Genomic DNA, 115,343 nt, shown 5'->3' on the forward strand with positions numbered 1-115,343 from the left:
GAACACGACCGTCGCACTGACGGCGTGACTACACCCTGTCACCTATCCGCGCAGCAGTCCCCTGTGGTCCAGGTTGTCTGACGGGTCACTGCTGGCTGCAGGGAAGCGGTGGACTGGCTTCACCGATGCAGAGGAAGAAGTGGTTAACGAGGCTTTCGGTGTTGTTCTCAACGACTACACCATCGAGAGCGAGGCTAGAGGCATCGACGACACTGTGTTCTTGTGTCGGGAAGCCAATGAGCCGTTCGCAATACGTGATGGTCGCCTGATCACCGGGCAACAGCAGTACAGCAGCGCGCTGGCTGCCGGTCTGGTCATAGAAGCGCTCGACGAACTCTAGGGTCACGGCCCTGGAGCCGAAGCACTGTGTCGGTGTGAGGAAAGTACTCTTCGCTCCTTCCTCACGCCTGATCTTCTTCACACCGGAAACGATTGCTGTCGTATCCTTCCACGGTGCGACGGTCCGGATTATTGGAATAGCAGCCACTGGGCCGCTCCCCAGTTGTCTCAATAATCTAAAGGTTTACAAGACACATGAAGCAAGCGCGTCAAGAACCATGACTCCTGCGGGAACAGGCAGGAAAACTGTCTCGCTAACCTGTCTTACCGTAATGTGTTCCATCTTCTTCCATGCCGGGGGTTAGTGAGGCATGATGGTGGGCATGAGACTGTTGGGCTACACCCGGGTATCCACCGTCGGCCAGGATCCGACACTTCAACACGACGCCTTGCACACCGCCGGGGTCCAGAACCGTGATGTCTTCAGCGACGTCACCTCCGGGGCGAAGAACGCGACCGAACGTCCCGGAATGAAGAAACTTCTCGCCTACGCCCAACCCGGGGACACGGTAGTGGTGTGGCGCATCGACCGGCTGGGCCGATCCCTGCTCGACGTACTCAACACGGTGAACCTGCTGCGCGAACGAGAGGTGAAGATCAAGTCGGTCTCTGACGGCATCGACCCGGAGACGTCCTCGGGCCGGTTGATGCTCGGGATGCTCGGCACGCTGGCTGAGTACGAACGAGAACTGATCACCGAACGTGTCAACGCTGGCATCGCCGCAGCGAAAGCCCAGGGCACCCGCTTCGGCCGACCACCTGTGGATCCAGAGGTGGTCGACCGCAAGCTCGCCATCGTCGCCGAGGAACGAGCCAAAGGCCGTAGCGCCGAAGACGCCGCGAGCATGGTCGGCTGGTCGCGGGCAACACTGTACCGCCATCTGCAGGGCGCCAAACGACGACAGTCAGCACTGCCCGCCTGATGCAGGCACAATGATCAGGTCGTGAGGTGATGGTGATGGACGAGATGCAACGCTGGAAGATCCTTCGCCTGCACATCGAAGACGGCATCACCCTGACCGACCTGGCACGAACCACCGGCGTTAGTACCCGCACTCTATCCCGGTGGGCTGCCCGCTACCGGGCCGACGGAATCCGCGGTCTACGCACCACCACACGATCCGATGCCGGGGCACATCGCATATCCGCGGAACTGGTCGCCTACATAGAACACCTCGCGCTCACCAGACCGCGGCCATCGATGGCCGCCCTGCACCGCCTGGTGAGTAGCCGAGCTCAGCAACTATCGCTGAAACCACCCAGCTACGCCACGGTGCGTAGCATCATCCAAGATCTTGACCCGGCGATGGTCACCCTCGCTCTGGAGGGTCCGACGTCCTACCGGGATCGACACGAGCTGGTCTACCGGCACCGGGCTGAGTCCCCCAACGCCATCTGGCAGGCCGATCACACCCAACTCGACATTCTCATCCAGAACCCGGACGGCACCCCGACTCGCCCCTGGCTCACCATCATCATCGACGACTACTCCCGGGCAGTGTGCGGCTACATGGTCACCATCACCGCACCCTCGGCGATGAACACCGCCCTGGCACTACGCCAGGCTATCTGGCGGAAAACAGACCCCACTTGGGCGATGTGCGGTATTCCCGATGTCCTCTATGTCGATCACGGCTCCGATTTCACCAGTGGTCACATCGCATACACCACGACAGCGTTGAAGATCCGGATTATTTATTCGACCATCGCTCGTCCGCAGGGCCGTGGCAAGGTCGAGCGGTTCTTCAGCACCGTCAACACCGAACTTCTCACCACCCTGCCCGGTCACCTTGCCCCGGGCGTCCGCAATCCACACCCGGTCCTGGACCTGCCGAGCCTGGATACCGCTGTCGGTGAGTTCATCAGCAGCTACAACCAGCGCACTCATTCTTCGATCGACACCAGCCCGAAGGCCGCGTGGATCGGACAGGGATGGATTCCCAGGATGCCGGAGAACCTGGAAGAACTCGACGGGCTCCTGCTGCGGGTCTCCACCCACCGCCGGGTGCAGCGAGACGGCATCCACTTCCAAGGCCAGCGCTACCTTAGCCCGACTCTGGCACCTTTTGTCGGCCATGACGTCACCATCCGCTACGACCCGCGGGATCTCTCCGAGATCCGGGTGTACGACCGCGACACGTTGCTGTGCGTCGCCGTGGATGAAGACCATCCCAATCAGCGCTACAGCCTGGCAGATATCCAGGCCGCTCGTCGACGTCGACGGCGTCAACTACGTGCCGGAATCAACGAGCGTATCCCCACTCATGAACCACGCCCAACAGACCGTGCCCCTGTGAACCCCGATGTGAACGCCGAAACGCCACGTCCGCGTGGCCGTACGTCTCGCCTGCGGACCTATGAAGAGGACCTGTCACCATGAGCCGCGACTTCATCGTCACCAAAGAGCACCGCCGCTTCGTCGAGTTCGCCAACGCCATCCGTAAAGACACCACCATCGGTATCTGCCATGGTGATGCAGGAGTCGGGAAAACACAGTCCGCCAGACGGTACGCTCACTGGGATGCCCTTGGTACGTTCATCGACGCCTGGGGGCCACGCAGCGAATCGGACCTGGCCATCTACGCGACGGCCCATCGGACCCGGACCATCTTCTACACCCCTGAGGTCCAACCGAAGTACCGCGTGCTGATCAAGGACGTCGAATTCTACCGAAAACGCCTCGACATTTGCATTGACCAACACCTCATCAACACCGGGAAGGTCAGCAAAATAAACCCGAGGACTCCCCGGGCCACGGAGTTGATCATCATCGACGAGGCAGAACGATTGCCTCCCACCGCCCTGGAGATGCTTCGCGACATCCATGATCGTGACGGTGTGGCGATCATGTTCATCGGCATGCCCGGCATCGACCAGCGCTTCCGGCACTACCCCCAGCTGTTCAGTCGGCTGGGATTCTCGCATCGCTACCGTGCCCTGGGCAAAGACGAGCTGCTGTTCGTGCTCAATCGTCACTACAAGCGCCTGGGTAGAGAACTTGACCCGGAGGACTTCACGGATGCGCAGGCCATCGCCGCGATCGAGCGGCTGACCCGTGGGAACTTCCGCGTGGTGGAGCGATTGTTCCCGCAGATCAAGCGGGTGTTGAAGATCAACGAGTTGGAGACCATCACCGACGATGTCATCGAAGCCGCGGCCAGCACCCTGGTCCTCGGACACTGACTAGGGCATGCTATAGCCACCACGGCATGCCATGGGCATCGATCCACTCGCGATGACGGTAGCTGATGCTGTGGCGCAGGGGGCTCTCCATGCAGGTCGAGGGGGATTGTCGCGCAATGTACGTCATGCCACCAGGCAGCGCTAAAATCTTCCAGCCAACAGATTCCGCCCAAGGAAGAAGCTGTTGAAGGCCACGATGGGTGGCCGGACCAGGAATGTCTTCGATCCACGGTTGTCAGGCCAGGCCGAGCAGGGTGTCGTTGATGTTGATAGCCGCAGTTGCACCGGCTGCTGCGGCATTAACGATCTGATCTGGTGATGAAATGACGTTTCCAGCTGCCCAGATACCCGGCACGCTCGTGCGCCCGTGTTGATCCGCTTGAATCCAATCGTCCCCATTGACAGCACATCCAGCTCCGCGAAGTAGCTGGTCGTTTGGCTTAAAGATAGGGCCGACGAAAACCGCTCCGGATCCCTTGGAGTCTCCATTGTCCAATGTCACCGTGCATCCGCCCTCCTCGTTGTCCGCTACGTGATGAACGGATTGCTCGAGAACATCGATGCCGCGCTGACGCAGATCGGACCACTCCGTCTCGGTGAGGTCCATTCCACAGGTGACCAGTGATACTGTACTAACCCAGTGGCGCAACAACTTGGTCTGCTTCAGGACGAAGCGCTTATTGTCGCCCCCGAGCACAACAACTTCTTGTGCGGGGTCAAGTTGCGCCCCGTGGCAGTAGCTGCAGTGATGGACTGTGCGTCCCCACCCCTCGGCGACGCCGGGAATGCTGGGAAGAATATCTGTGATGCCGGTCGCGACAAGGACGGCTCGCGGCCGCAAATTTAGGGTATCGGTCATCAGTGTCAATGCGCCGACGCTGGGGGTCCGCTCCGATACGTCAATCGACTGCACGGTTCCGGGGACCACCTGCCCACCGTAGGATTCAACTTCGCCTCGTCCTCTCTCCAGCAGCTGCTGTGGTGACATCCCATCCCTAGTGAGATATCCGTGTGAGTGCTCAGCAAAACGGTTCCGAGGCAGACCGCCGTCAATGATGAGTACCCGACGCCGGGCCCTGGCCAGCGTGAGCCCAGCACTTAGGCCAGCTGCGCCCGCGCCGATGATGACAACCTCGGGTTCGATGTCTTGCATTGATTCCTCCGTTGGTAGTGTGATGGACATACACACAATCGTATACTAGTTAACGATAAGGCGGCGGGTATGACACCTGGACGGCGCGGCGAGGTCATCGAACGGTGGTTGCGCAAGAATCCTGACCTGGATGACCGGACGATGTCAGTCGTGGGTTGCTTCAAACTGATCCACGAGGCTCTGGAGCGTGCTTCGGAAAGTGCTTGTGAACAGCAAGAGTTAAGTCCCGCTGAGCTGGAAGTTCTCGTCCCTCTGCGTCACAGTAGCGAGCAAATGACCGGGGCAAAGCTCGCTCGCGACTTGGGAATGACGCGAGCAGGGGTGGCTAAGCATCTCAGGCGCCTTGAGCAACGGGAGTTACTGCAGCGATCTTCCGTTCCGGGGGATCGGCGATCCGCATCAGTAGCTCTCACTCCCCGAGGGGAGCGCGCTGTGGATCAGACCTTTGGTTTGGAGCTCGCCGAACATGCTCGTCTACTCCGTCCAGTTGTCGGTGATACTGAACTCTACGATGCCGTGGTGAAGATTGCCGGTCTGATTGCTGGGCTCGCTGATGCAGGCCTAGACGAGGGTGCCCAATAGTAGTGATTCGAGCCAGCCTGATCAGGCAGCCGCGTGGCTGAAACTGGTCGTTACCGCCGATTGGCGACTCTGGTGTGCCAATCAGGGGCCGTCGGAGTCCCGCAACCCTGCCTGCAGGATGACATGTAGCGATCCAGAAAACGAGCCATATAGCGAACAAGCTCACAGGGTAGTAGTTATATTGCACAGATTTGTTGGGAGAACTGGAAGTGAATGGACAAGTAGTGGGGTATGCCCGAGTGTCGGCGGCGGATCAGAACCTGGATCGTCAGCTCGCCGCGCTGGGCGATGTCGACAGGTTGTTTTCCGAGAAGGTCTCTGGCAAGAGTACTGACCGCCAACAGCTCCGCGAGATGTTGGACTATGTCCGGCAGGGTGACACGATCCGGGTGAAGTCACCTGACCGGCTCGCCCGGTCGACGACGGACTTGTTGGCGATGGTCGAGAAGATGAAGGACAAGGGGGTAGCGGTGGAGTTCGTGGACAACCCGGCGTTGAACACGAACACCCCTCAGGGGGAGTTCATGCTGACCATCCTTGCTGCGGTCGCGCAGCTCGAACGGGCGACCACCCGTGAACGGCAGGCTGAGGGCATCGTGGAGGCGAAGAAGCGAGGCGTCTACGAGAAGAAGGCGAAGCTGACGACGGAGCAGATCGAGGGTGCGAGACAGAACATCGACATGGGTGTGCCGAAGGCTGTGATCGCCCGTGATCTGGGAGTCTCCCGGTCGACGCTGTACGCGGCGCTGAACGGGACAGGGAAGTATTCGGAGTAGGTCGGCCCGGTGAGAAGCGGGGGGTGCTCAACTCAACGGGGCCTCGCCGCAGGGGGGATGCGGCTGAGGTGAGTATGGCACAACCTCCCGTGTCCATGTGTCCGTTTGACTAACAACCTGCGCTCGGTGTCCGAGCGCCCCTGTATTCTCAGTCTCCATGGACACCTACACTGATGAAGCGAACAAGTGGGACTTTGTCTCGAAGCAGAACGGCCACGTTCATGCCGGTCTACGGCTCTCGTTGGGGTGGAGCGTCAACTGGGCTGTCACAGCACAAGACAGTGCGTACGCGGACGAGGAAGAGCTTTCCGACTATGAGATCTTTCGCCGGTGGCTCTTGATGGCGACTGGCAATCCTGTTGAGGACGAGATCAAGATCACGTGGAGCGTACGCGGTGAAGGAACGGCTGAGTGGGCACCACTGACCGGTGCAGAGGATGACTTCCTCACCTACTTCCGAACGCCTACCAATGCGATCACGGGTGACGAGATCAATTGGCTGCGTCTTCCGGTGCAGCCTGACCACACTTTCCTGAGCGCCTCCGGGTGGGAGCCGGCACCGCTGCAGCCAGCCGTGAGCTTGCGGATGCTCGAAAGGCGATTTAATGGTTACTGACAACGGATACAGGTAAGAAGTCGACTCTGCGTGATGGGCCTGCACGCGGATAATAGTCATTTTGACGAGAGATGTGGAGTTAATGGCAAATTTTGGCGAGTATCGAGACGTAGTAGGGCACCTAATAGGTGCATCTTCCAGGTCTGGTTGGGCAGCCGCGAGGCTACCTATTGCAAGCGCTGAAGAGGCGAATCGTCTGATTAAGAGTGCGTTTATTTTTCACGAACATGCTCCTCAGCCGAATCGGAAGAGTGGGGAATACATTTCGGTCCTCAATCCGTCTAGTAAAGAGGACGCGGCACCTAACTCGATAAGTGCTAAAGTCGGCACTGGTCGCCAGCCGCTACACGTGGACGGTTCTCACTTGCCTCAACCGCCGAAGTTTATAGCTATGTGGTCCTGGGAAGTCAGCACAACACCAACCCTTTTGTATAGTGACCCGATCAAGGATCTATGCGAAGCGGCTGGGCAAGGAGTTTTCATGGTGCGCCCGGGGGAGGGGGGTAAGGACTTTCTGGCTACAGCCCACGATAGTAAAGGTTTGCGATTTGATCCCTTGTGCATGACCCCTATGGATACCTACTCTTCGAGGATCACTCGTGCGATGGAGAATCCAAGTGAGGACAGGGTAGGGAGATTTGAGTGGGACGTTCCCGGCAAGGTATTGCTGATACGTAACAGGATGATACTTCATGCGAGGGAAGCAGTCTCTGACGGTGACGAGAATAGGGCGATATATCGTATGGCATGTTCAGAAAGGCAGAGATGATTCCATTTTCGCCAGACGCGTTCTGGTTAAAGGCAAAACTCTTCACCAATCGGGCGACTGATCCTGATGATGGTCGAACTGAGGATGAGCGGCGTTTTTGGGCTTCGCTCAGTCTTGAGCTACTTGCGAAGTGGTCCCTTGCCAAGACCTCGAGAGTTCTAGTGGTTGATCCGGGGCATGGAGGGGGAGAGCAGCTATATAAGGCACTAGGACTAAGGGACAGTGTCGACCATGTCACTGTGACAGCGACGACTGCTTTTAAGCGCTGTGATGCGTTGTACAAATCTTTCGATCTTAAGACGGCGAAGAAGATTTCCGATGCGAGGAATGAGTACGTCCACGGTTTCGAAGTTCCAATAATGCATTTGCCTGATAGTGCTTGGTGGTCTCAATATTGGTCACTCGTCAGCGTTTTGTTGGCTGCCCATTCCCTCGAGCCATCCGCCCTGGTTGGGAATGCTCAAGCGCGGCAGGTGGAAGAGCATCTTGAAGAGAATAGTCGGTGGTTGGAGCAGAGGGTGGAAGCGCTGATAGAAGCTTCGGAGCTAAATCTTAGGAGGTTTGAGTCCGACTCGATGCCACCGACCGAGGCAGAAAGGTGGAAGTATCGTGACGATTTCACTGCCGGCATGAGATATTCCTCGGTGGCTACGTGTCCTGCGTGTGGCAATTTAGGAACCGTTGAAGGTGAGGCAGTAAATAACGTAAGCTCAGGGCCGAGTCGTGACTTCTTCGGTGATCAAATTTACGAGGTCGCTTTTTCGGGAGAGTTTTTCGCTTGCACGACGTGTCATCTGATTTTAGATTCGTGGGATTTGATGCGTGCTGCGGGGCTGGATGAAGAATACTACGTTGAGGTTGAGCCCGACTTGTATACGGAGCCGGAGTATGGGAACGATTAAAAGCATCGTGTTCTCCAGTTCCGAAATCGGAATGTAAGGTGAGGGTCTTGGCGCTCTGAGACAGAGGCAACAAGTTTGGCCTTACGTCCTAGGCTTCCCGAAGTCGATGTCGATGCGGTCCAGGTCGCGGCCACCACCACGGCGGGTAGTCCGTTGGATCGTCACCGTGGCCAGGGCGTCCAGGACAGCTCGACGGGACGCCAGGGGAGCGTCCTCCCACCAGGTGATGGGATCGAGTGCTGCTTCCGCCACGTCGACCAGGACACCGGAGCGGTCGCGGGCCTGTAGGGCCTGGTCGATCTTCTCGAGGTCGGAGTTCAGCCGGTTGTTGGCTGTGGTGGCCTGAGCGACAGTCAGCTGGCGCTGACCGAGCGCATCACCGATCTCACGGAGCTGCACCCTGATGGCCTCGCGGTCGGTCATCAGCTGTGCGACCTCCTCACTTTCGCCGGAGACCTCAGCGATAGCGTCCTGGATGTCGTGCTCGGCCAGGCGGGCCAGCAGAGCTTCCCGGACATACTCGTCTGTGTAGGCCATGCGGATGGTGACGTGGTGGCCACGGGGACCGTCGGGGGTCGAATGCCTGGAGGAGTCGGCGTTGCGGCAGGTGTAGGCCATGACGGGCTGACCGTGCTTGTCCTTGCCGTCGTGCCAGGAGACCATCGTGGCACCGCAACCACCACATCGGTACAGGCTGGAGCCGAGGTAGGTGGCTGACCGTCCGGGGCGGGAGTTGGTGCGACGGTCGGGGTTGGAGAGCAGTGCGACGACGGCACGGTGCTGGTCAACAGTGATCAGTGGCTCCCATTGGGCCTGGACGTCGGGGTACTCCTCGTCCTTGTACCGGACGATCCCGGCGGCGTCCTTGCGCATCAGTGAGTTCCGGAAGGTGGTGCCGGACCAGCGTGCACGGGTCTTCTCGGACTGTCCCTTCTTCTTGCGCTCGGGGGCCCAGTAGTCCTCGCCCAGCTCATTGAGGCGGATCACCTGGGACCGGACGGAAGCACCGGAGAGTACGGCCTCGACAGCGCGGCGGTACTCGCGGGCCTCGTGGGGAACGACCTCCCAGGTGCGGTCACCGTCACCGGTACCGACGATGCGGTAACCGAACCGACGACCGCCCAGGGGCGGCATCCCGGCCAATGCCCGTTGTTTTGAAGCTGAGGAGATGCGCTTGGACTTGATGGCGGACTCCCACTGGCTAACCGCGCTGGACAGGGTAGAGAACAGGTTGGCGTTGGGGTCTTCCAGGTCCATCTCTCCGCCGTTGACATAAATGAGCCTGACCCCTGCCAGGCGAGCACCGGCCTTGAACGTCTCGGCGGTGATGACGTCGCGGGCAATGCGGTCGGGGGCGTAGGCCAGGACAGCGTCGATGGTTCCTGCGGCCATCGCGTCTTTCAACGCCTGGAAGCCGGGGCGGTGTTTCCCGGTATAGGCAGAGACGTCGTTGTCACTGTGGACGACGGACACCGTCAAGCCCATACGTTGGGCCAGGTCACGGCATTCCGTCTCCTGTCGGGCGACTCCGGCACCGTCCTGATGGTCCTCGGAGATGCGGGTGTAGATGGCTGCTGTCGTCATGCCACAATGATACCCCTGTAATCGCTTTTGCATATTCCCGTTGATGATGCTGGGGAGTCTGGCGATGATGATCAGCCCTGGTGGGCAGGACGTCGACGAGGTCCGCAGGGGATTCCACCGGCACCTGGACGCGTTGTCGGATTCCCTGCACCGGGCGCGTCGGGACCAGTGGGAGCGTGCGGCGGCGACTCAGCCGCATCCGCAGTCGTTGTGGACGTTCGCGGACGCAGGTTCCCCCGGCGGGGAGCAGACACATGATGTCCGGCAGGTTGAGCCGGGTGTGGTGCGTATCGGGACAGCGGTGCAGACCCCGGATGATCCGCTGGAGATACCTGTGGATGCCCCTCCGGAGGACCTGGAACCGGTGTGCGCCACGACATTGCGGAATCTGGCCGGGAGTTACGCCACCATCGATGCTCCGGTGGCCGTCGACTTGCGGGAGTTCGATTGCGTCGTGGTCACCGGCGAGGGGGCGCCGGGGCTGGTCAGGGCGATGCAGGGGCAGATCGTGGTCGGGGATGACCCTGGGGTTCGTGTCACGGGTCCGCATGACCGGTGGCTGTCGGGGGACGGTGCGCTGCACGTGCGTTTCGTGCACCTCGGAGGGGCCGGGGGAGGCGACCAGGGAGGCGACGCGGTAGGTCTCGGTGGTGATGTCCCGGTCCCGTTGTCCGGAGCGGTGACGGTGCTGGCTGATCCGGGGTCGGTGGCACCGGTGTGGCATGAACTGGCCGCGACCGGTGGCCTGCTGCTCCATGCGCAGGACGGGGTGCTGTCCGCCTGGACGGTCGACGGATGGCGCCCGTTCGCCACCGCGGATGAGTTGAGTGACGTGGAACTCGCCGCCGTGTGCCGGTCGCGGTCGGTGAGTCGGGCGTCCCGTTCGGTGTTGGACGTACCGGGCGGGGGCTTGCGCGCGGCCATCGGTTTCTCGCCGGCTCCGGTGTACCTGGACATCCGGGAGGCGGCGCAGGGTGGCATCGGCCCGCACGGGTTGTGTATCGGGGCGACCGGCAGCGGCAAGTCTGAGCTGCTCCGGGCGGTGGTGACCAGCTTCGCGCACCGGCATTCCGCAGAGGAACTGAACTTCGTGTTGATCGACTTCAAGGGCGGTGCGGCATTTGCGGGGATGGAGCGGTTGCCGCACACGTCGGCGGTGATCACGAACCTGTCGGACGAGGCGGTCCTGGTGGACCGGATGCAGGATTCCCTGCTGGGGGAACTGCACCGCCGCCAGGAACGCCTCCATGCCGCGGGTCTGGCCACTGCTGCGGAGTACAACCGGGCCTACCCGGGGACGATGCCGGCGTTGTTCGTGATCGTCGACGAATTCTCCGAGCTGCTGCATGCACGCCCGGAGTTCGCGGAGGTCTTCGCCGCCATCGGACGCCTGGGGCGGAGTCTGCAGATCCACCTGCTGTTGGCGAGTCAGCGGCTGGAGGAGGGCAGATTGCGTGGTCTGGAGTCGCACCTGTCGTACCGGATCGCACTGCGGACGTTCTCGGCGACGGAGTCGCGTCAGCTCATCGGGTCGACTGCGGCATATGAGCTTCCCTCGACGCCGGGATCGGCGATCCTGAGTTCCATCGACCAGGTCCGGTTCCAGGCCGCGTATGTCTCTGGCCCGGAAGCTCCGCTGGATTCCCGACTGGTGCGTGAGCTGGGTGTGGAACCGGAGTCGGCGGGCACCACCATGGATCTGGTGATCGACCGTCTGGAGGGGCCGAACCGCACTCCGATCTGGTTGGAGCCACTGCCGGAGTTGCTGCCGGCCAGCGCGGTGATGGGTGAACCCGACCCGCCGCCCCTCGCTCTGACGGTACGGTTGGGCCTGGAGGACCTCCCGTTCGACGGTGTGCAGCGTGCGTTCCTCCTGGATCTGCGGCGTCGTCACTGGGCCGTGGTGGGGCAGCCGGGGACGGGGAAGACGACGCTGGTGCGCTCGCTCGTCCTGGGACTGGCCCTGAGCTCACCGGGCGTGGGGATCTACGTGGTCGACCCGGGTGGCTCCCTGCATGACCTCGGGAGGCTGCCGCAGGTGGCGGCGGTGGTGGGAGCTGAGCTTCTGCCCCGGCTGCTGGATGAACTGGAGCAGGATGATCCCGACGGGGCAGTGGGGCACCGGGTCCTGGTCGTCGACGGCCTCGATGCCGTCGGTGACGAGGACCGGCGGCTCGCAGCACTCGTCGCCGGCGGCATGGAACGCGGTGTGCACGTGGTCGTGACCTCATTGCGGTGGACGTTCCGCCCCGGCCTGCGCGACCTGCTCACCGGGGCGGTGGAGTTGCGGCTCACCCCGTCGGAGTCGGTGTTCCGCGATGCCCAGCGCATACTGCCGGACCACCCGGGACGTGGAGTGTCACCGGACGGTAAACACCTGCAGGTCGCGTACTCCGACGCCCAGGATGTCGAGCACGTCCGCAAGGTCAGCGTGGCCCGCGGAGAACAGTCCAGGACGATGCGGGTCCTGCCTGAGGTCGTCGGCGCCGGGGAACTGGATGAGGCGTCCGGGGCGGGCATCCCCGTCGGTGTCGGTGGCCGGCGGCTGTCGACGGTGTGCTGGGATCCCGACACATTCCCGCACCTGACCGTCGTGGGGCAGTCGAGGGCGGGCGGGACGACGACACTGCACACCGTCGCGCAGGGCGCGGCGGACCGGGCGGGGACGGAGGTGCTGTCCACCGACGTCCGACGAGGGCTTCTCGGTGCGCCGGGTTACCGTCCCGTTGCGACGTTCATCACGGTCCTGACCCGGTGGATCGAGGAACTCACTGCACGCATCCCCGGTGAAGAGGTGGAGCTGACGCCGGAGAGCCTGCGGGAGCGCTCCTGGTGGAGCGGTACCGACCGGGTCATCGTCGTGGACGACCTGGACCAGTCAACCGACCTGGCCTCGGCGGTGGACCAGTTGGTCCCGCTGCTCCCTCACGCGGCGGACATCGGGCTGCACCTGGTGACAGCCCGTCGCAGTGCACTGGTGGGGCGCACCGCCTACACCCCGTTGATGCAGGGCACCCGGGACCTCACGGCGTGGATCCTCCTGTCGGCACCCAGGGAGGACGGCCCGGTCGCCGGCCAGGTGCTGTCACCGCGTCCGCCGGGAAGGGGAGTGCTTGTCCAGGGGACGGTCGAGGACATACAGGTGGCGACGGTCAGCCAGGTTGACGGGTCTGAAGCTGTCGACGCCGTGGAGGTCGGGGCATGAGCGCCGGAATGGTGGCCACGGCGGTGGCGCTCACGGAATCGGGGATCCTGGTCAACGGCCTGTGCGTCACCGATCTGTTGAGTGGTTACGAGGTGCGGTGCACGGACCCGGAGCTGGACCCGGAAACTGAGGAGGGTCAGGAGGGCCAGGATGGTTACGGTGGCCACGATGGCACTGACGGGGGAACCGGTGCCCCGGTGTTCCGTGGTTCCGTGGTGCCTTTACACCGGCTGGAGGCGGTCCGGGAACTGGTGGAGGAGGTTCTGGAAGCCAGAGCTGCTGACCCTGAACTCACCAGTGCGAATCCGGTCGTGCCACGTACGGTGTTTCCCTGGGGCATCGGTGCGCACACGACGGATATCCTCGTCACCGGCCCCGACAAAGACGCCACCGCCGCCTACCTGCGGATGACGGGGGTGCGGGCGCGGACCGTGGATGTCAGTCAGGCGCTGCGACTGGCCGGTGACCTGGCCGAAGCGCAGGCGGAGGTCGCCGACCCCGCGCCGCCGCCGGTGGCTGTGCCGGATGACGAGCCCGACCAGGCTGAAAAGGGTGGTCGGATGCTGTCGCGCCGGGTGCTGATTCTGACTGCCGTCTCCGTGACACTGGTGGGGCTCGTTGTGGGCGTCGGACTACTGCGGCCTGCCGGGGCACCGGGTGCCTCGGATACCTCGGGTGCCTCGGAGACGGCGGCGGATGCAGGGATCACCCCGGTCCAGGACGGGGATCCGGGGGAGCAGTCGGCGACCACGACGGCTGCTGTTCCGGATGCCACGGGGTGGCGTGAGTTGAGTCCGGGCGACCGTGCCCCGGAGGAGGTGGCCGGGGACCCCGTCACCGCCGTATCTGTCGATGTCGCCGGATGGAGGATGACCGAGAGCACGTCCGACAGTGAGATCTGGACCTCTGACGACGTCGGGATGCGCGTACTCATCGCCGCCCGTCCCACGCCGGTGGGTACGCAGGGTGAGTTGGATGCGGCGATGCTTGGAGCGCTCGACGCGCTCGACGGCAACGGTGACATCAGGGTGACCGACCGGTCCCCGGTCGCCTACGAGGAGTACTTCCCCGATTCGACGACGTCCTGGCGGGTCCGGTTGGTGGACGGCCACCAGGTCTCGGTCGGATGCCAGTACCGTGAGGCCTCCGATGACCGCCGGGAGGTCTGTGAGCGGTTCACCGCTACTGCCCGAGTGACCGCCGCGACGGGTTGACCCGGTTGAACCGCGTGAGTTGGGTGACATGCTCGGGGCCGAGTTCTCCGAGACTGGTGACCTGCAGCAGTTTCATGGTGCGTTCGATCTGGGAACGCAGGATGCTGATCGTCCGGTCGACGCCGTCGCGTCCGCCGGCCATGAGGCCGTAGAGGTAGGCACGTCCGATGAGGGTGAAGTCCGCGCCCAGTGCGATCGCCGCCACGATGTCCGCACCGTTCATGATGCCGGTGTCGATGATGATCTCCACGTCGTCACCGACGGCACGTCGGACCTCGGGCAGCAGGTGGAAGGGGACCGGGGCGCGGTCCAGCTGGCGTCCGCCGTGGTTGGACAGGGTGAGGGAGTCGACGCCGAGGTCGACGAGGGTCCGGGCGTCCTCCACGTTCTGGACGCCCTTGACGGAGATCCTGCCGGGCCACATCTCGCGGATGACCTCAAGGTCCTTGTAGTTGATGGTGGGGTCCATCGCGGAGTCGAGGAGTTCGCCGACGGTGCCTCCGGTGGAGGACAAGGACGCGAACTCCAGTGGCGGGGTGGTCAGGAAGTCGTACCACCACCACGGACGCGGGATGGCGTCCAGGATCGTTTTCGCGGTGAGCTGCGGGGGGATCGAGAAGCCGTGGCGGGTGTCGCGCATGCGGTTGCCGGCGACGGGGGCGTCGACGGTGAAGAACAGGGTATCGAAACCCGCTTTCGCCGCGCGTTCGACCAGACCGTAGGAGATGTCGCGGTCCTTCATCACGTAGAGCTGGAACCAGTTCCGGCCGTGCGGGTTGGTGGCTCTGACGTCTTCGATGGAGGTCGTCCCGAGTGTCGACAGGCTGAAGGGGATACCGGCGGCTGCGGCGGCGCCGGCACCGGCGACCTCTCCCTCGGTCTGCATCAGGCGGGTGAAACCGGTGGGCGCGATGCCGAAGGGGAGGGCGGATGTTCCACCGTGGATGCTGGCGGTGGTGTCGATCTGGGAGGCGTCCTTGAGGATCGACGGGTGGAACTCGATGTCCTCGAAAGCCTGGCGGGCCCGGGCGATCGAGATCTCCTCCTCGGCGGCGCCGTCGGTGTAGTCGAAGGCGGAGGCGGGTGTGCGACGTTTGGCGATCTTACGCAGGTCGTAGATGGTGAGCGCGGAGTCCAGTCGACGCTTTCTGGCGTTGAACTCGGGCTTCTTGAACTGCATGAGGTCGAGGATCTCGGAGGGGTTGGGGAGTTGACGCTTGACCATGGTCACTTTCCTTGTCGTTGTCGGGGACTGTCGCTTGTTGTCTGTGGTCTGACCACAGTTGTCTGTTGTCGAGGTTACGCGTTAGGGCAGCATCCACTGCAGGACGGTGGCCTGGAGGCCGTTGATCACGCAGATCGCCACCAGCATGCCGAGGCTCCACCACATCACCTTCCGGAGGATCTCCGACTCGCGGCCGGCCAGACCCACGGCGGTGGCGACGATGGTGAGGTTCTGCGGACTGACGAGTTTCCCGACAACGCCACCGGAGGTGTTGGACGCCACCATCAGTGCGGGGTCCAGGTCCGCCTGGGTGGCGGCTGTCTGCTGCAGCGTGGCGAACAGGGCGTTCGCGCTGGTGTCCGAGCCGGTCACCGCGGTGCCGAGCCACCCGAGTACCGGTGCGAAGAAGGCGAAAGCGGCACCCGCGCCCGCGATCCAGTGGCCGATGGTGATCGTCTGGCCGGACTGGTTCATCACGTAGGCCAAGGACAGAACCGCGGCGACGGTGAGGATCGAGAAACGCATCTTCACCAGGTTCCCCCAGTAGGCCCGGACTGCGACTGCCGGGGAGACCCGGTACACCGCGGTCACGATGACACCGGTGATCAGGAGCAGGGTTCCGGGTGAGGACAGCCAGGGGAAACTGTAGACGGTGGCCGTCGACACGTCCCCCTCGGCGGTCAAGACATGGCCGTCGAGCCCGGGCCAGGAGAGCGTGAGATCGGTGGAGGCCAGGAAGTCCTTGACCGGATCCCACAGCTTGGCGATCGAGAAGATCACGATGACAAGCAGGTACGGGAACAGGGCCATCACGGTACGTGAGGTGGTTAGCTCACGGGTGGTGGTCTCGGTCTCGGCGGAAGCGCTGGTCACGTCCTGCACCTCGCCGGACTCCTCTTCGCGTTGCCGTTCGGTGAGGAGCCGTTGCCGGGCTTCGGCCGTCCCCTCGGGACGCCAGAACCGGAGCATTATCACGGCGACGGCGAGGCCGCACAGCGCCGAGATGATGTCCGTGAGCTCGACGGAAATGTAGTTGGCGGCCACGAACTGCACCACCGCGAAGACCGCACCGATGGTCAGGGCGATCGGCCAGCACTGTTTCAGACCCTTTCTGCCGTCGACCAGGAGGCAGAGGAAGAGTGGAACGACCAGGGCGATGAACGGCGTCTGTCGACCGACGATGCTGCCGATGTGCTCATAGTCGATGCCGGTCAGTGCACCTGCGGTGATGATAGGGGTCGCGATGGCGCCGAAAGCCACTGGTGCGGTGTTCGCAACCAGAACGGCGACAGCCGCGCGCATCCGGGCGAAACCGACGGCAAGCAACATGACGCCGGTGATGGCCAGAGGCGCGCCGAAACCGGCGAGGGCCTCGAGCATGCCGCCGAAACAGAAGGCGATGAGGATCGCCTGGATCCGGGGGTGGTCGGAGATCCGGTCGATGACGGCCCGCAGGTCGAGGAACCGGCCCGAGCGAACCGTGATTTCGTAGAACCAGATCGCGGACACGACGATCCACATGATCGGGAACAGTCCGAAGACCGCACCTTGTGTCGCGGAGAGTCCGGCCAGGTCGGCGGGCATGCCGTACACGCTGACGGCGATGACGAGAGATACGGCGAGGGCGGCGAGACCTGCCCAGTGGGCACGCCACCGTAGGACGCCGAGTGTGACGAACACTGTGATGAGAGGGAGGAGGGCTACCAGTGAAGACAGGAACAGGTTGTCTGCGACTGGCGCGAGGTCGGGCAGGTAAGTGGAACTCATGATGTCCTCGTGGATGGTGTGGGGACGTGTGGAGGTGTACGCCACATGGTCGTGATGCCGACCACAGCAGTGGTCAGACCACAGCGTAGATCACGTCAAGTTTTGCGGTCAAGACATTTTCCTGTTCGCTCCGCGGGTGGGGGGACATGGTAGAAAAAGACCATGACTGACGAACCTGCCTGGACACCGGTCCCCCGCATCCGGACTCACCAGATGGTCGTCGACGCCATCGAGAACCAGATCCTTTCGGGCACGCTCCATGTCGGTGATCTGCTTCCGGCGGAGCGGACCCTCTCTGAGCAGCTACAGGTCAGTAGGGCGGCCGTCCGTGAGGCGATCAGGGTTCTGGAGGGGCAGGGGGTGCTGGAGTCCAACGTCGGTTCCGGCCACAAGGCGGGGACGTTCATCGCGGCGATGCCTTCGGAGGCGCTGTCCAGGTTCCTGCGGCTGCATGTCGCACTGTCCAATTTCGGTCTGGCGGAGGTGGTGCAGACGCGCACCATTCTTGAAGTCGAGAGTGCCCGGCTCGCAGCGGTGGAGCAGGACGCCGACGCAGTGGCCGGTATGCGCTCCGCCGTGGCTGAGATGGATCGGGCGGGGGTCTCCCGGGAGGAGTTCAACGACGCCGACACCCGGTTTCATATCGCGCTCGCGCATGGCGCGGGGAACCGGCTGTTTGCGGACATGACCCAGGCGATCCGGGAATCTCTCCGGGTGCCGATTCTGAAGGGCTTCCGGAGCCAGGAGGACTGGGAGTCGGTGGCGGACACCCTGCGTGAGCAGCACAAGGCGATCCTCGCGGCTGTTGAGGGCGGGGACGCTGACACTGCCGGAGCGCAGATGGCCGAACATATTTCCACCGCCTACCGCGCACTGTTGGAGTAGGCCGGTCACAGGCCAGTCGAGGTTCCGACGGGGGGTCGGGAACCTTTCCTGCACCCGGTGAGTCTCTCTACGGTGACGTCTCCGGCACATGCCCGGGGAGCGGCATACAGAGTCCAGAGACAACGACAGGGGAGGGACCCATGAGCTTCAGAACAGCAACCGAGGTCATGCAGGCCACGGCAGGAAAAGTCGACACGGTCAACGACCAGGTGCAGTCCGAGCTGACCCGGCTGCAGGGCACCGTTGACGGCGTCGCGGGGGCGTGGAAAGGGGATGCCCAGGTGGCATTCGCCAATCTCATGGTCCGGTGGCGCGAGTCCGCACAGGAACTGAGGCAGGCGCTCGACGGCATCTCGGAGAACATCCGTGGCAACGCCCGGGCCTTCCAGCAGGTCGAGGACGACAACATCGCGGCATTCCGCTGACCACCCGACCATCATCGACACACCTCTGAAGGAATGACACCGTGATCCAGTACGACTTCGGCCACATCGCCCAGGCCTCCGCCGACATCCACGCCACCAACCGCAACATCAACGGCATGCTCGACCAGCTCAAGGGAGACATCGCCCCGATGGTGGCGGAATGGGAGGGGGAGAGCGCCACGGCCTACCAGACGGCACAGAAGCGGTGGGACGCTGCTGCCGAGGAACTCAACCAGGTGTTGCAGACCATCGCCAGGGCCGTGGACAACGCCAATTCCCGCATGAGCCAGATCAACACCAGCGCAGCGAACAGCTGGGCCTGACGCCGGCTCGTCCGTCCTGCGTGTGCCGTCGCCGTCCCCTCCGGGGAGGGCGACGGCATCGTTGTCGGCTGACTTGGTCCGGGAGGTGCACATCCGGTAATCTCCATCAGGTTGCGATCATCCATGTCCGTGTCACGGCACATCGGTGGTCGGCCCGCAGGTCCCCACCGGCCGCTGCGGGCGCCTCTCCCGGGGCTTCCCGGGATCGAGGGGTCTTCCGGCTGGCAGTTCCATGAAGACCAAGGAGTCATACATGACTACTTTCCACCCGAAGAGCGGTGACCTGACCCGTAAGTGGTACGTCATCGACGCCAATGACGTGGTCCTGGGTCGTCTCGCCACCCACGCAGCAGACCTGCTGCGCGGCAAGGGCAAGCCGATCTACGCCCCGAACGTCGACTGTGGTGACAACGTCATCATCATCAACGCGGACAAGGTTCACATCTCGTCCAACAAGCGGGACCGTGAGTTCCGTTACCGCCACTCCGGTTACCCGGGCGGCCTCAAGACGATGTCCCTGGGTCGCTCCATGGAGCTGCACCCGGAGCGCGTCGTCGCCGACGCCATCGTCGGCATGATGCCGCACAACCGGCTCAACCGCGAGTCCGCCAAGAAGCTCCGCGTCTTCGCCGGCTCCGAGCACCCCTTTGCGGCTCAGAAGCCCGAGTCCTACGAGATCAAGAAGGTGGAACAGTGACCGACAACGAGAACTACGAGGCCGAGTCCGTGGACGAAGAGGTCCTGGCCGCCACCGACGCCGTGAACGAGGAATTCGTCGCCAGCATCGGTGACTCCATCGCCGAGGTGTCCGAGGACGCCGAGGGTGACGATTTCGTCGCCGCCCCCACTGTCTTCGACGGCCCCATCCAGACCGTCGGTCGCCGCAAGGAGGCCGTCGTCCGTATCCGCATGGTGCAGGGCTCCGGCCAGTTCACCTGCAACGGTCGCACCCTGGAGGAGTACTTCCCCAACAAGCTGCACCAGCAGCTGATCAAGGCTCCGCTCGTCCTGCTCGAGCGCGAGAACCAGTTCGACTTCCAGGTCAACCTCAAGGGCGGTGGCCCGTCCGGTCAGGCCGGTGCGATGCGTCTCGCCATCGCCCGGGCCCTGAACAAGTACAACCCGGAGGAGCGCTCCGAGCTGAAGAAGGCCGGCTTCCTCACCCGCGACGCCCGCGCCGTGGAGCGCAAGAAGGCTGGTCTGCACAAGGCCCGTCGCGCACCGCAGTACTCCAAGCGCTGACTCGTACGGGTCTTCGCTCGACTGCAGCGCGGCCCCGCTGCCGCGCACGACAACGCCGTCCCGTCCCACACTCTGTGTGGGCGGGGCGGCGTTGCCTGTCGTTTGGGGGAGTTGGGGGCATGACGGTCTAGACTGGCACTCCATGAGCAGACTTTTCGGTACGGACGGGGTGAGGGGCCTCGCGAACAGGTCGCTGACGGCACCACTGGCACTGCGGTTGGGGGCGGCCGCCGCGCGTGTCCTCACGACGACGGGGCAGGGGTCGCAGCGCCGTCCCACGGCGGTCATCGGTCGTGACCCACGCGTGTCGGGCGAGATGCTGGCAGGTGCGCTGTCCGCCGGAATGGCGTCCCAGGGCGTCGATGTGCTGAATGTCGGTGTCCTCCCGACACCGGCGGTCGCGTTCCTCACCGACGACTACGGAGCGGACATGGGCGTGATGATCTCCGCGTCGCACAACCCGATGCCCGACAACGGCATCAAGTTCTTCGCGGCAGGTGGACGGAAGCTCGATGACTCCGTGGAGGACGAGATCGAGTCGGCCATGCTGGAGCTGGAGGAACAGGGCCCCACCGGAGCTGCGATCGGCCGGGTCATCGAGGAGTCCGGGGACGCCCTGGAGCGGTACCTGTTCCACCTGCAGGATGCCGCACCGCGGCCGTTGGACGGCATCCGGGTGGTTGTCGACTGCGCCAACGGTGCCGCCAGTCTCGCCGCGCCCATGGCCTACGAGGCCGCCGGTGCGGAGGTGGTAGCTATTCACAACTCCCCGAACTCCTTCAACATCAACGACAACTGCGGATCGACACACATCGAGGTCATCCAGCAGGCGGTCCTCGACCATCATGCGGACCTGGGTCTGTCCCACGACGGGGACGCGGACCGGTGCCTCGCCGTGGACTCTGAAGGAAAGGTGATCGACGGCGACCAGATCATGGCGATTCTCGCCGTGGACATGAAGGAGTCGGGCGAGCTGCGCAAGAACACCCTCGTGGCGACGGTGATGTCCAACCTCGGATTGACGCTGGCGATGAAAGAGCATGACATCACCCTGCGCCGTACCAAGGTCGGCGACCGCTACGTGCTGGCGGACCTCACGGCCAACGATTTTTCCCTGGGAGGGGAGCAGTCCGGCCACATCGTGATCCCGTCGCACGCGACGACGGGCGACGGCACCCTCACCGGTCTGCGACTGATGGCGAGGATGGCGGACACCGGAAAGTCTTTACGGGAACTGGCTGACGTGATGACGGTGCTCCCGCAGACCCTCATCAACGTCCCCGTGGAAGAGAAGGAACGGATCCATACCTCCGAGGTCGTTCGTCAGGCCATAGAGGCGGCGGAGGCCGAACTCGGTGACACCGGCCGAGTCCTGTTGCGTCCCAGTGGTACCGAGCAGGTCTACCGGGTGATGGTGGAAGCACCGACATCTGCGGAGGCCAAGCAGGTCGCTGGACGACTCGCGGCAGTCGTCGTCGCCGAAGGCTAGGCACGACCTTGCGTGGTTCCCCGGGGGAGGGAACCTTTCGGTACTCCGGTGAGTCTCTCTTGTCACGGACCGATGAACAGGTCGTTGACATGTGATGGCGCGTGACGGTAGTGGTGGCAATGGCCGGGCTCCGTCACCGGAGAGATGAAGGGGACGTGCCCATGGCACCGGATATCAGCAGACTCGGGGTGGACGTCGACGCCGCGCAGTCGGCACTGTCAGAGGCATTCACCGCGGTGGGGGTGAGGCAGGAGAGGATCCGGGCTGATGCCCCGCGTCGGACGGCCGAGAGTTACGGGCGTGGTCTCGGTGAACAGGCGGCTCGGCTGGTGGAGGTGCGGAGACGTGCTCATGAGGTGCGTCTGGCCCACATCGACCGGCTGCACCGGGGGCTGGAGAATACAGCGGGTACGTTGACCGCGGTCTCCGACACGGAGTGGGAGTCGCAGCGCGCGCTGGGCACAGGGGAGGGGCGGTGATGTCGGTACAGGCTGATCAGGCGCGGCTCACCGCCTCAGTGCGCAAACTCGATCAGGCGGGTACCACGGTGACCAGAGCCCTCCCCGCCGCCGTCCCCTGGATCATCACCGGAGTCACTGCGTTGGTCGAGTTCGCCGACGGTATGACGCTCGGCGGAGGCGATGACGACGGCGACGATAGAGCGGACGGCAAGGAGTCGAAGGAGTCGTCCGGGGGAAAGTCGGGGAAGGGAGGAGGGAAGAAAGGTGTGGTCGGCGAGGTGTTGTCCACGTTGAGGGACTACGTCGTCGGAATCAGCGGAGGTGTACTGGCCAACAAACTGGGTGCCGGCAGCGATGAGCATGAAGAACACGAGGAGACCGTGGACCACGCGGATGAGGCGGTGCTGAGCTGTGACCGCGTCCTGGAGTCCATCCAGTCCCTGTGCGCGGGAGAAGTCGAAGCGTGCGTGGACGGTGCTGTCACTACCGCGATGGGGTTGTTCGGGTCATCGAAGGCTCTGCAATCCACCGACCCGGTCGCGGCGCAGGCGATGCTGGAGGCCGCCATGCAGGTTCTCTGCTCTGCCGCAGACGGTGTGGGGAGCATGGTGGAGGGGCGGAACACACAGATGGGTGAGTGTCTGGAACTCACCATCACCGAGTGTCTCCCGGCTGCCGAGGAGGGGCAGTGCCGCACCCCGTTGGCCGCGGACCCGGCACCGGAAGCCGTGGCATCCGACTGCGACGTCGCACCCGTACCTCGGGACGTGGCTACGGTCGGGGCCTCATCCACGGTGCCGGTGGAATCCTGTCCTCCGCCGTCCGGCCAACAGCCCGCGTCGGGGACGGCATCAGGTGTCGCCGCAGTCGCGGCGACGTCCGTCGCCTCGGCAGGGCTGGGATCCTCGCTCACGCCGTCGTTGCCGTGCCCTCCAGTGGTGACCATGCCCGATCTCGCAGGCGAGATCAGCGGGTGGGTCAGAGGGGCGGTCGAAGGGGCGGTCGAGGGGGCGGTGAACATTGCCGTCGAGAACTCCGGGTCGCTGATCGACGTGGGCGGTATCGACGTCAACCTGTGCCCTCCTGAGACATCTGTGGAGGATGGGAGCGGAGACTGCGTGGTTGAGCCAGCTGAACCCGAACCGTGTGAACCGGAACCGTGTGTGCCGGAACCTGAGGAACCGGAACCGTGTGAACCGGAGGAACCCGACGCTCCGGCACCCTCCACGGTTGATCCTGAGAAGGGGTTCGACAAGAGCACGTACGTTCCGGGGACAGCCACCGCGGGAGACGGGGCGGACCAGCCTGCGTCTCCTGTCGAGGCCGATTTCCCGCCGGCTGTGGATCCTGCTGCCGCGGCCGATTCATCGGAACCGTCGGAAACGTCTGGGTCTACCGGAGACTCTGGGGCCTCTGGGGCCTCCGAAACTCCGGAGAACGCCGCTACCGACGACGGGTGGGCACCGGATGTATGGCTGACAGGTGAAAAGTCCGGTGACGCACCGTCGGTGGCGAGGAGCGGGCAGTGGTGAACACCAGAAGTCCCATAGAGGCAGCACTGGACACCTACGTCCAGGTTGTCGGCACCGCGACGGAGAAGTTCCAGCGACAGATGGATGAAGCGACCCGCCTGCTGAAGGAGGCAGGAATGGAGGACCCCACCGAGCCCTCCGGGTCTCGTTCGGAGACAGGCAGCGGCACCGGACGCACGTCGGGGCGCCGAAGCCCCGGCATCTTCGACTGACGACGGGCAGTAGTCAGGCGCGGAGAGCCTCATTCACCGCGTCGAGCGGATCAGCGAATTCAGGCAACTTCTCGAAGAGTTCTCCGCGGTTCTCGACCTCGGAGTTCTTGATCTTCGCCTCCGGATCCCGGAAGCCCGCATAGTGCTTGTCATCCTCTGCGAGGATGAAACCGGTGGCCAGCGACCGGATGAAATCCTGCGCAGCGAGTTCGAGTCCGCTGTTCGTCGTCAGGAACTTACGGATCAGCTTCTCGTGGAATCCGGACGCCGACGCTTTTGAGATCCGGCGGAACACCACCGGGCCTCCCCACAGAGCAGCGACACGCTCCGGCTCGCCGGCCTCGATCCCCAACGAGCGTCCCGGGGCGAGGACGAGGCCGGGTGCCTGCACGTGCCGCGCGGCCTGGTAGCAACTCGGCGAGGTGTCCGACGGGTGGATCGCGATCACGCCGGCGACCGTCGGCCGGTCACGGTAGTGCTTCTTGGCAGGTTCAGCGGGAGCCCGTCCCGTCGCGGCCAGGATGGCGGCACCGGCACCCATGCCGTGCCCGGCGAAGAACAGTTTGTTCGGGTCCACTGTGATGTTGCCGACGCCCAGCCGGACCCCCGACAGGATCTGCAGGCAGGACTCCAGGTCCGAGGCGAAACCGCGGTGATTCGGCAGGATGCCGCGCTCAGTGTCCGGTGCGGCCACGGCGATACCCCAGCTGGCCAGGTGGCGCAGGGTGGCATGGTAGCCGTCCACGCCGACCCGCCAGTCGTGGCCGAATGCCACGCCGGCGATTGCCTTGCCCTCAGCAGGCGTGTAGATACGGCCGGGGATTCCGGCGAAGTCGAGTTCGCCGACCAGGACCCTGTGCGGGCCCCGTTTCTCCAACCGGGGGACCAGGTTCTTCACGTTGTCTGCCACGGTCCTCAGCCTAGTAGATAGAACCGTGCCGCGGGGCGGGGGTCTCCACGGCAGCCCGGCCCCGGATGTCCCGGAGCGCCCCGCAGGACGCCCGCAGGACGCCAGCACGCCGCCAGCAGGCCGCGTCGCAGCTGGCTCATGACGGGGGAACACATCGGGGAAGACGTCGCGGGGATCGCCGTCAGGGGCGTCTAACGGGACGCGCTTCACGGGCCGAAAAGCAGACCAGTATTGTTGTCGGGTATGTGTGGCATCGTTGGATACATCGGAAGCGCCCGGAGCTCCGCCAAGGCACTTGACATCGGCCTGGAGGCCCTGGCCAGGATGGAGTACCGGGGGTACGACTCCGCCGGCATCGCCGTCATCTCGGACGGTGACATCGAGGTCGAGAAGAAGGCCGGAAAGCTCGCGAACCTGCAGCAGCAGATCGAGGAGACAGGCCGGGACAGGTTCACCGGGAAGGCCTGTATCGGCCATACCCGGTGGGCCACGCACGGGCGTCCCAATGACGTCAACGCGCACCCGCACGTCTCCTTCGACGGTAAAGCCGTGATCGTGCACAACGGCATCATCGAGAACTTCGCTCCCCTGCGTGCCGAGATCGAGGCCGCGGGCATTGAACTGACCAGCGAGACCGACTCCGAGGTCGCTGCCCACCTGCTCGCCCTGGCGTACGCCGCCGGCCCGACGGCGGGCGACCTCGAGGCGTCCGCACTCTCGGTGCTGCGTCGGCTGGAAGGCGCGTTCACCGTCCTGTTCGCCCATGCGGACGAGCCGGGCAAGATCGTCGCCGGGCGCCGCTCCACCCCGCTGATCGTCGGCGTCGGCGAGGACGGCATGTTCCTCGGCTCCGACGTCGCGGGGTTCATCGCACACACCCGTGAGGCGGTGGAACTCGACGAGAACAACGCCGTCGTCATCACCGCAGACGAGTACCATGTCATGGACTTCGACGGCACCCCGACGGAGGGCCGCCCCTTCACCATCGACTGGGATCTCGCCGCCGCAGAGAAAGGGGGCTTCGACTCCTTCATGATGAAGGAGATCTTCGAGCAGCCCGCCGCCGTGCGTGACACACTGGCGGGGCACTACGTCGACGGACGGGTCGTGCTCGACGAACAGCGACTGTCCGACGATGACCTGCGTCAGGTCGAGAAGGTCTTCGTGGTTGCCTGTGGTTCGGCCTACCACTCCGGCCTGCTGGCGAAGTACGCCATCGAGCACTGGGTGCGGCTGCCTGTGGAGATCGAGGTCGCCAGCGAGTTCCGTTACCGTGATCCGGTCCTCGACCGGCAGACGCTCGTGGTGGCGGTCTCGCAGTCCGGTGAGACTGCGGACACGCTGGAGGCGGTCCGGCACGCCAAGAAGCAGGGCGCCCGGGTGCTGGCGGTGTGCAACACCAACGGTTCACAGATCCCACGCGAGGCCGACGCCGTGCTCTACACCCACGCGGGCCCCGAGATCGGTGTCGCCTCCACCAAGGCATTCCTGGCCCAGGTCGCGGCGAACTACATCGTGGGTCTGGCGCTGGCGCAGGCCCGGGGAACGAAGTTCTCCGACGAGATCGAGGCGACCTACCGTCAGCTCGAGGAGATCCCGGGCAAGATCGAGAAGGTGCTGGAGCTCAAGGACACCGTCCTTGAGCTGGCGGCGGAGCTCGGCCCGATCCCGACCATGCTGTTCCTGGGACGCCACGTCGGCTACCCGGTCGCCCTCGAGGGGGCCCTGAAGCTCAAGGAGCTGGCCTACATCCACGCCGAGGGATTCCCTGCCGGTGAGCTCAAGCACGGGCCGATCGCCCTGATCGAGGATGACCTGCCGGTGGTCGTGGTCGTGCCGTCGCCACAGGGCAGGGAGATCCTGCACTCGAAGATCGTCACCAACATCCAGGAGATCCGAGCCCGCGGTGCCCGGACCATCGTCATCGCGGAGGAGGGCGATGAGGCGGTTCGCCCGTTCGCCAATGATCTGCTGGAGATCCCGCAGTGCCCGACCCTGCTGCAGCCGCTGCTCTCCACCGTGCCGTTGCAGTTCCTGTCGGCAGAGATCGCCCGCCAGTGCGGCAACGCCGATATCGACAAGCCGCGGAACCTGGCCAAGTCCGTGACCGTGGAATAGACCCGGGGAACAACGGTGATGAGTGAACGACACGACCCCCGTGACCATGCCCTCGCCGAGGTCGTCGTTGATCTCGGCGCCATCGACCACAATGTCAGGACCCTCGTACGCGTTGCCGCCCCCGCAGGCGTGATGGCGATCGTCAAGGCTGACGGGTACAACCACGGCATGGTCGACGTCGCCCGGACAACACTCGAGGCCGGGGCCGTAGCTCTCGGGGTTGCGACACTCGGCGAGGCGCTGGCGTTGCGGGACGCCGGGGTGACGGCACCGGTGACCGCGTGGATGTGGTTGCCGGATCCTGACCAGGAGGACATCGCCGCGGCGTGTACCGCCGGTGTCACCCTGGGCGTGCCGTCAATCGGGCACCTGCGCACCGCCGTCGCGGCGTCACGGTCGGCGGTGGCTGCGGGGTCGTCGCCGCTGACCGTCGGACTGATGGCGGACACCGGGCTGTCCCGGTCCGGTATCGAGGCGGCGAGGTGGGACGAGGCGGTGTCGCTGGCGACGACCGCGGTCCGTGAAGGTGTCCTCACCGTCTCCGGCGTGTTGTCCCATCTCGCGAGCGCGGACGACCCCGCCTCGCCGGTGACTGACCTCCAGGCACGACGGTTCGTCGACGCGGTCGAGGCGTGCCGTGCGGCGGGACTCGACGTCCCGGTGAACCACATCGCCAACACACCGGCGACGTTGTCACGTCCTGACCTGCGACACGAGATGGTGCGCCCCGGGGTCAGCGTGTACGGGGTGTACGCCGTTGACCCGACCGTGATTCCGGTGGGGGAGAGCGGACCGGTCCAGTTACGTGAGGCGATGACGGTCAGGGCACGGGTCGTGACCACCCGCGTCGTTCCCGCCGGGGAAGGCGTCAGCTACGGACACCTCTGGCGTGCGGAGCGTGACACCCGCACCGCCGTCGTCGCGATGGGGTACGCCGACGGTCTGCCGAGAAGTATGTCGGGACGGTTCGGGGTGACCGTCAACGGGGTGTGGTTCCCGCAGATCGGACGGGTCTGCATGGACCAGATCGTCATCGACCTGGGTGCGGCTGACGACGACGGCCCCGGTGCATCGGTCCGGCCCGGTGACTGGGCCGTGATCTTCGGTGCCGGAGGACGCTCCGTCGAGGAGATCGCCACCGCCGCCGACACCATCGCCTACGAGGTGCTCACCCTTCCCCGGGGACGGGTGCGCCGCCGCGTCCTGCCGGCCGCTCCGACGGCCGTCGACGACCCCTTCACCGGGGTGTTCGACGCGGCCTCGGGCACCGTGGAGGTCAGTTCCGCAGACTCGATGCGGGCACTCGGGCGGGAACTCGGCAGCCGGCTCCGGGCCGGCGACGTCGTGGTGCTCACCGGTGCGCTCGGGGCGGGGAAGACGACCGTCACGCAGGGTATCGCCGCCGGGCTGGGGGTGAAGGGACGGGTCCAGTCACCGACGTTCACGATCATCCGGGAACACCGGCCCGGGGCGTCCGGGGTGGGGCGTCCCGGGATGCTGCACATGGACGCCTACCGGTTGCTCGGCGACGGGGTCCATGCCGGTGGGACCGGCAGTACCCTGTCTACCCCGTCGCGCAGTGCGGTGCTCGACGCGCTGGAGTCCCTGGACATCGACGCCGACCTGGAGGACCGTGTGCTCGTCGCTGAATGGGGGCGCGGCGTGGTGGAGTCGCTGGCACCGGCGCGGTGGATCGACATCGAGATCGACCGCGCCGGGAGCGACGGCCCTGACAGCGGTTCGAACGGTGACTACGAGGACGAGTCACCCCGACAGTTCCATTGGCGCTGGTCACAGGGGTAGCACTTCTGAATCCCCCCGATAATATCCCCCATAAGTGGAATTGATTGGCGAGAAACTGCATGTGGTGCCAAAATGGGTGACGGATCACCGTGAGGGGTGTATCCAGAGGCCCCGTCGCAATTGGAGAGTGCGACGGGGCTTCGCCTATTCCGTGTCGGGGTGCCGGGGTAGGATCACATTCCATGCATGTTCTCTCGGTCGACACTTCCACCTCGTACGTCATCGCGGGGGTGGTGGAGTGTCCCGTCGGTTCTGCGGACGGTTCTGCGGTCGGTTCTGGGCAACGGCCACGTCTGCTCGCCGAGCGGGTGGAACTCAACCCGCGGGGGCATATGGAGGTGCTCACGCCGAACATCCTCGCGGCCCTCGAGGACGCTGGAATCACCCCCGAGGACCTGGACGCGGTCGTCGTGGGAGTCGGTCCCGGTCCGTTCACCGGACTGCGCGTCGGGATGGCGACCGGCGCGGCATTCGGTGACGCCCTCGGCATCCCCGCGCACGGGGTCCCGGGGCATTGTGCCACCGCCGCCACCGCCGCCACCGCCGCCACCGCTGCCACTGTCGTCGGCGGCAGCTCCCGTCGCCTGGTTGTCAGTGACGCACGGCGGCGCGAGTGGTACTGGAGCCTCGTCGACGGTGCCACCGGGGTGGTGCTCGACGGTCCGGCGGTCGCCGCGCCGGACGACGTCATCGCGGCGGTTCCGGAGGCGGAGGTCCTGGCCTCCCGGGAGGCTGCCGAGCGGGCCGGCGGAGTGACGGGGTGGACGGTGGTGGACGCGGACGCCCGTCCCACCCCGGTCGGTCTCGTCACCGCGGCGGTGCAGCTTCTCGGGGGTGTTGAGGGGTTACGACATCCTGGTGCCCCGCTGCGGGCGCTGTACCTGCGCCGTCCGGATGCAGTGGAACCGAAAGCGGTGCAGACCTCCGCGGCCCTCGACTTCAGTCGTGTGGATGAGGTCGGTGACAGCGCCGGTGAGGTGCCGGCGCCGGAGGACGCAGCGGGTGAGGAGCAGCCGAGCGTCGGGCCACTCGCCCCTCAGGCCGCAGCACGGTGCGCCGAGATCGAGGCGGAGCTCTTCCACGGGGACTCGCCGTGGCCGGAGGCGGGGTTCGCCAGTGAGATCACCGCGCCGAACACGGTATACCTGGGCATGGTCACCGGGCAGGGGACGTCGCAGGAGCGGCTGGTCGGCTACGCCGGCCTGGCGAAGAACGGTCCGGCCGGCGACCCGGAGTTCGAGATCCACACGATCGGCCTGGAGCCTGCCGTGCAGGGGCGGGGGTGGTCCCGCATGCTGATGGATCCTCTGATGGATCTCGCGGACAGGGACGACGGTCCGGTCTACCTGGAGGTCCGGACCGACAATGGTCCGGCGATCAACCTGTACCGCAGTTACGGTTTCGACATCACCGGTACCCGCCGTAACTACTACCGGCCTTCCGGTGCGGACGCCTACACGATGTGCCGCCCGGCCCGGTCACAGCGGATGTCTGAGGCGCCGCGCCTGATCATGGGGATCGAGAGCTCCTGTGACGAGACCGGTGTGGGGGTGGTCGAGCTGCACTCCGACGGGCGGGTCCGGCAGGTGTCGAACCGGGTGGCCTCCTCCATGGAGCAGCACGCCCGATTCGGAGGGGTGGTGCCGGAGATCGCCTCCCGTGCGCACCTGGAGTCGATGGGGCCGACGATGACGGCGGCTCTCGACGATCTTGAACGGGCGACGGCGGCCACCGGGGGACGTCGTCGCCCGGACGCGGTGGCGGCGACGGTGGGGCCCGGTCTCGCCGGGGCACTGCTGGTCGGCGCGGCGGCGGCCAAGGCGTACGCGGCGGCGTGGGGGGTGCCGTTCTACGGCGTCAACCACCTCGGCGGGCACGTGGCCGTCGGCACGCTCGAGGTGGACGGTGATGACGCCGGGGCGGTCGGCGATCTCGACCGTGCGGTCGCACTGCTGGTCAGCGGCGGGCACACGCAGATCCTCCAGGTCAACGGGGTCGGCCGTCCGATGGTCGAACTGGGATCCACACTGGATGACGCCGCCGGTGAGGCCTACGACAAGGTCGCCCGGCTGCTCGGACTCGGGTACCCGGGTGGACCCGTGATCGACCGGCTCGCCGCGCAGGGGAACCCGGCAGCGATCGCCTTCCCCCGGGGGATGAGCCGCCCGGGGGACGCCGCCTACGACTTCTCCTTCTCCGGGCTCAAGACAGCGGTCGCCAGGTTCGTGGAGAAGGCAGCTGCAGAGGGGCGCACCGTTCCGGTCGAGGACGTCTGCGCGTCCTTCCAGGAGGCGGTCGTGGACGTACTGACCGCGAAGGCGGTGCGGGCCTGTGTCGACACCGGTGCGACGGTGATGCTGCTCGGTGGGGGAGTCTCCGCCAACCGTCGTCTGCGGGCGCTCGCCGCCGAACGGTGTGCGGCAGTGGGCGTGCGACTCGTCGTCCCGGCGCTGCCACTGTGCACGGACAACGGGGTGATGATCGCGACGCTCGCGGCGCGGCTGATCGAGGCGGGAGCACCGGCGAGCTCACTGGATGCCGCGACCGACCCCTCGATGGATGTCGAGGTGCCGGTGTTGGCACCCTCCCTTGTTGAGGGCTAGCACTTGGCAGGGTAGAGTGCCAAGTGGTTGTGTGACACACAGTTGTTCACCCGCGACGACGGCTGTGCAGGATATACCAACCGGAACACAAGACAATTCCGATCACTGCATGTACGCAAACACGGAGGTATTCAACGTGGCTAACGTCAACATCAAGCCGCTCGAGGACCGCGTCCTCGTCCAGATCGTCGAGGCCGAGACCACCACCGCATCCGGTCTGGTCATCCCGGACTCCGCCAAGGAGAAGCCGCAGGAGGCCACCGTCGTGGCTGTCGGCCCGGGCCGTTGGCACGACGATGACGACCGCATCCCGATGGACGTCGAGGTCGGCGACACGGTCGTGTTCTCCCGCTACGGCGGCACCGAGCTCAAGTACGACGGGGAAGAGTACCTGCTGCTCAACCAGCGGGACATCCTCGCCGTCGTCGACTCCGCGAAGTAGGTCGTGACGCATGGCTAAACTCATCGCATTCGACGAGGAGGCCCGCAAGGGGCTCCAGCGCGGTGTGGACACGCTGGCGGACTCGGTGCGCGTCACCCTCGGCCCCAAGGGTCGTAACGTGGTTCTCGACAAGGCTTTCGGTGGTCCGACCGTGACCAACGACGGCGTGACCATCGCCCGCGACATCGATCTCGAGGACCCCTTCGAGAACCTCGGTGCGCAGCTGGTCAAGTCCGTCGCCGTGAAGACCAACGACATCGCCGGTGACGGCACCACCACCGCCACGCTGCTCGCACAGGCCCTGATCAACGAGGGCATGCGTATCGTCGCCGCCGGCGGAAACCCGATCGCCGTCAACGAGGGCATCTCCGTGGCCGCAGACAAGGTCATCGAGGCACTGCAGAAGCGTGCGGAGCCGGTCGCTGACTCCGCCGCGATCGCCAACGTCGCCACGGTGTCCTCGCGTGACGAAGGCATCGGTGCCAAGGTCGCCGAGGCCATGGACAAGGTCGGTAAGGACGGTGTCCTCACCGTCGAGGAGTCCCAGTCCCTGGTGGACGAGCTCGTCGTCACCGAAGGCGTCTCCTTCGACAAGGGTTACCTGTCGCCGTACTTCGTCACCGAGGAGGAGTCGGCCCAGGCGATCCTGGAGAACCCGGCCATCCTTCTGGTGCGCGACAAGATCAGTTCCCTGCCCGACTTCCTCCCCGTGCTGGAGCAGGTCGCCAAGGCAGGTAAGGAACTGTTCATCGTCGCCGAGGACGTCGACGGCGAGCCTCTGCAGATGCTCGTGGTGAACTCCATCCGCAAGTCCATCAAGGCCGTCGCCGTGAAGTCCCCGTACTTCGGGGACCGCCGTAAGGCGTTCATGGACGACCTCGCTGTCGTCACCGGTGCCACGGTCGTGGACAAGGAGGTCGGTCAGTCGCTGTCCGAGATGACCTTGGAGCAGCTGGGTACCGCCCGCCGCATCACCGTCACCAAGGACGAGACCGTCATCGTCGACGGTGCCGGTACCGCTGAGGACCTGGAGGCACGACGCAACCAGATCCGCTCGGACATCGAGCGCACCGACTCCACCTGGGACCGCGAGAAGCTCGAGGAACGTCTGGCGAAGCTGTCCGGGGGTGTCGCTGTCATCCGTGCCGGCGGGGCCACCGAGACCGAGGTCAACGAGCGCAAACTGCGCGTCGAGGACGCCATCAACGCCGCCCGCGCCGCTGCGCAGGAAGGCGTGATCGCCGGTGGCGGGTCTGTCCTGGTGCAGATCGCCGCTGAACTCGACGACTTCGCCTCCGGGTTCGAGGGCGACAAGGCCGTCGGCGTGAAGGCTCTGGCACGCGCACTGCGTCGTCCGGCCTACTGGATCGCCGACAACGCCGGTCTCGACGGGGCCGTCGTCGTCTCCAAGATCGCCGAGCTGGGCAACGGTGAGGGCTACAACGCCGCCACCGGTGCCTACGGCAACCTGCTGGAGCAGGGGATCATCGACCCGGTCAAGGTCACCCACTCCGCCGTCGTCAACGCGACCTCCGTGGCACGTATGGTGCTCACCACGGAAACCGCCGTCGTCGACAAGCCCGCCGAAGCGGCTGCAGCCGCCGGCCACGGACACCACCACTAGGGGTCCCGGGCACGTCTGAAGCCCCCGTTTCCGGTCATGTTCTGGCCGGGGCGGGGGCTTCGTCGTTCTGTTGTCACGGTCCGTCCCGCCGGCGGCCGGCGGGACGGAGGCCTCAGGGCGGCCGTGTGGGGTTATTCCACCCCCTGGTCTCTGTGCGGGACCTGCACCTGCCCACGTCCCCACACTCTGCGTGTCAGGACGCCAGTCGGCGGCTTTCCCGGGCGGGCCGGAGACGCCGGGTGCGCCCGTTCTGGGCGGCGGCCCGCTCGGACTCACCCATTCCACCCCAGATCCCGTAGACCTCCCCGACGCTGAGAGCGTGCTCCTTGCACTGGGCCAGTACCGGGCATTCGTTGCAGATGGCTTTGGCGCGGTGTTCCCGCAGTGAGCGTGCCCGCCCACGTTCTCCGTCGGGGTGGAAGAAGACGGCGGACTCTGCTCCCCGGCATGAACCGTGGAGCTGCCAGTCCCAGAAGGCTGTGGCGGGGCCGGGGAGGTCGCTCGTCTGTGGCATGGCTGTTCTCCTGTACGTCAAGTATTTCTGAGTGCTGAATCCGGTGGAGCTGCGTTCTTTCCACCGACCCCCAGGGTCGTCCCCGTATGTGAACAACAGGTGTCCGGCAGCTGTTCAGGATGTGACATTTTCCGCGGTCGGCATACTGCGGTTCCCGCCGGGTATCACCGGCTGAGTCCCGGGCGCGCGGTTTGCTGTGGTAATTTCACCCCACAGGCAGGCGAGCTTGACCGGCGAACCGACAGCCTGCCCTGACCGTGGTTTCACGAGGACTATGACAGCGACTGACGACATCGACGAGGCTCTGCCCCGTCTCGTACCCTCCGCAGTGGAGGGGGACGGGCGGGCGCTCCAGCGCATCATCGATCTCATCCACCCGCCGGTCGTGCGGTACTGCCGGGCCCGTGTCCCGTCCACGAAGTACCCCACCCCGGAGGACCTGGCGCAGGAGATCTGTCTCGCCGTCGCACGCGCGATACCCGGGTACGAGGACCAGGGCAAACCGTTCATGGCGTTCGTCTACCGGATCGCCGCGAACAAGATCGTCGACGCCCGTCGCTCGCAGTCCCGTGACCTGTCGGTTCCCACCGACGAGGTACCGGATCAGGAGGTCGTCACCAGTACCCCTGAATCGGTGGCTGTCGACCTGAGTTCCTGTAACGAAGTCGCCCAGTTGCTCGATACGCTCAGTGACAAGGCACGACAGATCGTGACTCTCAGGGTCTTCGGTGGATACTCTGCCGAGGAGACGGCGGAGATCGTCGGGTCGACTGCCGGCGCGGTGCGGGTTGCACAGTTCAGGGCGTTGGCCAAGATGCGGGAGACCCTGGAATCCCGCGAGACTTCGAGGACGGAATGATGGACAAGCACAGGTGGGACCCGCAGGGTTTCGACGACGATGCCATGAATGGTGTCGACGTCGATGCCGTGCGCGCAGCCGACCGGATGCTGGACGCCATTGCCGCCGGGGAGAAGGTCGACGGTGCCGATCCGCTCTACCGCCTTCTCGCGGATGCCCGCGCCGAGAGTGCACGGGACATTCCGGCCGCTCCCGTCGTCGACCCTACTGAGGCGCAGGACGACACGGCTGCGGTGACGTCTCTGGCGGGACGTCGGCGGCGCCGCGCGATGCGCCGTGCCGGTGGTGTCGCCGCCCTGGGCGGGGTCTCGTTGACGTCCCTGGTGGTGGGCAGTGGTGTCGCCGCCGCGCTTGTCGTCGGCGGATTCACCGTCGGGGCCTTGACGACAGGTAATTCCGGGAGCTCCGGACAGCAGGACTCCGTCGTCGCCGAATCCGCACAGCAGGGTGGAGGGGATGACGCGGATGCGCCGGGCCGTTCCGGCGACACGAAACCTGATGCGTCTGCTCCGGCGTCGGAGGGACATGACGACCCCTCCGCACCCGCCACAGACGACGGCGCCGTCGACCCCGGTGCCGATGCAGGCGGCATGGTGCTGGCGGATCCGGAGCCGGGTACCGAGGCTCAGCCCGTCGATCCGACCGACACGACCGGCGACGGCGGCGCGGCGCCGGACGGGGGAGAGACGTCCGGTGACGCCGAAGCCTCCGAGATGCCTGCCGAGACCCCCGGGGCGGGCGGCGGGCCGATGGTGATGGCGGAGCCGCAGCGTGGTGCCGCGGCAGCCCCGTCGAAGACGACGTCGACCACGTCGTCCACCCCGAGCAGCACGCCGAAGTCCCAGCGCGAGCAGGATGAGCCTGAGGCCGGGGCAGAACCCTCCTCCTGACCGCGAGACGGCCGTTCTCCGGCGACGGAGTCGTGGTTCCTAGCGGCCCCACTTACGGAATGTCCGCGGTCCACGGCTCAGCCAGTCGGCGGCGTCGGCGTACCCGGCGCAGTAGTCCCAGGGCACGTAGAAATCCGGGTCGGGGTCGGCGCCCGGTTCGTGGACCGGCACCGGGCCGTCATTGAGCATGGTCGACAGGTTGGACACCAGGATCGGCCAGTCGTAGTAGTGCAGCTCCTGGCAGTCGTCACAGGTCATCGCCACACCCAGAACCCCGCGGGGTTCCAGCAGCTCGCGAAAACGGCGGACGTTGGCCAGGTCCTCGCGCAGTGCGTCGCGCTCGTCATCGGACAGCGGCTCGTCCACGTCGTCATCGAACAGGGCCGCCGGATCCTCCGGATCATCGGCGAAGGGGTCCGGGGGCATCAGAGAATCGTCGAAGTCCACGGACACGAGACTACCTGCTGTGAACGGCGAGGGGAACAGTGCCGTACGTCCTGTGCGCGTCCCGTGCGCGGGATGCCGGGCACTCCGGGTACTGATGGCGGATAACCGTGCGCGACGGGTTATCCTGTCTGGTAGAACACCCGACGACAGTTCCGGCTGATTCCGGTACGGACGTGTAAAGGATGCAGGAGGCCTGACCGGCATGACCGATGCCCAGCTTGTGACCACTGGTGGCGACGACCCGAGGAAGGTGGAGCTGGTCGGTCTGACGTTCGACGATGTCCTTCTGCTGCCTGCGGCGTCCGACATCATCCCGAATGAAGTGGTGACGACCACCCAGTTGACCCGCAACATCACGTTGAACGTCCCGGTGATCTCCGCGGCGATGGACACCGTCACCGAGGCGCGGATGGCGATCGGCATGGCGCGCCAGGGCGGAATGGGCGTACTGCACCGCAACCTGTCGATCGAGGAACAGGCCGAGCAGGTCGAGATCGTCAAGCGCAGCGAAGCCGGTATGGTCACCGACCCGGTGACCTGTTCGCCGGAGATGACCATCGGTGAGGTCGACGAGATGTGCGCGCGTTACCGCATTTCAGGCCTGCCCGTGGTGGACGCCTCCGGTCGGCTGGTGGGAATCTGCACCAACCGTGACATGCGCTTCGAGGAGGATTTCTCGGCGAAGGTCGCCGACGTCATGACCCCGATGCCGTTGGTCGTCGCTGAGAAGGGGGTCTCGGCCGACGCTGCGTTGCGGCTGCTGCGTGAGAACAAGGTCGAGAAGCTCCCCATCGTCGACGGTGAAGGCGTGCTCACCGGACTGATCACGGTCAAGGACTTCGCCAAGCGCGAGAAGTTCCCGAATGCTGCGAAGGACGCGTCCGGACGCCTCCTCGCCGGTGCCTCCATCGGTACCGGTGAGGACTCCTGGCGTCGTGCCGGTGCACTGGTCGACGCGGGGGTGGACGCCCTGGTCGTCGACACCGCGCACGCACACAACACCGGGGTGCTGGACATGGTCGCGCGGGTGAAGAAGGAGTTCGGTGACCGCGTCGACGTCATCGGCGGTAACCTCGCCACCCGCAGTGCAGCCGAAGCCATGATCGAGGCCGGGGCGGACGCCATCAAGGTCGGCATCGGTCCCGGCTCCATCTGCACCACCCGCGTCGTCGCCGGTGTCGGTGCCCCGCAGATCACCGCGATCCTGGAGGCGGCCGTCCCCGCACGCAAGGCCGGTGTGCCGATCATCGCCGACGGCGGAATGCAGTACTCCGGAGACATCGCCAAGGCCCTGGCGGCCGGTGCGTCCTCGGTGATGCTCGGCTCCCTGCTCGCAGGTACCAGTGAAGCGCCCGGTGAAATCACCGTGATCAACGGCAAGCAGTACAAGATGTACCGAGGCATGGGCTCGCTCGGCGCCATGAAGGGCCGTGGGCTGCACGGCGAACAGCGCTCCTACTCCAAGGACCGTTACTTCCAGGCCGACGTCACCAGCGAGGAGAAGCTGGTCCCCGAGGGCATCGAAGGACGGATCCCGTTCCGTGGCAACGTGGAGACCATCATCTACCAGATGGTCGGTGGGCTCCGTGCCGCCATGGGGTACACCGGCTCCCGGACCGTCGCGGACCTCAACGACGCACACTTCGTCCGGATCACCGGCGCGGGCCTGCGCGAGTCGCACCCGCACGACATCCAGATGACCGTCGAAGCCCCGAACTACTACCAGCGTTAGGAACCAGGTACCCATGCAGGAACAGGTGAACATCGGGATGGGGCGGACGGCGCGCCGCGTCGTCGGATTCGACCAGATCAACATCGTGCCGTCACGACGTACCCGTTCGTCCCACGACGTCGACACGACCTGGCGGATCGACGCCTACCGCTTCGACATCCCCTTCATGGCGCACCCGTCTGATGCTGTGGTGACCCCGGAGTTCGCCGTGGAGTTCGGCCGTCTCGGCGGCCTCCCCGTCATCAACGCCGAGGGGCTGTGGGGGCGTCACCGTGACCTCGAGGGCGCCCTCGCGAGAGTCCGCACGGCCGCCGGTGACTCCGACCCGCTCGGCCTCCCCGCCCCGGACAATGCCGCACAACGCGTGCTCCAGGAGCTGCACGCTGCACCGGTGGACCACGGTCTGCTGGCGGAACGACTGGCGGAGGTCCGGGACTCCGGTGTGACCTTCGGTGTTCGTGTCTCCCCGCAGAACGCCCGCGACTTCGCCCCCGCTCTGATCAAGGCGGGCATCGACCTGCTGGTGATCCAGGGCACGCTGGTCTCGGCGGAGCACGTGTACTCCAACGGTGAACCGCTGAACCTCAAGGAGTTCATCGGCTCGGTGGACGTCCCCGTCATCGCCGGCGGGGTGGTGGACTACACCACCGCGATGCACCTCATGCGGACCGGCGCGGCCGGTGTCATCGTCGGGTCGGGCACCACGACGAACAGTCAGGCGTTGGGGATCGACGTCCCCATGGCCTCCGCGGTCGCCGACGCCGCCGCTGCCCGGCTGGACTACCTGGATGAGACGGGTGGACGGTATGTCCACGTCATCGCCGACTCTCACATGGAGGTCGCCGGTGACATCGCCAAGGCCATCGCCTGTGGGGCGGACGCCGTGTCCCTCGGGGCGCCGCTGGCCATGGCGGACACCTCCGGCGGGCGGGGCCATTTCTGGCCTTCCGTGGCGGCACACCCGAGCCTCCCCCGTGGCGAGGCGGAGGCGGTGTACGGCACCTTCGGTTCCCGCGAGACCCTGCCGCTGGAGAAGCTGCTGTTCGGCCCCACGGACACCCCCTACGGCGAGGAGAACCTCGTCGGTGGCCTGCGACGGTCGATGGCCAAGTGCGGGTACACCGACCTGAAGAGTTTTCAGAAAGTCCCGTTGGCGGTGCGCTGACGCAGCCGTGGTTCTGCCCCGGGGATGGGGCGCGTTATCCACAGGTGGCAGAGCAGGTGGTTCAGCGGCAGAGGTACCGGTCGGTTTTTACCTCTGATCCGACCGGTACCTCTGCCGTTCAGACGGTGCCTCTGCCGGCACCGGGAGTATCTCCCGGCTGAGGGGCGTCGGACCCGGTACGTGGGGTGTGCATGTCCCGGGCCTGGCGGTTCGCACGGAGTTCCTCCAGGAGCTCGTCGAAGAACAGGCGGGCGTTGACCCATTTCTCCGATGATGCGTTGATCAGGTGCGGGAGCTGTTCGACGGCGTCATGCTGCTGCCGGAGGCGACGATGTTCTGCAAGCTCCTCTCGGAGAGCCTGCAGAGCGTCTTCGGCATCGACGAGGATGCGTTCGAGCTGGTCTTCGGTGGGGTCGGGGGTGGTCACAGCAGCACCGTCAGCAGAATGAGGGTGGCGGGCAGGACGAGGAAGACTCCGATCACCCAGACCGCGACGTACAGCTTGTTTCTGGCCCCGAGCCGGGCGAGGGTCGAGGCGCCCGCCGGGGGAAGCCACCGGAGGAAGGGCAGACCGTAGATCACCAGCAGTGCGAAGACGTTGTACAGGACGTGCACGAGCGCCGCCTGCAGTGCGAACTGTGCTTCCGGGCCGCTGAAGGCGAAGGCCGCGATCAACGCGGTGAGTGTGGTGCCGACGTTCGCGCCGAGGGTGAACGGATAGACCTGGCGGAGGGAGAAGGTGCCTGAACCGGCGAGCGGGACGATCAGTGACGTGGTGGTGGAGGAGGACTGGACCATCACGGTGATCAGTGTGCCGGAGGCGATTCCCGACACCGGGCCACGCCCGATGGCGGTATGCAGGATCTGTTTGGCACGCCCGACCATCACCACCTTCAGCAACGTGCCGATGAAGCTGATCACCGCCAGGATCATGGCGATGCCCAGGAGGATCAGGATGATTCCGTCCCAGGGGCCGGGGACGGGGGCGACGGTCGCGGTGATGATGTCGCCCAGGGGATCGGTGACACCGGTGACGGCGTTGCCGAGACCGCCGAAGACTGCGGCGAGGACGCCGCCGTCACTGCCCGCCATCTGTGTGGACAGCCAGTGTGAACTTTTCTCCAGGAGGCCGAAAGCCAGTTCCAGCGGGAGGAAGATCACCACGGCGAGCAGATTGTAGAAGTCGTGGATGGAGGCGGCGGCGAAGGCCCTGCGGAAGGATTCGCGGTCGCGGACCATGCCGAGACTGACCAGGGTGCTGGTGATCGTCGTCCCGACGTTCGCACCGATCAACATGGGGACCGCCGTGGCCATCGGCAGGCCTCCGGCACAGAGACCGACGATGATGGCGGTCACGGTGGTGGAGGACTGGATCAGCGCGGTGGCCAGCAGCCCGATCATGAGTGCGACCAGGGGGTTGGAGGCGAAGGAGAAGAGTTCCTCGGCCTGGCCGCCGGTGGCTGCCTTGAACCCGCCGCCGACGACGGAGACGGCGGTGATCAGAAGGTAGATTCCCAGCGCCACGCAGAACCAGTTCGCCCAGGCGAGGGGGCGTCCACGGAGCCCCAGGCGGGTGAGTGGGCTGCGCACCGGTTCGGGTGGGGCGGTGCTGGTGGTCTCGCCTGTCTCCGTGTCGTTGGTAACGGTGGAGGCGGGTGAGCGGTCGGTGACCTCTGCCGGCACGTGGGGCTCCATTCATGGTCGACGACGTGTCGTGGGGTACTCCCCTGTGAGTGTATGGGGTTCACCCCGGTCCGTGAAGTCCCGAGGTGAACGGCGGATGAACTCTGGGCGCAGGGGTTGTCCGCCACCGACGGTAACGGCAGGTGGGGCGTTCGGTAGAGTAAGCGTCGTGACACATCAGCAGCAGTCCGGCACATCCGCCGGCAGTCCCCGTCCTGAATCCCGGCCCGCCCCACGTCCTGTGTTGGTCGTCGACTTCGGCGCCCAGTACGCGCAGCTCATTGCACGTCGTGTGCGTGAGGCGCGGCTGTACTCCGAGGTCATCCCCCACTCCATGCCTGTCGAGGAGGTGGCCGCGAAGAACCCGGCGGCCCTGATCCTCTCCGGCGGGCCGTCCTCCGTCTACGCTGACGGCGCCCCGGCACTGCAGAAGGAACTGCTGGAGCTCGGCGTCCCGGTTCTCGGCATCTGCTACGGCTTCCAGGCGATGACCCATGCCCTCGGCGGCACTGTCTCGCACACCGGCGATCGTGAGTACGGCCGTACCGAGATCTCGGTCGACGGCGGTTCGTTGCACACCGGTTTCGAGTCCACGCACCAGGCGTGGATGAGTCACGGGGACGCGGTGAGCGAGGCTCCTGAGGGGTTCACCGTCACCGCACATTCCGACGGCGCCCCGGTGGCGGCCTTCGAGTGCCTGGACAAGCGCATGGCGGGCGTCCAGTACCACCCGGAGGTCCAGCACTCCCCGCACGGTCAGGAGGTGCTGACCCGTTTCCTGTATGACGTCGCGGGTCTCGAGCCCACCTGGACCGCCGGTAACATCGCCGAGCAGCTCGTCGCCGCGGTGCGCGAGCAGGTCGGTCCCGAGGGGCGCGCCATCTGTGGACTGTCCGGCGGGGTGGATTCCGCGGTGGCTGCCGCGATCGTGCAGGAGGCCATCGGTGACCGGCTGACCTGTGTCTTCGTGGACCACGGTCTGCTGCGGGCAGGTGAGCGTGAGCAGGTCGAGCATGATTTCGTCGCCGCGACCGGCGCGAAGCTGGTCACCCTGGACGAGCGGGCGGCGTTCCTGGGCAAGCTGTCCGGCCTCACCGACCCGGAGGCGAAGCGTAAGGCGATCGGTGCGGAGTTCATCCGTTCCTTCGAGCGCGCTGTCGCCGGGGTGCTGGAGGACGCACCGGAGGGCTCGTCCGTGGACTTCCTCGTCCAGGGCACCCTGTACCCCGATGTGGTGGAGTCCGGTGGGGGATCGGGCACCGCCAACATCAAGAGCCACCACAATGTCGGTGGCCTGCCGGACGACGTGGAGTTCACCCTCGTCGAGCCGCTGCGCCTGCTGTTCAAGGACGAGGTCCGTGCCGTGGGACGCGAACTGGGGCTGCCGGAGGTCATCGTCGGCCGTCAGCCGTTCCCCGGGCCGGGGCTGGGTATCCGCATCATCGGTGAGGTCACCGAGGACCGTCTGGAGACCCTGCGTGCCGCGGACGCCATCGCGCGTGCCGAGCTGACCGCCGCGGGTCTGGACAACACGATCTGGCAGTGCCCGGTCGTCCTGCTCGCCGACGTGCGTTCGGTGGGTGTGCAGGGCGACGGGCGTACCTACGGGCATCCGGTCGTCCTGCGTCCGGTGACCAGTGAGGACGCCATGACGGCGGACTGGACACGGGTGCCCTACGAGACCCTGGAGCGGATCTCGACCCGGATCACCAACGAGGTCGCGGAGGTCAACCGGGTGGTGCTCGACGTCACGAGCAAGCCCCCGGGAACCATCGAGTGGGAGTGACCTGACGCAGGTGACCCCCTTTCCCCGGACGGTGTGTTCCGGGGAAAGGGGGTCCTGTGTTTCTCGGTGGCTCCGCAGGCTCGGTCGGCTCAGGCGTTACGGGCGTCGACGGCGGCGAGGTCCTCGAGTTCGCGTGTGCCGTCGATCCGGGGGACGACCTGCCAGGCGTACACCCCGGCCACGGCCCAGGCGATGACGGCGATGGCCCAGTTGCCGAACTCGAAGGCGGGGACGAGCATCAGTGCGAGCCAGATCGGGAACAGTGGGACGACCTGTTTGACGCGGGTGGTGTAACGGTCCCCACGCGCCTCGACGGCGGCGCGGACGTCACGACGGTAGGGGTGGCTGAAGAGCCAGAGCAGGCCGGCGGCGAGGAAGACCAGCATCAGGACCACGCGGAACCCCGTGGACAGTGGAGTCGCCAGTGCACCCACACCGGCGCCGATGAGGACCGCGACACCGGCACGCAGGGGGCGTGGAGTGACGGGGGTGGGGTTGACGGGGTGGTTGCCGGAGGGCTTCGTGCTGCGTGCCATGGCTGTCCATCGTAGTCGGCGGGTGGGGTTTGACGGTCACCCGAGGGAGGAATAGTCTGACACCACTAGAACTGGTGTTCTAATAGATGCGGCCGTCGGACGGTGTGTGTCACGACGTTCCCGTATCGTTGCCGTGGCTGGAATGGTCGTGGAGTGCTGTCAGGACAAGGAGGCGAGGGTCGTGGAGCAGGTACAGGGAACGGGTGTGCGAGACCGTGGGGCGATCGTCGCCGAACTCCGGAGCAGGATCGCGACAATCGGCGACGGCGGCAGGGGCACCACCGGCGACCTGCCTGAGGTTGACCATACCTCGCGCGTCCCGGTGCCCGGGTGGCTGTCGGAAGCCCTGGTGGCCGGTGGTCTCCCGCGGGGTGCGGTGACTGCCGTGGACGACTGTCCGGCAGCCCTCGTGGACCTGCTGACCACCCTGACCGCGGACGGCGGGTGCGCGGCGGTCGTCGGGTATCCGCGTCTGGCGTTGGCGGCGGTGGCCGCCGGTGGTGGGGATCTGGAGCGGTTGATCCTCGTCCCGGATCCGACGCCGCATGCGACGGCTGTCGTGGGCACCCTGATCGAGGGGGTGGACATGGTCGTGTACGCGGCGCCGGCGGCAGTGTCCCCGTCTGCTGCGCGTCCGGTGGAGGCACGTCTGCGTAGGAGCCGGTGTGCCCTGGTCGTGTGTGCCGGCGTCCGCTCCTGGCCGGGGTCACGTCTCCACCTGTCCTGGCGTACCGACGGGGTCACCGGTCTCGGTGTGGGGTCAGGCCGGGTACGGGGTGTGTCGGTGGTCGGCCAGGCGTGGGGTCAGGCTCAACCGCCGCAGACGTTCCGGGGCACTGTCGGGGCGGATGATGCGGCGGTCGACCTGCGACGGTCACAGCTTCCGGAGGAGAGGGCACTGTGAGCGCGCATCGTGTGGTCGTCCTCTGGTTCCCCGACTGGCCGGTGTACACCGTGGCTCTACGCCGGGGGTGGGACCTGCTCGCACCTGCTGCGGTGGTGGACAATCACCGGGTGCATGCGGCGAACGCCGCGGCGCGTCGGGCGGGGGTGCGTCAGGGCATGAAAGAGAGACATGCGGTGGGGACATGCCCGTCCCTGCAGGTCGGCGAGGTGGAGGAGTCTTCGGAGGCGGAGGCACATGAGGAGGTTCTGCTCGCCCTGGAGGCCGTCGCCGCCGGGGTGGAGACACTGCGGCCGGGGTTGCTCGCCTTCTCCGCCTCTTCCCTGGTGCGCTACTACGGTGATGAGGCCACGGCCGTGGAGTTGCTGGTGGACGCCGCGGCCCGTGTCGGGGCGGACTGCCTGGCAGGGGCGGCCGACGAGGTTGTCACCGCGGTGTGGGCTGCCCGGGAGGGGCGCCAGGTGCCCACGGGAGAATCGAAGGGCTACCTGGCGGGCCTGCCGTTGCAGGTCCTGGCCGCTGAAGGATCATTGGGGCCTCCGCGGAGCATGGTGTCGGTCCTGGCACAGTTGGGGATCCGCACACTCGGCGATTTCACGGCGTTGCCGGTCACGGATGTCGCGGGACGGTTCGGCGAGGAGGGGGTTCGGTGGCACCGGATCGCCTCCGGTGAACCGGAACGCCCGGTCTCCCCGGAACGCACCGCTGTCCCGGTGGAAGTGCGGGTCGAACCGGAGGAGCCGGTCGCGGACACGGCGACGGCGGCGTTCCTCGCACGCCAGGCGGCCGTCCGTCTGCATGAACGACTGGCGGAGACGGGACAGGTCTGTCTCCGGCTGGCGGTACGCGCCCACCTGGACCCGCCTGCGGGATACCACGGACCGGTGGTGGTCGAACGTCTGTGGAGGTGCCGGGAGCCTCTGACGGAGGAAGACACCGCCCAACGGGTGCGCTGGCAGCTGGACGGGTGGCTCACCCGGGTGCGGGCCCACCTCCCGGAGACACCGGACGGCGTCGGCGGGATCAGTGCGATCGACCTGGTGCCGGTGGAGTGTGTGTCGGCCGGTGAGGTGGCCGAGGCCCTCTGGGGAGGGCCGGACGTGGGAATCCGTGCGGCACGGGCCGCCGCAGCCCGTGCCCAGGCGTTGATCGGTACCCGTGGGGTGCTGCGCCCGGTGCACCGTGGTGGGCGGGCGGTGGCCGGACGCGTGGTGTCGGTACCGTACGGCGAGCAGGATCCTGAAGAGGTCGCCGCCATGCGCGACCGTGCCTGGGACGGGGAACTCCCTGCGCCGTTGCCTGCCCTCATCGGGGCGCCGGAGACGGTGGGGTCTGCGCAGTCTTCCACCGCCGACCGACTCCGGGCGCCGGGGCCGCGGCACCCCGCCTCCTCCGTCCACCTCCTGGACGCCGCCGGTGAACCGGTGTGGGTCACCGGCCGTGGGGTGATGAGCAGCCCGCCGGTCGCCTTGCGGTGGGGCGGCAGGTCACTCCGTCTGACCGGGTGGGCCGGGCCCTGGCCGGTCGACGAGATGTGGTGGTCGGAGAGTGGTGCGGCACGCAGGTACGCCAGGCTTCAGGTCGCCACCGATGAGCCGTCGGCGTTCCTGCTGGTGTGCCGGGGAAAGGCATGGCGGATCGAAGCCACGTACTAGAGCGGTGGCGTACTAGAATCGGTGCCATGCCCACCACACGGAACCCCCGGTCGGGACTGTGCTCCGACATCACCCGGGAGCCCCTGCCCGGAACCGCGAAGACGGGACAGCTGATCGTCGCTGTTGAATATCCGCACGGCTGGGGGAGGGACATTCTTGACGGCGAGGCCCTGGGGAAGGACCTTGCCGGACAGGTGAAACGCTGGCTCAAGAAGTACCGTGCACAACTGCAGTTCATCCGACGGCCGGGTCGGGCGGGACAGGTCAGTACCGGGCAGGACGGTGCCGCCGTGGCCTTCATCGCCGACGCCGCGGCCACCCCGCCGACGCTCGAACGTCTGGAACTCCCCGGTGGGGTGCGTGGTCTGTTGGAGGTGGACCTCTCGACGCCGGGGGCAGTGCCCGGTGCCACCCGGGTGGACCATCCTCTCCTGTTGGTCTGTACCCACGGAAAACGTGACCAGTGCTGTGCGGTGAAAGGCCGTCCCATGGCCGCAGCCCTGGCTGAGCGGTACGGCGGGGACACCGGTGAGAATGTCTGGGAGTCCTCGCACACCAAGGGACACCGGTTTGCTCCCTCAATGATCCTTCTGCCGCACAACTACTCTTTCGGGGATCTCGACGTCCCCGGTGCCTCGGCGATGATGGACACTGTCGTCGACGGTCAGTTGCCGGTCACAGGAAACCGGGGGAGAGGGACCGTCGACTCCCAGGGACAGGTCGCCGAGCTGGCAGTGGCTGCGTTACTTGGGTCGCAGGGGGAGCCTCCGGGGTTGGGGGAGCTGACCGTGGAGAAGTACGTGGCCCCCGAAGGCTCAGCTGCACCGTCGGGGACTGTCGGCGACGTTGAAGCGACCCGGGCCGAAGCCTATGCCGCATTCACTGACGCGGTGGACCCTGAACTCCGGCGTCGCGCAGGTGAGCTGATCACCGAACGGATCGAGATGAAGGCCACCGGGCGGCACACCGAACTCAAGGACCTGTACCGCCAGGGATACTTCGATCCCGTCCGCGACTATGAACGCACGGTGAAGGACGCGGCGGCGGCACACGGGCTCGGGCGAAAGAAAGACAAGAAAGACAAGAAAGACAAGGGTGCGCGACGCAATCCCGAGGTCCGGGTCCGGCGGGGCGGGGAGTCCTGGGTCGTGACGTTGGAGTCGCGGACCTGCCATCCCGTCGTCTCGTCCTGCGGGGACCGTCCCAAGGACGGACGCTCATGGGTCGCAGTCGACGTCCGGGCGGAGGTCAGTTCCGCCGCGTGACATCCACCACGATCCGGGTCGGTGAGTCCAGCAGGGTGACCTTGTAGGAGGGGTTGTCATCCGCCAGTCCGATGACGATGCGCTGCATGCCCTCGAAAACCCCCTGGACATCCACCGAATGGACGACGCCCTCGGCGGCATTGTGGACCGGAGCCGGGTCGCCGGTGGCATCGGTGGGCATCTGTACACCGCGGACGTCGATCACCAGTGCGGTGTCACCCTCGTAACTGATCGGAAGGCCGGAGCCGTCAGCGGTGGGAGCCTTGTCGGTGGAGACGTACCAGCCCGGGGCTCCCTCCCCGTCGAGCTCGACGACGATCCGGTCGAAACCCCCGTGACTTCCCGCACGGACCTCCGAGACGGTCATCTCGGTGTCGTCCTCAGGGAGGACATCCAGCGGTTGTGACCCGGTCAGGGGGCCGGACTCATTCGATGTGCGCGGGACCGGAGAGCTGAGCTCTGCCCCGGGAACGTCGGGCTCCGCCGTGTGCGGGGCGGTTCCGGTGGCAGCACTGACCGCCGTGACCTCATCGTCCCGAGGCGACTGGTCAGAGCCGGAGCATGCGACCAGTGATACGCAGAGACACCCGCTGGCCAGGGTGGCGCCGACGGTGGCGGCGCGACGTCTGGTGTGGCGGGTGTCTGCGGTTGTACTCACGAGGTCAGAGAATACCCGGCAGTACAGTGAAAATCACCGCTTATGACGGGGAGACCCCATATTGTGACCGGATTGTTACCGGCGCATGATCCGGCGCGCCAGCCAGTTACCGAGCAGCTGTGCGGCCTGCACGATCACGATGATCGTGACCAGGGCGACGTAGGTGACATTGCTGTCGAACGCACGGTAACCGTACTGGATCGCGAAGTCTCCCAGCCCGCCGGCTCCGATGTAGCCGGCCATGGCGGACATGTCGATGATCGCGATGAACATGAAGGTCGCACCCAGGATCAACGGTCCGAGAGCTTCGGGGATGATGACGGTGAAGATGATCCGGAACGGGCCGGCTCCCATCGACCGGGCGGCCTCGATGACACCCGGGTCGATCGAGACGAGGTTCTGCTCGACGATGCGGGCGGCGCCGAAGGAGGCGGCGATGATGATCGCGAAGGTCGCGGCATTGATTCCCAGGATCGACCCGACCACGACCTGTGTCAGCGGCCCCAGAGCCGTGATCAGGATGATGAACGGGATGGGCCGGACGATGTTGACCAGAATGTTCAGGACCCAGAACACCGGACGGTTGGCCAGGACCCCACCACCACGGGTGGTGTACAGCAGGACGCCGAGTACCAGGCCGATGACACCGCCGATGGCCAGGCCCCAGATCGCCATGTAGAGCGTCTCGACAATGGCGTCCTGGTAGATGGGTGTCAGGAAGTCCCAGTTGGTGTCCTTGGCGAGAAGGAGAGTGTCAGTGCTGGTGGAGCTCATCGGATCTCCTCAATCTCGGTCGTGGCGGACAGGGTGCGGTAGAACGCCTCGACGGCGTCCTCACCCTCAGGCGTGGTGGCGGTCATACGCACCGTGAGCCGTCCGAAGGAGTGGCTCTGCAGCGTGGTCACACCGCCGTGGACGATATTCACGCTGACGCCGGCCCGTTCGACCTCGGAGATCGCGTGGAAGAATCCCGCTCCCTCCTTCATGGTGACGGTGAACAGGCGTCCGCTCTGGTTCTGCAGAGCCTCGGACTCCACCATGTCGGGGGTGTTACGCAGGGAGGTGGCCACGAAGTTCGCCGCGGTCTCGGTCTGCGGCTGGGAGAAGACCTCGTACACGGAGCCCTGCTCGACGACGTGTCCGTTCTCCATGACGACCACACGGTCACCGATGGTACGTACGACCTCCATCTCGTGGGTGATCACCACGATGGTGATGCCGAGGTCCTCGTTGACCTTACGCAGCAATTCCAGGACCTCGCGGGTGGTGGTGGGGTCCAGGGCGGACGTGGCTTCGTCGGCCAGCAGCAGGGACGGGTTGGTCGCCAGCGCGCGGGCGATGCCCACACGCTGCTTCTGGCCCCCCGAAAGCTGCTCGGGATAGGACCGGCCCTTGTCGGAGAGCCCGACGAAGTCCAGCAGTTCCTTCACCCGGGCCTCACGCTCGGTCTTGCCCATGCCCTGCAGCTTCAGCGGGTAGGCGACGTTGCCGGCGACGGTGCGGGAACTCAGCAGGTTGAACTGCTGGAAGATCATGCCGATGTTGCGGCGGATCCCCCGCAGCTCCCGTTCGCTGAGCGGGACGATGTCCTGTCCGTCGAGCAGGACCTGGCCACTGGTGGGCTTGTCCAGCCCGTTGATCTGCCGGACCAGCGTGGACTTGCCGGCACCGGAGTAGCCGATGATGCCCACGATCGATCCGGACGGGACGGTGATCGACACATCCTCCAGGGCGGTGACGGACTTCTTCCCCTGGGTGAAGACCTTCCCGACGTTGCGGAACTCGACGGCGGTGCCGTTGGCTCCGTTACTCATCCGAGTCCTCCGGGTCACCCTGCTCGCGGATCTGGTCCTCGGTGGTCGCCAGGATGTCCTCGAGCTCCTCGGGGGTGAACTCGGCCTTGACCGCGCTTCCGCCGGTGTCGTTGGCGACGGCCTCCTGGACCTCGTCGGAGTGCCAGATCTCGACGAGCTTCTGGTAGTCCTCGTTGTCCTTGTCTTCCTGGGTGGTCACCCAGACGTTGATGTAGGGCTGGGCGGCAGGATCGTCCGGGTCGTCCTTGTAGACGGCGTCGTCTGCGGTGACATCCGCGTTGGCGAGGTAGTTGTTGTTGATGACGGAGGGTGTGCCGTCGTTGTAGGCGACGGCGGTCTGGGCTGCCTCGACCGGGGTGACCGTGACATCGGATTCGTCGGCGACGATGTCGGTGGGGCCGGGGGTCAGCAGGTTGTCGTCGCGGAGGGTCACGAGGCCCGCGGCGGCGAGCACCTTGATGGCGCGGCCCTGGTTGGTGGTGTCGTTCGGGATGACGACTTCACCGGCGTCGGCGATCTCCTCCACGGTGCTGGCGTCCTTGGCGTAGACCCCCATCGGGAAGGTCTGGGAGGAACCGAAGGGGACGAGGTCGTCGTCGGCGTTCACGTTGTACTGGGCGAGGTAGAGAATGTGCTGGAACTGGTTGACGTCCAGCTCGCCGTCCGAGAGGGCCGGGTTCTGGCGGTTGTAGTCGGTGATCGACTCGATCTCGACATCGATGCCCTCTTCGTCGGCCTTCTCCTGGAAGACCTGCCACTGGCTCTCGTTGGCCTCGGTGGAGCCGATGCGGATGGTGTCGCTGCTCTCGTCGTTGCCGTCGCTCATGCAGGCGGTCAGGCCGGCGGCAGAGAGCGTGGTGACAGCGCCGACGACGGCGGCCTTCTTCAGACGCGTGATCAAGGGGTCCTCCTGGGACGTCATGGGGTAGCGGGGTTTCGCGCAATGGTAGTAGTACTACAGGAGGATGGACCGCTCTGTCTAGTTGGTTTTCGGTGTCAGGTGCACCTTTTCCCCTCCCGGACTGCTGAGCCCGAGATACTCGACGGCTGTGTCACCTCCGGCGCCGAACCAGTGGGGCACCGTACATTCGAACTCGGCGACCTCACCGGGGCTGATCAGGTACTCCTGGCCGTCGAGGATCAGGCGCAGGGTGCCGGCCAGGACGAAGACCCACTCTCTGCCGGGGTGACTGTGTTGCCGGGGTGCTTTCTCGGGCCGTCGGTCGGCGGCGACGCCCGGGATCACATGTTTGAACGCGGTCACCCCCTGCTTGCCGTCACCGCCGAGCCGCAGGTGCACCGCGCCGCCGCGGTACAGCGGACGGATGTCGATCCGGGGGTCCCCGGTCTGAGGTGCACCGACCAGGTCGTCGAGGGCCACGCGGTACAGCCGGGCCAGGGGCATGAGCAGTTCCAGGGTGGGTCGTCGTCCACCGTTCTCCAGTCGCGACAGGGTGCTGCGGGAGATGCCGGTGGCCTCGGCGGCGTCCGCGATGGTCATCGAGAGCTGCTGTCTTGTGGCGCGCAGGCGTGCGCCGACCTGGTCGAGATCGTCCGCGGTGCTGTCCATGTCTACAGAGTGTGCCACGTCCGGCCCGTGCGCTAGTATCGAACATATGTTCAGTAACGGTCGGGCGCTCAGCTGGTCGCGCCTGGAGCGCATCCTCTCCGGTATCGATGTCGGCCCCCTGCGGATCGTCGGGGAAAGTTCCGGAACACCCGTCGGCGCCACTGTTCCGGGCACCCGGTCCGCCACCGCTTTCGCTGAACTGCACGCCGCCGGGTCCTACAATTTCCTCCACGGCGCCAGCGATCCCGAGGACTACGTCGCCGCAGCGGTGGACCTGGGGCTCACAGCTCTCGCCGTGGTTGACCGGGACGGTCTCTACGGGGCGGCCAGACTGGCCACCGCTGCCGCAGAGGCTGCCTTGCCCACGGTCTTCGGCGCGGAACTCTCCGTCTTCGGCACTGATACCGCACCTCTGACCGTCCTCTGCCGTGGACAGGAGGGGTACCGACGGCTCTCACGCACGATCACCGGCGCCCGCATGGCCCGCCGTGACAAGGACGCGGCGGACTACCCCCCGCTGCAGGAGCTCGCGGAGTCTGCTGGCGGATGCTGGTACCTCCTGATCGATCACCATCATCTGCACCGGGCAGCGGAGATCATCACTGCATTCGGTGCGGAAACCTGCCTGGTGGAACTGGGACAGACCATGAGCCCGGCGGATGTCGACCGGAACCAGGCCCTGCACGACCTCGCCCTGGCACACGGGTTGACCGAGATCGTCTCCACCGCGGCGACCTGCGCGACCCCGCCCCAGGCGCGCCTCGCCGGGGCAAAGGCAGCCCTGTACGCGAGGGAGGACGTCTACGTCGCCACACCCCGCACCCACCCCCTCGGCGGGACCTGGTTGCGCTCTGGCGATGAGATGGTCTCCCTGGCGGGGGACTGTGACTGGATTGCCGCAGCTGTTGACACCAGTGTGCGTATTGCCGAGGAATGCGCCTTCACCCTCAACCTCATCGCGCCAGAGCTGCCGCATTTCCCTGTGGGGGACGGACACACCGAAATGAGCTGGCTGCGCATGTTGACGACCAAGGGAGCGGAGAAGCGCTACGGCACCCAGGAGGAAAACCCGGAAGCCTGGAAGACCATCGACCATGAACTGGGGATCATCGAGTCGCTGGGATTTCCCGGCTACTTCCTCATCGTCCACGAGATCGTCACCTTCTGCCACGACAACGACATCTTCTGCCAGGGGCGCGGTTCGGCGGCGAACTCCGCGGTCTGTTTCGCCCTCGGTATCACCAATGTCGACGCTGTCGGGGCAGGCCTGCTCTTCGAGCGCTTCCTTTCCCCGGAACGCGACGGTCCACCGGACATCGACCTGGACATCGAGTCCGGGCGTCGTGAAGAAGCGATCCAGCATGTATACACCAGGTACGGCCGGGACAACGCGGCCCAGGTCGCCAACGTCATCAGTTACCGGCGGAAAGGAGCGCTGCGCGACGCCGCCCGGGCCCTCGGATACGACCCGGGCCGCGTCGACGCGTGGTCCCGCCGGCTGGAGGAACCACCGGAACCGGTGACGACCCTGGCGGATTCACTGAAAGGCCAACCCCGCCACCTGGGCATCCACTCCGGCGGGATGGTCATCTGCGACCGGGCCATTGCCGACGTCGTCCCCACCGAATGGGCACGCATGGCGGACCGTTCCGTCCTGCAGTGGGACAAGGACGACTGCGAGGCTGTCGGACTGGTGAAGTTCGACCTTCTCGGCCTCGGCATGCTCGAGGCGCTGCACCACATCGTTGACCTCATCAAGGAGACCACGGGTGAATGTATCGAGTTGTGGAAACTCCAGCCCACCGAACCGGAAGTTTTTGCCATGCTCGCCCGTGCCGACGCCGTCGGTGTCTTCCAGGTGGAGTCCCGTGCCCAGCTCACCACCCTGCCTCGGCTGAAACCCACGGAGTTCTACGACCTCGTCGTCGAGGTCGCGCTGATCCGGCCGGGACCGATCCAGGGCGGTTCCGTGCACCCCTACATCCGCCGACGTAACGGGGTGGAGGAGGCCACTTATGATCCGCCGGAACTCGAAGACGTCCTGGAACCGGTCCTGGGGCGCACCTACGGTATCCCGCTGTTCCAGGAGCAGCTGATGCAGATGGCCGTCGCCGTCGCCGGGTTCACCCCCGCAGAGGCCGACAACCTGCGTCGTTCCATGGGATCAAAACGCTCCCCGGAGAAGATGGAGCGGATGCGTGGCCGTTTCATCGACGGTTCCTGCGACCTGCACGGGATCGACAGAAAGTCGGCGGAGAAGCTCTGGCACAAGATCATCGCCTTCGCGTCCTACGGTTTCCCGGAGTCGCATGCACAGTCCTTCGCCTCCCTGGTGTATTTCTCCGCCTGGTTCAAGTACCACTATCCCGCCGAGTTCTGTGTGGGCCTGCTGCGCGCCCAGCCGATGGGGTTCTACTCGCCCCAGTCACTGGTCTCCGACGCCCGTCGGCACGGTGTCGGTGTACGACCGGTGGACATCAACGCCTCGCTGGTCGAGGCCACCGTGGAAGACGGTGACATTCGCCTCGGCCTGGGATCGGTGAAGGGGATCGGGAAGGAGACCGCGGGCCGACTCGTGACCACACGGTCGGAACGCGGCTCCGACTTCACCGAGATCGCCGACCTGTCACGCGAAGCCGGTCTCACCGTGGACGAGGTGTCCGCCCTGGCGCGGGCAGGGGCCTGCGACAGCCTGGGGCTCACCCGACGGCAGGCGCTGTGGGCGGCCGGGACCGCAGCCACCGAGCGCGCCGGGATGCTGCCGGGGATGTCCACGGTCTCCACACCCGCACTGCCCGGGATGAGTGCCTTCGAACTGGCCGCGGCGGACGTCTCCGCCACCGGGGTCACCTCTGACGGTCATCCGGTCCGCCTGCTGCGGGCCCGTCTGGACGCGTGGCCGGGGAACTTCTCGGTGGTGCCGGCGTCCGGGCTGTTGTCGGTGGAGAACGGGCGACGCATCCTGGTCGCCGGTGTGGTGACCCACCGTCAGCGTCCGATGACCGCCGGTGGAGTCACGTTTCTGGGGATGGAGGACGAGACCGGCCTGATCAACGTGATGGTGTCCCCGGGGCTGTGGCGGGCGCAGCGCAAGGTGGCGACCACCGCGCGCATGCTCATGGTCCGGGGCATCGCCCAGAACGCCGACGGTGCGGTGACCATCGCCGCCGACGCACTCGAGCCCCTGGAGATGGCCGATGTCCTGGCGTCCTCGTCCCGGGACTTCCGGTGACAGTCCGGTGCCAGGTGCTACAGGCACCACAGGAAGTATTACCGTTTCCTGGCCGATTGAAGCGGCAAAAGTGCAGGTCGCGAAAAGTGTTACCACTTCCCGGTGGTAACACTTCCGGAGGGCGCCTGGATTACCGCTGGCTGTGTCGTTGTTCGCACAGGCGGATCCCGTCCAGCACCGTCGCCTGCAGCAACCCTTGGTCTTTCAGATGCCCCCATGTGAGCCTCAGGACATGCCACTCCAGGTTGCTGAGCTCTGTGTTGACACGGGAGTCACGGTCGCGTGTGCTCACGGCCAGGTGACCGGAGCCGTCGTACTGGAACGCCAGTTTCAGGTTCGCGCAGCCGAGGTCAAGCCGTGCCACGATACGTTCCGGTCCGGTCGGCCCACCATGGACCGGGTCGGACACCGAGCCGTCGGCGTGGACGACGAGCTGACTCGTGAACTCCTCCGTCGTCACCGTAGCGGCAACCGAGCGAACCACGAGCCGCATCAGCGTTTCCGGTGGGGAATCGGCACCCCGGTCACAGAACCCGACGACGGTGCGCAGAAAATCCTGGTCGATGTGGTGGGCACAGGCTGCGGGAAGGTCGTCCGGGTCGATCCTGAATGTCCTGCACAGGCTGTCGATGAGCTGTACCGCACGGAGACCGCTATCGGTCAGCCCAGCGCCGTGGGGCACATGCCAACTGTGACCGTCGCCGAGAACGGACCGCAGACAATGAATGAGCGTGAGAATCGGCGGCGTGACCTGGAGATGAGGAAAATGAGGGTCGGTCCGCACCGTCGGGATCGCGAGGAGCTGGCGCGTCCGACGACGCCGTGACACATCCTCCGGCCCGTCGGCGTAACGGGTCACGCCGGAGGTCAGAGCGCAGATGTCGGCACTGTCGACGAAGTACTCCAGGCCCCACTGTGCCGCGGCACTCCACTCTGCCAGCGTCCACGACGGCCGACGGATGTGCAGCAGGCGCGAACGAGTCAATGCATACAGGTCGTAGCGGGTATGACGAGGATGGGTGGAGGCACCGAGAGACACGTCGCGGTCCTCCCGCAGACAGGAGCGGGGGATATGGAGCCCGTGTCTCATCACCCAGTCGTCGTTCCCTTGTCCCGGTGGCTTCTTGTCTGCGGTGGCTGGTACCGGGAGCCGTGACATGTGCTCCGGTGGCACCCAGTTCCGTCGAATGTGTTCATCCAGTGCCGTGCCCTGGTACGCCACGCCCCCGCGTCCTCTCCCCGTTTCCGTGAAATCCCCTCCGACCACGAAGACTACCAGCTACCCTCATTGCCAGGGCCGGGACACAAAGGGGATCCGGGCTGAACACCACACAGGGGGATTTTCACCGATGACCACATCTGCACATTTCACCGGTATCGACGCATCGACGATGGTCGGAGCCGTGGGGGCAGCCCCTCCGTCGGGGTGGCGACGGCTGGTCCACCGCATGTCCGGTGGCCGGGTGAACCCGGGGGAATCCTCCGGTCAGAGCGCTGAACGGGAAGTGCAGGACCGTATCCTCACACCATTGCGCGGTGACTACCGGATCGCGGTCCTCAGTCTCAAGGGCGGTGTGGGGAAGACGACCACCACCGTCGCCCTCGGCGGGATGTTCGCGTCGTTACGCGGCGACCGGGTCATCGCCGTGGACGCCAATCCGGATCTGGGAACACTGGCCAGACGGGTCGTGGACGACTCCAATGCTACCGCTCCGACGGTGAAGGATCTGCTGGAGCTCCCCGACGCATCGCGGTACCCACAGGTGAGGTCATGCACCAGTCAGTCGCCCAGCCGGCTGGAGGTCATCGGCTCGGACCGGGACCCGGCCGTCTCGGAGGCGTTCAGCGAATCCGACTACCGTCGTGCCGTCGATATCCTGCAGCACCACTACAACATCATTCTCACCGACTGCGGGACAGGTCTGATGCACAGCGCCATGACAGGAGTACTGGACCTGGCGCACATGCTGGTCCTGGTCACGTCCCCGGCGTTGGACGGGGCGAGGTCGGCGGAAGCGACGTTGGACTGGCTCGACCACCACGGCCACGGGGACCTGGTCGCCAACGCTGTTGTCGTGGTGTCCGGCGCGCACCCGAGGCAGGCCACCGTGGACCCGGACGTCCTCGTCTCCCATTTCTCAGCACGGACGCGGGCGGTCCGGGGTGTACCGTTCGACCGGCACCTGTCCGAGGGCGGCACGGTCGACCTGGACCGGCTGGCCCCGGCGACCTTCCGCGCCTACCGGGAGCTCGCGGCGACGGTGGCGGAGGACTTCGCCAGCTGGCACCGCCATGCTGCGGTGTAGGCACCGGCACGGCTCCGGCGCTGGGGTGGTTGAAGTGTTACCAGTTTATGGTGGTAACACTCTTCGTGACCTGCAGTTTTTCCGCGGCGGCTCTCGTCGTAGTGGTAACACTTTCGGAGACCCGGACCTGCCCCTAGAACCGCCCGCAGTTGCTGGGCGCGGGCCGGTCGTTGAAACGGTCCACCATGTAACTCATCGCCGGCCCGGCATTGGTGAGCATCGGCACCGCGTGGTTGATCGCCGACTTCGGGAGGACCGACGGCAGCGGGTCGGTGACGAACTGGACCGTGCCGCCGGCCTCGCAGTACCGCGCGGCGGTGTCGCGGGCCTGCTCCCAGGGGATGGTGTCGTCGTTCTTTCCGTTGGCGATCATGATGGGCGCGTTGAGGTCGGTGTAGGTCGAAGCCAGTTTGTAGCTCTCCAGGACGCCACGCAGGCGTTCGTCGTCGCGGGCGATCTCGCCGAAGGAACGGCCGTCCTTCGTCATCGTGCGGGTGTCGGTCAACCCCCAGCGGACGACAGAGTCACCTATACAGCGGTCTCTGGTGTCCGCGAGGAACTCCTTGCCGCGGTCGTTGAAGTACTCGTCCTGCAGCGACGCCAGTTCCGGGTGCCGTTCCATGGCTCCGTTCAGGGCGTAGCCGAGCACCCCGGTGATGGCGTGACGGTCGACGGCGTCGACGACCTCCAACAGGTCAGCAGGGGGAGCGCCGGCGAACGTCCCCTTGACGTTGAGTTCCGGGGCGTAGCTCGAGGCCATCTCGGCGGCGGCCGCCGCCGACCCGCCACCCTGCGAGTATCCGAAGAAGCCGACGGGGGAGTCCGACGGCAGGCCGAGCTGCGACAGCCCGGCCCGCGCGCCGTCGAGGGTGGCCTGCCCCTGCTCCGGGTTGTTGACGTAGGTGTGCTGCCCGGGGGTACCGAGTCCAATGAGGTCGACGACGACCACGTTCATGCCCAGTGCGCTGGCCGCGGCGTGGAACGGGTACTCGTAGTTGAGGTTGACCGCACCGTTGCCGGCGTCGAAACCGAAGAGCTGGTAGGAACTCCGGGACGGCGCACAGATGTCGCCCGAGCCGCGGGTTCCGGGCGTATAGACGAGCGTGGGGGCAGGGCCCTTGCCGTGCCATGTGCCAGCTGCTTTGAGGACGACCCCGCTGGCCGCGACCCGGTCACCGTCCTCGGTGGACGACGTGTACAGGATCTTCTCCGCGCTACCGGGCCCGTCAGTGCCGTCAGTGCCGTCAGTGCCTGCCAGGTCGAGCAGCTGGGGTGCGTCCTGGGTGCGGATGACCTCTCCCGGCGTGTCGGGCAGGCTGTCCGGCGGGAGGTAGAAGGGGTCGGAGTCTGAGGCGGTGGGTTCACCTGCCGGCGGTGGCCATGAGATTCCCTGGGAGATGCCCGGGATGCTGTCGGAGCCCTGGGCGGCGGCCCCGGTGATGCCAGCCGCGAGGGTGATGACCGTTGCCGTGGAGAGTGCGGCGGCCCGTGCCAGGACCCGCCTCGTGAAGTACGTCATAGTGGTCAGCTTATAGGTGCCGACCATCGCTGTTGTCATGTTCAATACAATTCGGCGAAAGAACATGGAAACAGGCGTGCCGTGGTTGCTTCCGAGCGTCCTGACCAGTAGAAATGGGAGGGTGCAACAGTCCACTCCACAAGATCTCCGAGACCTGCCCCCGGTCCGGCGGACGTCGGGCCCCGTCCCTGATCCCCGCCCGGCCGAGAGCGACGACGGCGGACGCGGCCAGAGCCCTGTCCGCCGCCGGATCGGCAGGTCGTTGGCCGTCCTCACCGCCACGGTGATGGTCGGTGCACTGGTGTGGGTGGGGCATTCGCCGGCGGGTGAGAATGAGGCGGCCCTCGAGGAGTACCGGGAGCAGACGGTCCGTGAGAATGCGGTCGCCGCATCAGAGAGCATCGTCCCCACCGCCGCGGAGGCGGAGCTGGGCAACGGACCGAAGCTTGACGGCCCCGCGCCGGGGAGTTCGAAGAAGATCTCCCTGCGCAGCGGCGACCGCACCCGCGAAGGCGTGTTGTCCGTGCCGGAGGGGTATGACCCGGAGAAGCCGTACCCGGTGCTGGTGACCTACCACGGCTACCGCGAGAGCGCCCAGGGGTTCCACGACTACGCAGGTTTCGACGAGAAACCCGCGATCACCGTGTCCATGCAGGGCGTCGGGGACTCCTGGGAGGGGGCACCGTACGCGAAGACGAAGGACGGCGAGGACGTCCGCTTCACCCGCGACATGCTCGCGGCACTGAACACGACGTACAACGTCGACCGGTCCCGGATCTACGCTGCGGGCATGTCCAACGGTGGCGGCATGGTCGCCAAGCTGGCTTGCCGTGAGCCCCGTCTCTTCGCCGCGGTCGCCTCCGTCGCCGGGGCCTACTACAGCGGCACGCGCACCAACTGCGTGGAGGACGCCGGCCGTGCCCCGTCCTTCCTGGAGATCCACGGCACCAAGGACGAGACCATCAACTACCAGGGCGGGTCGCGTCACGGCGGTACCTACATGGCCGCCCGGGACCTGGTCGAGGACGTCGCCAGCAGGAACCACTGCCAGAGCACCCCGGTGACCACCGCCCTGGCGGGTGATGTCCGCCGGCAGCAGTGGCCGATGTGCTCGCCGGGCACCTCGGTGGTGCACCTGCGCGTCGGCGACGGCGGGCACACCTGGCCGGGTGACGCCTCAGGGGCATCCGGGGCGGCCTCGGACTCCGCCGAGGCGACGTCCTATTCGCTGGACGCCACCACGGAGGTGTGGTCCTTCCTGTCAGGACACCAGCTCACCTGACAGCTGGACCCGGCTACCATGCCAGGGCACCCATCGGGTCCCAGGCGGGCAGGACGTGCGGGCTGGTGGACAGCGCCTCACGGTACTGCTGCGGCAGCCGGTCGCGGTGCACGGCGATCTCGAAGACGTACTGCCCGAACCAGTTGTCGTTCATCGTCCAGAAGCCTTTCTCCGCCGCCTTCGGGCCCCAGGAGTTCTCCACACGCCAGCGCAGGGGCTGGCCGTCGTCGTCGACGTCGACACCGGTGAAGACCATCGCATGGGTCATCTGCGACTCGCCGGTGAGGAGCCGCTGCTCCTTCGTCAGGTCCAGGTCCACGCCGTAGAAGCCCTCGTAGTCGTGGAGACGGGCGTCCCAGACGCCGCGGTCACGGTAGGACTGTGCGGCGGTGTCACATCCGAACCACACGGGGCTGCCGTCCTGCAGTGACTCCAGCACAGCGGCCTTGATGACCTCGATCGGGGCGTTGAGGTAGGTCACCGGTGAGCCACCGACGACATTGCCGAGGTGCTCGACGGTGAACAGCTCACCCTTGGGGGACGATGCGCGTGGATCGTCGACGACACAGACGTAGTCGTCCAGGTCGCGGGGGAGGTACTCGCCGGCGAAGTCGAGCGGGGTCATCTCCCCGATGCGGTGGAACTCGTCGTTCCTGTCTCGGTACTGCCAGACGAAACGTTCCGGCGGGGTGCCGAGATGCGTGGTGAGGATGCGGTGGACGTCGGAGAGGGTGGCGCGGTGGACGGCGTCCGTGTGACCGGCACCGGCGGCACGCATACGTGCCGCCCCGGCGCGCAGGGAGGTCGACAGGTCCCGGTTCATCGCCCGGGTGTCAGAGGACGAGCGGGTCTCGGGCATGGCGTACTTCGGGACGGCGCCGTACTTGTCGACGAGTGCGACGAACATGTTCCACTGTCCACCGTCCTCCACCGGGTCGGCGAGCAGGTGCTGGACGGTGCGGTCGGTGATGTCGCGGTCGACGAGGCCGGCCATCGCGCCGAGGAAGTGGTTGGCCTTCTCCAGTTTGTCCCAGTAGTGCAGGTAGGTCTGGGAGAGTTCGAGGTCCTTGACACCGGTGGACTCGATGACACCGCCGGTGCCGCCGCGCAGGGCGTTGAGGCCGGCGAAGATCCAGCAGCGGCCGGACTTCTTCTGGTCGGCGACCGACCAGGAGTCCAGTTTCACCGAGGTGGAGCTGTCGGTGGTGGCCAGGACGTCCCGGTCGAGGGTGACGGTCTCGACGTTGGTGGCCGTCGCGGCGTTGCGTGCCATGCGGAAGGACGGGTCGGTCCGCAGTTCATTGCCGAGGGCGGTGAGGTGTGCCGGGTCGAGCCCGGTGTGTGTGGTGGTTGCTGTAGTCATCAGGCCATCGCATCCCAGATCGGAAGGTCAGTGGTGTCGCCGCGGTCGAGGGCGGCCAGTGCGTCTTCGAGGTCGCCGGTGGTGTCGGTCAGGCGTCGTCGGGGGACGACGACCTGGAAGACGTTGTCGGCGAACCAGTTGTCGGCCATGGTGCCGTAGCCGCCGCCGGCCAGCTCGGTGTGCTGCGCGTGGCTCTTGGTGCCCCAGGAGTTCTCCACGCGCCACCGCAGTTCACCGGAGGGGGAGCGGTCGTAGCCGGTGAAGACCATGCCGTGGGTCAACCGGGATTCGGCGGTCTCCATCTGCTCGGCCTTGGTCGAGGCGGAGTCGGTGCCGTAGAGCGCGTCGAGTTCGAGCAGGTCGGCGTCCCACACCCCGGAGGTGGCGACGAACTGGCGGTTGACGTCGCAGGCGAACCAGACCGGTTCGCCGGCGTCGAGACTGTCGGTGACGAGACGGCGCAGGGTGTCGATCCCGGCGGTGACGTAGCTGAAGTCCCGTGTGCCCCACACGTTGTTCTCGCGGGTGATGCTGAACGCCTGCCCGTCGGCGTGGCGGGGGTCGTGGACGACGCTGACGTAGCTGTCGAGGCCGTCGAGGCTGTCGGGTCCGGTCGGGAGCATCTCGGCGGCGAACTGCTGCGGGGTGTAGGTGCCGCCCCGGTGGAATCCGTTGTCGGAGTCGCGGTACTGCCAGGTGAACTCCGTCGGCGGCAGGCCGAGGTGGATGGCGGTGACGCGGTGGGCGTCGGCGAGTGTCTCGGAGATGATGCGTTCTGTCGTGTCGGCGTCACCCCCGTCCACGTCCGTGAGCACCGCCTCGCGCAGGCGCAGTGCCCCGCGGCGCAGCACGGTACGCAGCCGGCCGTCCAGCTGCGGGGTGCGTCCTGAGCCGAAGGTCTCCGGCATGGCGTAGGACGGCACGACGCCGTACTTCGCCACGAGGTTGGTGAAGTAGTTCCACTGGCCACCGTCGGACGCCGCGCCCTGCAGCAGGGCGGCGACGGTGCGGTCGTCCAGGTCCGTGACGCCGCTGCGGAACAGCTGTTCCAGCGACCGCAGGACATGGTTCGACTTCTCGATCTTGTCGAAGAACTGCAGGTAGGTGTGGGAGAACTCGAACTCCGTGACGCCGAGTTTCTCCGCCACGCGGTGACGGAAGACGTTGTAGGCGGCGAACATCCAGCAGCGGCCCGACTGCTTCTGGTCGCTGACCGCGAGGGAGTCGAGCTTCACCTCGGTGGTGGGGTCCAGGGCCACGACCGCGTCACGGTTGAGGGCGACGGCGTTGACGTCGGCCGCGGTCACGGCATTCCGGGCGATGCGGAGGGCACGGTCGCCGTCGGCGGTCGCCTGCAGCTCGGCGAGAAGGTCAGGGGTGAGTTCCTGTGACTGTTCGCGGGACAATGGGGGTGAAGTGCTCATGCACCCGTTATACCCTTCGACTAGCGTGGCCCCATGGGCACCACCGTGAGAGTGGAAGAGGACCTGCACATCGTCGACCGGACTGCTCGTGCGCCTGCCCCGTGTGCGGACGAGATCGTGGCGCGGTTGGGGGACGTGGAACGGTTCTCTGCGCTGCGTGACGCCGAGCGACTGATCTCCCGGACGTCACCGAACTCTGACCTGGCTGGTCTGCTCGCCGAACTCCGTCGTAACAGGAGCCTGGTGGCGCAGGTGGCCGGCCAGTTGGACGGTGACTGCGCGCCGTTGGCGGTCGGCGTCGTCCCGTGGCCGCGCCGGGGTGTGCATTCCACCGGTGGGCTCCGGGTCACCGTGCAGTGCGGCGACGGCGGTGGCGGCGACGGCGGTGACGACGTTCTCGCGGTCTGCCGAGGGGTCTCCCGGCACCTGCCCGCCCTGCTGGCGGTCAGTGCGTCCTCCCCGCTGGACGATGAGGGCGTGGACACCGGGTACGCCAGTTCGCGGGCGCTGCAGGCGCCGCGGTGGCCGGCGTCCGGCGCCTATCCCGAGGCCGCGACCATGGACGACTACCGCAGGGACGTGGAGTTCCTGCAGCACACCCGGGTGATCAGCGGGCCGGAGATGATGCACTACGACGTACGGCCTGCCCGGGAGGCGGCACACGGGGAGGCGACAGGTGGGGTCGAGATCCGGCTGTGCGACGCCTGTTCCTCGTCAGCGACGGTGGCGGTGATCGTGGCACTGTGCCGGGCACTGGTCGTCCGCGAGACCGCGCTGGTGCGGCGGGGAACCCCCACCCCGCCGTTACCGGTGCTCCAGCAACGCACCGCGACCTGGCGGGCCGCCCGCTCCGGGATGGAGGGCGAGCTGCTCGACCCGACGGACCTGGAACTGAAACCGGCGGAGGACGTCCTCGTCGCGTTGGTCGATCTCCTCGCCGACGAACTCGGGGACGGGTGCGGGTGGGTCAGGGACACCGTCCGGCAGCTGCTGCGCGCCGGGTCGGGCGCCTACCGGCAACGTCGGACGCTCCGCCGTCGGGGCAGGACCGATGATGTGGTGGGCCTGTTGATCGCCGAGACCCTCGACACCGTCGGGCTGGAGGACGCGACCCCGCGCACACCGCTGGGCCTGTCGGCCTATGAACCCAGTGTCGTCGACGACCTGGGGGAGGCCTTCTGGGACGAGGCCGTCGACGCCACCGGAACACCCCGTCCCGTCTCCGCCCCGGCCCTGTCGACGATGGTGCAGACCGGTGCGCTGCGACTGCGGTCCAGGTTGCAGGCGTCCGAGGAGGAACTCACCGACCGGGGGATCACGTTCCGCGCCAGTGGTACGGACCGCCACCTGGTCTTCCCCATCGACCCGATGCCGAGGATCATCACGGGACCGACGTGGGACACCCTGGCCGCCGGCGTGGAGCAACGGATGCGGGCGATCAACGCCTTCCTCGACGACATCTACGGCGACCGCGAGATCGTCCGCGCCGGGGTCGTGGATCTGGCGACGCTGGAACGTGCACCGGGGTTCCGTCGGGTGGGGCGTCACGTTCCGGCAGGGCGGGTGCGTAACCACATCAACGGCGCTGACCTGGTGTGTTCCGACGACGGACGGTGGAAGGTGCTCGAGGACAATGTCCGCATGCCGTCGGGTCTGACATTCGCCCTGGCGGCGAGGGACGTGACCTGCCACCATTTCCCGGAGATGCTCGAGGCCACCGAGCGTGAGTTCGGTGAGGTCGTTGACCCGGCCGGGTCGTTGGAGACGATGTGCACCACGCTGCGTGCGGCAGCACCGCCCGGGGTTGACCCGGAGCGGGCGCATGTCGTCGTGGCCTCCGCGGGGGAGGAGGACAGCACCTTCGCCGAGCAGTCGCTCATCGCCGGAGTCGGCGGATTCTCCGTGTGCACCACCGACCAGATCCTGGTGGACGCCGACGACGACGGGACGCCCACCCTGTGGGACGTCTCCCGCACACGACGGAGACGGGTGGACGTGGTCTACATGCGGATGGAGGAGGAGATGTTCCTGTCCTCCACCGGGGCCGACGGGACGGTGCTGCGTGACCCCTTCCAGACCGTGCTCGCCGCAGGTACCGTCGCGGTGGCGAACGCCCTGGGCAACGGTGTCGCCGACGACAAGGCGATCTACGCCCGTGTTCCGACGATGATCGACTTCTACCTGGGGGAGCGCCCGGCGCTGGACCAGGTCACGACGTACCTCTGCTCGGTGCGGGAACAGCGTGACCAGGTCCTCGACCGTCTCGGGGAACTGGTCGTCAAACCGATCGACGGGTACGGAGGCGCCGGCATCACCGTCGGGCCGGAATGTACCGAGGAGCAGCTGGCGGCACGGCGCAGGGAACTGCTGACCCAGCCGGACCAGTTCATCGCCCAGGAGGTTGTGCGGCTGTCGACGTTGCCGACCTTCGACGGTCTCGGAATCCAGCGCCGTCACGTGGACCTGCGGATGTTCTCGCACCTCCGGCAGCCCGGCGGCCCCGGTACCGCGGTGGAGGCCCTGACCGTGCCGGCAGGTCTGACCCGTGTCGCGCCGGCGGGCTCGATGATCGTGAACTCCTCCCGCGGTGGTGGCGGCAAGGACACGTGGATCCTGCGGGGCAGGTAGCCGAGCAGGTAGAATCACGGGCCTGTGAGACATACCTACGCCCCCAGCCTCGCCCCCGACGGGTCTGCTATCGCCTATGTCCTGCATGACGGGGTGTCTCCGCGTGCGATGCAGTCGCGGCTCACCGGCGGCGAACGCCCGGTCGTCATCCCGACGGAAGGGCCGGCGGTGGCGGTCCGCTACTCGCCGGACGGGCACTGGTTGGCGGTGGAGGTGTCACCCCAGGGTACCGAGCGCAACGAGATCTGGCTGGTGTCCAGCGACCCGGACGACCCGTCCGCGGTACTCGTCCGGGACAGCGGCGACGCGAAGACGTCGGTCGTGGAGTGGGACAACGATCTGCTCGCCGTGGATGCGGTCGGCTCCGACGGGGTGGCCGAGGGGCGCCGGTTCGACCCGGAGACCGGACGTACCGAGGTGGTGGACCGTAGGGCTGACGGGCAGCTCGTCGCCGCCGAGAGCGGTTACGCCCTGATGCGCGTCGGCCCGCGGGGGAACCGGGAACTGCTGCTGATCCGTCCTGACGGGTCCTGGCGGCCCGTCCTGCCGCCGCAGCCGGGATCCACCACCGATGACGGCCATATTCTGCCGCCGGTGGGGGATGAGCCACCGGTACTGCTGGTCATCGGTGACCATGGCGCGGACCGCAGGCGGGTGATGAGGATCCGCGAGCGGGACGGGGTGATGTCGGTCCGTGAACTGATCGGGCACGCCAACGCCGACGTCGACGAGTTCATCGTCAGTGAGGACCGCGCGACTGCCGCGGTGCTGTGGAACCAGGACGGGGTCTCCTCTCTCGAGGTGTTTCTCCTGGACGCCCACGAACGGGTGACGGTGCGACGTTCCGTCCGCCTGCCCGGCATGGTGGGCCGTGGCCTGACCCTCACCGGGGACGGCCGTCTGCTCGCGCTGGCGGTGGAGAGCCCGGACGTCCCGCGGGCGGTGCACCTGGTGGACTGCCGTAGCGGCGTGGTCACACCGCTGAACACCACCCCAGACAGTTCCGGCGGTTCCGGCAGTTCCAGTAGTCCCGACCGGCCGTTGCTGGCGGCGGTGCAGCAGCCCCAACTGCTGCACTTCACCGCCCGGGACGGTGTCGAGTTGTCGGGCTGGCTGTACCGCGGCGCGAACCCCGAGTTCGAGCCGGCCGGTGGGAGACGTCCGGTCCTGCTGCACTTCCACGGTGGGCCGGAGGGGCAGTCGCGCCCGGAACACCACGATGTCCTGCGTGAGGTCATCGACGCGGGCATCACGGTGTTCACCCCGAATGTGCGTGGTTCCTTCGGCGGTGGACGCACGTTCATGCACGCCGACAACCGGTACGGCCGGTTCGCCGGGATCGACGACCTGGAGGACTGCGTCCGGTTCCTGGTGTCGATGGGGGTGGCGGACCCGGACCGCATGGCGATCAGTGGCCGGTCCTACGGCGGGTACCTCACCAACATCGGCGTCACCTGGTTCCCCTCCCTGTTCCGCGCGGCGGTGAGCGCCTGTGGCATGAGTGACCTGCAGACGTTCTACCGGGACACCGAGCCCTGGATCGCCAGCGCGGCCTACCCGAAGTACGGCTACCCGATCCAGGACGGGGAACTGCTGCGCGAGGTGTCGCCGCTGCACCGGGTGGACAGGGTGCGTACCCCGGTGCTGTTCATCCACGGCGCCAACGACACCAATGTGCCGCCGAGTGAGTACCGGCAGATGAAGGCCGCGATGGACGCACGTGGCGTGCCCACCAGCGAGCTGGTGATGGAGGACGAGGGCCATGAGTTCGTCAAGGCGGTGAACCGGCAGCGGATCGCCGGGCGGATGGTGTCCTTCCTCCGGGAGCACGGGGTCGCCCCCGACTCGTGATTACTCCTGATTACTCCTGGGACGGACACTCAGGGGTGGTCCGCCGACGAAAAAACAACCGGAGGTCTCCGTCCCAGACGCGGGCCGGGCGATACCGGGTGGTTAACTGGTCCCCATGACTGACTCCACCGGTCCCGCAGACTTCCGCGACATCAGCGACATCAGCGATTTCATTGACTTCATCGACGCATCCCCCAGCAGCTACCACGCGGCCGCGGAGGCCGCGTCCCGGCTGGAGGCGGCCGGGTTCACCCGGCAGGACGAGAAGGAACGGTGGGACGCCGGCGCCGGCGGGCACTACATCGTGCGTGGTGGTGCGGTGCTGGCCTGGCGGATCCCGGAACCCGCCGGAGACGGGGAGCGGCCGCTGCGGTTCCGCATCGTCGGGTCCCACACCGATTCACCCGGGCTGAAGCTTAAACCGGTCGGTGACATCGTCGGGCCGGGCGGGTGGCGGCAGGCCGCCGTGGAGGTCTACGGTGGGGCGATCCTGCCGGCGTGGCTGGACCGCGAGCTGCGGCTGGCAGGGCGCGTCGTCCTGGCTGACGGCACCGAGCATCTGGTGCGCACGCGGCCGGTACTCCGGGTCCCGCACCTGGCGATCCACCTGGACCGTGCCGTCAACAACGGGCTCACCCTGGACCGGCAGCAGCACATGCAGCCGGTGTTCGCGGTCGGGGACGGGGCACCCACGATCGGGGAGGTCATCGCCGATTCTCTCGATGCCGAGGGAGTGACACCGGCGGACATCCTCGCCCATGACCTGATCACCGTGGACGCTCAGCGTGGCGCGGTGTTCGGTGCACAGGACGACTTCATTGCCGCAGGACGCATGGACAACCTCAGCAGTGTCTTCACCTCTCTGCAGGCGTTCCTCGCTGCACGCCCCGACAGTGCTGACGGCATCTCAAGCATCCCCGTGTTCGCGGCCTTCGACCACGAGGAGGTGGGCAGTGCGACCACCAGTGGGGCGGCCGGCCCGGTGCTCGAGGACGTCCTGACCCGCACCGCCGCCTCCCTCGGCGCGGATGCGGAGGAGACCCGGGCGATGTTCGCCCGGTCGTCCTGCGTCTCCGCCGACGCCGCGCACTCCGTCCACCCGAACTACGCCGGTAAACATGACCCTGTGCACCGTCCGGTGATCAACGGCGGACCGGTACTGAAGGTCAACGCCAACCAGCGGTACGCCTCCGACGCCACGACCTCGGCGGCCTGGCGGGCGGCGTGCCGCAGTGTCGGGGCGCCCGACCAGGTTTTCGCGGGGAACAACGACGTGCCCTGCGGCTCGACCATCGGGCCGATCACCGCCACCCGGCTCGGTATCCCGACGGTGGACGTGGGGATACCGCTGTTGTCGATGCACTCCGCCCGGGAGATGGCGGGTGTCCACGACCTCGCCTGGTTCACCGACACGCTGCGGGCGTGGTGGGAACAGTGACCGACACGAACCCGTACTGCCACATCCTCTTCGAGCACCCGGCCATTCCCGGCAACACCGGCAGCGCCATCCGTCTGTGCGCCGGTACAGGTGCTTCCCTGCATCTGGCGGAGCCCCTGGGCTTCAACTTCGACGACAAGCACCTCAAACGGGCCGGACTGGACTACCACGACCTTGCGGACGTGCACATCCATCCGTCGCTGGACTCCGCCCTCACCACCCTGACCGGCCCGGCGGGGGCGCGGGTCATCGCCTTCACCGCCCACGCCGAGACCTGGCACACCGACATCGACTATGAACCCGGCGACGTCCTGCTGTTCGGTACCGAACCCACCGGGCTCACGGAGGAGGCGCTCGCCGACCCGCGGATCACCCGGCAGGTACGCATCCCGATGCTGCCCGGCAGACGCAGCATGAACCTCTCCAACGCTGCCGCAGTGGCAGCGTACGAGGCCTGGCGGCAGGCGGGGTTCCCGGGCGGACGCTGAGGGTGACATACTGGTGCCGTGACTGAGACTCCGGAGACCGCTGACACTGCTGATACTGCCACCAGGCTGGACGGGAAACTCTACCGCGACGAGATCGTCGAGGACCTCACCCGCCGGGTGGCGGCGCTGAAGGAGAAAGGGGTCACGCCGGGACTGGCCACCGTCCTGGTCGGTGACGACCCCGCCAGCCATTCCTACGTGAAGATGAAGCACCGCGACTGCGAGCAGATCGGTGTGAACAGTATCCGGCGCGACCTCCCGGCGGACGTGAGCCAGGAGGAGCTCAACGCCGTGATCGACGAGCTCAACGCCGATCCGGGGTGCACCGGCTACATCGTCCAGCTGCCGTTGCCGAAGCACCTCGACGAGAATGCGGTGCTCGAACGTATCGACCCGGCCAAGGACGCCGACGGCCTGCACCCGGTGAACCTCGGCAAGCTGGTGCTGATGGAGCCCGCCCCGCTGCCCTGCACCCCGAACGGCGCGATCTCGTTGCTGCGCCGCTACGGTGTAGAGCTCGACGGGGCGAAGGCGGTCGTCATCGGTCGTGGCGTGACCGTGGGTCGCCCCATCGGGCTGATGCTCACCCGTCGGTCGGAGAACTCCACCGTGGTGTTGTGCCACACCGGTACCAGGGACCTGGTCAAGGAGACCCGCGACGCCGACATCATCATCGCGGCCGCCGGTAAGCCGCACATGCTCACCGCCGACATGGTCAAGCCCGGTGCCGCGGTCCTCGACGTCGGGGTCTCGCGTGTGGACGGCAAGCTCGCCGGTGACGTGCATCCCGACGTGTGGGACGTGGCCGGTGCGGTGTCGCCGAACCCCGGTGGTGTGGGGCCGCTGACGCGTGCCTTCCTGATCCACAATGTCGTGGAACGGGCGGAGCGGCTGGTGTGAGTGAGGAGGGGGCCGGCGGTAGCGCCGGGGCAGACAAGGCCGACCTTGTTGAGCTGACGCCGGCGGAGCGCAGGACGCTGCTGCGTAACCCGCATGATGCGGAGGTGCCGCATTCGCGGCTGAACCAGACACTGCAGATGCTGCTGGTCATCGGTTTCGTCCTGGTGATGGTGGTGGGGCTGGTGTTCCTGGTGGCGGACCGGTGGCGTCGGGGGACGGTCACCGTCGGCACCGGCATGCTCGTTCTCGGCGCTCTGCGGTGGGTGGTCGACGGGGAGATCCTGGGGGTGCTCTCCGTCCGGTCGCGGAAGTTCGATTCGTTGTTCTGTCTCGCCGTCGGGGCGTCGATGCTGCTGGTCGCGGTGTCCGTCGATGCGCTGGGGAGCTGACGGTGAGCACCGTAGGTACAGTTTCCGAGCTGCCGGGGATGCGACGGACCTTCGCTGAGGGGGAGCTGACGCTGGGGCTGAGTCTGCCGGTGGGGCCGGGTGCGGAAGACGGGGTGGGTGCAGAGGACGGCGGCGACGTCGCACGTCAGGTGGAGCTGGTCAGGGCGGCGGAAGAGGCCGGGGTCGCGGCTGTGTGGGCCCGCGACATTCCGTTGCGGGTCGACACCTTCGGGGACGTCGGGCAGATCCACGACCCGTTCATGTTCCTCACGTGGCTGGCGGCGCACACGGAGACGATCGCACTGGGTACCGCGGCGATCGTGCTGCCGTTGGCGCACCCCCTGCTGCTGGCGAAACGGTCCGCGGGTCTGGACCGGCTCAGCGGGGGACGTTTCCTCATGGGGGTGGCCAGTGGCGACCGTCCCGAGGAGTTCCCTGCCTTCGGCATGGAGAAGGGGGACCGTGCCGCCGTGTTCCGTGAGCACCTGGAGGTGTTGCAGGCCGGGTGGTCGTCCACCGGACGTCCGGTGCGGTGGTCGCGGGGCCGCATGGGTGGAGCGGACGTCGTCCCGAAACCGACGGTAGGGCGTGTGCCGGTGCTGCCGACGGGGTCGTGCCAGCAGAACATGGACTACAACGCCGCCCACGGCGACGGGTGGATCACCTACCACCGAACCCTGCCCCAGCAGAAGGTGATGGTCGACCGGTGGCGGGCGTCCTGCGGGGACGCTTTCGCACCGTTCGCCGAATCGATGTGGGTCGATCTGGCGGAGGACCCCGACCTGCCGGTCGAGGGACGTGACTTCGGGTACCGGACGGGGCGGCACGGGCTGCTGAGAATCCTGTCGTCGCAACGCGACATGGGCGTGAACCATGTGTCACTGCACCTCAGCAGCCGGACCAGGCCGGTGGACGAGATGTTGACCGAGCTGGCGGAGCACGTGCTGCCGGAGTTCCCCGCACTCAGCGGCTAATCGGACGCCCGATTCCATTCGGTGTGAATCGAACTCTGCGGCGTCGGTCGGCCGGCCGGATAGTGTCTCCTGCGTAGTAGACAGAGCAGTCTGTGCGGAGGAGAGGGAATCGTCGTGGCGTTCAAACCCAGCCTGGGAGCGGTGCTCGTCGGCGTCGGCCTGGTGGCCGTCGCCGGGGTGGCCGTGCTGCCCGGGGGCACTGTCGACGACCCCGACGTGGTGGACGTCTCATCGGGCGACCAGCGACTGAACCTCGTGGCCTACGCGGTCCCGAAGCCGGGATTCGAGGCGGTCATCCGCGGGTTCCGGAGCACACCCGAAGGCCAGGACACCGGGTTCGCGGAGAGTTACGGCGCCTCGGGCGACCAGTCCCGCAAGGTCGCCCGGCACCTGCCGACCGACATCGTGAACTTCTCCGTGGAGCCCGATGTGACCCGGCTCGTCGACGGTGGCCAGGTGGCCGAGGACTGGCGGGACAACGTCCCCGACGACGAGTCCGGACGGTCCGTCCCCTTCGGTTCGGTCGTCTCCTTCGTCACCCGCGAGGGCAACCCGCACGGCGTCGAGAACTGGGACGACCTGCTGGAACCCGGGATCGAGGTCATCAGTCCGAATCCGGCCAGCTCCGGGTCGGCGAAGTGGAATCTGCTCGCGCCCTACGCCAGCTGGTTCTTCCGGGCTCTCGACGCCGGTGCCGACATCCGGACCGCACACGACGAGTCGCTCGACAAACTCACCCGGCTCGTCGGCGAGCACTTCACCGTCCGTCCGAAGTCGGGACGCGAGGCGACCTCCGCCTTCGAGGGAGGGCAGGGTGATGTGCTGCTGTCCTACGAGAACGAGGCCATTGAACTGGACCGTAACGGCGGACGCATCGAGTACACCGTCCCGGACGACACCTTCCGCATCGAGAACCCGGTGGCCGTCGTCGACACCACCGACGACCCTGACGGGAACATGGGGAAGGCCACGCAGTTCCGCGACTACCTGTTCACCCCGGATGCGGAGAAGCTGTGGGCGGCCGAAGGGTTCCGGCCCGGTCCGGACCTGTTCTCCGACTCCACCGACGTGATCGACGGCCTCCCCGCAGAGCAGCGTGGAGCATTCCGGCCCCTGGACACCGTGCACACGATCGACGAACTCGCCGGGGCGTTCCGCGACCTGGACCCCTCCCTCGACCCCGCCGGGGATACGGCGGACTGGGACGTGGTGGACGCGGTGCTGTTCAAACGGGCCAAGCCTGGCAGCGACGACACCAACGGTGCCATCACGACGATCTACCAGGCAGTCTGAGATGGGTGACATGAGAACGAAACTCAGCATGGGGACGGCCACCCTGTGGCTGTCCGTCATCGTCCTGCTGCCCCTGGTGGCACTGACCACCGAGGCCTTCTCCGGCGGTCCCGGTGGTTTCTGGGACGCCGTGACCGCACCGGGCGCACGGGACACACTGTGGGTGACCGCGAAAGTCTCCCTCGCCGTCGCGCTGATCAACATGGTGACCGGCACGCTGATCGCCTGGGTGCTGGTGCGCGACGACTTCCCCGGGAAACGCATCGTGGACGCGGTCATCGACCTTCCGTTCGCGCTGCCCACGATCGTCGCGTCCCTGGTGCTGCTCAGCCTGTACGGTCCGGACAGCCCGATGAACATCACCCTCAACGCCACCCAGCCGGCACTGGTCATCGCGCTGGCCTTCGTCACCCTGCCGTTCGTCGTACGGTCCGTGCAGCCCGTGCTCATCGAGCTCGACCACGACGTCGAAGAGGCTGCGGCGTCCCTCGGCGCGTCCAATGCCACGATCTTCCGGCGTATCATCCTGCCGGCGCTGTGGCCGGCGGTGCTGTCCGGGACCGGGCTCGCATTCGCCCGGGCGATCGGTGAGTACGGATCGGTGGTCCTCATCGGCGGGAACATCCCCGGGGAGACGCAGGTCGCCTCCCAGTACATCCAGGAGCAGATCGAGTCGGACGTCCCGTCCGCCGCGGCGGCGGTGTCCGTCGCCCTGCTGGCCATCACCTTCATTGTCCTCCTCGTTCTCCGCCTCGTCGGAGACCGCAGCACCCGGAAGGAGCAGGACGCGTGAACCAGTCCAGAACCAGTGTCCTGACACTGCGCACCCTCGCCCTCATCTACCTGGCCGTCCTGGTCGCCCTGCCGGTCGGCACAATCCTGTGGCGCACCGTGGAACCCGGACTCGGGCAGTTCTGGGAGTGGATCACCACCCCGGCAGCGGTCTCCGCGCTGCAGACCTCACTGTTGATCGTCGCCATTACGGTACCGCTGAACGTGGTCTTCGGCATCGTCGTCGCCCTCGGGCTGGTCCGGGGGCGATTCCCCGGAAAATCCCTGGTCCAGGCCGTCGTGGACCTGCCTTTCGCGGTCTCCCCGGTGATCGTCGGTGTCGCACTCATCATGCTGTGGGGCACCGACGGGTGGTTCGGAGGAGTCGAGGACCTCGGATTCCGGGTGATCTTCGGACTGCCCGGAATGGTGCTGGCCACCGTGTTCGTCACCCTCCCGTTCATCGTGCGGGAGGTGGAACCCGTCCTGCGTGAGATCGGTACCGAACAGGAGCAGGCGGCGTCCACCCTGGGCGCGTCACCCTGGCAGACGTTCCGGCGCATCACCCTGCCGTCGATCCGCTGGGGTCTGTCCTACGGCATCGTCCTGACCGTCGCCCGTTCTCTCGGGGAGTTCGGTGCGGTGATCATGGTCGCCTCCGGATTCGCCGGAGGAGGTCAGACCCTGACCCTGCTGGTGCACTCCCGCTATCTCGACGACAACAACGTCTACGGCGCCTACGCCGCGGCGACGCTGCTGATGATCGTCTCGGTGATCGTCCTGGTCGTCATGACCCTGCTGCAGAAGAAGAAGGTTTCCTAAGATGGCTATCTCCGTCTCCCACACCGTGAAGACCTACGGCTCCTCGCCGGTCTTCACGGCCCTCGACGACGTCTCCCTCGAGATCCCCGAGGGGTCCCTCACCGCCCTGCTGGGGCCGTCGGGCTCGGGAAAATCCACCCTGTTGCGCACCATCGCCGGTCTGGAACGACCTGACTCCGGCGAGGTGGTCATCGACGGAACCGACGTGACGCGGCTGTCACCGCAGGACCGCGGCATCGGCTTCGTCTTCCAGCACTACGCCGCCTTCAAACACATGACCGTCCGCGACAACGTGGCCTTCGGCCTGTCGGTGCGCAAGCGTCCGAAGAAGGAGATCGACAGGCGGGTCGATGAACTGCTGGAGATCGTCGGTCTCGCCGGGTACCACACCCGCTACCCCTCGCAGCTCTCCGGCGGCCAGCGGCAACGGATGGCGCTGGCACGGGCACTCGCCCCGAACCCGGGCGTCCTGCTGCTCGATGAACCGTTCGGCGCGCTGGACGCCAAAGTCCGGGAGGACCTGCGCACCTGGTTGCGACACATGCACGAGGAATTCACCGTCACCACCGTCCTGGTCACCCACGACCAGGAGGAGGCTCTCGACGTCGCCGACCGTATCGCCGTGATGGGTGACGGGCGGATCGAGCAGGTCGGGACCCCCACCGAGCTCTACGACGCCCCGGAGACCCCGTTCGTCCAGTCCTTCCTGGGGCACGTCACCGAACTCGCCGGGCAGACCGTGCGCCCGCACGACATCAGGCTCGGCCGTAACACAGACCCGGAGGTGCCGGGCAACGAGGTCGCCGCCACCGACGTGCGCGAGGCGGTGGTCGAACGGGTCGCGGTGCTGGGGTTCGAGGTCCGCGTGGAACTCACCGACGTGGAGAACGGCCGACGGTTCACCGCACAGATCACCCGGGGCGACGCCCGGACGTTGGGGCTGGGGCCGGGCAGTGTCGGGGAGACGGTGTACGCGCGGGCGACGGAGGCCGTGGCGGGGTCGACCGGCGCGGCGGGGTGAGGCACCGTCCCGGCATGGAAATGTGCACCGTCCTGTACACGCATTCAGCCCCTGAGGCGTGCACAGGACGGTGCCCATTTCCCGTGCGGGGCCGGGTCCGCCCGTAACAGCCCGGGTTGGCGGTCTACCGCTGCGCCAGCAACGCCGCCTTGGTGAGGAACTTGTCGAGGATGATCGTCATCTGACGCGTCTCTGTCAGGAAGCCGTCGTGGCCGGTGGGGGAGGTGATCTTCGACAGGCCGATGAAGTCCCCGAGATTGCGGGACAGGTGTTCCTGCTGGTGGTACGGGTAGAGGATGTCCGTGTCGATGCCAGCGACCATGGTCGGGACCTGGGAGGACCCCAGTACGGCATTCATGCCGCCACGTCCGCGTCCGACATCGTGGCGGTTCAGGGCGTCGGTGAGGGTCACGTAACTGCCGGCGTCGAACCGGGCCTCCAGTTTCTCGGCCTGGCGGTCGAGGTAGCTCTCCACGGCGAAACGCTCCGTGGGGGAGTGGTAGGGGCCGTACGGGTTCTCGCCCGGCTGGGGATCGGTGGAGAAACGCTCGTCGAGTTCCAGCTCACCACGGTAGGTCAGGTGGGCGATACGGCGGGCCTGGCCGAGGCCGTGGGACGGGATGTTCCCGGAGTCGTGGTAGTCGCCGTTCTGCCAGCAGGGGTCGGCGGTGATGAAGCGGATCTGGGCGGACTGGATCCCGATCTGCCAGGCCGAGGCGCGGGCGGAGACGGCGACCGGGAGGGCGGCCTCCACCACCTCGGGGTACATGATCGTCCACTCCAGGACACGTGCGCCGCCCATCGACGCACCGACCACGCCGCGGATCTGGCGGATCCCCAGCACGTCGATGAGAAGTGTCTTCTCCGCGGCGACGAGGTCGCGGATCGACAGTGCGGGGAAACGGGACCCCCAGTGGCCGCCGTCCGGGTGAGTGGAGGACGGGCCGGTGGAGCCCTGGCAGCCGCCCAGACAGTTGGCGCAGAGCACCAGGTAGCGCTCGGTGTCGAGTGCCAGACCGGGGCCGATGATGCCCGCCCACCAGTCATCGGCGTTGCCGTCGGCGGTCAGTGCGTGCTCGATGACGATGACGGGCCGGGCGACCGCTTCCTCCGCGCTGCCCTCGTACCAGGCGAACAGACGTAACTCCGTGCCTGGGATGTCCACCCCCGCCTCGGTGGTGAAGGTGCCGATGGGCACGGTGACGGACGAGTGGGACGCGGGGAGGGACCGGGGGTCGATGGTCATGGACGCCGACCTCAGCTGATGGTGTCGAAGCCGAGCTGGAGGTCGGCGAGGATGTCCTCGATGTCCTCGATGCCGACGGACAGGCGGACGGTGGCGAGGTTCACGCCGGCCCGTGCCAGCCCCTTCTGGTCGGACTGCGAGTGGGTGGTCGTCGCCGGGTGGACGACGAGGGAGCGGACGTCACCGACGTTGGCCAGGTTGGAGTGCAGCTTCAGTGCGTCGATGAAGGCCCAGGCCTTCTCGCGTGCCTCGTCGGACCAGACGTCGTCGACGGCGAGGTCGAAGGAGAGCACCGAGCCGGGGTACTCCAGGCCGAGCTTCTCCTTGGTGGCGTACCAGGGGGAGTCCGGGAGGCCGGCGTAGTTCACCGTGGCGACGGCCGTGTTCTCGGCGAGGGAGCCGGCGACGATCTCGGCGTTCTCGTTGTGCTTGCGTACGCGCAGAGCGAGGGTGTCCAGACCCTGTATGGTGACCCAGGCGTTGAACGCCGAGATGGCGGCGCCGGTGTCACGCAGCAGGCCGACGCGGGCCTTCAGCCCGAAGGCGGCGGCACCGAGGTCGGCGTACTTCAGACCGTGGTAGGCGGGGTCGGGGGTGACGAACGAGGGGAAGACCGGCTCACCGTCGCGCTCCACGGTCCAGTCGAAGGACCCGCCGTCGACGAGGATGCCGCCGAGTCCGGAGCCGTTACCGGTGTAGAACTTCGTCAACGAGGCGACGACGATGTCCGCGCCGAGCTCCAGGGGACGTACCAGGGCGGCGGTGGCGATGGTGTTGTCCACGATGAGCGGGACGTTGTTGCGGTGCGCGACTTCGGCGACCGCCGGGATGTCCAGGACGTCGGCCTGGGGGTTGGCGAAGGTCTCGCCGTAGAAGGCCTTGGTGTTCGGCTGCACGGCGGCCTGCCAGGAGTCGAGGTCGTCGGGATCCTCGACGAAGGTGACCTCGATGCCGAGGCGGGCGAGCGTGACGCCGAACAGGGTCTCCGTGCCACCGTAGAGACGGGGGGAGGTGACGATGTGGTCACCGGCGCCGGCGAGGTTGAAGATCGCGGCGGTCTCGGCAGCCTGGCCGGAGGCGAAGGCCACGGCGTGGACGCCGCCCTCCAGGGAACCGATGCGGTTCTCGAGGGCTTCCTGTGTGGGGTTGGTCAGCCGGCTGTACACCGGGCCGAGGTCCTCGAGGGCGAAGCGCTGCTTGGCGTGCTCGGCGGAATCGAAGACATAGGAGGTGGTGAGGTAGATCGGCTGGTTGCGGGCGCCGGTGTCGGAGTCCACGGTCTGTCCCGCGTGGACGGCGCGGGAGGCGAATCCCCAGGAGGCGGAGTCGGAGTTGTCGTACCTGGTGCTCATCTGTGGTGGTCCCTTCGGGAGGTTGGGTGTCGTTTCGCTGGGAACACGATAACCCACCGGAGGGGTAGCGGCAAACAGCTCGGTCTACTTTGAAGCAAAGGTGCAGTTCGTGACCCTTGTTCTCGGTAGACCGAGCTGTTCAGTGGTGGAGTGGAATGTCAGGAGTTCCGCGACGTGAGGCCGTCGATCACGGCGTTGAAGGTGGCGGACGGGCGCATGACCTTCGTGGTCTTCTCCTCGTCCAGCCAGTAGTAGCCGCCGAGGTCGGCGGAGGAGCCCTGACCGCCGCGCATCTCCTTCTTGACGGTCTCGTACTTCTCCTCCAGTTCCTGGGCGACCGGCGCGAAGATCTCGGCGAGCTCCGGATCGTCGGTCTGCTTGGAGAGGTTGAGGGCCCAGTAGCGGGCCAGCCAGTAGTGGCTGCCACGGTTGTCGATCTCACCGACGACGCGGGCAGGGGAGAGGTCCTCGTTGAGGATCCGCTCGGTGGCGGCATCCAGTGCGTCGGCCAGGATCGGGGTCCGGGGGTTGTTGTCGGTCTCAGCGAGCTTGCGCAGCGACTCGGCCAGTGCGAGGAACTCACCCAGGGAATCCCAGCGCAGGTAGTCCTCCTCGATGAGCTGCTGGACGTGCTTCGGTGCGGATCCGCCGGCACCGGTCTCGAACAGCCCGCCGCCGGCGATCAGCGGCACGATGGAGAGCATCTTGGCGCTGGTGCCCAGTTCCATGATCGGGAAGAGGTCGGTGAGGTAGTCACGCAGGACGTTGCCGGACACGGAGATGGTGTCCTCGCCGGCACGGATGCGGTCGACCGAGAGCTGGCACGCTTCGACGGGGGAGAGGATGCGCAGGTCCAGGCCCTCGGTGTCACCGACGAGCTCGGAGTCCTTGAGGTACTCCTCGACCTTCGCGGTCATGTTGCGGTCGTGGGCACGCTCTGGGTCGAGCCAGAAGACGGCCGGTGCCCCGGTGTCACGGGCGCGGCTGACGGCCAGCTTCACCCAGTCACGGATCGGCACGTCCTTGGCCTGGCAGGCGCGCCAGATGTCGCCGGGGGCGACGGTGTGAGACATCAGCACCTCGCCGGAGGAGTCGACGACCTCGACGGTGCCCTCGGACTCGATCTTGAAGGTCTTGTCGTGGGAGCCGTACTCCTCGGCCTTCTGGGCCATCAGACCGACGTTCGGGACGGTGCCCATTGTCGTCGGGTCGAAGGCGCCGTTCTTCCGGCAGTCCTCGATGACCGTCTGGAACACCCCGGCGTAGGAGGAGTCCGGGATGACCGCGAGGGCGTCCTGCTCCTGGTCGTCCTTGTTCCACATGTGTCCGCCGCTGCGGATCATGGCGGGCATGGATGCGTCGACGATGATGTCGGAGGGGACGTGCAGGCCGGTGATGCCCTTGTGGGAGTTGACCATGGCCAGGTCGGGGCCGTCCTCCAGGCCCTTGTCGAAGGCCGCGCGGATCTCGGACGCCAGGTCGGCGCCGATCTCGTCGGCGTAGTCCTCGAGGCCGGAGTAGATGGCGGCGAGGCCGTTCTCCCCGTTGAGTCCCTTGGAGAACAGGGTGTCGCCGTACTTCTCGAAGACGTCGGAGAAGTAGGCCCGCACCACGTGGCCGAAGATGATCGGGTCGGAGACCTTCATCATCGTGGCCTTGAGGTGTGCGGAGAACAGGACGCCCTCCTCTTTCGCACGGGCCACCTGGTCCTTCAGGAAGGCGTCGAGATCCCGGGCACGCAGGACGGTGGCGTCGACGATCTCCTTGTCCAGGACCTTCAGCCCGTCCTTCAGAACGGTGGTCTCCCCGTCTGCACCGACGAGACGGATGGTGAGGGTGTCGTCGCCGTCGATGACGACGGACTGCTCGTTGTGGCGGAAGTCGCCGTCGGACATGGTGGCGACGTTGGTCTTCGAGTCGGCGCTCCACTCGCCCATGCGGTGCGGGTGCTTCCGGGCGAAGTTCTTGACGGCCTTCGGGGCACGACGGTCGGAGTTGCCTTCACGCAGGACCGGGTTCACGGCGGACCCCTTGACGGAGTCGTAACGGGCGCGGGCGTCCTTCTCCTCGTCCGTGGAGGGCTCGTCCGGGTAGTCCGGAAGGTCGTAACCGTGCTCCTGGAGCTCGCGGACGGCGGCCTTGAGCTGGGGGACCGACGCGGAGATATTCGGGAGCTTGATGATGTTCGCGTCCGGCTTCTTGGTCAGCTCGCCGAGCTCCGCGAGTGCGTCGTGGACCCGCTGTCCCTCGGGCAGGACGTCGTTGAACGCGGAGAGGATACGCGCTGCCAGGGAGATGTCCCGGGTTTCGACGGCGACGCCGGTGGTGGAGGCGAACGCCTCGATAACGGGCTTCAACGAGTATGTCGCGAGTAGCGGGGCTTCGTCAGTTCGGGTGTAGATGATCTTGGCCATGGGCCGGTGTCTCCCTCTTCAATAGTCAGTGCAGCGTCGCGTCGAGCGTCCCCTCGTGAGGGCCGTAGACGGGCGCACCTGCGATTATTCGTCTCGTTCTCTGGTGATGCCTTCGTGTGGAAGGGTGCCGCTCGGGCATCTACTATCGCGATAATACGGCAATGCCGGTTGCTCTGACGGTCGCGGGGCGGCGGATACCCTACACCCGGGGATAGACCGTTATCCGGATATCAGTGAAATCTTCCGGAATAAATCAGGTCGCGTCCGGGAATAGAACTGAATCGATACCGGTTGGCCTCTCCTGTGGCAGGTGCCGACCGGCCCGGCTACACCGAACCGACGACCGACCGACGACCGACCCAGAACCGACACCGAACCAGCGAGGAGCCCGCACGTGACTGAATCACCCACCGGGACCACCACACGACTGCAACGCCTGGCGGACCTCCCCCGTCCGGCCCGTCCGTCCCGCCGGCCCAGCCGACGCCCGCTGCCCCGGCAGACGGAGATGGGCCGTCGTCGGCGCCCGATCGCCATCCTCATGCTCGCCCTCGGCGGCTTCGGCATCGGGACGACCGAGTTCGTGGCGATGGGGTTGCTCAACTACATCGCCGACGACTTCTCGATCAGTGAGGCCACCGCCGGCCACGTGATCACCGCCTACGCCCTCGGCGTGGTCGTGGGGGCTCCCGTGATCACGGCGTTCACCGGGTCGATGCCCCGGCGACGGCTCGTCCTGATCCTCATGGGCGCCTTCACCGTGGGTAACGCCCTCAGTGTGCTGGCCGGCTCCTACGGACTGCTGATGTTGTCCCGGTTCATCGCCGGTATCCCCCACGGCGCCTACTTCGCCGCTGCCGCACTGATCGCCGCGTCCATGGCGGACGCCGGACAGCGGGGCCGTGCCGTCGCGCAGGTCTCCATGGGACTGTCGGTGGCGACGGTGGCCGGCGTGCCCGCTGCCCAGTGGGTCGGCCAGACGCTGGGCTGGAATGCGGCCTTCGCCGTGGTCGCCCTGATCGGCCTGGTCACCCTGATCGGCCTGTGGTACTCGTTGCCGCACATGACCCAGATGCCTGCCACCCGTCCGATGACGGAACTCAGCGCACTGGTCAACCCCCAGGTAATGCTCACGTTGCTGCTCGGCACCGTCGGCTTCGGCGGCATGTTCTGTGTCTACACCTACATCTCCTGGACGATGACCGAGCGCGCCGGTTTCCCGGAGGGCCTCATGTGGCTGGTCCTCATGGTCTACGGCGTCGGCATGGTCGCCGGAACCTTCGTCGGCGGCCGACTGGCCGACATCAACGTGGAGGGGTCCATCTTCGGCGCCCTGGTCGCCATGGTGGTGATGCTCGGCGCGTTCTACTTCACCAGCACCAGTGCACCGCTGGCGATCGTGAACTTCGGTCTGGTCGCGATGTCCGGCTCGGTGATGACGATCAACCTGCAGACCCGGCTGATGGACGTCGCCGGACAGGCGCAGAATCTCGCGGCGTCGATGAACCACTCGGCGTTGAACCTGGCGAACGCCGCCGGCGCTGCGGTCGGTGGCGCCGTGATCAGCGCGGGCTACTCGTACTCGGCACCGGCGCTGGCAGGCGTGGGCATGGCACTGTGCGGCATCGTGGTGTTCATCCCGACGTACCTGCTTCGGCGCAGGAGCGAGGCGCGCCGCTAGTCTGGACCGCATGACTGTCACTGTCGCCACCGTCAACGTCAACGGCATCCGTGCCGCAGCCAAGGTCCGCAACGAGGACAACCACGGGATCCTGCCGTGGTTGGAGAGCACCCCTGCGGACGTGGTGCTGCTGCAGGAGGTGCGTGCCACCCCCGACCAGACCGAGAAGGCACTGGCTCCGGCCCTGGAAGCCGGGTGGAACCTGGTGCAGGCCGAGGCCGCGGCCAAGGGGCGCGCGGGTGTGGCGATCCTGTCGCGTCACGGCATCGAGGACGTCCAGGTCGGCTTCGGGGAGGGGTTCAGCACCGAGTTCGACGACGCCGGCCGTTACATCGAGGCGTCCACCGCCGGACTCCGGGTCGCGAGCGTCTACCTGCCGTCCGGGGCCGAGGGCACGGCCAAGCAGGACGAGAAGTTCCGGTTCCTCGACATCTTCGGGCCGTACCTCGACCAGCAGGCCGGGGTACATGAGCAGATGGTCGTCGGGGGAGACTGGAACATCTGCCACCGCCGCCAGGACCTGAAGAACTGGCGTCCGAACCGGAAGAAGTCAGGGTACCTGCCGGCGGAGCGGGCGTTCATGGATTCGGTGTTCGGCACCTTCCCTGACGAGTCCACGCAGATCGGTGACCCGACGGACGCCGGTCGTACCGGCAACCCCGGCGGGACGCCGTCGGATTTCTTCGGCGCGGTGGACTACACGCCCGGTGACGTGGCTGCCCGGCGGTTGGACGACGGGGCGACGGGGGAGCCCCGGTGGTTCGACGCGCTGCGCCGGCTGCACCCGGACGAGGACGGTCCCTACTCCTGGTGGACGTGGCGCGGCAAGGCCTTCGACACCGGCGCCGGGTGGCGTATCGACTACCAGGCGGCGACATCGGCGTTGATGGAGCGCGTGGAGTCCGCGTGGGTGGACCGGGCCGAGCACTACGACCTGCGCTGGAGCGACCATTCGCCGGTGCTGGTCACGTACCGCTGACAGAGCGCCCCGACCAGCCCCGCAGTTGCCAGCGTGACGTGCAGGACCAGCAGGACGAGGAGTGCCACGCTGACCCCGTCCAACCAGCCGGCACCGGTACTGAGGGACAGTTGGTGGGTGCCCAGACTGCAGGTGCCGACGGGGAAGGTGGCGGACCACCATGCCGGGCTGTAGGTCGCCGCAGACACGGCGGGGGAGGTCCGTAGCAGAGTCCCCCAGTGGTTCCAGAGGGCCCACAGTGCGGCGGGGACGCCGACGGCGAGCATGACGGCGGCGTACGTCCGGCCTGCGTCGGTGAGGGTGGTCCCGTCGGTGAGCAGCAGGGCCGCCGTGCTGCTCTGGCCGACGATGCCGAGGGGGATCCACGTCGTCGCCGCGGCAGGGGGTTCCGGGCGCCGTCCTGCCGTGAGGTAGATGAGGAGGAAGGCGGGGACCCCGGTGACCAGGGATGCAGCGAAGCAGAGCACGCCGGGGAGCGGGTGTCCGAGCTGGGCGGCGTTGGTCGCCGCCACCATCGGGGTGACCAGGGCCAGAGTCGCGGGAAAAGTACGTGGCAGCGTACCCCGGACGAGTCTCGCAGCCTGAGGGGTGAAGACGATGACGGAGGCGACCGTCCCGACGACCCAGGTGACCTGGTGAACGCCGACCAGTCCGAGGGTGCTGTCGGCCGCGGAGCCGAGAGCGAGGACCCCCATGGTGACCATCGACCAGGGAGGGAGGTCCGTCGTCAGCCAACTCCGTCCGCCGGTGGCCAGGACCAGCAGGACGACGCCGGCCAGGACGGTCACGACGCCACCGGCGGACGTCCCCACGTGTGTCCCCGTCATGGACGCGGTGATGGAGGTGCCCATCAGCGCACCTGCCCAGGCGGGGCCGGGCGGCGGGAGTTCGGTGGTGGTGTCCATGAGCCTGACCGTAGACGGCTGTCGTCGTAGACCGGGATAACGGAGCAGGTGGAAAGGGGTACAGTGACTGTATGTACCCTCACGTCCCGCAGGTCGACCAACTCGCCACGCTCGTGGCCGTGGATGAGCGACGCAGTATCGCCGCGGCGGCTCGTGACCTGGGGCTGAGCCAGCAGACGGTGAGTGCGCGGGTGGCCGCGGCGGAGAAGACACTCGGGGTCGCGGTCTTCCGGCGGGGAGTGGGGGGATCAGAGCCGACAGAGCGGGGGCGGGTCGTGTTGACGGCGGCCCGGGACCTGCTCAGTGCCGCGGGAGAGTTCTCCCGCGCTGTCACGACGGCGACACAACCGGATGCGGTCCGTCCGCTGCCCGTCGCCGTCTCCAATACGATCGCGGAGCTGTACTTCCCCTCCTGGGCGGCGCGGTTCCACCGGGAGAACCCGACGGTCCGTCTGCAGCTGCGCTCCCGCAACAGCACAGAGGTGTGTGACGCCGTGGCGGGTGGGGAGTGTGTGCTGGGATTCGTCGAAGGGGCCGAGGTGTCCCACGGCCTGGCGTCCGACGTGGTGGGGGTCGACGACCTGATACTGGTGGTTCCTCCGACACACCCGTGGGCCGGCTCCGAGGTGGACGCCGGGCAGCTGCGGCGAACCCCGCTGGTCACCCGGGAGCGGGGGTCCGGAAGCCGCGAGATCGTGGAGGCCACCCTGGGGACGATCGCCGAACCGGCGGGGGAGTTCGGGTCGTTGTCGGCCCAGCGGGCGGCAGTGACCGGGATGGGCGAGCCGACGGTCATCGCGGCGCGCGCGGTGGAGACGCAGGTGTCGTCCGGCGACCTCGTGCGTGTCCCCGTGAAAGGGGTGACGTTCCGCCGGCTGCTGCGCGCGGTCTATCCCCGGGGACGTCCGCTGGGGGTGAGCGACCCGGATGCCGAGGCACTGCTCCGGATCGCCAAACTGCCCGGGTAACATGACGTTCCATGAGTGATGAAGCACAGATCAAGCGCGTCCTGTCCGGCATCCAGCCTACGGCGGACTCCTACCACCTCGGGAACTACCTGGGCGCGGTCAAGCAGTGGATCGAGCTGCAGGACGGGTACGACGCGTTCTACTTCATCCCCAACCTGCACGCGATCACCGTGGACCAGGACCCGAAGGAACTGAAGGAGCGCACGCTGGCCGGCGTGGCGCAGCTGTTGGCGCTGGGTATCGACCCGGAGAAGTCCACGATCTTCGTGCAGTCCCAGGTTCCGCAGCATGCCGAGCTGGCGTGGGTGCTGACCTGCCTCACCGGTTTCGGTGAGGCGTCGCGGATGACGCAGTTCAAGGACAAGTCCGCCAAGCGCGGTGCGGAGCGGACCTCTGCGGGCCTGTTCATGTATCCGATGCTCATGGCCGCGGATATCCTGCTCTACCGTCCGCAGTTGGTGCCGGTGGGTGAGGACCAGCGCCAGCACCTGGAGTTGACCCGCAACCTGGCCGAGCGCTTCAACGCCCGTTTCGGTGAGACGTTCGTGGTGCCCGACGGGTTCATCCCGCAGGGCGCGGCGAAGATCTACGATCTGCAGGATCCGACGTCGAAGATGAGCAAGTCCGGGGACAACCCGAAGGGCATCGTGAACCTGTTGGACGAACCGAAGACGTCCGCGAAGCGGATCAAGTCGGCGGTGACGGACAACGACGGCGAGATCCGGTACGACCGGGACGAGAAGCCGGGGGTGTCGAACCTGCTGGTGATCCAGTCTGCCCTGACCGGACGTAGCGTGGATGAGATCGTGGCCGACTACCAGGCTGCAGGCGCGCAGTACGGCGCGTTGAAAGTGGACACCGCGGATGCGCTGCAAGCCTTCACCACCCCGCTCAAGGCCCGGTACGACGAGTACATGTCCGACCCGGCGGAGCTGAAGCGAATCCTGGACCGTGGAGCGGAGAAGGCGTCTGTGGTGGCGGAATCCGTGGTCGCCGACGTGTACGACAAGATGGGTCTGCTGCGGTAGGGGAGAATCCCACGGCGCGTACTGCAAATGAACTAGGGTAGGGTCCCACGATCCCACTGTGCGCAGTGGGGTATTGACTATGAAGAGACACACAAGAGGAGTCCTCTGATGGCTCGCACGATCACCGCCTCCGACCGGGACAAGTTGGACGACCACGGCATTGAGCGGTCCACCGACGACTCCCCGGGGGCGATCGACCGCTACCGGGACAAGTGGCCCTGGTTCGACCACGTGATGCGCATGAACGAGCGCTACACCGAGCAGGGCGGCAACAACTTCGCCGCCGGCATCACCTACTTCTCCGTCCTGTCGATCTTCCCTCTGATCATGCTCGGTTTCGCGACCGTCGCCATGGTGGTTGCCGGCAACCAGGAACTGATCGACAAGATCACGGAGACCGTCACCGATTCCGCCGGGGGCGAGCTTGGCGACACCCTCAACGACATCATCATGCAGGCGATCGACCAACGCGGCAGCGTCTTCGGTATCGGTCTTGTGCTGGCGCTGTGGACCGGCCTCGGGTGGATGAAGAACCTGCGTATCGGTGTGTCCAACATGTGGAAGACCCCGGGACAGGCCGACAACTTCATCAAGGGAAAGATCAGCGACCTGATCGGTCTGATCGGTCTCCTGCTGGCACTCGTCGTCGCTTTCGCCGTGACCGCCTTCGGTGGCGGTGGTTTCACCAGCAGTGTCCTCGAGACCATCGGGCTGGGCGACATCCCCGGTATCCGCATTCTCACCTGGCTGGTGGCACTGGTCGTCGCTCTCATCGCGAACTGGATCGTCTTCTTCTGGTTGATGCTCTACCTGCCGCGCACCCGTGTGCCGCGTCCGGCGGCGGCACGCGCCGCCGTGATCGGTGCCCTGGCTTTCGAGGTGATCAAGCAGATCGCGACCATCGTCTTCTCCAATGCGCTGTCGAATCCGGCTGGCGCAGCCTTTGGCCCGGTGATCGGCGTGATGGTCGTGCTCTACCTCGTGTGGCGCGTCACGCTATACCTTGCGGCATGGACTGCGACCACCCCCGAGGCTCTGGCAGCGATGGTCCCCGAGGCGCCGCCGGCCGCAGTGATCCGCGTGCGCCAGGAGGTCCGCCCCGGTGCCCGCAACATCAGCACCGCTGGACTGGTCGGCCTGGGAACCGCTGTCGGTGCGACTGCGGCCGGTCTGCTCGGCAAGGCTTTCCGCCGGAAGTAGGGGACCGCCGGCCTACCGACGGCGGAAGCGTGCTGCCCCTGCCGCAAGCCCGACCAGCAGCAGGACGGCGACACCCGCGCCGATGACGGCACGCATGTCGATACCGTCTGCGTCGGAGGTGTCCCGGTCAGCGACGTCGGACGCCCGGGGCTGCCTTGCGCCGTCGTCACTGTCGTCCCCCGCGTCCTCCAGAGCATTGTCGTCCGGGACATCAAGCGTGCCGATACTTGCGTCAGCGGGGGCCTCGAACGCCGCGTCGAGGACGGCACTGGCCTGTTCCGCGGGGCGTCCGGCGGCAATCGTGGAGTTCAACAGCACCATGCCCAGCGTCCGGCCGTCCCGCTCCGCGGCGACCGAGAACGTGTGCCGCGCATTGTCGGTGAAGCCGGTCTTGCCGCCGATGGTGCCGGGGTAGTTGAACAGCATCTCGTTGTCACTGGAGAGCTCGAACCCGTCCATGTCACCGTAGCCGGGAAAATCCATTGTCTCCTCCCCGAGCAGTTCCCGGACGTCCTCGCGTTGGAAAGCCGCCCGGTAGATCAACGCCATGTCGTAGGCGGTCGTCTGCACGCCGGGGCTGTCGAGACCGTGCACGGTCATCACCCTGGTCGCCCGTGTGCCCAGGGAGTCGGCGAGGTCCTGCATCCGCTTCACCGTCTCGTCCTGGCCGCCCATGGCTTCTGCGAGCGCGATGGCGGCGTCGTTTCCCGACCGCATGACGAGACCGAGCAGCAGTTCGCGCGCTGTGTACCGTCCGCCCGGCCCGACGCCGACCTGTGAACCGTCGATGGCCACCGCTTCGTCACTGACGGGCACGACCTGATCGAGGTCGAGTTCATCCAGTGCGGTCATCACCAGCAGTGCCTTGATGATGGAGGCGGGACGGTAGAGCCCGTACGGGTCCTTCGCCGCCAGGACGTCCCCAGTGTCGACATCGTAGACGAGGTAGCTGCCGAGACTGAGGCGGTCGGGGACCTCCATGCCGGGTGCCGAGACCGGGGCACAAGCGTCGAGTGCTTCGCCGCCGGGGCCCGGATGGTCCACGGGAATGGGCGCAGGAGCGTCCTCACCGTCGGACGGCAGCGCGTCATCGTCGAAGGCCGAGGGCAGGTCATCGGCGAAGGGGCAGTCGTCGGTGTCGAGGAAACGGTCGTCCGGTAACGGTGCTCCCGGGTCCGCTGTCAGGGGGAGCCAGTCATCCTTCTCGACGGTGTTCAGGCCGGTCTCTGCGACAGCTGGTGCGGTGAGGGGGCCGGTGAGGCCTATCGTCAACATTGTCGCGAGGGCAGTGGCCAGTGCCGGGGCTCGGAGCGTCCGGCGCCGGGGGAGAGTGTGTGCAGTCATCAGTTGTCAGAGTCTATCGGTAGTGGGGTCCGCCACGGACAGGAACCGGGAGCAGCGGTATCGTGGGGCACCATGACCGACAGCGAATTCAGCGAGACCGAAGCCACCTCCACCGTTGACCCGGACGTCGTCCGGCGTCTTCCCAAGGTGGAGCTCCACGACCACCTGGACGGCGGTCTCCGACCGCAGACCATCATCGACATCGCCGCGGAGACTGGGTATGACGGACTGCCGACGACCGATGCCACGGAGCTGGAGAAGTGGTTCTTCGACGCCGCCAACTCCGGTGACCTGCCCACCTACCTCACCACGTTCGACCACACCACCGCCGTGATGCAGACGCGGGACTCACTGGTGCGCGTGACCCGCGAGGCCGTCGAGGATCTCGCGGCCGACGGTGTGTGTTACGCCGAGCTGCGCTTCGCCCCCGAACAGCACCAGGCCAAGGGGCTGAGTCTGCAGGAGGTCGTTGATGCGACCGTGCAGGGCGTCAAGGAGGGGGAGCGTGTTGTCTCCGAACGTGGCGGGCGGATCCACGTCCGGCTGCTGATGTGCGCCATGCGGCACGCCGACCGTGCCGCCGAGATCGCCCAGTTGACCGTCGACAACCACGGCGAGCACACTCCGGGCGAAGGGTACGTCGTCGGTTTCGACATCGCCGGCGCGGAGGACGGCTTCCCACCGTCGAACCACGTCGAAGCATTCCGGATCCTGCGCGAGAACCTTGTGCCGGTCACCGTCCACGCCGGTGAGGCAGCCGGGGCGGAGTCCATCGCCGACGGGCTGCGCCAGGGTGCGGTACGCATCGGACACGGCGTGCGCATCTACGAGGACCTGGACGCGACGATGAATGGCATCGAGCTCGGTGAGGTCGCCAAGTTCATCCGGGACCGTCGTATCCCGTTGGAGATCTGCCCGACGTCCAACACCCAGACCGGGGTCTGCGACACCGTCGCCGACCACCCGTTCAACCTTCTCTACGAGCTGGGGTTCACCTGCACGGTGAACACGGACAACCGTCTGGTGTCCGGATGCACGATGACCGGGGAGATGCTGGCCCTGGCGGAGAACTTCGACCTGGAGTACTGGCAGTTCCTGGAGCTGACCACGAACGCCCTGGACAACGCTTTCTGCGACCAGCCGCTGCGGGAGTCCCTGGAACGCGAGGTCATCTACCCGGCCTACGCCGAACTGGGCGGAACGTTGAGCTCGGGTGAGGGAGACTCCGAGGGACTAGGCGAACTCCACGGCGACCACGGGCATGCGCACGGCGCCGGTGTCGAGGAGGTGCAGTTGTCGATGGAGAACCTGCGGGCTGAGCTCGCGGAGCTGGGCCTGAGCCTCGATGACGAGGACGAGGATGCTGAGGATCCCGAAGGTTCCGAGGAGCAGGAAGAGAAGTAGCAGGTCTAGCCGGAGAGCCAGTCCCACCAGCTCTTCTTCAGGGGGACGCCCGGTTCGGCGACGGTGATCTTCAGGTCGCCGAACGTGGTGTGGCCGGTGAGGACGATGACGGGGGCTCCAGGGCTGAGGCGGGGGCCCTGATCGGCTTTGACGTCGCCGAAGACAAGTGACATCCGGTTCTCTACCCGGATTCCGGGCGGGACCGTGATCCTCACGTCCCCGAATATCGAGGTCACGTTGAGGGTTGTCGTCGGGGCGGACAGCGATGCCTCGCGGAGGTCGAGGTGAACGTCGCCGAACAGCAGGAAGAAGCTCTCATGTGTCGCCAGCTGCATGTCACCACCACGCTTGAGGTCACCGAACCACAACGTCTGCGACGGGGAGCTGATCTGGGGGACAGCCTGGGCGCGTGAGAACTCCGGCACCGGAGTGGCTGCCTTGGCTGCGAGTTCCTCGATGTCCCGTCGGCCGTTGTTCCCCATGACGAGGGTCTCGAGTCGCTCAAACCGTGCGACGTCGGTGGTGGACCATACTTCCTCACTGAGTTCGGAGAACTCCGTGAGGTCGATTCGCCCCTGCCCGACAGCGAGCGTCAGGGCGTCGCTGAGTCGGTGTCGGCGCTCGTCAGGGATGCGGTCGGGGAGGTGGTTCATGGGTCTCAGGATACGTCAAACGGTTTGGGCGGTGAACGGGGACTGCTCCCCGGAGCGGTGTGATAGAGCTGCAACAGTGGACAGAATCGAAGCTGCAGGATTCAGTGACGGTTTCGAAAGGACTATCCATGACTACTCCTCCACCCGGACGTTGGAAGCGGACAGACGAGTCGTCCCAACCTCCGCTACAGGCCTCGAACAAGGTCCCAGGTGCTTCGAGCGCTCCAGAAGCAGAGCCATCTCCGCAGAAGTGGACGAGGCGCACTGAGGAAGAGAACGGTGTCATCAAGATTCCGAGCTCTTTGTCCCATAAGCCCGTTGTGCGGGAGGAGCAGTTGCCGTCAACTGCGGAAACACGTGCAGTGTGGAGGTCTGCTCCAGATGAAAGGTTCTCCGATCTGGGCGTTCGTACTGATCACTCGGAGCGGGAAACTTGGCGCACCCAGGCTGCTGATGCCAGGCATGTCTGGGCGCAGGGCAACACCCCTGAATCTCAGTCGGGCTTCGGAAGCGGCCAGGTTGTGGAGATATTGGGGACGAGGGTCACCCCGCCGGTGGTTGGGGGCGTCCTCGCGGTGATGTCGTTGGTCTCGCTTCTCACTCTCTGCGGTAAATGGTTGAATGTGGAGCCAGATGCTGCAGTGGAGTTCCTCAGTGGGATGGCAGGTTTCTCCATTAATGGTTTCGGCTTCGCTTCCGGACTGGGAGAGGGGAGCGGTTTCCTTTGCGTGATGGCATTGACGTCCCTTCTTCCCCTGGTTTTCGCATCAGTACAGGCTTTTCGTAGGCCGCTGGCGCGCCGTGTCCCGTTGGCTTTGTTGATATCGGGAATTATGCACCTCCTGACCGTGGCTATATTCGTTGTTGTGGCTCAAGTTGGAAATGATGATTTCACCTACGAAGACTACGGGAGAATGGCTGGGATCACCTTGGCTGGGGGCTGGTATATCGGACTGATTATCGGTATTCTTCTGACTATTTCTGGCGTCATCTACATGCGGACCCGAAAGAAGATCAGCTGATGAACATTGGGAAGGATTTTCAGAGGAACTCTTTTGTGAAAGCTGTCAATTGGAGCGCAGGAGTTGTCATCGTAGCAGTGGCATTTCCGGTAGCATCCTGCGGTAATGGAGATGTGGACGATAGCAGCAATTCCAGTGTGGTCCTTACCTCACTCGAGCCGACAGGAGGTAGTGAAATCACGCCCGACGACCCCAGTCCGACAGTTGCCACCGGGGATGTAACCGGAGACGGCGACGTAGTCCAGAGCGATGAACCTACTGAGGACAGCTCCGATGATCTGAAGGCATTGGCGGAAGAATTGTTGTCGGATGAAGACGTTAACCAACAGAATGAGGGACGTGGCTCCATCGATGGTCGGGCAGTGGAACCCGGGTACCAGGAGCGGTATCCAAGTGATCCGATGGACAACCCGACAACTGGCGTGACACGGACGCTCAACATCCCTGGTGAGAAATGCATGGACAGCGAGCTTGGGGAAGTGCGTGAACACCGGGGCGAACCGGTGACGTGTGCGAATGTCGGTGACGGTCCACAGTGGGTGCAGGGTGAACCATATTGGTAGAGGTATCGGCCGAGGTGAGGGGTACCTCAGCGTAGGGTGCCGAAAGAATCGGGCGGCCGTCCACGAGTACGTGGGCTCGGTCGTCCGCCGCAGGTAGACCCACCTGAACCGATCAACTGGATCGGTAAAGCCCCAGGTCAGCCGGTTTGACTTAACCGCTTCAGACGCATTGACTAGCGGTTTGTGACTTTCAAGATGCACCTCCGCACCGTCCTGACCGCCGCCGTGACGGTCGTCGGACTGACCACCGCCCTCGCGGCCGCCGGGTGCTCCGCCACCGGCGGTGCACCCCGCGCCTCCGACGGGGAAGGAGGCGGAGGAACCGTGGACACCCCGCGCTACGTGGTGTCCATGATCAGCCACGGCGCCCCCGGCGACACCTTCTGGGACCTGGTGCGCAAGGGTGCCGAAGACGCGGCCCGCAAGGACAACATCGAGCTGCGCTACAGCTCGGACCCGCAGGCGCCCAACCAGGCCAGCCTCGTCCAGTCCGCCATCGACTCCGACGTCGACGGCATCGCGGTCACCATGCCGAACGCCAACGCCATCGGGCCGGCGGCCCAGCGCGCCGTGGACGCGGACATCCCCGTCGTCGGTCTGAACGCCGGCATGGAGGACTACGAGGACTACGGGCTCACGGGTTTCTTCGGCCAGGAGGAGGGCGTCGCCGGGGAGAAAGCCGGAGAACGCCTGCAGGAAGAGGGGGCGAAGAAGGCCCTCTGCGTGATCCACGAACAGGGAAACTCCTCACAGGAGGCGCGGTGCGACGGCATCCGTAAGGGGCTGAGCGGCGGCTCCGTGGAGATCCTCTACGTCAACGGCCAGGACCTCACCTCGGTGAAGTCCACCGTGCAGTCCAAACTCGCCCAGGACAGTTCCATCGACTGGGTCATGGGCCTGGTCACCCCGGTCTCCCTCGTCGTCGCCGACGCGGCCGAGACGACAGGCGCGGACGTGAACATCGGGACCTTCGACACCAACGCCGAACTGGTCCCGGCCATCCAGAATGGGCGAATCAGCTTCGCCGTCGACCAGCAGCCCTACCTGCAGGGGTACATGGCCGTGGACGCGCTCTGGCTCGCCAAGCGCAACGGGACCACCGTCGGTGGCGGGCGCCCCGTCTACACCGGTCCCAGCTTCGTCGACGAGAGCAACATCGACACCATCGCCGACGCCGCGAAGGAGGGACTGCGATGACGGCGACGGGTTCGCGGGTCACCGGCCTCCTGCGCCGTCCCGAGTTCGCCAGCCTCATCGGCGCGGTGGCGATCTTCATCCTCTTCCTCGTCGTCGCACCGAGTTTCCGCTCGATGGACGCCGTCGCCACCGTCCTCTACACGTCCTCGACGCTGGGCATCGTGGCCCTGGCTGTCGGGCTGCTGATGATCGGCGACGAGTTCGACCTCTCCACCGGTGTCGCGGTGACCACCACCGCCCTGGCGGCGACGATGATCGCCTACAACTTCCACCTGCAGACCTGGGTCGGCTCACTGCTTGCGCTGGCCATCGCCCTGGCCATCGGGTTCTTCAACGGATGGATGGTCACCCGCACCGGGATCCCCAGCTTCCTGATCACCCTGGCGACATTCCTCATGCTGCAGGGACTCAATCTGGCGGTCACCAAACTCGTCAACGACCAGGTCGCCACTCCGGTGATCTCCGACATGCAGGGCTACGAGTTCTGCCGTCGCCTCTTCGCCGGCTCGCTGACGGTCTTCGGCGTGACCATCCAGGTCACGGTCTTCTGGTGGATCCTCTTCGTCGCGGTCGCCAGCTGGGTACTGTTCAAGACCCGCTTCGGCAACTGGATCTTCGCCGTCGGCGGGGACAAGGATGCCGCCCGTGCTGTCGGTGTGCCCGTGGACCGCGTGAAGATCATCCTGTTCATGACCGTCGCCGCATCCTGCTGGTTCGTCGGTCAGCACAACCTGTACCAGTTCGACTCCATCCAGGCCGGCCAGGGCGTGGGCAATGAGTTCCTCTACATCATCGCCGCCGTCGTCGGTGGCTGCGCGATGACCGGCGGCAAGGGTACGGCGGTCGGAACCGCCATCGGTGCGTTGATCTTCGGCATGACCAACCAGGGCATCGTCTACGCCGGGTGGAACCCCGACTGGTTCAAGTTCTTCCTCGGCGGCGTCCTGCTTCTCGCGGTACTCGCCAACAACTCCTTCTCGAAATACTCGGAGGCCCGACAGTGACTACTCGCGAGACCACCCCCGTGATCGAGCTCCGCGGTGTCGGCAAGAGCTACGGCAGCTTCCGCGCGCTGGACGACATCAGCCTGTCCGTCCAGGAGGGCCACGTCACCTGCGTCCTCGGGGACAACGGTGCCGGAAAATCCACGCTGATCAAGACGCTGGCGGGGCTGCATCCTCCGACGGACGGTGAGATCCTCGTCGACGGCGAGCCTGTCGCCTTCGCCAACCCCCGCGACGCCCTGAACCACGGCATCGCCACGGTCTACCAGGACCTCGCCGTGGTCGGGCCGATGCCCGTGTGGCGGAACTTCTTCCTCGGCCAGGAGATGACCGGACGGTTCGGTGCCCTCCGGGAGGCGGAGATGCGTGACATCACCGCCGACCGCCTGCAGCGTATGGGGGTGGACCTGAAGGACGTGTCGGTCCCCATCGCGTCGCTGTCCGGCGGGCAACGCCAGGTGGTCGCCATCGCCCGTGCCGTCTACTTCGGCGCCCGGGTGCTCATCCTCGACGAACCCACCGCCGCCCTCGGGGTGAAGCAGTCCGGCATGGTGCTGCGGTTCATCGCCGCGGCCCGTGACGAGGGCATCGGCGTCATCCTGATCACCCACAACCCGCACCACGCACATCTGGTGGGTGACCATTTCGTCCTGCTCAACCTCGGTCGCCGGGTGCTCGACGCAGCGCGGGAGGACGTGACACTGGAGCAGCTGACCCTGGAGATGGCCGGGGGCGGGGAACTCGATTCTCTGGCGCACGAGCTCGAACGCTAGGAAGATGTCCGGTATGACGCTTCGCCGCCCGTTCCCCGGTCTGTTCCCCGGCCAGGTCCTCATCGACGACCAGATCGGCCACCATGTCGCGCTCAACCCCGGCCAGTCGCTCACCCTCGGGCGTGCGGCGGACTTCCCCCTCGGCCTGGACGATGAATTCATGCACCGGCAGTTCCTGCAGGTCTGGGACTCCGACGGCACCTGGATGATCACCAACCGGGGTGGACGGCTGAGCGCCAACATCCAGCCGCGGGCGGAGAACTCGTTCAGCCAGAGCCGGTTGGGCCCCGCCGCCAGCCTGCCGCTGCCGTTGGGGGAGTCCGCGGTCGTGTTCGCCACGTCGGTGACGACCTATGAACTCGACTTCACGGTCGCCGCGACACTGCGTCCGCCGACGGGGAGTGTCGGCGCCGAGCGTCTCGACGGTGCCCCGATGACCGTCGGGGAGCTCATCCTCAACGATGAGCAGATCGACCTGTTGCGTGCGTTGGCGGCACCCCTGCTCCGCCGACCAGGGACCGACCTGTCCGAAGTGCCGACGGTGCGGGACCTCGAACAGACATTGGGCTGGTCACAGAAGAAAGTGAACACCAAGATCGACTACCTCTCCAAGGTTCTCGAGGGGAGCGGTGTCACCGGATTCTCGGCACGGAGCGGCAATGCCCCCACCCGACGACTTGCCCTTGCCAGGTATGCTCAGGAAAACTACTGGTCCCTGAGAAAACAGCCATAGGGGACGTAGACGGAGGACACGACATGGGGAACAACGACTGGGGATCGCCGGGGCCGACAGGCCCGGCAGGGAACCCGTGGCGGCAGGACGAGCCGGTCCCCTCGAAGGCCGGTGGTCTCGCCACCGGGATCATCGTGGCAGTGGTCGCCGTCGTGGTGCTCGTCATCGGACTCGTCGCCGCCGGTGTCTGGATGTGGAGCAGTCAGGGGGACGGGGACGAGTCCGCCTCGCCGGCATTCACCGCCGTGCCCGACGACACGACGTCCTCCGCGCCAGTGTCCACGCAGTCCACGCAATCCTCGACACCGACGCAGTCGCCCTCACGATCGCCCTCGCCGTCACCTTCCCCGTCTCCGTCTGAACGGTCCGGGACGTCCGGGACGACGGGAGCCCCGTCGAACCTGACCAGTCAGGGATGGCGCGGCGTCAGCGCGGCGACGTGCAATGCGTCCGACCAGTGGGTGTTCGCCGGCACCAACGGCGAGGACCACGCGGTGGTCTGCCGCGTCGGGGAGCGGGGCGACCTGTACTACCGCGGGTACTACAACAACCGCGCCGCCGAGTACGACATCGACATGCAGCGCGCCGGGTCGGGACGCTGGGTCACCCGGTCTCTCGACAACAACGGGTCACGCGTGGAGATCAGCGGCTCCGGGATCCGTGTCGTCGACGGTGACGGCGATTCCGTCTCGTCGCGCGACTTCACCTGGAGCTCTGAGGACGGCGGCAGGTGAGCGACAGCGGTAACTGGTCCGGTGACCCGGATGTCGCCGAGCTGGCGGCTGAGCTGGAGGCCCGGCGGAATCTCACCGACCTCACATTGATCGGTCAGGGCGGGATGGGGCACGTCTACCGTGCCTACGACCAGGGGCTGCATCGGTGGGTGGCGGTGAAGGCCGTCCGTCCGGACGTGGTCGGCAGCGGTGGTGAGGGCTACCGGCGTTTCCTCGCGGAGATGCGGACCCTGGCCACCATCCGGCATACCTCAGTCGTCAACATCCACTACGCGGACGCGCTGTCGTCCAGCGGGACCGCAGCCTACTTCGTCATGGACTACGTCGACGGCGGCGACCTGGAGGACGCCCTCGCCGAGCGGAGGCGGACCGGACGCCGGTTCACTGTCGGCGAGGTCGACCGCATCCTCAGGCCTGTCGCCGAAGCGCTGGACCACATCCACCACCGGAACCCGCCGGTGGTTCACCGGGACCTGAAGCCGGCGAACATCCTGTTGCCGCGTGACCCGCACAGCGCGGTGGGCACCACGGCCGTGCTGACCGATTTCGGCATCAGCATCGCCGGGGACGACACCCGTGTGACGTCCACGGGTCTGGTCATCGGCACCGAGAAGTACATGGCCCCGGAGATCTTCACCGTCGCGAGCACCTACGGTGCCCATCTGGTCGACTACAGTCCCGGCACCGACCGGTACGCCCTCGCCCTGATCGCCCTGGAGATGCTGACCCTCACCGCATTCCGTGACACGATGTCCACGGCGGCGTGGCGGGGAGAACGCACGCTGCCGAGGCTGACCGCCGAGGCCCTGGCGGAACCGGACGGGCCCGTTGCACCGCAGGTCGCGGGCGTCCTGCGACGGGCGTTGGACAATGATCCGTCCCGACGTTTCCCGACCGCCGTCGCATTTCTCGACGCCGTGCGGGATGCAGGACGGGGCCAGGTGGGGCAGACCCGCGAGGTTCCGGTGGCCTGGGCCGGAGCAGCGCCAACTCCGTCACATCCGGCACCGCCGGCGGCGTCTGGTGCGTCCGGTGCGCGGCGGTGGAAGGTGCCCGTCGCGCTGCTCGCCGTCGTGGCGGTGGTCGGAGCACTGGGCGTCCTGGGATTCGTGGGATACCGGCAGTTCATGACTCCCGGGTGGGAGGCATCCGACGCGCGGATCGTCAACGCTTTTCCTGACCTGCTGCCCCAGCGGCAGGGACAGGAGGGGTGGCGCGACATGACCTGCGACGGTGGCGACCCCCAGGGCGAGGAAGAAGCGCGGGTGACCTGCCACGGGGACGGACTGACCATGGCCGTCGTCGACTTCGGCAGTGAGGAGACCCGGTCAGCGTACGTTCCCGCCAGTGGCGCCGAGCAGCTCGAGGCGGACGGGTGCAGAATCCGGGTTACCGCGCCGGCGGAGTCAGGCGGTGCAATGAGCGTCTTTCCTGAGACCGGTGACCGTACGCGCTACGCGATGCTCCTGACCGGCGCGCCGGTCGACTCCGCGTCGTCCGCCACCGACGTCGTGGGGAATATCCCCGTCTGCTGACGCGAGGGGGAGCTGGCTGCCCGGTATCCGGACGCCGTCGCGGCAGGGTTCGTCGATGAAGAAACCCGTGGGACACAGGTACCGTCGGAGGGGCGTGAGACTCTCAAACATCGGTGACTGCACCGTGCAGACGGTGGACGTCCCCGGTAACGAGAACCCCACCTACGCGATGATCCTGGTGGACGGCGGGGCAGATGCGCTGCTGTCGGGTCAGGACGCTGCGGACCTCATCACTTCCGTATCACTTTCGTACCGGTGTGCTGGGTTGCAGGTGTTCCCGCGCCCGCCTGATGTATTAAGGTGCCCCTGAACGCTCCTCAATGCTTCAGCGAGGTTCCAGAGAGACGGCTCCCGAGAAACCCCGATACACAAGGACGAACAAGGACTTCCATGGCGAACTACGATCTGTACACCGAACTTCAGCTCGACAAGGACATGCCGCCGTACGAGATAGCCGAGGTCCTCGGGGCCCGGGCCTCCGACCTGCGGAACCAGGGGTACGGCAGTGACTCCCCGGAGCTCGACCAGGTGGACACCGCCCGCGCGATCCTGGGTGACCCCTACAAGCGCGACATCTACGAGGCGGCGCTGTACGGCCCTGAAGATGACGTGGTGAACATCCGGTGGTTGCACGACCTCGCGGACTCCCAGTCACCCAGCTTCCCGTCCGGGACGGCCGCTGCGCCGACCGGATACCCGTCCTACGACGCATACGAGCCCCAGACGGCCAGCGACGCCCAGGGGGACGACCAGGCGGCGGGCGACCTGAGCGGAATCGGCGGACCGTCCGCTGAAGCCACCCGTGAGCACAGCGTCGACGACGCGGCCGGTTCGTCGTCCGACCTGGAGGCCACCCGGGTGACGGCCGCTGTACCGGAACCCGCCACCGATGCCGAGGCAGGTTCCGACCTCTCCGCCGGTGACGGCCCCACCTACCAGGGCCCGACGCAGAACGCCTGGCAGCAGCCTGCCCCGTCCGTCCCGTCCAGCGGGTTCAGCGGCGGCCAGCATGCGGCACAGCCCGGCCAGTTCCCGCAGCCGCAGCAGCCCCAGCAACGTCCCGGCTCCCAGCTGGATATGAGCAACTGGGGGGTCGGCGACCGTAGGCGGAGCGAGTCGAAGATCTACCTGGCCATCCTCGCAATCATCGCCGTGGGCATGATCTACCCGCTCATCGTTCTGTTGACCGCCGGGCAGGAGGATCTGACGGCCCCTCTTTCGGTGATGAAGGCGACGCTGTTCACCCTCGCCCACGTCGCGGCCTGGGTCAGCATCAACGAGATCATCTGGGGCGTCCGCAAGATCGTGGCGCCGAATCGACCAACGGAGAAATAGCTTGACGGAGACGCACAGTCAGGAACCTGGGGCTCCCGGCAACCCGGAGACGCCCGCCGCGCCCGCCACACCCGCCACACCCGCCGCACCCGGTGGGGCTGGCGGGACCGGCGGCATGACGAAACTGCAGTACCTGCACGCCCTGGCGACTCATCCGGTGATTGCCGCAGTAGCTACCGGACTTCTCGCTCTCGTGGCGGTCGTCGGGCTGTCGCTTCCGTGGGCCAGGACTGTGGTCAGTGCGGGGCAGGCGGGGTCCGAGGACGCCGACATGGTCCTCACCATGTCGGGCTTCGGCATGGTGAAGAGCACCTTCGAGGCCATCGGCCTGCAGGAGTCGTGGATTGAGGCGCCGTTCCTCTCCATTGCAGTCGTCCTGCTGTTCCTGGTCCTGGCAAGCGCGGTGCTTGTGGCCTTCACCCCACTGCGGCGGATCGCTGCTGTGATCGTGGCCGGCAGCGGGGCAGGGCTCACGGCATACTCGATCTACGGTCTGGTGACCGGGTTGGGGCTTGACGACAAACTCTTCACGGACGACACCTCCGGGCTGAGCGAGCAGGAAGCGGCGATCATGAAGTCCCTCCTCGACTCGCTCACCGCCTCGACCGGCCCGGGCGAGTATGTGGTGCTGGTCGCAGGGGTTCTTCTCCTCGCGCTCGGCGGGTATTTCGCCGTCCGCTCCGGATTTCCGTGGTTGCCGTCATCTGGCGACCGTGCCGGGAGTGTGGTTGGTGGCGGCGCAAACACCGCCGGTGATGTGCGCCCGTGACAGGCGGACGCTGACGGGGATCATGGCGGGTCCTCTGCTTCCCTTGCTGCGTTCCTGAACCGTCGACGTCGGGCGTCGCCGGGATGGCGTCGGGTTGTGGGGTGGTCGTTGTGGACGGGACGACGCTCCGGATCCACACTGACCGGGGGAAGCCAGTGGACACGCCGTCCGCTACCCGGAGGAGCTGGAATGGTCCACCACCGGTCCGGATGTCGGCGCGTGTCGTCCACGCGAGCGTGCATGCCCGGGGAGACGAGCGTGAGGTTTTCGAGGTCGGTGCAACCACCGGCACTCCACCCGTCGATGTGGTGCACATGGCAGTGTGCAGGCGCGGAGTCGGTGCCCGGCGCTGAGCTGATCCCTTCCTCACCGACGAGGGCGAGGTACTGGCTGAGGTCGCCGAGACGCCGTGTGCGTCCGAAGCGCAGGGTCCGTCCCTCGACATCAAGGATCTGGAGGTACGTCTCCAGATCGTGCGGCCCGTCGAGCAGCGTGGTGGCGGGAACATGCGTACCGACGTCGGTCAGCACGGTGCCTGACGGATTGAGGAACTGATCGACCGACATGACGGCGACGACAGTCGTCGCACCGCGCCCCGGGGTGAGTGCGCGACCGCGTCCGTATCCGGCGTGGACGGCTGCGGCGAGTGCGTCGTGTCGACGTTGGTCGGGCGTACGGTCGTCAGCGTCGCGGTCAGTGTCGTCGACCAGGTCGCCGGTCTTGGCGTAGTCAGCCATGAGGCGTTGCAGCGCCGCGGCGAGTTCGGGCGTGAGGTCACCCCGTACCGGGGTCATGCCGTCGCAGCGTTGTCTCCCGAGGGTGAACGAACGCGTCCGGGCATGGTCCTTCTCGGTGTACGGCTCCTCGGCACCGACGAGGTCGAGCAGGAAAGAGCGCAGGGAGTCGAGGACATCGGGCCCCTGCTTCCTGGCCAGACCGGCAATCGGTGCATCTGCGATGCGCGTGATCTCAGCCTGGACGTTCTGGGGCAGGGCACGGATCTGCTTGTCGGCTTTCTCGACGCCGGCGGCGTCGAGGTGTCCTTCGGCGACGAGAGCCGCCAGCTCAGGCATGTGGTCCTCGTGGGGAGCGGTGGGATCGGGACCCCACGGGTCCGGCCGCTCTGCGATGCGCGACCATGACGCGATCCGACAGCGGGCATCACGCATCGTCGTCGTGAAGATCCTGCTCACGGCCCGCGCTTTCCGCTGGATGCCAGCCGGCAGCTCCGATTCATGAGCCGACAGGAATGCGGCGTCAGCGACGGTCAGTTTCTTACGGGAGCGTTCCATGCGCGCGGCCTGCAGCCTGTCGGTGTCGGAGAGCCGGGACCAGGTGTCCGCACCATGTGCGATGATGTCCTCCACTGCAGAGTCCAGGGCAGACAGTGCTTCCAACAGGTCAGTCGTGGAACCGACCGGCGGTACCGGAGGTTGCTGCTGTGACATACGGTGTCCTCCCCCTTTGACACTCGAACATGAGTTTCTGTTGCCCCGACCAACATGCTTCATCTTCTACTGGTTGAACAGTATCATTCGAATGTTTGTTCGTCAAGAAATATTCAATGTGTCCATGATCTGCCACCCGATGAGGCGCTCACCGCTGAAGGGGCGCTAACGTGCACCGTGACGGAGACGAGGAAAGCGAACTGTGCCGGACGGCACCGGAGAGTGACACAGCATGGACAGAGACACCTGGGGCCGTGGGGACGGGCAACGACCCCCGTCCGACTACCAGCCGCAGAACCCGTACCACCGACACCGATCGCAACAGGCCGTCCCGTCAACAGGAGCTGCCGAGCCACGGAGCGGTCTGGTCGTGACCGTCGTCATCGCGGTCCTTGCCGTGCTCATCGCTCTGGGGACGGTAGGCCTCTGGCTCATCGGCAGGGACTCGAGTCCCTCCGACTCGGTGGTGCCCGGCGCTTCACCGTCCGAGTCGCTCGACGACTACCTTGTCGACGGGCAGGACGGTCCTGCTGCCGACGACATCACTCCGGACGACGGCCTACCGCCGGGCCTCGGCTACACCGGGTACCTCGATAACGAGAATGCCGTGTGCGACGGCTTCGACACCTGGGTCTACGCCAGCGAGGGCGGGGGAGCGGCGGTGGTCGTGTGCGTCTCGGACGTCGACGACACGCTGTACATGCGGGGAGACTTCACCACCGGCGTCGCACGGGGGAACGTCGCGATGGACGAGGAGGTGGACGTCGTCGACGGTATCTACACCGTCGGAGTCGACGGTGGCGTGGTCGAATTCTCCGGAACCGAACTGTGGTTCACCGACGGCGACGGAGCGGAATCTCTGGCCCAGTTCGACGACTTCTGGTACGACGACACCGTCTGGGGCCCCTGAGGTCCCTGAGGCTGCAGCCTCAGAACTTGGTGAAACGGTTCGTCAGGTTCTCTTCGAGTTGCGTCCAGCCGTTCGCCTCTTCGTCGAAGGGGGCGGTCGGCGTCGCAGCGGACGGTGAACCGAGCATGTAGGCGATGTAGTCCTGGAGGCGGGGATACGCCAGCAGAACCTTGTTCACCCCGTCGTCCTGCGCCCAGTCGGCGGCATCGGCGAGGAGCTCGTAGGCGCGTCCCAGTTGGTCGGTGTCCACAGCGTCGATGCCCTCGGTGATATCGCTGCGCAGGCCGGTGAAGCCGTAGACGTTCGACGGGTGGACCTCGACCTCCAGCTCCCCGGCGTTGGCCAGAGTCACCAGGTCACCCCAGGTCTCCATCTCGGCGAGATCATGGTCTTTCGCGTCGATCATCCACCGCACCAGGGAGCGGGAGGACGGGAAGGTGTTGATCTCGCCCCGGTGACCCAGGAAGACCGGCGACCGGTTCCCCACGTAGCACCGCAGGGTGTAGACGGTGGTGCCGTCCACCGTGACGCGGATCGGATCGATCCCGGCATTTCCCCACGGGGTCGAGTCGTACGGGTCGGCGGCTGGTTCTGCGTCGCCCCCCTCGGCGCCGGCTGCGTCCCCGACGGTGGCTGCGGTGACATCGGCCTTCCCGGCAGTCCCGGCCTTCCCGGCAGCTTCGGAAGGTGAGTCGGTGGCGTTCTCCTGCGCCGATGCAGCGTCGTCGATCCGTTTCTGTGCTGCAGCGACGAGACTGGCGGCATTGTCGCCGAGGTCCGGCGTGACCAGTGCCTCGTCGACGGCGTCGAGGATCTCCACCCAGTTGTCCCGCACCGTGAATCCCACGCTCGACCATTCGGCGAGGCCGTTCTCTCCGGCGTAGTGGTCCTGGCCACGGCTGACGTTGGCCAGGACGGAGTAGGACCGGAACCACCGGTTGATCCGGTCGATGCCGCAGACCGTCCCGAGTGAGCGCAGCACCTGGAAGGCGTTGGAGACCGTCCGGGTGTTCTCGAAGGACGGCCGGCCGGCGAGGTTGTTGGGCAGCTCGATGAAGCTGATGCTGCCTCCCTTGCGGGGCGTCACCCTGGTCTCGGCCCCGTCCATGAACGCCGGCCAGTCCGGGTGCCCGGCCAGGTCGTGGTCCGAGGAGGCGGTGATCCCGGCGAGCAGTGCCGCCGGTGACTCGAACGCGAAGACCCCGGAGTCGTCACCGAGGAAAGCCTGCCACTGCTCGCCGCGGGACACCCAGCCCGGGGCCCAGAGGGTGTAGTACGTGCCGGCGGTTGTCTCGAGCTCGAGGGTCACGATTCCGTTGTCTGCCATGACGACAGATTTTAGCTGGAAGGACGACCGCGGTCGATGACCGGACCACCGTGTGTGCCCGTAGCGGAGAAGAGGTCGGCCTTGAGTACCGCCGGCACTGTCGGTGGGGGCTCCCCGAGGAACTGCTGGACGTTGTATTCCGGTACCGGGGGCGTGGTGGTGATGCGGGCAAGGCCGCGGTTCGTGGGTATCAGGGTCTCCTCTCAGGCGGTGGGTCGGTAGAAACCGAGGAACCCCATGCCGATGTTCTCCGTCCTCACCGGGTTGATCTGGACAGGGTCACCGGCCTCGATCATCTGGCCGTCGCCGGTGACCATCGCGACATGGCCGTCCCACACCACCAGGTCTCCAGGGGCGAGTTGGTCTGCACTGACCTGGGCTCCGACGGCCTGTTGGTCGGCGGTACGGGGGAGGTCGACCCCGGCCTGTCCGTACGCCCACTGCGTCAGCCCGCTGCAGTCCACACCTGTCGACGGTGATGTGCCGCCCCACACATAGGGCGTCCCCAGCGCGGACGTCGCCGCCTCCACAGCGGCTGCCGCCTCCGGGGTCGGTGCGCCCGGGACAGTGGCGTCCCCGACCGGTTCTGCGGTCCCGGGCAGTGGGGATGCGGCCTCCGAAGACTCTGCCCCCGACGCCCCCGACGCCCCCGACGCCCCCGACGACCCCGACAGTTCCGCCGGTGTCGACGGAGGCGCGGGCACTGAAGGTGTCCCCGGCAGCCTCGCATCTGCTGCGGTGACCCGGTTGACGAGTACCTCGAGCTCCGTCCCCAGTGCAGTGAGACGGGCCTGCGCCCGCGCCAGGTGTGTGCAGGCGATCTGCAGTGCCGCAGCAGGTGTGGCCGGCGAGAGAGGGGCGACGACGACCGAGCCGAGGATCTGCCGCAGACACTGCTCCGCGATCTCCAGGATGTCGACAGCGGCGCGGTTGACCGCGGCCGCCCCGTCCTGAGCTATGGTGTCCACCTCAGCGGATACCTCGAGGAGTTCGGTCGTATCGGCACCGGCCGCCGTCAGGCGCTGGACAGCCGCAGTGCCCGCTGCACCGCGCAGGACGGCGTCCACGCCAGAGGGGATGTGCCGGGTCAGTTCGGCGACGAGGTCGGCTGGAGGACCCGCCCCGGCATCCATGAGGCGTGAGAGCGGATGTAGCCCGGGGACAGCGGAATCGGGGACGAGCCGACGAATGGGCTCAACCAGGGCGAGGAGGTCGGTCATGCGAGCCGTCCGGTGTGCAGCGTCCCGAAGGAGGTGGTGGCCGCGTCCTCTGCGTCGTTCAGGCCGTCGGCGACGGAGGTGAGCGAGGTGGCGCCTGCACGGTAGAAGCTGGCGAAGTCCGCGAGGAGACCGACCTGCCGTTCGCGTGCCTGGTGCAGTGCCTCCGCCAGACGCGTCACCTGGGGGACGCCGGCGAGCAGGACCGTCGGCTCCCCGGGCACCGTCGAGGAGAGCCGGTCAGCGATATCGTCGAGACGGGTCACCACCGTTCTGAGGACGTCGGTGTCGGCGGCCAGCACCGCCACGGAGCCGTTCGGGGACGCATTTACGATTGCCATGGTGAGAGAGACTCGCCCGGGTGCCCGGAGGTTCCCTACGCCCGTGGGTTATTTTGGACGGTATGGCAGAGACACAGCGGACACAGCGCTCACAGCGGTCGCAGCGAACCAGGCAGAGCAGCGCGACAGAGGCAGGCGCGGGGGCCGGTATGGAGATTGTCGAGGTCAACCATCCGCTCGCCGCGTCGCGGCTGACGATCATGCGGGACGCCCGCACCGACAACGTCGCTTTCCGCGGAGCACTGGCTGACCTCGGGGCGATGCTGGTCTATGAGGCGGCACGGGACCTGGAGACCGAGGAGTTCGCTGTGGAGACCCCGGTTGCGACGGCGACGGGACGGCGGCTGGCGGACCCGCCGATCATCGTCCCGATCATCCGCGCGGGCCTGGGGATGATCGACCCGGCCCTGTCGATGATCCCTGACGCCCAGGTGGGCTTCCTGGGGATGGCCCGCGACGAGGAAACCCACGAGCCGGTGCCTTACCTCGAGGCGCTGCCGGACGATCTGTCGGGTCGCACCGTGTTCCTCGTTGATCCGATGCTGGCCACCGGGGGCTCGCTGCTGCACGGTCTGCGACTCGTGGCCGAGCGCGGCGCGACGGAGATCGTCGTCGTCTGCATGGTGTCCGCGGTACCGGGCGTCGAGGCGGTACGTAACTCCGGGTATCCGGTGAAGCGGCTGGTCACCGCCACGATTGATCCGGAACTGGACGGGAACGCCTACATCGTCCCGGGTCTGGGCGATGCCGGCGACCGCCTCTACGGGCCACGCAACATCGACCTCACCGACCCCCGCTAGCTGTTCACCCCCGGACGGCGGCGGCGAGACTCTCCAGCGCTGACTCAACATCGCCGACGTCGGTGCCGGGGTCCCCGGCGACCTGGAGGTAGAACTTCGCCTTCGGTTCCGTCCCCGACGTGCGGGCGATCACGCGGCAGGCCAGCTCAGGAACGGAAGTTCCCTCACCGGTGGTCCAGGTCAGCCGGACACCGGAGGTCGGATCCTCCCCGTCGAGCGGGCCGGTGGTCACCGGCTGCCCGGAGGCGAGCGCCGCCGGGGGCGACTGGGCCCAGTCGGCCACCAGCCGTGCGGCCGCGGAGGTGGAGTCGCAGCGCACCGGGACCTGGGTGGTGCGCACCGGGCCGAACTCCTTGTCCAGGTGGTCGAGTTCGTCCTGCAGGGAGGAGCCGCCCGCCTTGAGCTCGGCCGCCCAGGTCGCTGCGAGCAGTGCGGTCGCGAAGCCGTCCTTGTCCGCCACGATCTGGGGGAAGGGGCAGGTGCCGATCGCCTCCTCGTAGGCGTAGGTCAGCTCGCCCGGGGCGTCGTCGGCCGCGCGGGCGAGGTTCTTGAAACCGGTCATCGTCTCCCGGAAGTCCCACCCGCGGGCCGCGGCGATCCGCCCCAGCAGGCTGGAGGACACCACGGTGGTGGCGACGACGGATGCCGGTCCGTCGCCGTGGGAGCGGAGGTCGACGGCCCGCTGGGCGAGCAGTGGGCCGGTCTCGTCGCCACGCAGCATCCGGAACCCGGAGTCCGCGTCGGCATCGGGAATGCCGATCATGCACCGGTCGGCGTCCGGGTCCAGGGCGATCAGCAGGTCAGGACGGTCATCGAGTGCGGCTGCACCGGCCTGTGACAACAGCAGGTCACAGGTTCCGGGTTCCTCGGGGTTCGGGAAACCCACGGTGGGGAACTCCGGGTCCGGCCAGCGTTGGGGGACGACCGTCTCGGGGCGGTGGAAGCCGGCCCGCCGGAACGCCTCCTCCAGGGTGCTGCCGCCCACGCCGTGCAGCGCAGTGTAGAGCACGGTGAGGTCACGCCGTGCCGCCAGCACCTGCCCGTCGCCGGAGGACAACGGTGCGGCCACGGCGGAGACGTACCCGTCCACCGCGCCGAGATCGAGGGACACGGTGGTGGAGCGCGGGATGTCCGGCGCCTCCGGCTGCTGGTCGATCAGTTCCTCGATCTCGCGGTCAGCCGGGCTGACCAGCTGGGATCCTCCGGCGAGGAAGAGTTTGTAGCCGTTGTCTTCCTTGGGGTTGTGGCTGGCGGTGATCTGGACACCGGCATCCAGGCCACGGTGTTTCACGGCCCAGGCGATGACCGGTGTCGGAGCCGGATGGGCGATCAGGGTCACGTCGAACCCCGCACCCGCGAATGTTTCGGCCGCCGCACGCGCCATGGCGTGGGAACCGTACCGCGAGTCGTACCCGACGGCGACGCTCACCGGCGCGTCACCGGTGTGGCGGGCCCGCAACCATGCGGCGACGCCTCCGGTCGCGCGGGTCACCGTCGACACGTTCATCCGGTCCGGCCCCGGCCCCACGGGCGCGCGCAGACCGGCGGTCCCGAACCTCAGCTGCGCGGTCACCGGCTGACCTCCGTCCGTCCGTCGGCGTCGCCGAGTTTCTCCGTCAACGTCCTCAGCAACGAGCCCACCTCGGTGGCGGACGCCGCCCCGGCCGCCAGCACCTCCTCGTGGTTCAGCGCCTCGCCGGTGATCCCGGCGGCCAGGTTCGTCACCAGCGAGAGCCCCAGAACCTCGACACCCTCGGCCCGCGCGGCGATGGTCTCGTACACCGTGGACATGCCGACCAACCCGGCACCGAGGGTGCGCAGCATCCCGATCTCCGCCGGTGTCTCGTACTGCGGTCCCGGCATCATCGCGTACACCGCTTCCCGCATGCCCGGACGCAGCTCCTGCATCAGCGAACGCAGGCCCGGGGAGTAGGCGTCCACCAGGTTGACGAAGTCAGCGCCGACCAGGGGTGTACGTCCGGTCATGTTGAGGTGGTCGCTGATCAGCACCGGCTCACCGACCGTCATGCCGTCAGCGAGACCGCCTGCGGCATTGGTCAGGACGAGCCGCCGCACGCCGGCGGCCGCCGCGGTCCGCACCGCGTGCACCGTCCGCCACACCGGATGCCCTTCGTAACCGTGGGTCCGGCCCAGCAGGACGAGGACCCGGAGCCCGTTGATCTCCAGGCTGCGGACGGTGCCGCCGTGGCCCTCCGCGGTCGGGGGCAGGAACCCGGGCAGGTCCGACATGGGGAACTCGATCATGCCGGCATCACCGTCACGGTCACCGGAACCTTCCGCACCGCACAGCACGTCCGCCGCAGGACGCCACCCGGAACCGAGGACGACGGCGACGTCATGGGCGTCACGGCCGGTCCGCCGGGCGAGTTCGGCGGCGGCGTCGGCGGCGACAGCAGCGGTGCCGGAGGCGGACATGTCTGGAGGGGCCACTGAATCAACCACTGAATCAACCATGGGACCAGCATAGGACGGGATGCACCACCGGGGTTCGGGTACGCCCCGCGATAGGCGTACGGGGGTGGCGTGACTAAGATGGCCGGGAATGGCTTTTCGGGCCCCGTCTGTTTATCTTCGCTAAGGAGCACCGCTTCAGTGAGCACTCTTGGTTCCGCCGACTCTGTCCCGGTGGTCGACGCCGTCGCCGCCTGGACCGTCGACAACCACGACACGGTGATCGGCTGGCGGCGCCACCTGCACTCCCACCCGGAGCTGTCCCACCAGGAGACCGGGACCACGCAGTTCATCGTCGAGAAACTGACGGAGGCGGGGCTCTCGCCACGTCGTCTGCCGGGGACGGGGGTCACCGTCGACATCGGGGGAGGGACGGATGCCCCGGCCATCGCCTTCCGCGCCGACATCGACGCCCTGCCCCTCACCGAGGTCACCGGCCTGGAATTCGCGTCGCGCACACCCGGCGTGATGCACGCCTGTGGCCACGACATCCACACCACCGTGGTGCTCGGCCTGGCCTGCGCACTCGCCGAGTACGACCGGGAACACGGGCTCGACCAGCAGGTGCGGTGCATCTTCCAGCCTGCCGAGGAGGTCCTCGACGGCGGGGCGACCGATGTCATCCGCGCCGGGGCGTTGGACGGTGTCAGCCACATCTTCGCCGTGCACGCGGAGCCGAAACTGCGCGCCGGGCAGATCGGGGTGCGCACCGGCGCGATCACCTCGGCGACCGACGTCGTCGAGCTCATCGTGCGTGGACCCGGTGGGCACACGAGCCGCCCACATCTCACGGCTGACGTGATCTACGCCGTCGGGCTGTTGATCACCCAACTGCCGGGCCTGCTCTCGCGCCGGGTCGACCCGCGCACCGGCACGGTGCTGACGTTCGGCGCCGTCAGCGGCGGGTCGGCGTTCAACGCCATTCCCCAGGAAGCCACCCTGCTGGGGACGCTGCGGACCGGGAGTCCCACAGTATGGCGTGAGCTGGACACCGTGTTCCCACGGCTCGTCGAGCAGATCCTGGCACCGACCGGCGCCACCGCGGAAATCCGCTACACCAAGGGCGTCCCGCCGGTCACCAACGACGACGCCTGCACCGCCATCATGGCGCAGGCGGTGAAGGACGTCGACCCGCATGCCCTGCAGGAGGCGCCGCAGTCCTCAGGAGGGGAGGACTTCAGCTGGTACCTCGAGCATGTCCCCGGCGCCATGGCACGGCTGGGTGCCTGGACCGGCTCGGGTGAGAAGCCGGACCTGCACCAGCCGAATATCGTGCTCGACGAGGCCTGTCTCCCGGTGGGCATCCGGATGTTCGCCGGCGTGGTGGACCAGTTCGCCCGCTTCGGACGCCCCGCGCGCCCCGGGCGCGGTAGTTTCACCGACTAGCTGTCGCTGCCGCCCCTGCTGTCTTTCCCGTTTCTGCCGTCCTTGCCGAACCTGCCGACGGCCCCTTTCATCGCGCGTTGTGCGATGTCCATGGCCTCGCCGGTCATCTCGGAGGTGCGCAGTTTACGGCGGGCCTTCTGTTCCTCCAGCGCGAGTTGCTGGGAATGCTGCTGCTCCTCCAACGCCAGCTGGTGCTCGCGGCGTAGCCGGCGTACCCGGGCGCGCTCCAACGCCTCCGGGCTGGGGGTGTGCCAGGACTCCGGGCCGATCTTCAGCACGTAGAGCAGCACCGCCATCGCCGGGATGAGCAACAGGACCAGTGCCGCGGCAGCACTGCCCTGGAACGCGATAGCCCCGCCGACGGCGCCGAGCGTGGTCAGGCCCATGATCCCGGCCCGCGGCCGTGATCCGCGCCGGTGCTGTTCGGCGAGCTCTCCGGCGGAGTAGACGGAGACATCCGTGCCCGGTGAGACCGGCTGACCGGGCGGGCCGGGTTGGTTGGGCAGTGCCGGCAGGTCGTGGAAGAGGACGTCCAGTTCCTGCCGCGTCTGTGCCGCTGCGGCGTCCTTGCACCGCTCGTCGTACTCGGTCAGGGTGATACGTCCGTCCGCGAAATGGACGGCGAGGACGGACAACGCGGCTTCGCGGTCGGCGTCGCCGATGCGGACGGCGGGGTCGCGGGGGTCACGGGACATGTGCACCAGTGTAGAGCAGGGGCCCTACGCCCAACCGAGGGTCCGTTCGACGGCCTTGTTCCACAGGGCGTAGGCCTCGTCGCGTTCCGACGCCGAGACATCCGGGGTGTAGGAGTGCTCCTCCTGCCACAGCCGCCGGATCTCCTCGACGTCCTCGAAGAATCCCGTCGCCAGGCCGGCGGCGTAGGCCGCACCCAATGCCGTGGTCTCGGTGATCTTCGGTACAGTGACCGGGACTCCGAGCTGGTCGGACTGGAACTGCATCAGCAGGGAGTTCACGACCATGCCACCGTCGGCACGCAGGTGTGTCAGCGGAACGCCGGAGTCCGCGTTCATCGCGTCGACGACCTCACGGGTCTGGAAAGCGGTCGCCTCCAGGGCGGCACGGGCGATGTGCGCCTTGGTGACGTACCGGGTCAGCCCGGCGACCACGCCACGCGCGTCCGGTGCCCAGCGTGGTGCCAGCAGGCCGGAGAACGCCGGAACCACGACACATCCGCCGTTGTCGTCGACACTGCGCGCCAGGCCCTCGACCTCGGAGGAGGACGAGATGAGACCGAGGTTGTCGCGCAGCCACTGGATCAACGACCCCGTCACGGCGACCGACCCTTCGAGGGCGAACACCGTGGGCTGGTTGCCGAGCCGGTAGGCCACCGTGCTGAGCAGACCGTGGGAGGACGTCTCCAGGTTCGTGCCGGTGTTCATGAGCAGGAAGTTACCGGTGCCGTAGGTGCACTTCGCCTCACCCGGCTCGGTGCAGGCCTGGCCGAAGGTGGCGGCCTGCTGGTCGCCGAGGATCCCCGCGATGGTGACGCCGTTCACCGGCCCGGAGCGCTGCACCCGCCCGACCTGTTCGGAGGAGCTGACGATCTCGGGCAGCAGCGACATCGGCACGCCCATCGCCTCGCAGAGCTCCGGATCCCACTTCTGGGTCCGCAGGTCCATGAGCATGGTGCGCGAGGCGTTGGTGACGTCGGTGATGTGCCGGACGCGGTGACGACGGTTGGTGGAGTTGCGCCGTGAGCGGCGGGTGAGTTCCCAGATGATCCAGGTGTCCATCGTGCCGAAGGCGAGTTCACCGCGTTCAGCACGCTCGCGGACGCCCTCCACGTTGTCGAGGATCCAGCGTATCTTCGGCCCCGCGAAGTAGGTCGACACCGGCAGCCCGGTCCGCTCGCGGAAAAGGTCGCCGTGCTCCGCGTCCAGACGGGAGCAGAAGTCGCCGGTGCGGTTGTCCTGCCAGACGATCGCGTTGTACACGGGCTCACCGGTCTCCCGGTCCCAGATCACGGTCGTCTCACGCTGGTTGGTGATGCCCAGCGCGGCGAGGTCCTCGGTGCCGATGTCGGCCCGTGCTACCGCGTCGGCGATGACTCTGCGGGCGTTGAGGCGGATCTCCTCCGGGTCGTGTTCGACCCAGCCGGGTTTCGGGAAGATCTGCCGGTGCTCCAGCTGGCTGACGGTGTGGACCGCCCCTGCCGCGTCGAAGACGATGGCACGGGTGGACGTCGTGCCCTGGTCCAGCGAGAGGACGTACCCCCGGCGCTGTCCGCCCGGCTTCCCGGGACGGCCGGAGCGGAAGAAACCGCTGAACCGGTCGACCATCAGACGATCTTCAGCAACGGCTGCGACTTGGTGACACCGTCCCCGGCCGCCACACCGAGTTCACACACGGTACCGGCCTTGTGGGCCTTCACCGCGTTCTCCATCTTCATCGCCTCGATGACCAGCAGCTGGTCACCCTCGGCGACTTCCACCCCGTCCTCGACCAGGACGGTGACCACGGTGCCCTGCATCGGCGCGACGGATGTGTCGCCGGAGACCTTGACCTCCCGGCGTCCCGTGCTCTTGCGTGCCCGCCGGCGGGGCCCACCGGTACCGACAAGGTCGCCAGGGACGGAGACCTCGACACGACGGCCGTCGACCTCGACGGTGATCCGGCGGGGAGGGACGGCTTCTGTGGCTTCTGTGGCTTCCGTGGCCTCCGCAGCATCCGGGACCCCGGCAGCCAACTGGTTGTCCCACTCCTCCTCGATCCACCGCGTGTAGACGTCCAGGGACTCACCGGTGAAGGCGGGGTCGTCCAGCACCGCCCGGTGGAAGGGGATCACCGTGGGGAGCCCCTCGACGACGTACTCGTCCAGGGCGCGGCGCGCACGGCTCAGTGCCTGCTCGCGGTCATCCCCGGTGACGATGAGCTTGGCGAGCATCGAGTCGAACTGCCCGCCGATGACGGCACCCTGTTCCACCCCGGAATCCACCCGGACGCCCGGGCCCGACGGCTCCCGGTAGGTGGTCAGGGCACCCGGGGCGGGCATGAAGTTCGCTGCGGCGTCCTCACCGTTGATACGGAACTCGATGGAGTGGCCGCGCAACTCCGGGTCACTGGTCCGGGAGAGTTCACGCCCCTCGGCGATCCGGAACTGCTCACGCACCAGGTCCCAGCCGGCGACCTCCTCAGTCACGGGGTGCTCGACCTGCAGTCGGGTGTTGACTTCCAGGAAGGAGATCAGACCGTCGGAACCGATGAGGAACTCCACGGTCCCGGCACCCTGGTAGCCGGCGGCGCGGAGAATGTCCTTGGCGGAGCTGCGCAGGCGTGCGTCCTGCTCCGCGGTGAGGAACGGCGCGGGAGCCTCCTCGACGAGCTTCTGGAAACGGCGTTGCAGCGAGCAGTCGCGGGTGGACGCCACGACATAGTTGCCGTGGGCGTCGGCCAACACCTGGCACTCCACGTGCCGGGCGCGGTCCAGGTAGCGCTCCACGAAGCACTCGCCGCGTCCGAACGCCTTCTCGGCCTCACGCGTGGCGGAGTCGAAGAGTTCAGGGATCTCCTCGACGGTGTGGGCGACCTTCATGCCGCGACCGCCGCCGCCGAACGCGGCCTTGATGGCGACCGGTAGGCCGTGCTCACCGGCGAAGGCGATGATCTCCTCGGCGTCGGCGACCGGTTCGCTGGTGCCCGGCACCATGGGGGCGTCGACCTTCTGGGCGTAGTGGCGCGCGGTGACCTTGTCACCGAGCTCCGCGATGGAACTGGGCGACGGGCCGATCCAGGTCAGGCCCGCCTCCACGACCGCCGCAGCGAAGTCGGCGCGCTCAGAGAGGAAGCCGTAACCGGGGTGGACGGCGTCGGCACCGGAGCGTACGGCGGCGTCGACGACCTTGCCGATGTCGAGGTAGGAGTCCGCCGGAGTCGAACCGCCGAGTGCGAACGCCTCGTCGGCCATGCGCACGAACGGTGCGTCGGCGTCCGGTTCGGCGTACACGGCGACAGAGGTGATGCCCTCATCCCGGGCAGCCCGGATCACCCGGACGGCGATCTCGCCACGGTTGGCGATCAGCACCTTCGACAACTTCCGGGTCTCTACCGGCACGTTCACTCCTCACAACAACGGGTCATACACATGGGGTCACACACATGACTCACACAAGACTCTACGACGTTACTACGTCAACCAGCGTCGGTCACAGACGGAATGTTTCAGGCACCTGTCGCGATCGGCATCCGGACCATGTTTCCCCACTCCACCCACGAGCCGTCGTAGGAGCGGACATCGTCCCAACCCAGCAGGTGGTGCAGGACGAACCACAGGTGGGCGGCGCGCTCCCCGGCATGGCAGTACGGCACCGTGGGACCTGAGGCGTCCAGTGCGGAGAACACCTCGTCGAGTTCCTCGCGGGTCCGGAAGCGGTGGTTCGGGTGCAGTGTCGCCCGCTGCGGGATGTTCACCGCACCGGGGATGTGCCCGCTCCGGCAGACCGGGATGTGGGTGACGGCGTCGGAGTAGCCGGAGTAGGTGGCCGGCTCATTGCCTTCCGCCGGGCTGCCGTGCTCCAGCATGCCGATACCGATGAAGTCCTCGGGGTCACGGAGGTCGATCAGCTGCAACGCATCGTGCCGGGAGCGCACCTCGTCGACGAAGATGCGGTGGGAGACGTCGTCGCGTTCCACCACGGGGTACCCGGAGGTGGGCTCCGGCGGGGCGTCGTACGAGGTCTCCCGCTCGTCCTGCATCCACGCCTCGCGTCCGCCGTCCAGCAGCCGGACGTCCGGGTGGCCGAAGAGCTCGAAGACCCAGAGGGTGTAGCTCGCCCACAGGTTCGAGTCGTCGCCGTACAGCACCACAGTGTCGTCCCGGGTGATCCCCTTGGCGTCCATGAGGCGGGCGAAGCCTTCCCCGTCGAGGAAGTCCCGGGTGACCGGGTCGCCGAGATCCTCGTGGAGGTCGATGCGGATGGCGGTCGGGAGGTGGCCGATGTTGTAGAGGATGGGGTCGGAGTCCGACTCCACCACCTTCAACCCGGGGCCACCCAGCTTCGCGCCGAGCCAGGAGCTCGTGACGAGCTTGCCCGGGTGGGCGTACTGCCGAAGATTCGGGCTGGGGTCCAGTTCGATTCCCACGGGTGAGGGCACCGCCTTTCATGTCGTCACAAGAAGTCTAGCGTCCACGGCTCGGTGAATCGCGATCGTCAGGCAAACAGCTGTGAAACCGCACAGTACAGGATGGGACGGGACCGCTGATCCACACGGTTTGAGTGTTCAGGTCAGAAATCCGGGTGGTACGCGACCGGAGGACTCAAGGGGCGCCACCGACAGCTGCATCACACCGCAGCTCCGCTGCCCTGGGCTCGGCTGATGGCACAGCTGACCTGTCTCAGCAGCTTCGCCCGCTTCCGGTTGAGCAGGTCACTGTCGACCCGCACCACCTCCCACCCGTCGTCCCTGAGGTCCTGGTACTGCTCGAAGTCCGTCAACCGTTGCTCGCTGGAGACGTGGTGGCGGCCGTCATAGTAGAGACCGACACGCAGCTCCTCGCAGGCAAGGTCGAGGATCGTCGCGTGGTCACGGAGGCTGACACGGACCTGGGACGTCCAGGTGACTCCTGTCGGAAGCAGCGGAGCGACAACCAGACGCAGTATGGTTTCCTGCGGCGACTGGGCTCCGTGGTCGGAAACGGCGATGAGTGTCTCCAGTCGGTGCCGGTCGACTTTCCCGCGGCAGGCGGAGAGCACGTCGTCCTCGGTGAGTAGCGTGGCCTGCCACAACGAGTCAAGCAGCTGGACCGCCCGGACATCCTCCGGTCGGTAACCCGGGACATCCGGGGTCCACCAGCCGTGGGACCGGTTCATCACTGTAGCCAGGCACTGGGCGGCGGACGTCGATGCCGGGACCACCGGTAGAGACCGGAACAGCGGGTCCGGGAACACCGGCTCGAGCCCCCCAGGCAGCTCGCGGAAGACCGGGAGAGTGGGGTGCTGTCCGGCGGCGACGGAATGGGACCGGTTGCGGACCTTCGACGCCGACGACAGGAGAACCACCGGTGCGGAATCCGACCAGTGGG

General features: G+C 66.7%; 103 protein-coding genes (1 of these 103 running past the window's edge). 65 read left to right on the forward strand and 38 right to left on the reverse strand.

Annotated features, from left to right (window positions below):
- Positions 1-85 precede the first annotated feature (85 nt).
- On the reverse strand, positions 86-421 hold the full coding sequence (locus FS507_RS17630; RefSeq protein WP_186314673.1) for a hypothetical protein: 336 nt from the start codon (positions 419-421) through the stop codon (positions 86-88).
- Between the two features lie 241 nt (positions 422-662).
- Here FS507_RS17630 and FS507_RS12190 point away from each other — a divergent pair, with 241 nt between their 5' ends.
- Genes FS507_RS12190 through FS507_RS12200 form a run of 3 tightly spaced genes read left to right on the forward strand, consistent with a single transcriptional unit; the run spans position 663 to position 3,522 of the window.
- On the forward strand, positions 663-1,262 hold the full coding sequence (locus tag FS507_RS12190) for a recombinase family protein (protein WP_145943069.1): 600 nt from the start codon (positions 663-665) through the stop codon (positions 1,260-1,262).
- 35 nt (positions 1,263-1,297) lie between these two features.
- Positions 1,298-2,719 (forward strand): Mu transposase C-terminal domain-containing protein, encoded by a 1,422-nt coding sequence (locus FS507_RS12195; protein WP_145943070.1) that lies wholly within the window; start codon positions 1,298-1,300, stop codon positions 2,717-2,719.
- Complete coding sequence (locus FS507_RS12200; RefSeq protein ID WP_145943071.1) at positions 2,716-3,522, forward strand: AAA family ATPase; 807 nt, start codon at positions 2,716-2,718, stop codon at positions 3,520-3,522. The genes FS507_RS12195 and FS507_RS12200 overlap by 4 nt, the downstream gene beginning before the upstream one ends.
- Before the next feature lie 235 nt (positions 3,523-3,757).
- Here the strand turns inward: FS507_RS12200 and FS507_RS12205 are convergent, their stop codons facing one another.
- Positions 3,758-4,705, reverse strand: coding sequence for an NAD(P)/FAD-dependent oxidoreductase (locus FS507_RS12205; protein ID WP_145943072.1), 948 nt, complete (start codon positions 4,703-4,705; stop codon positions 3,758-3,760).
- Between the two features lie 111 nt (positions 4,706-4,816).
- Between FS507_RS12205 and FS507_RS19135 the strand changes: the two genes are divergently transcribed.
- The 4 genes from FS507_RS19135 (at position 4,817) to FS507_RS12225 (ending at position 8,320) form a co-directional block, all read left to right on the forward strand.
- The gene (locus FS507_RS19135) at positions 4,817-5,257 is read left to right on the forward strand and encodes a MarR family winged helix-turn-helix transcriptional regulator (protein ID WP_369008443.1); all 441 of its coding nucleotides are present in this window, start codon (positions 4,817-4,819) and stop codon (positions 5,255-5,257) included.
- Between the two features lie 224 nt (positions 5,258-5,481).
- On the forward strand, positions 5,482-6,033 hold the full coding sequence (locus FS507_RS12215; protein WP_260853392.1) for a recombinase family protein: 552 nt from the start codon (positions 5,482-5,484) through the stop codon (positions 6,031-6,033).
- A 157-nt stretch (positions 6,034-6,190) separates the two neighbouring features.
- Entirely contained in the window at positions 6,191-6,649 is a 459-nt protein-coding gene (locus tag FS507_RS12220) for a hypothetical protein (protein ID WP_145943075.1), read from the forward strand.
- 747 nt (positions 6,650-7,396) lie between these two features.
- Complete coding sequence (locus FS507_RS12225; RefSeq protein WP_145943076.1) at positions 7,397-8,320, forward strand: hypothetical protein; 924 nt, start codon at positions 7,397-7,399, stop codon at positions 8,318-8,320.
- A gap of 81 nt (positions 8,321-8,401) precedes the next feature.
- Here FS507_RS12225 and FS507_RS12230 read toward each other — a convergent pair whose 3' ends face one another.
- Complete coding sequence (locus FS507_RS12230; protein WP_186314674.1) at positions 8,402-9,904, reverse strand: recombinase family protein; 1,503 nt, start codon at positions 9,902-9,904, stop codon at positions 8,402-8,404.
- A 43-nt stretch (positions 9,905-9,947) separates the two neighbouring features.
- On the opposite strand from FS507_RS12230, the gene FS507_RS12235 reads away from it, so the two are divergent.
- Positions 9,948-13,109, forward strand: a complete 3,162-nt coding sequence (locus tag FS507_RS12235) for an FtsK/SpoIIIE domain-containing protein (RefSeq protein WP_145943078.1) — start codon at positions 9,948-9,950, stop codon at positions 13,107-13,109.
- A complete protein-coding gene (locus FS507_RS12240; protein WP_145943079.1) occupies positions 13,106-14,323 on the forward strand; it encodes a type VII secretion-associated protein in 1,218 nt (405 codons plus the stop codon). Before FS507_RS12235 ends, FS507_RS12240 begins: the two co-directional genes overlap by 4 nt.
- Here the strand turns inward: FS507_RS12240 and FS507_RS12245 are convergent.
- Together FS507_RS12245 and FS507_RS12250 are read right to left on the reverse strand one after the other, a co-directional pair.
- Positions 14,292-15,548, reverse strand: coding sequence for an alpha-hydroxy acid oxidase (locus tag FS507_RS12245; protein ID WP_145943080.1), 1,257 nt, complete (start codon positions 15,546-15,548; stop codon positions 14,292-14,294). The genes FS507_RS12240 and FS507_RS12245 overlap by 32 nt on opposite strands.
- A gap of 81 nt (positions 15,549-15,629) precedes the next feature.
- Entirely contained in the window at positions 15,630-17,315 is a 1,686-nt protein-coding gene (locus tag FS507_RS12250) for an L-lactate permease (RefSeq protein ID WP_145943081.1), read from the reverse strand.
- 162 nt (positions 17,316-17,477) lie between these two features.
- On the opposite strand from FS507_RS12250, the gene FS507_RS12255 reads away from it, so the two are divergent.
- The 9 genes from FS507_RS12255 to FS507_RS12295 all read left to right on the forward strand — a co-directional run bounded on the left by FS507_RS12255 (position 17,478) and on the right by FS507_RS12295 (position 23,884).
- Positions 17,478-18,200, forward strand: a complete 723-nt coding sequence (locus tag FS507_RS12255) for a FadR/GntR family transcriptional regulator (RefSeq protein ID WP_145943082.1) — start codon at positions 17,478-17,480, stop codon at positions 18,198-18,200.
- A 140-nt stretch (positions 18,201-18,340) separates the two neighbouring features.
- On the forward strand, positions 18,341-18,625 hold the full coding sequence (locus FS507_RS12260) for a WXG100 family type VII secretion target (RefSeq protein ID WP_145943083.1): 285 nt from the start codon (positions 18,341-18,343) through the stop codon (positions 18,623-18,625).
- Between the two features lie 41 nt (positions 18,626-18,666).
- Positions 18,667-18,948 (forward strand): WXG100 family type VII secretion target, encoded by a 282-nt coding sequence (locus tag FS507_RS12265; RefSeq protein ID WP_145943084.1) that lies wholly within the window; start codon positions 18,667-18,669, stop codon positions 18,946-18,948.
- A gap of 253 nt (positions 18,949-19,201) precedes the next feature.
- Entirely contained in the window at positions 19,202-19,645 is a 444-nt protein-coding gene (gene rplM / locus FS507_RS12270; protein ID WP_038546481.1) for a 50S ribosomal protein L13, read from the forward strand.
- Positions 19,642-20,190, forward strand: coding sequence for a 30S ribosomal protein S9 (rpsI, locus tag FS507_RS12275; RefSeq protein ID WP_145943085.1), 549 nt, complete (start codon positions 19,642-19,644; stop codon positions 20,188-20,190). The genes rplM and rpsI overlap by 4 nt, the downstream gene beginning before the upstream one ends.
- A gap of 142 nt (positions 20,191-20,332) precedes the next feature.
- Entirely contained in the window at positions 20,333-21,679 is a 1,347-nt protein-coding gene (gene glmM / locus FS507_RS12280; RefSeq protein ID WP_145943086.1) for a phosphoglucosamine mutase, read from the forward strand.
- A 161-nt stretch (positions 21,680-21,840) separates the two neighbouring features.
- The gene (locus FS507_RS12285; protein WP_145943087.1) at positions 21,841-22,158 is read left to right on the forward strand and encodes a hypothetical protein; all 318 of its coding nucleotides are present in this window, start codon (positions 21,841-21,843) and stop codon (positions 22,156-22,158) included.
- Positions 22,158-23,672, forward strand: coding sequence for a hypothetical protein (locus tag FS507_RS12290; RefSeq protein WP_145943088.1), 1,515 nt, complete (start codon positions 22,158-22,160; stop codon positions 23,670-23,672). Before FS507_RS12285 ends, FS507_RS12290 begins: the two co-directional genes overlap by 1 nt.
- Complete coding sequence (locus FS507_RS12295; RefSeq protein WP_186314675.1) at positions 23,666-23,884, forward strand: hypothetical protein; 219 nt, start codon at positions 23,666-23,668, stop codon at positions 23,882-23,884. The genes FS507_RS12290 and FS507_RS12295 overlap by 7 nt, the downstream gene beginning before the upstream one ends.
- A gap of 13 nt (positions 23,885-23,897) precedes the next feature.
- Here the strand turns inward: FS507_RS12295 and FS507_RS12300 are convergent, their stop codons facing one another.
- Positions 23,898-24,794, reverse strand: coding sequence for an alpha/beta hydrolase (locus tag FS507_RS12300; protein ID WP_186314676.1), 897 nt, complete (start codon positions 24,792-24,794; stop codon positions 23,898-23,900).
- A 5-nt stretch (positions 24,795-24,799) separates the two neighbouring features.
- Positions 24,800-24,934, reverse strand: a complete 135-nt coding sequence (locus FS507_RS18530) for a hypothetical protein (protein ID WP_260853393.1) — start codon at positions 24,932-24,934, stop codon at positions 24,800-24,802.
- A gap of 103 nt (positions 24,935-25,037) precedes the next feature.
- On the opposite strand from FS507_RS18530, the gene glmS reads away from it, so the two are divergent.
- From glmS to groL, 5 genes are all read left to right on the forward strand, one after another.
- On the forward strand, positions 25,038-26,912 hold the full coding sequence (glmS, locus tag FS507_RS12305; RefSeq protein WP_145943090.1) for a glutamine--fructose-6-phosphate transaminase (isomerizing): 1,875 nt from the start codon (positions 25,038-25,040) through the stop codon (positions 26,910-26,912).
- Between the two features lie 18 nt (positions 26,913-26,930).
- A complete protein-coding gene (gene alr, locus FS507_RS12310; protein WP_145943091.1) occupies positions 26,931-28,715 on the forward strand; it encodes an alanine racemase in 1,785 nt (594 codons plus the stop codon).
- A gap of 182 nt (positions 28,716-28,897) precedes the next feature.
- The gene (gene tsaD / locus FS507_RS12315) at positions 28,898-31,318 is read left to right on the forward strand and encodes a tRNA (adenosine(37)-N6)-threonylcarbamoyltransferase complex transferase subunit TsaD (RefSeq protein ID WP_145943092.1); all 2,421 of its coding nucleotides are present in this window, start codon (positions 28,898-28,900) and stop codon (positions 31,316-31,318) included.
- 136 nt (positions 31,319-31,454) lie between these two features.
- The gene (gene groES, locus FS507_RS12320; protein WP_075811378.1) at positions 31,455-31,760 is read left to right on the forward strand and encodes a co-chaperone GroES; all 306 of its coding nucleotides are present in this window, start codon (positions 31,455-31,457) and stop codon (positions 31,758-31,760) included.
- 10 nt (positions 31,761-31,770) lie between these two features.
- The gene (gene groL / locus FS507_RS12325; protein ID WP_145943093.1) at positions 31,771-33,384 is read left to right on the forward strand and encodes a chaperonin GroEL; all 1,614 of its coding nucleotides are present in this window, start codon (positions 31,771-31,773) and stop codon (positions 33,382-33,384) included.
- Between the two features lie 193 nt (positions 33,385-33,577).
- Here the strand turns inward: groL and FS507_RS12330 are convergent, their stop codons facing one another.
- Positions 33,578-33,898 (reverse strand): WhiB family transcriptional regulator, encoded by a 321-nt coding sequence (locus FS507_RS12330; protein WP_145943094.1) that lies wholly within the window; start codon positions 33,896-33,898, stop codon positions 33,578-33,580.
- Between the two features lie 274 nt (positions 33,899-34,172).
- On the opposite strand from FS507_RS12330, the gene FS507_RS12335 reads away from it, so the two are divergent.
- Together FS507_RS12335 and FS507_RS12340 are read left to right on the forward strand one after the other, a co-directional pair.
- Positions 34,173-34,757 carry a sigma-70 family RNA polymerase sigma factor gene (locus FS507_RS12335; protein ID WP_038546501.1) on the forward strand — a complete coding sequence of 195 codons (585 nt, stop codon included), beginning with the start codon at positions 34,173-34,175 and terminating at the stop codon, positions 34,755-34,757.
- Positions 34,757-35,647 carry a hypothetical protein gene (locus FS507_RS12340; RefSeq protein WP_145943095.1) on the forward strand — a complete coding sequence of 297 codons (891 nt, stop codon included), beginning with the start codon at positions 34,757-34,759 and terminating at the stop codon, positions 35,645-35,647. The genes FS507_RS12335 and FS507_RS12340 overlap by 1 nt, the downstream gene beginning before the upstream one ends.
- Positions 35,648-35,686: 39 nt before the next feature.
- Here the strand turns inward: FS507_RS12340 and FS507_RS12345 are convergent, their stop codons facing one another.
- On the reverse strand, positions 35,687-36,094 hold the full coding sequence (locus FS507_RS12345; RefSeq protein WP_260853395.1) for a DUF5319 domain-containing protein: 408 nt from the start codon (positions 36,092-36,094) through the stop codon (positions 35,687-35,689).
- Positions 36,095-36,296: 202 nt separating this feature from the next.
- Here FS507_RS12345 and guaB point away from each other — a divergent pair, with 202 nt between their 5' ends.
- Both guaB and FS507_RS12355 read left to right on the forward strand, forming a co-directional pair.
- Positions 36,297-37,826 (forward strand): IMP dehydrogenase, encoded by a 1,530-nt coding sequence (gene guaB / locus FS507_RS12350; protein ID WP_145943096.1) that lies wholly within the window; start codon positions 36,297-36,299, stop codon positions 37,824-37,826.
- Between the two features lie 13 nt (positions 37,827-37,839).
- The gene (locus tag FS507_RS12355; RefSeq protein ID WP_145943097.1) at positions 37,840-38,991 is read left to right on the forward strand and encodes a GuaB3 family IMP dehydrogenase-related protein; all 1,152 of its coding nucleotides are present in this window, start codon (positions 37,840-37,842) and stop codon (positions 38,989-38,991) included.
- 118 nt (positions 38,992-39,109) lie between these two features.
- On the opposite strand, the gene FS507_RS12360 is transcribed toward FS507_RS12355, so the two are convergent.
- Both FS507_RS12360 and FS507_RS12365 read right to left on the reverse strand, forming a co-directional pair.
- Positions 39,110-39,418 (reverse strand): hypothetical protein, encoded by a 309-nt coding sequence (locus tag FS507_RS12360; protein WP_145943098.1) that lies wholly within the window; start codon positions 39,416-39,418, stop codon positions 39,110-39,112.
- The gene (locus FS507_RS12365; protein WP_260853396.1) at positions 39,415-40,674 is read right to left on the reverse strand and encodes a Na/Pi symporter; all 1,260 of its coding nucleotides are present in this window, start codon (positions 40,672-40,674) and stop codon (positions 39,415-39,417) included. Before FS507_RS12365 ends, FS507_RS12360 begins: the two co-directional genes overlap by 4 nt.
- Before the next feature lie 241 nt (positions 40,675-40,915).
- On the opposite strand from FS507_RS12365, the gene guaA reads away from it, so the two are divergent.
- Positions 40,916-42,460, forward strand: coding sequence for a glutamine-hydrolyzing GMP synthase (guaA, locus tag FS507_RS12370; protein ID WP_145943163.1), 1,545 nt, complete (start codon positions 40,916-40,918; stop codon positions 42,458-42,460).
- A gap of 89 nt (positions 42,461-42,549) precedes the next feature.
- Here guaA and FS507_RS12375 read toward each other — a convergent pair whose 3' ends face one another.
- Positions 42,550-42,996, reverse strand: coding sequence for a hypothetical protein (locus FS507_RS12375; RefSeq protein WP_075811240.1), 447 nt, complete (start codon positions 42,994-42,996; stop codon positions 42,550-42,552).
- 181 nt (positions 42,997-43,177) lie between these two features.
- Here FS507_RS12375 and FS507_RS12380 point away from each other — a divergent pair, with 181 nt between their 5' ends.
- The 3 genes from FS507_RS12380 to FS507_RS12390 are packed head-to-tail and all read left to right on the forward strand — an operon-like array spanning position 43,178 to position 46,820.
- Positions 43,178-43,900 carry a hypothetical protein gene (locus tag FS507_RS12380; protein ID WP_145943100.1) on the forward strand — a complete coding sequence of 241 codons (723 nt, stop codon included), beginning with the start codon at positions 43,178-43,180 and terminating at the stop codon, positions 43,898-43,900.
- Positions 43,897-45,555 (forward strand): Y-family DNA polymerase, encoded by a 1,659-nt coding sequence (locus FS507_RS12385; RefSeq protein ID WP_145943101.1) that lies wholly within the window; start codon positions 43,897-43,899, stop codon positions 45,553-45,555. Before FS507_RS12380 ends, FS507_RS12385 begins: the two co-directional genes overlap by 4 nt.
- 26 nt (positions 45,556-45,581) lie before the next feature.
- Complete coding sequence (locus FS507_RS12390; RefSeq protein WP_145943102.1) at positions 45,582-46,820, forward strand: sucrase ferredoxin; 1,239 nt, start codon at positions 45,582-45,584, stop codon at positions 46,818-46,820.
- On the opposite strand, the gene FS507_RS12395 is transcribed toward FS507_RS12390, so the two are convergent.
- The 5 genes from FS507_RS12395 to FS507_RS12415 all read right to left on the reverse strand — a co-directional run bounded on the left by FS507_RS12395 (position 46,804) and on the right by FS507_RS12415 (position 50,862).
- Positions 46,804-47,478, reverse strand: coding sequence for an AMIN-like domain-containing (lipo)protein (locus FS507_RS12395; protein ID WP_145943103.1), 675 nt, complete (start codon positions 47,476-47,478; stop codon positions 46,804-46,806). The two genes, FS507_RS12390 and FS507_RS12395, sit on opposite strands and share 17 nt — an antisense overlap.
- A gap of 75 nt (positions 47,479-47,553) precedes the next feature.
- Complete coding sequence (locus FS507_RS12400; protein WP_145943104.1) at positions 47,554-48,252, reverse strand: methionine ABC transporter permease; 699 nt, start codon at positions 48,250-48,252, stop codon at positions 47,554-47,556.
- Positions 48,249-49,292, reverse strand: coding sequence for a methionine ABC transporter ATP-binding protein (locus FS507_RS12405; protein ID WP_145943105.1), 1,044 nt, complete (start codon positions 49,290-49,292; stop codon positions 48,249-48,251). Before FS507_RS12405 ends, FS507_RS12400 begins: the two co-directional genes overlap by 4 nt.
- The gene (locus tag FS507_RS12410; RefSeq protein WP_260853397.1) at positions 49,285-50,193 is read right to left on the reverse strand and encodes a MetQ/NlpA family ABC transporter substrate-binding protein; all 909 of its coding nucleotides are present in this window, start codon (positions 50,191-50,193) and stop codon (positions 49,285-49,287) included. The genes FS507_RS12405 and FS507_RS12410 overlap by 8 nt, the downstream gene beginning before the upstream one ends.
- A gap of 78 nt (positions 50,194-50,271) precedes the next feature.
- Complete coding sequence (locus FS507_RS12415; protein ID WP_145943107.1) at positions 50,272-50,862, reverse strand: helix-turn-helix domain-containing protein; 591 nt, start codon at positions 50,860-50,862, stop codon at positions 50,272-50,274.
- Between the two features lie 46 nt (positions 50,863-50,908).
- Here FS507_RS12415 and FS507_RS12420 point away from each other — a divergent pair, with 46 nt between their 5' ends.
- The gene (locus FS507_RS12420) at positions 50,909-54,094 is read left to right on the forward strand and encodes an error-prone DNA polymerase (RefSeq protein ID WP_145943108.1); all 3,186 of its coding nucleotides are present in this window, start codon (positions 50,909-50,911) and stop codon (positions 54,092-54,094) included.
- Positions 54,095-54,224: 130 nt separating this feature from the next.
- Here the strand turns inward: FS507_RS12420 and FS507_RS12425 are convergent, their stop codons facing one another.
- Positions 54,225-55,316, reverse strand: a complete 1,092-nt coding sequence (locus FS507_RS12425) for a hypothetical protein (protein ID WP_145943109.1) — start codon at positions 55,314-55,316, stop codon at positions 54,225-54,227.
- A 127-nt stretch (positions 55,317-55,443) separates the two neighbouring features.
- On the opposite strand from FS507_RS12425, the gene FS507_RS12430 reads away from it, so the two are divergent.
- Positions 55,444-56,400, forward strand: a complete 957-nt coding sequence (locus tag FS507_RS12430; protein WP_145943110.1) for a MinD/ParA family ATP-binding protein — start codon at positions 55,444-55,446, stop codon at positions 56,398-56,400.
- Between the two features lie 133 nt (positions 56,401-56,533).
- On the opposite strand, the gene FS507_RS12435 is transcribed toward FS507_RS12430, so the two are convergent.
- Positions 56,534-57,919 carry a lipase family protein gene (locus tag FS507_RS12435; protein ID WP_440130357.1) on the reverse strand — a complete coding sequence of 462 codons (1,386 nt, stop codon included), beginning with the start codon at positions 57,917-57,919 and terminating at the stop codon, positions 56,534-56,536.
- 121 nt (positions 57,920-58,040) lie between these two features.
- Here FS507_RS12435 and FS507_RS12440 point away from each other — a divergent pair, with 121 nt between their 5' ends.
- Complete coding sequence (locus FS507_RS12440; RefSeq protein ID WP_260853399.1) at positions 58,041-59,201, forward strand: alpha/beta hydrolase family esterase; 1,161 nt, start codon at positions 58,041-58,043, stop codon at positions 59,199-59,201.
- Positions 59,202-59,214: 13 nt separating this feature from the next.
- On the opposite strand, the gene FS507_RS12445 is transcribed toward FS507_RS12440, so the two are convergent.
- Together FS507_RS12445 and FS507_RS12450 are read right to left on the reverse strand one after the other, a co-directional pair.
- Entirely contained in the window at positions 59,215-60,564 is a 1,350-nt protein-coding gene (locus tag FS507_RS12445; RefSeq protein WP_145943111.1) for an aminopeptidase C, read from the reverse strand.
- Entirely contained in the window at positions 60,564-61,988 is a 1,425-nt protein-coding gene (locus FS507_RS12450; RefSeq protein WP_145943112.1) for an aminopeptidase C, read from the reverse strand. Before FS507_RS12450 ends, FS507_RS12445 begins: the two co-directional genes overlap by 1 nt.
- Before the next feature lie 33 nt (positions 61,989-62,021).
- Between FS507_RS12450 and FS507_RS12455 the strand changes: the two genes are divergently transcribed.
- From FS507_RS12455 to FS507_RS12505, 11 genes are all read left to right on the forward strand, one after another.
- Positions 62,022-64,616 (forward strand): carboxylate--amine ligase/circularly permuted type 2 ATP-grasp protein, encoded by a 2,595-nt coding sequence (locus FS507_RS12455; RefSeq protein ID WP_145943113.1) that lies wholly within the window; start codon positions 62,022-62,024, stop codon positions 64,614-64,616.
- A 24-nt stretch (positions 64,617-64,640) separates the two neighbouring features.
- Positions 64,641-66,467: a S9 family peptidase gene (locus FS507_RS12460; protein WP_145943114.1), complete on the forward strand. Its 1,827-nt coding sequence runs from the start codon at positions 64,641-64,643 to the stop codon at positions 66,465-66,467.
- Positions 66,468-66,582: 115 nt separating this feature from the next.
- Positions 66,583-67,905 (forward strand): M18 family aminopeptidase, encoded by a 1,323-nt coding sequence (locus FS507_RS12465; protein WP_145943115.1) that lies wholly within the window; start codon positions 66,583-66,585, stop codon positions 67,903-67,905.
- Positions 67,902-68,393, forward strand: coding sequence for a tRNA (cytidine(34)-2'-O)-methyltransferase (locus FS507_RS12470; RefSeq protein ID WP_260853400.1), 492 nt, complete (start codon positions 67,902-67,904; stop codon positions 68,391-68,393). The genes FS507_RS12465 and FS507_RS12470 overlap by 4 nt, the downstream gene beginning before the upstream one ends.
- An 18-nt stretch (positions 68,394-68,411) precedes the next feature.
- The gene (locus FS507_RS12475) at positions 68,412-69,293 is read left to right on the forward strand and encodes a bifunctional methylenetetrahydrofolate dehydrogenase/methenyltetrahydrofolate cyclohydrolase (RefSeq protein ID WP_145943116.1); all 882 of its coding nucleotides are present in this window, start codon (positions 68,412-68,414) and stop codon (positions 69,291-69,293) included.
- Entirely contained in the window at positions 69,290-69,682 is a 393-nt protein-coding gene (locus tag FS507_RS17635; protein ID WP_186314678.1) for a DUF3017 domain-containing protein, read from the forward strand. The genes FS507_RS12475 and FS507_RS17635 overlap by 4 nt, the downstream gene beginning before the upstream one ends.
- 38 nt (positions 69,683-69,720) lie before the next feature.
- Positions 69,721-70,656 carry a TIGR03571 family LLM class oxidoreductase gene (locus FS507_RS12485; RefSeq protein WP_145943168.1) on the forward strand — a complete coding sequence of 312 codons (936 nt, stop codon included), beginning with the start codon at positions 69,721-69,723 and terminating at the stop codon, positions 70,654-70,656.
- A gap of 114 nt (positions 70,657-70,770) precedes the next feature.
- The gene (locus tag FS507_RS12490) at positions 70,771-71,949 is read left to right on the forward strand and encodes an extracellular solute-binding protein (protein ID WP_260853401.1); all 1,179 of its coding nucleotides are present in this window, start codon (positions 70,771-70,773) and stop codon (positions 71,947-71,949) included.
- Between the two features lie 10 nt (positions 71,950-71,959).
- A complete protein-coding gene (cysT, locus tag FS507_RS12495) occupies positions 71,960-72,742 on the forward strand; it encodes a sulfate ABC transporter permease subunit CysT (RefSeq protein WP_145943117.1) in 783 nt (260 codons plus the stop codon).
- A complete protein-coding gene (locus FS507_RS12500; RefSeq protein ID WP_145943118.1) occupies positions 72,739-73,542 on the forward strand; it encodes a sulfate ABC transporter permease in 804 nt (267 codons plus the stop codon). The genes cysT and FS507_RS12500 overlap by 4 nt, the downstream gene beginning before the upstream one ends.
- A 1-nt stretch (position 73,543) precedes the next feature.
- Positions 73,544-74,563 carry a sulfate/molybdate ABC transporter ATP-binding protein gene (locus FS507_RS12505; RefSeq protein ID WP_145943119.1) on the forward strand — a complete coding sequence of 340 codons (1,020 nt, stop codon included), beginning with the start codon at positions 73,544-73,546 and terminating at the stop codon, positions 74,561-74,563.
- Positions 74,564-74,687: 124 nt separating this feature from the next.
- Here FS507_RS12505 and metX read toward each other — a convergent pair whose 3' ends face one another.
- The 3 genes from metX to FS507_RS12520 all read right to left on the reverse strand — a co-directional run bounded on the left by metX (position 74,688) and on the right by FS507_RS12520 (position 79,575).
- Positions 74,688-75,809, reverse strand: coding sequence for a homoserine O-acetyltransferase MetX (gene metX / locus FS507_RS12510; protein ID WP_145943120.1), 1,122 nt, complete (start codon positions 75,807-75,809; stop codon positions 74,688-74,690).
- 11 nt (positions 75,810-75,820) lie between these two features.
- Complete coding sequence (locus FS507_RS12515) at positions 75,821-77,161, reverse strand: O-acetylhomoserine/O-acetylserine sulfhydrylase (RefSeq protein WP_145943121.1); 1,341 nt, start codon at positions 77,159-77,161, stop codon at positions 75,821-75,823.
- 158 nt (positions 77,162-77,319) lie between these two features.
- Complete coding sequence (locus tag FS507_RS12520) at positions 77,320-79,575, reverse strand: NADP-dependent isocitrate dehydrogenase (protein WP_145943122.1); 2,256 nt, start codon at positions 79,573-79,575, stop codon at positions 77,320-77,322.
- Positions 79,576-80,083: 508 nt separating this feature from the next.
- On the opposite strand from FS507_RS12520, the gene FS507_RS12525 reads away from it, so the two are divergent.
- A complete protein-coding gene (locus FS507_RS12525) occupies positions 80,084-81,256 on the forward strand; it encodes an MFS transporter (RefSeq protein ID WP_145943170.1) in 1,173 nt (390 codons plus the stop codon).
- A 10-nt stretch (positions 81,257-81,266) separates the two neighbouring features.
- Positions 81,267-82,235 carry an exodeoxyribonuclease III gene (locus FS507_RS12530; RefSeq protein WP_145943123.1) on the forward strand — a complete coding sequence of 323 codons (969 nt, stop codon included), beginning with the start codon at positions 81,267-81,269 and terminating at the stop codon, positions 82,233-82,235.
- On the opposite strand, the gene FS507_RS12535 is transcribed toward FS507_RS12530, so the two are convergent.
- Positions 82,184-83,140 carry a hypothetical protein gene (locus tag FS507_RS12535; RefSeq protein WP_145943124.1) on the reverse strand — a complete coding sequence of 319 codons (957 nt, stop codon included), beginning with the start codon at positions 83,138-83,140 and terminating at the stop codon, positions 82,184-82,186. The two genes, FS507_RS12530 and FS507_RS12535, sit on opposite strands and share 52 nt — an antisense overlap.
- Positions 83,141-83,211: 71 nt before the next feature.
- Here FS507_RS12535 and FS507_RS12540 point away from each other — a divergent pair, with 71 nt between their 5' ends.
- The 3 genes from FS507_RS12540 (at position 83,212) to yhjD (ending at position 86,336) form a co-directional block, all read left to right on the forward strand.
- Positions 83,212-84,108 (forward strand): LysR family transcriptional regulator, encoded by an 897-nt coding sequence (locus FS507_RS12540; protein ID WP_145943125.1) that lies wholly within the window; start codon positions 83,212-83,214, stop codon positions 84,106-84,108.
- A gap of 11 nt (positions 84,109-84,119) precedes the next feature.
- Positions 84,120-85,136 (forward strand): tryptophan--tRNA ligase, encoded by a 1,017-nt coding sequence (gene trpS, locus FS507_RS12545; RefSeq protein WP_075811187.1) that lies wholly within the window; start codon positions 84,120-84,122, stop codon positions 85,134-85,136.
- Between the two features lie 108 nt (positions 85,137-85,244).
- Positions 85,245-86,336 (forward strand): inner membrane protein YhjD, encoded by a 1,092-nt coding sequence (yhjD, locus tag FS507_RS12550; RefSeq protein ID WP_145943126.1) that lies wholly within the window; start codon positions 85,245-85,247, stop codon positions 86,334-86,336.
- Positions 86,337-86,348: 12 nt separating this feature from the next.
- On the opposite strand, the gene FS507_RS12555 is transcribed toward yhjD, so the two are convergent.
- Positions 86,349-87,680, reverse strand: a complete 1,332-nt coding sequence (locus FS507_RS12555) for a D-alanyl-D-alanine carboxypeptidase family protein (protein ID WP_260853402.1) — start codon at positions 87,678-87,680, stop codon at positions 86,349-86,351.
- A 72-nt stretch (positions 87,681-87,752) separates the two neighbouring features.
- On the opposite strand from FS507_RS12555, the gene FS507_RS12560 reads away from it, so the two are divergent.
- Entirely contained in the window at positions 87,753-89,084 is a 1,332-nt protein-coding gene (locus FS507_RS12560) for an adenosine deaminase (RefSeq protein ID WP_145943127.1), read from the forward strand.
- A gap of 5 nt (positions 89,085-89,089) precedes the next feature.
- Here FS507_RS12560 and FS507_RS12565 read toward each other — a convergent pair whose 3' ends face one another.
- Entirely contained in the window at positions 89,090-89,737 is a 648-nt protein-coding gene (locus FS507_RS12565; RefSeq protein ID WP_145943128.1) for a LiaF domain-containing protein, read from the reverse strand.
- Between the two features lie 320 nt (positions 89,738-90,057).
- Between FS507_RS12565 and FS507_RS12570 the strand changes: the two genes are divergently transcribed.
- The 11 genes from FS507_RS12570 (at position 90,058) to FS507_RS12620 (ending at position 99,402) form a co-directional block, all read left to right on the forward strand.
- The gene (locus FS507_RS12570; RefSeq protein WP_222121429.1) at positions 90,058-90,759 is read left to right on the forward strand and encodes a hypothetical protein; all 702 of its coding nucleotides are present in this window, start codon (positions 90,058-90,060) and stop codon (positions 90,757-90,759) included.
- The gene (locus FS507_RS12575) at positions 90,759-91,322 is read left to right on the forward strand and encodes a hypothetical protein (RefSeq protein ID WP_145943130.1); all 564 of its coding nucleotides are present in this window, start codon (positions 90,759-90,761) and stop codon (positions 91,320-91,322) included. The genes FS507_RS12570 and FS507_RS12575 overlap by 1 nt, the downstream gene beginning before the upstream one ends.
- Positions 91,323-91,517: 195 nt before the next feature.
- Positions 91,518-92,519, forward strand: a complete 1,002-nt coding sequence (locus FS507_RS12580) for a substrate-binding domain-containing protein (protein ID WP_145943172.1) — start codon at positions 91,518-91,520, stop codon at positions 92,517-92,519.
- The gene (locus tag FS507_RS12585) at positions 92,516-93,523 is read left to right on the forward strand and encodes an ABC transporter permease (RefSeq protein WP_145943131.1); all 1,008 of its coding nucleotides are present in this window, start codon (positions 92,516-92,518) and stop codon (positions 93,521-93,523) included. The genes FS507_RS12580 and FS507_RS12585 overlap by 4 nt, the downstream gene beginning before the upstream one ends.
- Positions 93,520-94,296: an ATP-binding cassette domain-containing protein gene (locus FS507_RS12590; protein ID WP_145943132.1), complete on the forward strand. Its 777-nt coding sequence runs from the start codon at positions 93,520-93,522 to the stop codon at positions 94,294-94,296. Before FS507_RS12585 ends, FS507_RS12590 begins: the two co-directional genes overlap by 4 nt.
- 13 nt (positions 94,297-94,309) lie before the next feature.
- Positions 94,310-95,029 (forward strand): hypothetical protein, encoded by a 720-nt coding sequence (locus FS507_RS12595; protein WP_186314679.1) that lies wholly within the window; start codon positions 94,310-94,312, stop codon positions 95,027-95,029.
- Between the two features lie 23 nt (positions 95,030-95,052).
- Complete coding sequence (locus tag FS507_RS12600) at positions 95,053-95,763, forward strand: hypothetical protein (protein WP_145943134.1); 711 nt, start codon at positions 95,053-95,055, stop codon at positions 95,761-95,763.
- Positions 95,760-97,298: a serine/threonine-protein kinase gene (locus tag FS507_RS12605; RefSeq protein ID WP_145943135.1), complete on the forward strand. Its 1,539-nt coding sequence runs from the start codon at positions 95,760-95,762 to the stop codon at positions 97,296-97,298. Before FS507_RS12600 ends, FS507_RS12605 begins: the two co-directional genes overlap by 4 nt.
- A gap of 94 nt (positions 97,299-97,392) precedes the next feature.
- Complete coding sequence (locus FS507_RS12610; RefSeq protein ID WP_145943136.1) at positions 97,393-97,608, forward strand: hypothetical protein; 216 nt, start codon at positions 97,393-97,395, stop codon at positions 97,606-97,608.
- An 80-nt stretch (positions 97,609-97,688) separates the two neighbouring features.
- Positions 97,689-98,633: a hypothetical protein gene (locus FS507_RS12615; RefSeq protein WP_145943137.1), complete on the forward strand. Its 945-nt coding sequence runs from the start codon at positions 97,689-97,691 to the stop codon at positions 98,631-98,633.
- Between the two features lies 1 nt (position 98,634).
- A complete protein-coding gene (locus tag FS507_RS12620) occupies positions 98,635-99,402 on the forward strand; it encodes a Trp biosynthesis-associated membrane protein (protein WP_145943138.1) in 768 nt (255 codons plus the stop codon).
- Positions 99,403-99,422: 20 nt separating this feature from the next.
- Here the strand turns inward: FS507_RS12620 and FS507_RS12625 are convergent, their stop codons facing one another.
- Positions 99,423-100,850, reverse strand: a complete 1,428-nt coding sequence (locus FS507_RS12625) for an HNH endonuclease signature motif containing protein (RefSeq protein WP_186314680.1) — start codon at positions 100,848-100,850, stop codon at positions 99,423-99,425.
- Positions 100,851-101,082: 232 nt separating this feature from the next.
- On the opposite strand from FS507_RS12625, the gene FS507_RS12630 reads away from it, so the two are divergent.
- Entirely contained in the window at positions 101,083-101,760 is a 678-nt protein-coding gene (locus tag FS507_RS12630; RefSeq protein ID WP_145943140.1) for a hypothetical protein, read from the forward strand.
- Between the two features lie 19 nt (positions 101,761-101,779).
- On the opposite strand, the gene FS507_RS12635 is transcribed toward FS507_RS12630, so the two are convergent.
- From FS507_RS12635 to FS507_RS12650, 3 genes are all read right to left on the reverse strand, one after another.
- Positions 101,780-103,087 (reverse strand): hypothetical protein, encoded by a 1,308-nt coding sequence (locus tag FS507_RS12635; RefSeq protein ID WP_145943141.1) that lies wholly within the window; start codon positions 103,085-103,087, stop codon positions 101,780-101,782.
- 203 nt (positions 103,088-103,290) lie between these two features.
- On the reverse strand, positions 103,291-104,307 hold the full coding sequence (locus FS507_RS12645; protein ID WP_145943142.1) for a C40 family peptidase: 1,017 nt from the start codon (positions 104,305-104,307) through the stop codon (positions 103,291-103,293).
- On the reverse strand, positions 104,304-104,645 hold the full coding sequence (locus FS507_RS12650) for a hypothetical protein (protein ID WP_145943143.1): 342 nt from the start codon (positions 104,643-104,645) through the stop codon (positions 104,304-104,306). The genes FS507_RS12645 and FS507_RS12650 overlap by 4 nt, the downstream gene beginning before the upstream one ends.
- Before the next feature lie 149 nt (positions 104,646-104,794).
- Between FS507_RS12650 and upp the strand changes: the two genes are divergently transcribed.
- Positions 104,795-105,445: a uracil phosphoribosyltransferase gene (gene upp / locus FS507_RS12655; RefSeq protein ID WP_145943174.1), complete on the forward strand. Its 651-nt coding sequence runs from the start codon at positions 104,795-104,797 to the stop codon at positions 105,443-105,445.
- Positions 105,446-105,449: 4 nt separating this feature from the next.
- Here upp and FS507_RS12660 read toward each other — a convergent pair whose 3' ends face one another.
- Both FS507_RS12660 and FS507_RS12665 read right to left on the reverse strand, forming a co-directional pair.
- Positions 105,450-107,018, reverse strand: coding sequence for a phospho-sugar mutase (locus tag FS507_RS12660; RefSeq protein WP_313958076.1), 1,569 nt, complete (start codon positions 107,016-107,018; stop codon positions 105,450-105,452).
- On the reverse strand, positions 107,015-107,881 hold the full coding sequence (locus FS507_RS12665) for a purine-nucleoside phosphorylase (protein ID WP_145943176.1): 867 nt from the start codon (positions 107,879-107,881) through the stop codon (positions 107,015-107,017). The genes FS507_RS12660 and FS507_RS12665 overlap by 4 nt, the downstream gene beginning before the upstream one ends.
- Before the next feature lie 177 nt (positions 107,882-108,058).
- Between FS507_RS12665 and FS507_RS12670 the strand changes: the two genes are divergently transcribed.
- The gene (locus tag FS507_RS12670; RefSeq protein ID WP_440130356.1) at positions 108,059-109,303 is read left to right on the forward strand and encodes an amidohydrolase; all 1,245 of its coding nucleotides are present in this window, start codon (positions 108,059-108,061) and stop codon (positions 109,301-109,303) included.
- Here the strand turns inward: FS507_RS12670 and FS507_RS12675 are convergent.
- The 5 genes from FS507_RS12675 to FS507_RS12695 all read right to left on the reverse strand — a co-directional run.
- Positions 109,300-109,998: a DUF1707 SHOCT-like domain-containing protein gene (locus FS507_RS12675; protein ID WP_145943145.1), complete on the reverse strand. Its 699-nt coding sequence runs from the start codon at positions 109,996-109,998 to the stop codon at positions 109,300-109,302. The genes FS507_RS12670 and FS507_RS12675 overlap by 4 nt on opposite strands.
- Positions 109,999-110,022: 24 nt before the next feature.
- Positions 110,023-111,603: a glycerol kinase GlpK gene (glpK, locus tag FS507_RS12680; RefSeq protein WP_145943146.1), complete on the reverse strand. Its 1,581-nt coding sequence runs from the start codon at positions 111,601-111,603 to the stop codon at positions 110,023-110,025.
- Entirely contained in the window at positions 111,603-113,375 is a 1,773-nt protein-coding gene (locus FS507_RS12685; RefSeq protein ID WP_145943147.1) for an acetyl/propionyl/methylcrotonyl-CoA carboxylase subunit alpha, read from the reverse strand. Before FS507_RS12685 ends, glpK begins: the two co-directional genes overlap by 1 nt.
- 107 nt (positions 113,376-113,482) lie before the next feature.
- Positions 113,483-114,403 (reverse strand): sulfurtransferase, encoded by a 921-nt coding sequence (locus FS507_RS12690; protein ID WP_145943148.1) that lies wholly within the window; start codon positions 114,401-114,403, stop codon positions 113,483-113,485.
- A 200-nt stretch (positions 114,404-114,603) separates the two neighbouring features.
- Positions 114,604-115,343, reverse strand: partial view of a hypothetical protein gene (locus tag FS507_RS12695; protein ID WP_145943149.1) — the 3' portion only. 403 nt of this gene lie beyond the right edge of the window; the window shows 740 of its 1,143 coding nt (coding positions 404-1,143); the start codon falls outside the window, past its right edge — the gene reads right to left on this strand; its stop codon occupies positions 114,604-114,606.

The organism is Corynebacterium glyciniphilum AJ 3170, assembly GCF_007673095.1.
Taxonomy (GTDB): Bacteria; Actinomycetota; Actinomycetes; order Mycobacteriales; family Mycobacteriaceae; genus Corynebacterium.

Bases quoted from the DNA above. Each gene is read 5' to 3' on its own strand.
- FS507_RS12190 (WP_145943069.1), top strand. From the start codon at position 663: ATGAGACTGTTGGGCTACACCCGGGTATCCACCGTCGGCCAGGATCCG.
- FS507_RS12195 (WP_145943070.1), top strand. From the start codon at position 1,298: ATGGACGAGATGCAACGCTGGAAGATCCTTCGCCTGCACATCGAAGAC.
- FS507_RS12200 (WP_145943071.1), top strand. From the start codon at position 2,716: ATGAGCCGCGACTTCATCGTCACCAAAGAGCACCGCCGCTTCGTCGAG.
- FS507_RS12205 (WP_145943072.1), bottom strand. From the start codon at position 4,705: ATGTCCATCACACTACCAACGGAGGAATCAATGCAAGACATCGAACCC.
- FS507_RS19135 (WP_369008443.1), top strand. From the start codon at position 4,817: ATGTCAGTCGTGGGTTGCTTCAAACTGATCCACGAGGCTCTGGAGCGT.
- FS507_RS12220 (WP_145943075.1), top strand. From the start codon at position 6,191: ATGGACACCTACACTGATGAAGCGAACAAGTGGGACTTTGTCTCGAAG.
- FS507_RS12225 (WP_145943076.1), top strand. From the start codon at position 7,397: ATGTTCAGAAAGGCAGAGATGATTCCATTTTCGCCAGACGCGTTCTGG.
- FS507_RS12230 (WP_186314674.1), bottom strand. From the start codon at position 9,904: ATGACGACAGCAGCCATCTACACCCGCATCTCCGAGGACCATCAGGAC.
- FS507_RS12235 (WP_145943078.1), top strand. From the start codon at position 9,948: ATGATGCTGGGGAGTCTGGCGATGATGATCAGCCCTGGTGGGCAGGAC.
- FS507_RS12240 (WP_145943079.1), top strand. From the start codon at position 13,106: ATGAGCGCCGGAATGGTGGCCACGGCGGTGGCGCTCACGGAATCGGGG.
- FS507_RS12245 (WP_145943080.1), bottom strand. From the start codon at position 15,548: ATGGTCAAGCGTCAACTCCCCAACCCCTCCGAGATCCTCGACCTCATG.
- FS507_RS12250 (WP_145943081.1), bottom strand. From the start codon at position 17,315: ATGAGTTCCACTTACCTGCCCGACCTCGCGCCAGTCGCAGACAACCTG.
- FS507_RS12255 (WP_145943082.1), top strand. From the start codon at position 17,478: ATGACTGACGAACCTGCCTGGACACCGGTCCCCCGCATCCGGACTCAC.
- FS507_RS12260 (WP_145943083.1), top strand. From the start codon at position 18,341: ATGAGCTTCAGAACAGCAACCGAGGTCATGCAGGCCACGGCAGGAAAA.
- rplM (WP_038546481.1), top strand. From the start codon at position 19,202: ATGACTACTTTCCACCCGAAGAGCGGTGACCTGACCCGTAAGTGGTAC.
- glmM (WP_145943086.1), top strand. From the start codon at position 20,333: ATGAGCAGACTTTTCGGTACGGACGGGGTGAGGGGCCTCGCGAACAGG.
- FS507_RS12285 (WP_145943087.1), top strand. From the start codon at position 21,841: ATGGCACCGGATATCAGCAGACTCGGGGTGGACGTCGACGCCGCGCAG.
- FS507_RS12290 (WP_145943088.1), top strand. From the start codon at position 22,158: ATGTCGGTACAGGCTGATCAGGCGCGGCTCACCGCCTCAGTGCGCAAA.
- FS507_RS18530 (WP_260853393.1), bottom strand. From the start codon at position 24,934: ATGAGCCAGCTGCGACGCGGCCTGCTGGCGGCGTGCTGGCGTCCTGCG.
- glmS (WP_145943090.1), top strand. From the start codon at position 25,038: ATGTGTGGCATCGTTGGATACATCGGAAGCGCCCGGAGCTCCGCCAAG.
- alr (WP_145943091.1), top strand. From the start codon at position 26,931: ATGAGTGAACGACACGACCCCCGTGACCATGCCCTCGCCGAGGTCGTC.
- tsaD (WP_145943092.1), top strand. From the start codon at position 28,898: ATGCATGTTCTCTCGGTCGACACTTCCACCTCGTACGTCATCGCGGGG.
- groL (WP_145943093.1), top strand. From the start codon at position 31,771: ATGGCTAAACTCATCGCATTCGACGAGGAGGCCCGCAAGGGGCTCCAG.
- FS507_RS12330 (WP_145943094.1), bottom strand. From the start codon at position 33,898: ATGCCACAGACGAGCGACCTCCCCGGCCCCGCCACAGCCTTCTGGGAC.
- FS507_RS12335 (WP_038546501.1), top strand. From the start codon at position 34,173: ATGACAGCGACTGACGACATCGACGAGGCTCTGCCCCGTCTCGTACCC.
- FS507_RS12340 (WP_145943095.1), top strand. From the start codon at position 34,757: ATGGACAAGCACAGGTGGGACCCGCAGGGTTTCGACGACGATGCCATG.
- guaB (WP_145943096.1), top strand. From the start codon at position 36,297: ATGACCGATGCCCAGCTTGTGACCACTGGTGGCGACGACCCGAGGAAG.
- FS507_RS12355 (WP_145943097.1), top strand. From the start codon at position 37,840: ATGCAGGAACAGGTGAACATCGGGATGGGGCGGACGGCGCGCCGCGTC.
- FS507_RS12375 (WP_075811240.1), bottom strand. From the start codon at position 42,996: ATGGCACGCAGCACGAAGCCCTCCGGCAACCACCCCGTCAACCCCACC.
- FS507_RS12390 (WP_145943102.1), top strand. From the start codon at position 45,582: ATGCCCACCACACGGAACCCCCGGTCGGGACTGTGCTCCGACATCACC.
- FS507_RS12400 (WP_145943104.1), bottom strand. From the start codon at position 48,252: ATGAGCTCCACCAGCACTGACACTCTCCTTCTCGCCAAGGACACCAAC.
- FS507_RS12405 (WP_145943105.1), bottom strand. From the start codon at position 49,292: ATGAGTAACGGAGCCAACGGCACCGCCGTCGAGTTCCGCAACGTCGGG.
- FS507_RS12415 (WP_145943107.1), bottom strand. From the start codon at position 50,862: ATGGACAGCACCGCGGACGATCTCGACCAGGTCGGCGCACGCCTGCGC.
- FS507_RS12420 (WP_145943108.1), top strand. From the start codon at position 50,909: ATGTTCAGTAACGGTCGGGCGCTCAGCTGGTCGCGCCTGGAGCGCATC.
- FS507_RS12430 (WP_145943110.1), top strand. From the start codon at position 55,444: ATGACCACATCTGCACATTTCACCGGTATCGACGCATCGACGATGGTC.
- FS507_RS12435 (WP_440130357.1), bottom strand. From the start codon at position 57,919: ATGACGTACTTCACGAGGCGGGTCCTGGCACGGGCCGCCGCACTCTCC.
- FS507_RS12445 (WP_145943111.1), bottom strand. From the start codon at position 60,564: ATGACTACAGCAACCACCACACACACCGGGCTCGACCCGGCACACCTC.
- FS507_RS12450 (WP_145943112.1), bottom strand. From the start codon at position 61,988: ATGAGCACTTCACCCCCATTGTCCCGCGAACAGTCACAGGAACTCACC.
- FS507_RS12455 (WP_145943113.1), top strand. From the start codon at position 62,022: ATGGGCACCACCGTGAGAGTGGAAGAGGACCTGCACATCGTCGACCGG.
- FS507_RS12465 (WP_145943115.1), top strand. From the start codon at position 66,583: ATGACTGACTCCACCGGTCCCGCAGACTTCCGCGACATCAGCGACATC.
- FS507_RS12485 (WP_145943168.1), top strand. From the start codon at position 69,721: ATGCGACGGACCTTCGCTGAGGGGGAGCTGACGCTGGGGCTGAGTCTG.
- cysT (WP_145943117.1), top strand. From the start codon at position 71,960: ATGAGAACGAAACTCAGCATGGGGACGGCCACCCTGTGGCTGTCCGTC.
- FS507_RS12505 (WP_145943119.1), top strand. From the start codon at position 73,544: ATGGCTATCTCCGTCTCCCACACCGTGAAGACCTACGGCTCCTCGCCG.
- metX (WP_145943120.1), bottom strand. From the start codon at position 75,809: ATGACCATCGACCCCCGGTCCCTCCCCGCGTCCCACTCGTCCGTCACC.
- FS507_RS12515 (WP_145943121.1), bottom strand. From the start codon at position 77,161: ATGAGCACCAGGTACGACAACTCCGACTCCGCCTCCTGGGGATTCGCC.
- FS507_RS12520 (WP_145943122.1), bottom strand. From the start codon at position 79,575: ATGGCCAAGATCATCTACACCCGAACTGACGAAGCCCCGCTACTCGCG.
- FS507_RS12525 (WP_145943170.1), top strand. From the start codon at position 80,084: ATGGGCCGTCGTCGGCGCCCGATCGCCATCCTCATGCTCGCCCTCGGC.
- FS507_RS12530 (WP_145943123.1), top strand. From the start codon at position 81,267: ATGACTGTCACTGTCGCCACCGTCAACGTCAACGGCATCCGTGCCGCA.
- FS507_RS12535 (WP_145943124.1), bottom strand. From the start codon at position 83,140: ATGGACACCACCACCGAACTCCCGCCGCCCGGCCCCGCCTGGGCAGGT.
- FS507_RS12540 (WP_145943125.1), top strand. From the start codon at position 83,212: ATGTACCCTCACGTCCCGCAGGTCGACCAACTCGCCACGCTCGTGGCC.
- trpS (WP_075811187.1), top strand. From the start codon at position 84,120: ATGAGTGATGAAGCACAGATCAAGCGCGTCCTGTCCGGCATCCAGCCT.
- yhjD (WP_145943126.1), top strand. From the start codon at position 85,245: ATGGCTCGCACGATCACCGCCTCCGACCGGGACAAGTTGGACGACCAC.
- FS507_RS12555 (WP_260853402.1), bottom strand. From the start codon at position 87,680: ATGACTGCACACACTCTCCCCCGGCGCCGGACGCTCCGAGCCCCGGCA.
- FS507_RS12560 (WP_145943127.1), top strand. From the start codon at position 87,753: ATGACCGACAGCGAATTCAGCGAGACCGAAGCCACCTCCACCGTTGAC.
- FS507_RS12565 (WP_145943128.1), bottom strand. From the start codon at position 89,737: ATGAACCACCTCCCCGACCGCATCCCTGACGAGCGCCGACACCGACTC.
- FS507_RS12575 (WP_145943130.1), top strand. From the start codon at position 90,759: ATGAACATTGGGAAGGATTTTCAGAGGAACTCTTTTGTGAAAGCTGTC.
- FS507_RS12580 (WP_145943172.1), top strand. From the start codon at position 91,518: ATGCACCTCCGCACCGTCCTGACCGCCGCCGTGACGGTCGTCGGACTG.
- FS507_RS12585 (WP_145943131.1), top strand. From the start codon at position 92,516: ATGACGGCGACGGGTTCGCGGGTCACCGGCCTCCTGCGCCGTCCCGAG.
- FS507_RS12595 (WP_186314679.1), top strand. From the start codon at position 94,310: ATGACGCTTCGCCGCCCGTTCCCCGGTCTGTTCCCCGGCCAGGTCCTC.
- FS507_RS12600 (WP_145943134.1), top strand. From the start codon at position 95,053: ATGGGGAACAACGACTGGGGATCGCCGGGGCCGACAGGCCCGGCAGGG.
- FS507_RS12615 (WP_145943137.1), top strand. From the start codon at position 97,689: ATGGCGAACTACGATCTGTACACCGAACTTCAGCTCGACAAGGACATG.
- FS507_RS12625 (WP_186314680.1), bottom strand. From the start codon at position 100,850: ATGTCACAGCAGCAACCTCCGGTACCGCCGGTCGGTTCCACGACTGAC.
- FS507_RS12630 (WP_145943140.1), top strand. From the start codon at position 101,083: ATGGACAGAGACACCTGGGGCCGTGGGGACGGGCAACGACCCCCGTCC.
- FS507_RS12635 (WP_145943141.1), bottom strand. From the start codon at position 103,087: ATGGCAGACAACGGAATCGTGACCCTCGAGCTCGAGACAACCGCCGGC.
- FS507_RS12645 (WP_145943142.1), bottom strand. From the start codon at position 104,307: ATGACCGACCTCCTCGCCCTGGTTGAGCCCATTCGTCGGCTCGTCCCC.
- FS507_RS12650 (WP_145943143.1), bottom strand. From the start codon at position 104,645: ATGGCAATCGTAAATGCGTCCCCGAACGGCTCCGTGGCGGTGCTGGCC.
- upp (WP_145943174.1), top strand. From the start codon at position 104,795: ATGGAGATTGTCGAGGTCAACCATCCGCTCGCCGCGTCGCGGCTGACG.
- FS507_RS12665 (WP_145943176.1), bottom strand. From the start codon at position 107,881: ATGTCCGCCTCCGGCACCGCTGCTGTCGCCGCCGACGCCGCCGCCGAA.
- FS507_RS12675 (WP_145943145.1), bottom strand. From the start codon at position 109,998: ATGTCCCGTGACCCCCGCGACCCCGCCGTCCGCATCGGCGACGCCGAC.
- glpK (WP_145943146.1), bottom strand. From the start codon at position 111,603: ATGGTCGACCGGTTCAGCGGTTTCTTCCGCTCCGGCCGTCCCGGGAAG.